The following is a 112,257-nucleotide window of genomic DNA, read 5'->3' on the forward strand; positions in this document are numbered from 1 at the left end:
CCCGGCGAGAACTACGCCAGGATCCCCTTTAACCCCTCCCGCGCTTGATGGGTATTAAAGGCCCGCTTTGGTGCATTTTCTCTGACACACCTCGGCGGTCGGCTGCAAGATGACCGCGGTCACGCCGTTGTGTACGGGCTTGGTCACGGCGCGGACGACCAGATATCCGCCGACGCCCACGAGGCTCACGCCGAGGCAAGCCGCCAAGATGATCACAGCGAGCAGGCCCGGCCTCTTCCGGAGCGGACCGTTACCCGGCGGGGGCATCGGTGCCGGATACTGCTGATACGGGGGCTGGTTCACGCCAAGCAGCCTAAACGGGGTGACGCAAGAAATGCGTCACACAGCCCAACCAGCACCATCGCGGCAGATCGCGATAGATGATCGTCATGCCCGCCGAAAGCGAGTCCCGGTCGGGACGTTCGGGATGAGTCCGGACCAAACCGTGCTCATCCCCTCGCGCGGGCTGCTATCCCCCTCGTTTGGGGCTCCTGCCACGATTCTTACGATCATCCCATTCTGCGGCGGATGGTGTCGATCTGATCGGTGGAAAGGCTGATGGCCACGATGGTGTCTCCGTGGCTGCTCTTGCCAACGATGACGACGGGGCCACGGAGGGCGAACTGGGTGCCATAGTCGCGAGCTACGCGTGTGGCCGCCTGCTTGTAGATGAAGTCGGTGGAGACGCCCGCCTCGGCGGCGATGCGGGCGATGGTCACCGGTCCGCTGGCGGAGCGGGCGCGGCGTAGGGCTTGCTCGACGGCCTTCTCGGCGTTCTCTGTTCTCTTCCGCGTTGCGTCAGCGAGGGCATCGACTTTTGTGTCAAGCTGGCCGGGAGCTCCCGGTTACGCACCGTGGCTTTAGGCCGTGCGGCTCGATTCTTACCAGCACCCCTACTTTGACGCAGCGCTCGCCTTGGCGCCCCGGGTTTTCGTCGACCACGACGGTGCTCGCCGGCGCGCGACGCCATCACCGGCGCGGTGGGTCTACGGGCCCTCCAGCAGGCCGCGTTCGGCGGCCGCCGGTGAGGGCCGCACCGCCTCGAACCCGTCCGCGAGCCGTTCGACCACGGCGTTGGTGATGGCCGGGTGCGCCGAGCGCTGGCCGCATCGGCACGACAGGACGGCCCCGGCCGCTGGGCGCGGAGCTCCGGGTTACTCGGCGGGGCTTGTCTCCCCGTTCGCGTCACCCACGAGATGTTCGCGGACCGCGGTGAGGATGCGGTCGGACAGGTCGTCGTCGGCGCAGGCCCGTGACAACAGCAACGCTCCCACGATGGTGGACAACTCCACGAGCACCGCCTCCTCGTTCCCGTCGTCGAACTGCCGCATCCTGTCGACCATGCCGCGCAAGCCGGTGGCGAACGCCTGACGCAGGGGGTCGCCGGGTTCGGCGCGGGCGGCGTCCACCGCGAGGGCCGGGCCGGGGCAGCCGAGGGCGGGGTTGTCGCGGTGCAGGGCCGACACATAGCCCGCCAGGAATTCGGTGCGGGCGCGGCCGGGGGTGGTGCGCTGTGTGAGGTCGTCCAGGGCGGTGGCCCGTTCGGCGAACGCGGCCGAGCAGGCCTGGGCGATCAGGTCGTCCTTGGAGCTGAAGTGGCGGTAGAAGCCGCCGTGGGTCAGCCCCGCCGCGGCCATCGCCTGCGGAACGCTCACCCTGTCGACGCCGTGCGCGCGCAGCAGCTTCGCCGTGGCCTCGATCACCTGCTCACGGTGCCGCTCGGCTTCGGCCCGGGATGCTCGGGGCATGGTGGGTACACTTCCCTCACGGTATAGATGATACTAATAATCTATTTTACTCAGAAGGAGGTCCGTCCATGGTCGCGATCGAGAATTCCGTGGCGCTGGTGACCGGTGGCCAGCGCGGTCTCGGCAAGGCGTTCGCCGAGGCACTGGTGGAGCGCGGTGCGGCGAAGGTCTACGTGACCGCGCGCAAACCCGCTACCAGCGGTGATCCGCGAATCCTGCCCGTTGTCCTCGATGTCACCGATCAGGACGCGGTATCGTCCCTCGCCGCCCAGGCCCGGGAGGTGACCATCGTGATCAACAACGCTGGCGTGCTCATCCCATCGCCGCTGCTGAAGGCGGACATGGCCGACGTGGTCGCCACGTTCGACACCAACGTGTTCGGCGCGCTGCGAGTGGCGCAGACCTTCGCTCCCGTCCTGGCGGCCAACGGCGGTGGGGCGCTGGTCGACATCCACTCCGTGTTGTCCTGGGGTGCCGGCGCAGCGGCCTACGGTGCCTCGAAGGCCGCGCTGTGGTCGATCACGAACTCCCTGCGCGTCGAACTGGCCCCGCAGGGCACCCAGGTCGTCGGCGTGCACCTCGGCTTCGCCGACACCGACATGGTGGCGGGGATCTCAGCCCCGAAGGTAGCGCCCGCCGAGGTCGCCATCGCGGTGCTGGACGGCATCGAAGGCGGTGCCGACGAGGTGCTCGTGGACGAGGTCACCAGGCAGATGAAGGCGGCGCTGTCCGGCCCGGTAGGAGGGCTCACCGTGGCCATCGGGCGTTGAGCCGTCAGACGCGTAGCCGTCAAACATCAAGGAGGCAGGGCAGATGCCGTTGTGGCAGGTCTATCATCCCGTCGGCGCGTATTCCGAGGAGCAGAAGCGTGGCTTCGCCGAGGATGTCACGCAGTTCTACGCCCGTTTCGGGCTGCCGAAGTTCTACGTCGTCACGCTCTTCCACGCGGTCCCGCGGGCATCGTTTCTGGTCGGAGGAGTACCTTCGGACGACACCGTGCGCGTCGTGATCGAGCACATCGCCCGCCATGCTGAGGATTCCGGCCTGCGCGAGCGGATGAGCGAGGCCCTGGCTCGCCTGCTGGCCGCGCATACCGGCGACCGCGGGCTGCACTGCGAGTTCCACATCGACGAGACCCCGCGGGATCAGTGGATGATCGACGGGTTGCGCCCGCCCCCGACGGGTTCGGAGGCGGAGCAGCTCTGGGCACAGGACAACCGGCCCGTGCCCTACTGATCACGCCGCACCGATCAGGCCGCTCCCGAGATCGAGGGCCCCTCGGCGATCAACCGGACGGTTTCGCCATGCTCGCCCGCAGCGCCGACCGACCTGGAGATCGCCGCCCTGTGCTGGGGCCTGCCCCTGCTGGATGTGGCCGACCTCGGGAAGCACCTGTGACGACCTCCGCCTCAGGAAGCCCGGCAGAGGAATCGACGACCTCATCGAGCCCCATGGCGGGCGCCTCGGTCGTCGCCGGTCGGATAAGGGACGATCAAATAGTCGAAAAGCGTTGATCCGGGGTCGGGAGCGCGCGGGATTGAGAGAGGCCATGGAAGACCAGACGCGACAGCGGCAGGCGAGCCCCGAGGTGCAGGCGCGCATCAGGGCCAGTTTCGAACGGCAGGGACTGATGCGCCATCTCGGTGCGCGCATAGTTCACATCGCATCAGGATGCGTGCGCATCGTGCTCCCCAGCCGGCCTGAAGTCACCCAGCAGCACGGCTACATCCACGCGGGAGCCACCAGCGCCATCGCAGACAGCGCGGGCGGCTATGCGGCGCTCACGCTGTCCCCGGAGAACACTTCGGTACTCACGGTCGAGTACAAGATCAATCTTCTGGAGCCTGCCGTGGGCGATCACATCGAGGCCGTGGGGACGGTCCTGAAATCCGGCCGAACGCTGTCCGTGTGCCAACTGCAGGTGTTCGGTGTCCAGGACGGGCACCGGTCGCTCGTCGCGACAGGCCAGCAGACGCTGATGTTCGTCAAGGAAAGAGGTGAACAGCCGGAAATCCAGCGCTGAGAACTGTTCACCCATGCGGCCCGCAACGTCCCGGAGTTCACCGCCGGCGTTTGTCGTCCGTGGCAGGCAGCGCATCCTCAGATCCCGCGAAAACCACGACGAGTTCCAACCCGCCCCCCGGGTTGGGGCTCGCTCGCACGTCGGCCCCATGAGCCTTCGCGATCGACGCGACGATCGACAACCCGAGCCCGTCGCCCTGTCCCCGGGTCGTCTGCAGCCGCCGGAAGGGCTCGAAGAGATCGCCGAAACGCTCCTGAGGCACGTGCGGGCCGGTGTTGCGGACCGTCAAGACTCCACGGGAGAGCGTTACCTCAACGGTTCCGCCGGGATGGTTGTAGCGAACCGCGTTGTCGAGGAGGTTGGTGACGAGCCGGTTCAGCAGGACGGGGTCCCCATCGACGACGAACGGCTCCGCCCGCTCCGTCACGGTGACGCCGTCCGAACCTCTTTCCGCCAGGACGAGCCGTACCACCTGGTCCAGGGCCACCGGACTCCTGTTGTCCAGGCCGTGCTCCGCCTGGGCCAGGACCAGCAAGGCGTCGATGAGCTTCTCCGCGCGGTGGTTGTGGAGCAGGAGCGTGCCGCGGATCTCGCCGACGTCCTCGGGGAGCCCGATCTCGATCGCCGCCCGCTGGACGGCCAGCGGGGTCCGCAGCTCGTGGGACGCGTTCGCGATGAACCGCCGCTGCCCCGCGACGGAGAGTTCGAGCCGGTCGAGCATCGCGTCGAAGGTGTCGGCCAGTTCCTTCAGCTCGTCCTTCGGCCCGGCGAGCGCGATCCGTTCGTGCAGGGTCGACAGGGACAGCCGCTGCGCGGTGGCGGTGATCCGGTGGATGGGCCGCAGGATCCGCCCGGCGACCAGCCATCCGACGACCAACGAGACCAGCGCCAGGATCCCGACCGTGAACGCGGTCACCTGCCACTGGTAGCCGATCACTTCGTTCACCAGCTCGGGCAGCTGCGGCAGCGGCGGCCGATGGACCGGCATCCCCAGCGTCGGCGCCGTCGGCGCCACCGCTGCCCCGGACAGCCGGGCGATCCGCGTGTCCAGCGCCCGGCGCAGCAGGAGGTTGACCGTGATCAGCAACACGACCGAGGTCAGCAGGAACAGTCCGGAGTAGGTCAGCGTGAGCCGTACCCGGATCGTCGTCACAGCAGGTATCCCGCACCGGGAATCGTCTGAATGCACGGTGGGTCGCCCAGCTTGGCCCGTAGGCGGCTGACCAGGACCCGCACCACCGTGGTGAACGGATCGGCGTTCTCGTCCCATGCCTCTTCAAGCAGCCGTTCGGAGCTGACGACCGCGCCGTCCGCCCTCATCAGCACCTCAAGGACGGCGAACTCCTTGAGCGACAGGTGCAGGTGCCGCCCGTCCCGCGAGGCTTGCAGCCGGTGAGCGTCGAGCACGATTCCGTGCCGCATCAGCACCGGTGGTACCTGCGACTGGCTGCGCCGCCCCAGTGCCCGCACCCGTGCGACCAGCTCGGCGTAGTCGAACGGTTTGGGCAGGTAGTCGTCGGCCCCCATCCCGAGACCCGCGACTCGCTCCGGCACCGACGCCGCCGCCGTCATCATCAGGATCCGCGTACGGCTCCCGCGCGCCACCAGCTCACGGCACACGAGGTCGCCGTGCATCTCGGGCAGGTCCCGATCCAGCACGAGAACGTCGTAGTCGTGCACCGCCAGCCGCTCCACCGCGGCGGCCCCGTCGTACACCACGTCAACGGCCATGGCATGGCGGCGCAACCCCACCGCCACGAGATCGGCCAGGTCGCGTTCGTCTTCGGCCACCAGAATCCGCATGCCGACGTTCGTACCCGAACCGGGGTAACAATGGCGTTAACGGATCCGTTCACGACCCGGCAACCCGCTTCAGGCCACGCTGGCGGCCATGATCAAAGCCCTCTGCGCCGCCGTCCTGGTGGCGGCCTGCTCCATGTCCGCGCCCGCGCTCGCATCGGCCCCGACGCCCCAGCCGAAGCCGGCGACCACCCCAGGCGGGGGCTGCACCGCCAGCATGGCGCCACCGCCGGAATCGGCACCGCCGACATCGGTGAACACGCTGCGGCAGGCGTACTTCTGCGTGCTGGACAACTATTACAGCGGCCCGGTCATGGATGCGAAGGCACTGCTGAAGAGCGCCTTCGCCGCCTACACCCAGAACCTGATGCGGCGCGGCGCCGACCGGGCCGACCTGGGCCTGCCCGCCCTGACCGGGAACCGCGACACCGACTGGGCCGCCTTCGCGAAAGTCCTCGGCGCCGGCGACCCCGCCGCCCTGCGCGCCGCGATCACCGGCATGGTCGCCGGACTGCACGACAACCACGCCCGCTGGGTAAGGCCGACCCCGACGCCGGAGGGCGGGCCAACCGGAACGGGCATCGTGGGCGCGTCGGCCCAGCAGGGACCGGAGCTCGACCCCGCGGCCCGGCCGCCGCTGTTCATCACCCGCGTCCTGCCCGGCAGCCCCGCCGCCAAGGCCGACATCAGAGCCGGTGACATCATCGTCAAGGTCAACGGCGTGCCGGCGTTCATCGGGGACACCGTGAATCAGAGCATCCTGGACGCCCTCGCCTCCGGCACGGTACGGCTCACGCTCAAGCGTCCCGCGACGGGACGGACCCGCACCGTTGAGCTCAAAGAGGGCCCCATCACGCGGCAACCTCCGGCGGTGACGTCGAAGAAGCTCGCCGACGGCGTCGCGTACGTACACCTGCCCGGATTCTACGAAGGCGCCGCCGGCCAGGTCATCGCCAAGCTGCAGGGTAAGCCGAAGGCGGTGGTCCTCGATCTGCGCGGCAACGGCGGCGGGTCGCCTCGCGAGGTGACGCGGCTGCTCGGCGCCTTCGCGCACGGCAAGGTCACCAGCTACTTCTGCCCGCTCAAGGGCGACTGCGTGCCCAACCGGACCGACGACAGCGTTCCGCTGCTCGGCTCGCGCCTGGTCGTCCTCACCGACCGCGGATGCGCCTCGGCCTGCGAGGACTTCAGCGCGGCGGTCAAGGACAACGACCTGGGCACCCTCATCGGGACCCGCACCGCTGGGGCCGTCTCCGGCCCCGGCGAGGGATACCTCCTCGACGACGGCAGCGTCCTGCTCCTGCCCAGGGTCCGGCACCTCGGGCCCGCCCGCGAAATCATCGACACGATCGGCGTGCCGGTCGACCACTACGCCCCCATGACCGCCCTCGACCTGGCCACCGGGCGCGACCCGGGCGTGGCCAAGGCGCTGACGCTTCTTTGACGCGCTTACCGCAACGGCCGGCAGCGGTCTCGCCGCCTTGACCAAGCCAGACCGGTCGGGGTCGGCGCCGTTATCGGGGCGTTTCAGGCGGACCTCCGCCGGCTCGCGGCATGTGAGAAGAACTGGACCTATCGAAGGAGTGGATCGTGAGCAATGCCGCCGACACGCTCGTACTGAGCGCCCGTGGGTTACGAAAGGAGTACGGCAAGGGGGAAGGGCTGGTACGCGCCGTCGACGGAGTCGATCTCGACGTCAGCGCGGGAGAGACGGTGGCGATCACGGGGCCCAGTGGCTGCGGTAAGTCCACGCTGCTGCACCTGCTTGGCGGGCTGGACCGGTCCTCGGGCGGCGAGGTGTCGCTGAACGGCCGGCGCATCGACGACATCAGCGAGAAGGCCCTGGCCAGGATGCGGCGGACCGACATCAGCTACGTCTTCCAGTCCTTCCACCTGATGGAGGAGCTCACCGCCGTGGAGAACGTCGAGCTGTCCGCGCTGCTGGCCGGACGCTCGCCGCGGGCCGCCAGGCGGCGCGCGGAGAAGCTGCTGGATCAGCTCGGGCTCGCCGGCCGGTCGCGCTTCCTGCCCTCCGCGCTCTCCGGCGGCCAGCGGCAGCGGGTCGCGGTCGCCCGAGCGCTGAGCAACGAGCCGCTGGTCGTCCTCGCCGACGAACCGACCGGAAATCTGGACAGCGCCGCCACCCTGGACGTCCTCCAGCTCTTCAAGGACCTGCACGAGTCCGGTCAGACGCTGGTCATCGTCACCCACGACGCGCGGATCGCGGCCACCGCGGACCGGAGGTTCTCGATGCGCGACGGCGCGCTCGTGGCCGAGACCCGGCTGACCGGTGACACCACCGGGCAGTTCGGCGCGCTCGTCGGGCTGGGGGACTGACCGGAATGGGCCGCATCCTCCTCGTGAGCCGTCTCGCCCTGCGAGACCTCCGGCGGCGCCGCAGCGAGGCCGTGCTTCTGTTGATCGCCATCCTGGCCGCCACCACGACGCTGACGCTCGGGCTCGTCCTGCGCGACGCGGCCGGCGACCCGTACGAGAGCACCCGGGCGGCGACCAAGGGACCCGACGTGGTCGCCAACGCCGGCCAGGCGGCCGGCCTCGCGGAGCTCAGGAAACTGGCCACCGCCTCCGGCGTCACCGAGCACAGCGGACCGTACCCCGTCATCGCGGGGAAGCTCGAGGCGTCCGGCCGGACCTCGGACGTGCAGGTCGAAGGGCGCGACGCCACTGTCGCGGCGGTCGATCAGCCCGAGGTGACGCAGGGCGGTTGGGTCAGCGACGGCGGCGTGGTGCTCGAGGCCGCCTTCGCCAACTCGCTCGATGTGGGCGTCGGTGGCTCGGTCACCCTGGGCGGTAGGTCGTTCAAGGTCGTCGGCGTCGCGGTCACCGCCGCCATGCCGCCCTACCCGGGCTCGTCATGTATGGTCGCCGTTGGTTGCATGAACGGCGCCGTTCCCGACGACAAGGCTCTGCCTCCGGGGTTGTTGCACAATCCCGGACTGGTTTGGCTCACCCAGGCGGATGTGCGGAGCCTCACCCCGGATCCAGACTCCTACGTGATGAACCTGAAGCTGGCCGACCCGGACGAAGCCCAGGCATTCGTCGACCGGACCGGCGGCGAACATGGCGGCGCCATGCCGATGCAGACCTGGCAGAACATCCTCGAAGACGCCACCGAGCTGGCCAGAGACTCCCAGATCCTGCTGCTGATCGGCGCCTGGCTGCTCGGCCTGCTCGCCGTGGCCAGCCTCTCGGTGCTGGTCGGCGGCCGGATGGCCGACCAGACCCGACGCGTCGGACTCCTGAAAGCAGTCGGCGGCACCCCGAGCCTGGTCGCCGCCGTGCTGCTCGCGGAGTATCTCCTCGTGGCCGTCGTCGCGGCCGCGGCCGGGCTGACGATCGGAGCGCTGACCGCTCCATTGCTCACCGAGTCCAGTGCCGGCCTCGTCGGCAGCGCGGGGACGGCGTCGTTGACCTGGTCCACGATCGCTCTGGTGACCGCCGTGGCACTCGGCGTCGCGCTGGTGGCGACCGCTGTTCCGGCCGTGCGCGCGGCCCGCTCCAGCACCGTCAGCGCGCTGGCCGACGCGGCACGCCCACCTCGCCGCACCGGTTGGCTGATCGCGATCTCGGCGCGACTGCCCGTCCCGCTGCTGCTCGCTCTGCGGGTCGCCGCCCGCCGGCCGCGACGGGTGGTGCTGGCCGTGGTCAGCATCGCGGTCACGGTCAGCGGAATCTACGTCCTGCTGGTACTCAACGCCTTCCTCGGCATCCAGCCGGACGCCGGCGGATATGACGAGAATCAGGTGGAGACGCTGCGACACGTACTCCTGGTCTGGACGGTCATTCTGCTCTCCCTGGCGGCGGTCAACGCCATCGTCATCACCTGGGCGACGGTGCTCGACAACCGGCATGCGTCGGCGCTGGCACGCGCCCTCGGCGCCACCCCGCAGGAAATGACCGTCGCCTTGGCGGTCGCGCAGGTGCTGCCCGCGCTCGTCGGCGCCGTCCTGGGTGTCTTCCCGGGAGGCTGGGCGTTGTTCGCCGCCATCAACGCGATCACCGGCGGCGACAGCGACAAGGCCACGCTTCCGGTGCCCTGGCAGCTGATCGGCCTGGTGCTGGCAACCGCGCTGGCGGTGGCGGCGCTCAGCGCCGTTCCCGCCCACCTCGGCGGCCGCCGTCCTGTGACCGCGACTCTCTGAGCCGCGCTCCCGCGATTTCGCGGATGATCAAGGCAGGCGTCGCTGTACAGGCGAGGCCGCCTCCGGGCTAGCGTCCGCTGGTGAAGGGCGGCTCGCCTTCCTTGAGCGGGCGGAAGCGGAGCGCCGACCAGACCTCGTCCACCGCGACCTGCCCGTTCGGCCGCAGGCCGTACTCGGCGACGATGGGCCAGAGCGTGTCGCGGTTGATGTCGGCCTTGTTGCCCTTCGGGTAGGCCACCCACAGGGTCGCGGGCTGGGTCAACTGGTCGCGGTGCTTGTCGAGGAGCTGCCGGGCCGCGGCGGCGTCGGCGGCGAACAGCACCGCCACAACCGCCTCACCCAGGTCGTCGATGTGCCGCGCGCCCTCGGGCAGCGGCTCGAGGAGTGAGCGGTGCTCGTCGTCGGAGATCCAGACGGCGGTCTGCGGCTTGACCAGCAGCTTGTCGGCGACGGTCTTGGCGGCCACGTCACGCCTTGCCGTAGGTGAGGGAGAGGACGCCGGTGCTGAACGTCTGGGAGTCGAGGAGCTGGAGCGGGATCTGCCCGGTGCCCTCCTCGAACAGGCGCTTGCCGGTGCCGACCACGATCGGGTGGACCAGCAGGCGTAGCTCGTCGAGCAGGCCGTCGGCCAGCAGCGACCTGGCCAGGGTCGCGCTGCCGGTCATGCCGATGTCCTTGCCCGGCTGCCGCTTGAGCTCGGTCAGCTGGGCCGCGACGTCGCCCTTGATGATCGTGGTGTTCTGCCACTCGGCGGTGTCGAGGGTGGTGGTGACGACGTACTTGGGCGTGTTGTTCATGCGGTCGGCGAACGGGTTGGTGGCCGGGTCCTCGTGCGGCCAGTGGGCGGCGAACTCCTCGTAGGTCCGCCGGCCGAGCAGCATGACGTCGGCCTGTTCCATCTGCGAGCCGACGCTCTGCCCCATCTCATCGTTGAAGTAGGGGAAGTGCCACTTCTCGGGTGACTCCACGACGCCGTCCAGGGAGATGAACAGGCCCGCCACGATCTTTCTCATCGCTGTGCTCCTTGTTTTGAGGTGCCCTCAGCCTTCCACCGAAAAATATAATTGTCAAGACTCCCGCAATGGTCGGCCGAGCGTCAGGTGTCGCGGAGCCGTAGCGCCAGCCCGCCGCCCAGGAGCGCGGCGGCGGCCCATGCGGCGAGTACGCCGAGCCCCGCCCACGGGCTGAGGGGCAGGCTCGACAAGTGAGTGGTGGCCTGGATGGCGAGCCCGGCGCTCATCGGCGAGATCCGCCAGAGGAGCCGCTGCCAGTCCGGGTCGGAGATCATGAAGGACAGGATCGAGAGAACGTAGAGCAGCCCGAACACGACCCCGATGGCCGCTGCCGAGTCCCGTACGATGACCGCGACACCGAGGCTGAGCAGGGCGATCAGCCCGAGGTAGAGCACCGAGCCGCACGCCGCACGCAAGGTGGGTCCGTCGGCCAGGGACAGCGGCGCGTAGCCGTGTGCGGCGGTGAAGCCGTTGCCGGGCAGGATGAGCCGTCCGGCCAGCACGGACGCCAGCACCGCGATGGCCGCCGCGGCCAGCGTCAGCCCGGTGACGATGCTCGCCTTGGCGGCCAGGACGGTGACCCGGCGCGGCATCGCGGTGAGGGTGGTGCGGATCATGCCGGTGCTGTATTCGCCGCTGATCGCCAGCACCGCCAGGATGGCGACGACCGCCTGACCCGCCTGGACCCCGATGAGGCTGAGCTTGGTGATGTCCTGATCGCATCCCGCCGAGTGGCAGGACGCGCTCGCGGCGGCCGCGGCGCTCAGAGCCGCGGTCAGTGCGATGACGGCGAGCAGCAGCCAGGCGGGACCCGCGACGGTACGCAGCTTCGTCCACTCCGCGTGGAGTTCCCGTCTCATGCGTCCCTCCCCCGCAGCCGGAACACGGCCACACCGAGGGCGAGCGCCGCATAACCGCAGAAGACGGCCAGCCCGGCCCACGGCGGCAGCGGGTAGTAGCCCCGCGAGGGCGAATAGTCGCCGAGCACCTGGACGTACTCCGGGACGCTCTGCTGGATGGCGAAACCGGCGGCCGGGGTGAGCCGCACCAGCCACTGAGCCATACCCAGGGGCAGGACCGAGGCGGTCGCGAGGACGTGGGGCAGGACGATCACCCCGATCGCGGCGGTGATCGCCACGGCGCCGCGCCGGAACAACGCGCCCATAGCGAGGGCGAGGACAGCGGCGACGGCGAGCAGCGCCGCGGTGCCGGCCACGACGCGTAACTCGGTGAGTGGACTCACCGGCAGAACGTAGTTGCCGTTGGCGCGCAGGATCCGTTTTCCGAAGGTGACCGTGACGCCGGCGGCGACCAGCCCGGCGACGAAGGTGACCGTACCGATCACGATGGCCTTGGCGGCCAGCACCCGGCCGCGTCGCGGGCTGGCGAGCAGCGTGGTGCGGATCAGGCCGTGCCGGTATTCGGCGGTGATGAACATGACCGCCACCACGATCACCACGATCAGTCCGGCGAGCATGCCGGAGAGGGTGTTCTCGACGGGCTGGCCATCGGTGGACGGTGCGATGTCGCCGACGCCGGTCACGGTGTACGTGCCGCCGGACTCCTTGAGTCCGCCCGGATGGTGGGGCGACCCGTCGGCCTCTCGGACGAGTCCTACGTCGTCGCGGCTCCACGCGCTACGGGGTACGTTGCCTTGCAGGCTGACCTGGTCGAAGACGGCGGTGGCCTCGGTGAAGCGCGCTGTCGAGGAGGATCCGCCGAGAGTGCCCGGCGTCACCGTCAGATCGCTCGGCGAGGCGACGAAGAGCCCGACCCGTACCGTGCCCGGCAGCCCGGTCAGGTGAGCGGTGCCGACCTTGGTCCACTGCTTGCCGTCGGCCGACTCGTGGCCGGTGAGGGTGTCGCCGGAGCGGGTCAGGCGGAGCCAGCGCGGGAACGTCGCCGAGACGCCGGCCGTGTCGTGGGTGAAGTCGTGCTGCATCCGCACGCCGTGACTGCCGGTGACCATCACCGCCGCGTACGGGGCTCCCTGCCGGGCGCTCTCCTTGATCATGACCCCGGCTTTCGCCCACGGCACGAGACCGGGCATGAGCGGGCGAACTCGCGGGTCGGGGTCGGACACGCGGATCTGACCGGTCATGGAGGTCATGTGGACGGTGATGCTGCCGTCGCCGGTCAGCGGCCGGTTGACGAAGTAGAACCTGTCGTCCACCGCTTCGCCGTCCGGCCCCAGCGGAGGGGTGGGACAGACCTCGCTCGCACCGCCGCACGACGTGTGGCTGCCTGCTGTGGTGAGCAGCCCGAGCAGTACGGTGACCAGCGCGGCGACCACCATGGTGATCACCCAGCCGCGGACCGTCCGGAATTTGCTCCATTCGGCCCGCAGCAGTTGCGCGAACCCGTCACGCCCGGCCCGCAGGCCGGAGCGGTATGGGGTGATGGTGCTCATCGCGTGACTCCGGCGACCTCGATGGTTGCTTGCATGGCAACGCACACTAGGCAGCGGCCCGTCACCGGTCGTCACGCCGCCGAGCCATCTTCACCGTCGCTGACCCGAGGGACTCCCCTCCCTCACGTGAGGGATGCCAGAACACCGCACAAACGGAACAATGACCTGCGTGGAACGAGCAGGCGGGTGGGCGGACAGGGGACGGCGGATCGCCGCGGCCCCGTACGCGCCCGTCGTGGTGGGCGTGCTGCTGGCGCTGCTCGCGGTGGCCGAGTCGATCGCGCAGGCCCGAAGCCCGCGACTGGCCCAGGTGATCGGGTTCTCCGAAACCGCGCCGGTGGGCGCGACGATCGGGCACGCCGCGAGTACGCCGCCGCCCGACAGCGCCGCCGCCCCGCTGTACCTGGTGATACTCCCCCTGATCGGCCTGGCCACCACGTTGCCGATCGCGTTCTTGCGGGGGCACCCGACCGGGGCCGGGGTGGCCGTCTTCGCGACGATGGGGCTGTCACTCGTGGCCTTCCAGACGCTGACCGTGGCGGGCGCGGGCGCGCAGCTGATCGCCGGATACCGGCTCGGCCGCGCGGGTTCGCACCGGCTGGCGCTGGTTCTCGCCGCGCCGTACCTGGTGGCGGCCCTGGCCGGTGCCGTCGTGGGCTCGTCGATGTCCTCTACGGCAGGCAGTGAGGTGCGGATTCTCATCCTGCTGCTGGCCTGCCTGACCCCGGCGGCGGCCCTGGCCGGAATGGCGCGGCGGGCACGCAGCGAGGCCCTGGCCAACACCACGGCCCGGCAGGCCATCGCCGACACCCTGATGGAGCACACGGCGCGCGGCGAACGCGCCCGCATCGCCCGCGAGCTGCACGATGTCGTCGCCCACCACATCTCCATGGTCTCCGTACAGGCGGAGACGGCCCGGCTGACCACTCCCGGCATGCCGCCCGCGGGCGCCGAGCGGCTGTCCGCCATCGGTGACACCGCGCGGGCGGCGCTGACCGAGATGCGGCGGCTGCTCGGGGTGCTGCGCGAGGACGCGGAGGCGGACCCGGCGGTCCGGCGGCCCCAGCCGGGACTGCGCCTGCGGGAGCTCAACGAGCTGCTCGACGAGTCACGGGACGCATCGGGGACGGGGACGCGCCTCATCCTCCGCGGCCCGCCGGTCACGCTCGACCCCGGCGTCGAACTCGCGGCCTACCGCATCGTCCAGGAGGCCCTCACCAACGCCCGGCGGCACGCGCCCGGCGCCGCCGTCGACGTGGAACTCCACTACACCGGCGACGACCTGCTGCTGCTCATCCGCGACAACGGACCCGGGCTGCCCGCCGTGACGCCTGGCGGCGGTCACGGGCTGTCCGGCATGCGCGAACGCGCCGCGGCCGTCGGTGGCGCGTTGCGCACCGGCCCCGCCGAAGGCGGCGGCTTCCTCGTCGAGGCCCGCCTGCCGGGAAAGGAGGAGATGGCCCGATGAGTGCCCAACCCCCGGCGGATGGCCCGATGAGTGCCGAGCTCCCGGCTGATGGCCGGTTGGGTGCCGAGCCCCCGGCGGTCCGGATCGCCGTCGCCGACGATCATCCGGTGGTCCGCAACGGCTTCGCCGAACTGCTCGACACCCAACCGGACTTCGAGGTCGTCGGTACGGCCGCCGACGGTGCCGAGGCCGTACGGATCTGCCGCGAGCTGTCCCCCGACGTCGTCCTCATGGACGTCCGCATGCCGGGCATGGACGGCATCGAAGCGACCAGGCGACTGACCGGTTCCACCACCGGCGGGCCGCGCGTCCTCATCCTGACGACCTTCGACCTGGATGAGTACGTCTACGACGCGCTGCGCGCCGGGGCCAGCGGGTTCCTGCTCAAGGACGTCACCGCCGAACGGCTCTTCGACGCGGTACGGGTCATCGCCGCCGGCGAAGCGCTGCTGGCCCCGGCGGTCACCCGTCGCCTCATCAGCCGGTTCGCCCAGTTGCGGCCGCAACCCGACGCCGCCTCCACCGCCGCGCTCACCCCCCGTGAAACTCAGGTCCTGCGGCTCATCGCCGAAGGGCTGTCCAACCCGGAGATAGCCGGCCGGTTGACGGTCACGGAGGAGACCGTCAAGACGCACGTGAGCCGGGTGCTGAGCAAGCTCGGGCTACGCGACAGGACGCAGGCGGTCGTCACCGCGTACGAGACGGGACTGGTCGTGCCGCGCTCCCACGGGCCGAGATAGCGTGTCGTGGCCGGGGACGTTCAGCAATAATCTTCGCTTATGCACGTCTTCGTCGCGGGCGCTTCGGGCGCCGTCGGCCGGCTGCTCGTTCCGCTGCTGATCGGCGCCGGGCACCGGGTCACCGGAGGGTCCCGCTCCGACGCGGGCCTGGAGTCACTGGGCGCCCAGGGGGCGACCCCGGTACGGCTGGACGTCTTCGACGCCGCCGGCACGCGGCGCGCGCTCGCCGACGTGGCCCCCGACGCGATCATCCACCAGCTCACCGCGCTGAGCGGTGGCGCGCTCGCCGAGAACAGCCGCATCCGCCGGTTGGGCACCCGCAACCTCGTCGATGCGGCCAAGGAGGCCGGCGTCGGCCGCATCGTCGCCCAGTCCATCGCCTGGGCGTACGAGCCGGGAGACGCGCCGGCCGCCGAGAGCGTCCCGCTCGACGTCGGCGCGCCCGAGCCCCGGGCGGGCATGGTCGGTGGCGTTCGCGCGCTGGAGGAGGCGTCGGCCGAGCTGGAACACCACGTCATCCTGCGCTATGGCATGTTCTACGGCCCGGGCACCTGGTACTCCCCCGACGGCCTGGCCGCGGCGAGGCTGCGTGGCGAGCCGGCGGCGGGGTTCCCGGGGAAGCTGGTGGCCAACGACGCCGTCACCTCGTTCCTGCACGTGGCGGACGCGGCCCGGGCGGCCGTCGCGGCCCTCGATTGGCCGAGCGGCCCGGTCAACATCGTCGATGACGAGCCCGCTCCGGCCTTCGAGTGGCTTCCGGTGCTGGCCAAGGCGGTCGGCGCGCCCGTACCCGTCCCAGACGAGCGGGCTGGGCGCGCCGGGTGGGAGCGTGGCGCCGACAATGGCCTGGCCCGCGCCACATTCGGCTGGCGGCCGGTCCATCCGACCTGGCGTACCGGCTTCGACGCCGATCAGACCCCCGGCGGAGGGTGACCGCGCGTCAGGCCGGGAGGTCGCCCAGGCGGTCGGCCCAGCCCATCCGCTCCAGGGCCACCCGCAGGAGCGGCTGCCCCTTCTGCACGACCTCGTACTGCAGCAGCTCGGCCGTCTCCTCGTTGATGATCATCCGGAACTCGACCCCGTCGTCTCCCGTCGTCGAAAGGGCGACCCCGGTACGCCCCACCGCGTCGGTGACCTGACCCTGCGAGGTGAGGCCGTTCTGGTCGGCCAGCACCTTGAACAGGGCCGACCGGGTGCCGGGCTTGATCGGCGCGGTCATCAGGTCCACGCCCGTCTGCCACAGGTAGACGGTCATGCCGGTCTGGGCGCTGTTGGGGCTCTGCTTGAACAGGGTGTCCAGGCGGCGCTTCAACGCGTCCTGGCCGGTGGGCAGCTGCGAGATGTTCTGGATCGTCAGGCTCGGGTTGTCGATCGACAGGATCCGCTCGCTGCTGTCGTCGCGCGTGGCGGGCCTCTTCTCCGCCAGGGCGGGTGAGCCCGCGGCCTTCCAGTCGGCTTCGTCCTGCGGGGAGCCGAAGGTGACGCGCACGTCCTGGTGTGCGGCGAAGCGGCTGGCCTCGCCCGGCTTCATCGCGCGCCAGGATTCCTGCGTGTCGGAGGTGAACGCCTGGTACGGCAGCTCGGAGGTCTTGAGCTTGACTATCTTCTGGTTGATGTCCTCGCGCTGGGCGGCGAGCTCGTCCGGCTTGTCCTTGAGCTCTTTCTCCTTCCGCTTCTGCTCCGCTAGCAGGGCCTTTATCGCGGTCATGTACTCGCTGGGCGCGACGTGCACCTTCTGGAAGGTGCGTTCGCGGACGTACCAGTAGCGGCCGGACGTGGCCGGCTCGCGCACCGCGGTCGCGGCCGCCGCGAGCAGGAACGAGCGCGCGTCCACCGGGTCGGCCGCGATCGCGGTCCGCGCGGTGGGAGGCGTGGTGGCCGGGGGTACGGGCTCGCCGGACACGACGATCACCGCCGCCGCGGCCACTCCGGCCGCGGCCGTGCCTGCGACCAGGAGGAGCGGGGCCCGGAACCGCTTTCGGGATGGGCCTGCGGAGCGGGGGGTCTGGAAGGCGCGGGCCAGGTCGGCCGAGCGGCGCCGCCGGTGGGCCTCTTCAGTCATCTCATCCAGCTCCGCGGGCTTGAGCTGGGCGAACAAGTGGTCGGTCATGTCATCCTCCGGGTGGGGTGCTGCGGGCATCAGGTCTCCGAGGTCTCTTGGAACCGGCCGCGGCCCGTACGGGCCTGAGGGCGAGTGCCGCCCGGTTCCAGGCGCAGCGCGCCGGCCAGCCGTTTACGCGCGCGGTGGAGCCTGACGTTGTACGTCCTGACCGAACAGCCCATGACGGCGGCGGCCTGCTCGGGCGGCAGGCCGTACCAGGTGGCGAACACCATCGCCTCCACGTCCTGCTCCGGCAGGGCCGACAGCGCGGCCAGCGCGCTCTCCCGGTCGATGACGTGGTCGGCCACGTCCCAGCTCACGTGCTCCCGCGAGGTGGTCAGCGCCGTTATCCGGTCGACCAGGGCCTGCCGCCGATGGCGCGAGTCGCGCTGCTTGGCCAGCAGGTTGCGCGCCACGCCGAGCAACCACGGCAGTGGCGGCTCCGGCAGATCGTCCAGCCGCCGCCAGGCGACGAGGAACGTCTCGCTGGACACGTCCTCGGCCGCGTCACGCTCGGCACGTAGCAGCGTGTAGCCCAGAACGCTCCGGTAGTGCCGGTCGTAGAGTTCGGTGAATCGTTCTTGAGGATCGTCCACACCCAGTAGTCCCTCCGACCGCTCCGGGATTACCGCACCCCACCCGGAAGTTTGCGGGCCCAGAACAGGGCGTGCCCGCTGTCCCCCTCCGGGACGAACTCCTCCGAGATGACCTCCAGCCCGGCCTCCCGCAGCCAGGACCGGTAGGTGGCCACGTCGGCGTGGCTCCACCACATGGGCGCGGCGCCGCCGAGCCAGCCGTCCTCGGTACCGGTCCAGGACTCCCAGCCGGTGGTGGCCAGGAGCAGGCCCGAGGGCCGCAGCCAGGCGGCGATGCGTTCGATGAGCCGGGGCTGACGCTCCAGCGGCAGGTGGATGAGGGTGTACAGGCAGACGACCGCGTCGAAGGAGGCGTCCGGCAGGTCCAGGGCCGTGGCGTCGCCCCGGATGAAGGTGGCGGCGGGCACGAGACGGCGGGCCCGCTCGATCTGGACGTCGCTGAGGTCGACGCCCGTCACGTCGTGCCCGGCCGCGGCCAGCGAGCGGGCGACGGGGACCCCGCAGCCGCAGCCGAGATCCAGCACGGAGGCCCGTGGTGGCAGGCGGGAATGGAGTTGTTCGAGCCACGGGGCGTATTCGCCGTCGTCGTCCTCGTCGCCCCGGTAAAGGGAGGACAGCTCGTTGTAGCCGTGCCGGACCAGGTCGGTTTCCTCGCTCATGCGGGTCAGGCTAGGGGCCGGGGTGGATCACCTTCGAGGGCTTTTGCCCCCGCGCGTGGGCTGAGACCGGGGAGCAGGGACGCCGGTAGCAGGGCGAGGGCGGCCAGAGCGGTCAGGACCAGCAGGGCGGGCCCTATCGCGGGGGCGGGTGAACCGATCAGCATGACGCTGGTGGCGACGGCGATGCCGAGGGTCGGGCCGATGTTCATGGCGGTCTGCTTGAGGCCGCCGACGACTCCGGCGTACCCGGGCGGCGCGTCGCCGACGACGGTGCCGGTGGCGGTGACCATGACGGTGGCGAACCCCGCGCCGAGCACCGCGAAGCTCACGCCGGTCGCCACCGACACGCCGCCCGGACCGAGCCGGGACAGGGCCGCGATGCCCAGGACGAGCAGGACCGTACCGGCGATCGCGGTGTGGCGCGGGCCGTAGCGGCGCAGCGCGGCGGCGGCGACGGGTGCGCCGGCGACCATGAGCGTGGTCATCGGAAGGACCAGCAGGCCGCCGGCGAGCGGATCCAGCCCGAGCGTGTCCTGGAGGTAGAACGTGGCCACGAACAGCGCGCCGAACAGGCCACCGGTGACCAGGAGCAGGATCGCCATCGACGCGGTCACCGGTAAGGACCGGGCCACGGCGGGCGGCACGATCGGCTGCGCGCTCCGGCGTTCGCGCACGACGAGTGTGGCGGCGACGGCCGCCGTGGCGGTGAGTTCGAGCAGCGTCGGCGTGGTCCATCCGCGTGTCGGCAGGGCGACCAGAGTGTGCACCAGGAGCGTGAGCGTGCCCGCGAGCAGCGCCGCGCCGGTGAGGTCGAGCCGCTGGGAGCCGGCGCGGTCCGGCGCCGGCACCCGTACGGCGAGGGTGAGCGCGGCGATCGCCAGGGCGATGGGGATGTTGACCACGAACACGGCCCGCCAGCCCAACTGGGTGACGAGAACGCCGCCGAGCAGCGGGCCGGTCGCCGCGGCCACGCCGATGGCGCTGGTACGAACGGCGATCGCCCGGCCGAGCCGCTCGGCCGGGTAGGCCAGCCGCAGCAGGGCGATCGTGGCCGGCTGCAGGAGCGCGCCGAACACGCCCTGCGCGACGCGCAGGGCGATCACCCAGCCGACTCCGGGCGCGAGCGCGATGCCGGCCGATGCGGCGGCGAAGCCGAGCACGCCGGCGAACAGCAGCCGCCGGTGCCCGTACCGGTCGCCGAGGCGCCCGGCTATGACGAGCAGCGCGGCCACCGCGAGCAGGTAGCCGGTGTTGGTCCACTGGACCTGCGCCATGCTCGCGCCCAGGCCGCGTTGCAGGCTGGGCTGCGCCACGATCAGGACCGTGCCGTCCAGCGCGACGATCATCGCGCCGCCCACACTGGCCAGGAGCGCCAGGCGATGCCGTACGGACTCGGTCACGAGCCCACCGGGCCGAGGTGAGCGTCCAGAGCCGCCGCCACCAGCTCGTCGAGCCGGTCACCACCAGGCGCGTCGCCCGGTGGCGGGGCACCGAGGGCGAGCGGCAGACTGCCCCAGGCCCATAGCTGGGCGAGGCCGTGCAGGTTCGCCCAGAGGGCGGCGGCCGTCACTTCCGGCAGCGGCCCGGCCTCGCCGCGAGGGCCGACTTCGCCGTGCGGGCCGGGGCGGTGGATTGCGTCTCGCTCCGACTGGTGCCGGGTGACGAGGGCGACGACCTGCTCGAACAGCGGCAGGGTCGACTCCCGAAGCCGTGGCGGGTCGGCGGAGTGCTGTTCGCTGTCGAGCAGGTCGTGCCGGAACATCAACTCGAACATGCCACGGCACTCCAGCGCGTACCCGACGTACACCCGCGCCAGCGCCCGCAATTGATCGCGCGGCGCCGCCGCGCCGTCGGCCGCCGCCACGAACCGGGCCGTGAGATCGGCGAAGCCACGGCGGGCGATCGCGGACAGCAGCGCGTGATGCGTGGGGAAGTAACGGCGCGGAGCCCCGTGCGACACCCCCGCCCGGCGGGCGATCTCCCGCAGCCCCAGGGAGGCGGCTCCGTCGGTCATCACGAGGTCCACTCCGGCGTCGATCAGCCGGTCTCGAAGATCCATAGACAGTGTCTACCACTCGGGCGTAGACACTGTCTACGCCGACTCTCATACCTCAGAGCTACGCGAAAGGTGCACTCTCCGGCGGGAGGCCAACCACAGGGCGGGATCCGTAGCTTCGGTGCCGCAACCACCGGCATCCGGAAGGAACCCATGGCATCCCCCCAGCTCATCCGGCGGATCGAATCGGCGACCCCGCCCGGCCGCGACCGGGCCGTCGACGCGCTGCGTGCTCTGGCCATCCTGGGGGTGGTGCTCGGCCACTGGCTGGTGACCGCCGTGGTCGTCGGCGGCGACGGCACGATGCGCGTGGCCAGCCCGCTCAAGCAGCTGCCCCAGCTCGCCCCCGTTTCCTGGGTGTTCCAGACGCTGGCGGTGTTCTTCCTGGTGGGCGGGCAGGTGGGGGCCAAGGGTTACGCCTCCGCCCGCGCCCGTGGCGTGACCTACGGGCAGTGGCTCGGCGGGCGGATGGCCCGGTTGTCCCGGCCGGTCGCCGCCGTGCTGGTGGTGTGGGCCGTGGTGGCGGTCGCGCTGCTGGCCTCCGGGGTCAGCCTGGAGACCGTGCGCGTGCTGGTCAAATTGGTGCTGTCGCCGCTGTGGTTCCTGCTGGTCTTCGCGGCGCTGACGGCGGTGACGCCGCTGGTGGCCAGGCTGCATCCGCTGTGGCCGTTCGCCGTGGTCCTGCTCGTCGATCTGATCCTGTACGGTCTGGGCGGGCCCGCCTGGCTCGGCCGGATCAACGTGGTGGCCGGCTGGCTGGTCCCGTACTGCCTGGGCGCGGCCTGGGCCCGAGGCGACCTGCGCGACCGCAGGACCGGATGGGCGCTGCTGCTCGGCGGTGCCATCACCTCGGCTGGGCTCGTCCTGTGGGCCGGATACCCGGCCGCCATGGTCGGGGTGCCCGGCGCCCCGATCTCCAATCTCGACCCGCCCACCCTGGCGGCCGTCGCCTTCGGGCTGGCCCAGTGCGGGGCGGCGCTGCTGCTGCTCGGTCCGCTGCGGCGGGTGTTGCGGCGTCCGGCCGTCTGGGCGGTGGTGGCGCTGGTGAACCTGTCGGCGATGACGATCTTCCTGTGGCACCAGACCGCGATGATCGTGGTCACGGTGGCCGGGCTGTTCGCAGGTGACGCGTTGCCCGGACTGCACACCGCTCCCGACGGGTTCGGGTGGGTGCTCGATCGGCTGGTCTGGCTGCCGGTGTTCGCGGTGGTGCTGCTGGTGTGCTGGGCTGTGGTCCGTACGTACGAGCGGTGGGTCAGCCCGACGGCCGGGGCAGGCGGAGGACGGCGACGGCGCCGCCGGGGGCGTTGGCCAGGGTCAAGTCGGCGCCTATGACCTGGGCCTGCCCCAGCGCGATCGTCAGCCCGAGGCCGTGACCGCGACCGCGTTCGGCGGCACCCGTGCGGAAGCGTCCCGGGCCGTCGGCAAGGAGCTCCGGAGGGAAGCCCGGTCCCCGGTCGCGGACCTCGATCACGTGGTCGCCGACCGTGATCTCCACCGGGGGCGCACCGTGGCGGTGGGCGTTGAGCACGAGGTTGGCGAGGATCCGGTCCAGGCGGCGCGGGTCCGTCTCGGCCACCGGATCCCCCGATGCCAGCACCCGCGCCTCGACCCCCACCCGGGCCGCGGACTCCTCGGCCAGCTCGGCCAGCGGCACCCGTACCCGCTCGGCGACCTCGGCGCCCGCGTCCAGCCTGGAGACCTCCAGCAGGTCCTCCACCAGCGAGCGCAGCACCCGCACCCGGTCGCGTACCAGATCGGTCGCCTGGCCCTCCTCCAGCAGTTCGACCACGGTGACCAGGCCCATCAGCGGGGTACGCAGATCGTGCGCGACGTCGGCCGTGAAGCGCTGCTCGGCCAGCAGTCGCCGCCGCAGGCCGGCCGCCATGGAGTTGAGCCCGGCGCCGATCTCGGCGATCTCGTCCCGGCCGCGGGCGTCGGTGCGAGCGGTCAGGTCGCCGTCGGCGATCTGGCGGGCGGTGCGGGCCATGCGCCGGAGCCGCCGGTTCGGGAGTTCGGCCGCCAGCACCGACAGCGGTACCACCCCGGCCAGGGCGAGCAGTGCGGCTTTGACCATGTCGCGGTCCAGCGCGTACAGGCTGAGCAGCTCCGAGCCCATCGAGATCTGCGCGATCACCGCCTCGCTTCCGTCGCTGCCGTACGGCTGGGCGGCCCACATCCACGGCTCGTCCCGGTGATCGAGCCCGTACCAGGTCACCGGCCGGCCGGGCCGTAGCTGGGCGGCCAAGGCGTCAGGGAGTTCCTCGACGGTCACCACGTCGGCGGGCCGGCCGGTGGAGGCCAGTGACTTGTCGATGGCCACCTCGGCTCGGGCCTTTCCCATGTCCAGGGCACGCTGCCAGGTCGCCTGGTGCACCAGGAGCCCGACCACGGCGGCGACGACGGTGGCGGCGAGCGTGACGAGGGCGGCGATCTTCCAGCGCAGCGAAGCCGGATTCATCTGACGCTCAGCTTGTAGCCGAACCCGCGGACCGTCTCGATGCGCTCGGCGCCGATCTTCTTGCGCAGGCGCTGCACGCACAGGTCGACCACGCGGCTGTCGCCGTCCCATCCGTAGTCCCACACGGTGCGCAGCAGCGTCGCGCGTTCCAGCACGATGCCGGGATGGGCGGCGAACTCCAGCAGCAGCCGCAGCTCGGTCGGGCTCAGCTCGACGCGTCGCCCGGCCCGCCGTACCTCCAGCGCGCCGGTGTCGATGCTCAGCTCGCCGAAGGTGAGCACCCCACTCACGGCTGTGGTTTCGGCGAAGGTGGCTCTGCGCAGCAGCGAGCGGATCCTGGCCACCAGCACCGGCAGGTCGACCGGTTTGACCACGTAGTCGTCGGCGCCGCCCTCCAGCCCCGCGACGATGTCCAGGCCGTCACCGCGGGCCGACAGCATGAGGATCGGCACCTGACTGGTCTCCCTGATCTTGCGGCACACGCTGATGCCGTCCAGGCCCGGCAGCATCACATCCAGCAGCAGCAGGTCGTGATCACCCGCCTGAGCGGCCTCCAGTCCGGCCAGCCCGTCAGCGGCGGTGGTCATCCGATAGCCGTAACGCTCCAGAGCCAGGCCCACCGACGCGCGGATCACCGCGTCGTCCTCGACGAGCAGCAGGGATGTCATGAAAGTGCACCATATCTAGCGAAGTGCATTGACCGGCTCCATGTGAGCGGCCCTCAGCGCCGGGTGCAGGCCCGCGAGCAGTCCGACGACGGCACCGGCGGCCGGCGCCATGACGGCCAGCCGTACATCCATGACCGGGGTCCATTGTTTGACGGCGCAGACCGCGACGATCACCACGATCCCCCCGGAAGCGCCGATGATGCCGCCGGTCAGCCCGGTGAGGGTGGATTCCAGCAGGAACTGCGCGGCGATGTGGCGGCGGGCGGCGCCCAGGGCGCGGCGCAGGCCGATCTCGGCGATGCGCTCCATGACGGTCACCAGCGTGACGTTGGCGATGCCGACCGCGCCGACGACCAGGGAGACCAGCCCGAGGATCAGGAAGAGGGCGTTGACGTCGCCTTCCACCGCATCGCGTGCTCTGGTGGGGCTGGGTGGCGAGCTGACCTGGAGGAGGGCCTCGTTGCCGGGGCTGAGCGCGGCCGGCGCCTGCTTGGCGATCAGTTCGGCGGCGCCGAGGCCGGTGTTGACCAGGACCCGGGTCACGGTGCCCAGGCCGTAGCGCTCGCCGACGGCCGGTGGCAGCATGACCGCGCTCGCGAGGCTCTTTTCGCGCTTCAGGTCGCCGAGCACGCCGATGACGGTGTACGCCTGGGTGCCGATGAAGACGGCGGGGGCCCGGGTCAGCCGGGTGATGCCCAGCAGTTCGGCCGCGTGCCGGCCCAGCACGACGACCTTGTCCCCGCGGGCGATGTGCCCGGCGTCGAAGTAGCGGCCCTCGATCATCCTGCCTTTGACCGCGGCGGGCAGGCCGGGGCTGCTGGAGAGCACGGTCAGGGTCTGGGTGGTGATCCGGGTCGGGTCCACGATGTCGTTGGAGCGGACGCTGAGGTTGGCGCTCTGTTCCGACTCGGCCAGCGCGGCGGCGGAGACCACCCCGCGCAGCCGGGTCACCCGGCTGATGTCGGCCCAGTCGACCAGGGGGAACGGGTTGTCCGGGACGTCGATCGTGATGGAGGTGGCGGTGAGTTCGTCGAAGCGGCCGACGATCTGGTTGCCCGCAGTCGCGGCGATGCCCAGGGTGACCACGAGCGTGGTGATGCCCAGCACGGTGCCCAGCGTGGTCAGCGCCGAGCGCACCGGGCGGGCCAGCAGACCCGCCACGGCCTCGTTCAGCAGGTCGCGAGGGTGCACGTCTACTCCTCTGTGAGGACGCCGTCGGTGATGCGGAGCCGGCGCCCGGCCCGGTCGCTCACGTCGCTCTCGTGAGTGATGACCACTATGGTCATCCCCTGGGCGCGCAGGTCGTCGAACAGGTCGAGCACGGCGCCGGTGTTCTTGCTGTCGAGGTTGCCGGTGGGTTCGTCGCACAGCAGCAGTGACGGTTCGCCCATGAGCGCGCGGGCGATGGCGGCGCGCTGCCGCTCACCGCCGGACAGCTTTCCGGGCAGGAAGCCCACCCGGTGTGACAGCCGTACCCGCTCCAGAGCCCGCATCGCGCGCTCGCGCCGCCCCGCGCGCGGTGCCGCGCCGTAGACCTCGGCCAGCATGACGTTCTCCAGCACGCTTCGGTGCGGCAACAGGTGGAAGGACTGGAAGACGAAGCCGATCCGGCTGCCCCGGATGGTGGTCCGTACGCCGTCCTTCAGGCGGACGGTCTCGATGCCGTCGAGCCGGTAGCTGCCGCTGGTCGGCCGGTCGAGCAGACCGAGCGTGTTGAGCAGGGTGGACTTCCCCGACCCCGACGGGCCGACAATGGCCACGTAGTCCGATTTTTCAACTCTCAGGTTGATGGCGGAGAGTGCTCTGACGGGAGGATCGGCGGGGAACTCCTTGGTCAGGTCGTCGAGCACGATGACCGGCTCAGGCACTGTTGATCACCACCTGGTCGCCCGGCTTGAGGTCGCCGGTCACCTCCACGGCCCCGTCGGCGGACAGGCCGGTGCGCACCTCGACCTCCTTCGTCCGGTCGGGCGCGAACTCCACCTGCACCCGGGCCTTGCCGTCCACGGCGGTGACGACCGCCGCGGCGGGGACCACGAGCACCTCCCGGCCGGTGGCGCCGATGGTCACGCGAACCGTGACGGGCGCGCCGGCCAGCTTCCTGAGGCCGTTCATCGAGGCAGGGGTGATCGTCACCGGCACGGCGCCCTTCGCGTCGCGCCCGCCGAGGGAGGTCACCGTGCCGGTGACGGTCCTGCCGGCCTCGGTTTCGATGCTCGCGTTCAGACCCGCCTTCACCCGCTCGGCCTCGGCCACGTCCACCGAGCCCAAGACCACGAAGGTGGAGCTGGTCACCGTGGCGATCGACTTGTCCACCAGCTCGCCCGCCTTGACGGTCGGCTTGTGCAGGCGGGCGGGCAGCTTGGGCAGGAAGACGACCTCCCCCGGCGGGACGGTGATGCCGTAGGTCCGGGAGAACTCGGCCAGCAGCGCCCGCGCCGCGGCCAGGTCACGCTCGGCGTTGGCCACCTTCAGCTTGACCGGCGAGAGCTGCCTGGCCTGCCGGAGCGCCTGCTCGGCGGTGACGGCGGCCTCGCGCGCCACCCGGACGCTCTTCCCCAGCTCGGTCAGCCGCTTCGCCCGCGTGGTCCGGATTTCCTCCTGTACGCGGTCCAGCGCCGACCTGGCGGCGGCCAGATCCGCTCTGGCGTTGGCGACCCGGAGCTCGAGCAGGCGGGTGTCGGGCAGCGGCCCGGCCGTGGGAGCCGCGGTGGGGCTGGGGCTGGACACGGGGCTGGACATGGGGGTGGGCGCTGCCGGGGCGGGCGTCGCGGTGGCCTGGGCGAGCTCCTGCTGGGCTGCCAGCAGTTTCTCCTCGGCCGCCCGTACGGCGCTCTCGGCGGCCTCGGCCTTGGCCTCGTCCTCGGTGGTGTGCTCCTGTGCCCGTGCGCTCTTCAGCGCCTGTTCGGCCTCCTTCAGATCCTGCCGGGCGTCGGCGAGCTTGACCTTCAGCGGGAGCACATCCTTGCCCTGGTCAAGGGCCTGACGCTCGGTCGCGAGCACTTCCTGCGCGGTCCGTACGGCCCGGCGCAACTCGTCGCGCTGCTGCCGCAGTTCCAGGGTGGGTCGCTGCGCCTGGTAGCCCCGCTTGGCGTAGAAGCGCGACACCGCGGCGCTGGTCGCCTGGTCGAACACGCCGGTCGCGGGCGCGTGGTGGCCGAGCCTGCGCAGCGCCTTCTGCAACTGCCGGACATCGGCTCCCTTGGCGCCGGAGACGATGCCGCGGTGCATCGGCACCGTGCCGGCGAAGACGAACACCGGGCGCCCGTTCACCTCCATCATCACCGCGCCCTCCGCGAGGGTGCCCCGCCGGGGGGCGCGGGTGGCGCGCTGAGCGGTCTCGCCGCCGCCCACCACCCCGGCCAGCGACACCGGGTACGGCGAGCCGTACTCCAGCGTGCCGCTGACCACCACGGTGGCGACCAGCTCGCGCCGCTCGACCGGGGCGGTGACCAGCGATGGTCGGGGCGGCTTGCGCGCCGCCGCCTCGTCCGCCGGGGAACGCAGCAGGGTGCCCACTCCCCAGCCGGTCCCCGCGACCACCAGGACCACGGCCGACACGAGCAGCAGCTTGCCACGAGGGGTACGCATCACCGCTCTTGGAACCCGTACTTCACCCTGGCCTCGTTGGTGAGCCGCTTCCGCAGGGGGATGAAGGCGGCGTAGAAGTCCTTGCCGCACTCCAGGTCGACCAGCGCCGACTTGATCTCCCTGGCGAGGTACGGCCTGGCCACCGCCGCCGTGACAGGGCCCGCCTTGCCGAGCCGGTCGGACTGCTCGCTCCACAGCGTCACGCCGCGGGCGTCCAGCGCGACCGGCTTCTCGGAGGTCACCCGCTCGCCCTTGGACTTCAGGCACTCGGCGAACGGCGCGGCGAGCTCCAGGAGCTCGGGGTCGCCGTCGAGGGTCTTGTCGATGTTCTCGATCTCTGTGCTCATCTGGTCCTGATAGTCGGCGACCGAGGTGACCTTCAGGCCGTTCACCTGCCGGAGGGCGGTGACCCGGCACTCGTTCAGCGTCTTGAGGTAGGCATCCCGCTTGGCGCCGGAGAGGCTGTCGATCGTCGCCTGGTTGGGATCTGGCGCCTGCGTTTCCGGCGGCTTCGGATAGACGACGGCGGAGAAGACGCCGAAGCCGTTCTTACCGCGGTCCGCTTTCATCGCCGCGTAGTCGGCGGGGTTCGCGTCGGACTTCTTGGGGAGGCTGACCGAGGGAGTGTAGGAGAAGCCCTTCTGCTTCATGCAGGTGGCGATGACGGTCTCCCGTTCGCGGAGCTTGTCCACCGTGGCACCGCCGTCACCGGCCGCGGGGGTCGGGGCTCCTCCGCAGCCGGTCAGCACCGCCAGGCCGAGCAGACCGCACATCAACACACGCATCAAAGACTCCTTCTCGGTGGGATCACGCCGCTCTTGAGCACGCCGTGGCCACTCTGGAGCCCTTTTTCCGCAGCTCTGTATGCGCCGGGCATCGCCGGACGCTCAACCGTGTATCCGCCTGGTATCAACGTCACGCGGGGACAGGGTCCCGCAGCCCGGGTGCCAGGGTCAGGGTGACCGCGACCGAGGCCACCGCCAGCACCGCTATCGCCGTCGCGGGCGAGGTCAGCTGCGCGACGGCACCCGCGAGCGCGGCGCCCACCCCCTGCATGGTCAGCATCCCTGAGGAGTGCAGCCCCAGGGCGTGCCCGCTCAGCTCGTCCGGCGTCAGCGACATCAGGCGCTCCTGGAGCACCAGGCTCGCCGAGTATCCGGCCGAGGCGAGCGCGACGGCCGCCACCGCGACGGGCAGCGCCGGGTGCAGCACGAAGATCACGTACGGTGTGGCGAGCAGCAGGCACAGCGGCACCCTGAGCCGCTCCCTCCACAGCGGTGACACGAACCGGCCGGTCACGACGTCACCGGCCAGCATCCCGAGCGCCGCACAGGCGAAGAGCAGCCCCGCCTGCCCGGGCGCGTACGGCACGAAAAGCGACTCGCAGCCGACGATCAACCCGTTGGGCACCCAGAGGGCGAGGTAGACGTACCGGCGAGGTCTGGCCGACCACAGCCGGGCGTTGTCCCGCCAGGTCTCGGCGACCGACGGCCGCCCGGCGGCCCGCGGCGCCCGGCGGCTGAGGCCGAAGCGGGCGACGGCCGCGGCGGCGAGGTACAGGGCCGCTCCGGTCAGGAGCGCACCGCGCGGCGACAGGACGGCGATGAGCACGCCGCCGGTCGCGAACCCGCAGATCTGCACGAAGCCGTCGGACATGTTGAGCATCGAGCGGCCGAGCAGGTACCCCTCCCGCGTGAGGATCTCGTTGAGCAGCCCGTAACGCACTCCCCCGCCCAGCGAGGTGATCAACCCCTGCACCAGCAGTACGGCGAAGACCGCCCACACCGCCAGCCCCGGAACGGCCTGCGCGGCGGTGGCCAGGGCGAAGACCAGCATCAGGCCCGTCAGCGCGGCACGCGGCGGTAACCGGTCGGCCGCCGACAGCAGCGTGGCCGCCCCGATCACCTGCACGAGGGCGGGACCGAACATGGCCAGAGCCGACAGCAGCGGCGACCCGGTCGCCGAGTAGACCAGCGTGCCCAGGGCCAGCCCGCTCACCGTGTGGCCGGCCACCTGCCCGGCGCACGCCAGGAAGAGCGGTGTGAACTCCGGCGTCCGGAAAAGATCGCGATAGGTGCGCATGGCCGAAAGTGTCAGTGGCCCTGCCACCAGGGCGTTAATGTTTCGCGGGGAGGCGAAACCATGGGCTGGTGGCAGGTCAACGCGGACACACTCGCGGACAGCCGGTTCGTCGTCTCGCCTTTGGCCGAGGCCACGGCGAGCCTGAAGACCCTCGAACGAGGCACGGCCGCGCATCCGGGCGAACGCGCATGGCTCGGCACCCACCTGCCCGCCTACCGCGAACGGCAGGCCCGCGACCCGATCACCGCGCTGCTCATCCGGGCCGCCCTGGGCCGCACCTGGAACGCCGACTTCCTCACCCCCACCCCCTTCGACGACACCGAACCCGCCTTCGAGCAGGAGGTGGCGCGCATCCGCGAGACCCCGCCCCAGGCCGCCCGCGCCGACCTGACCGTGTCGCTCGGCGGTCCGCTTCCCGCCCGGCTCCACCGCGGCGACCTGCCGGAACGCACCGCCGACCTGCTGGAATGGGTGTGGCGGGAAACGGTGCTCCCCTACTGGCCACGCCGCCGCCGGATCATCGAGGCCGACGTCATCGCCCGCACCGCACGGCTGAGCCAGGGCGGCTGGGCGGCGACCCTCGACGACATGCGCCCTGGCATGCGCTGGCTCGGCGAGAGCCGGCTGCAGGTCAGCACACATGACTACCCGCCGCGAGAGCTCTCCGGGGCGCGGCTGATGTTCGTCCCCGTCACACCGAGCCAGACGTGGGTCTCGTGGGACGCGGCGCACCGGCACGCCGTGGTCTACCCGTGCTCGGGCGCGCTGGCCGACGCCGGCCGCGCGCCGGTGCCCGAGGCGCTGGGCAGGCTGCTCGGGCCCGCGCGGGCCAACGCCCTCATGCTGCTCGACACCCCGAAGAGCACGACGCAGCTCGTGGCACTGACCGGCCAGGGCCTGGGCTCCGTGGGCCGCCACCTCAAGGTCCTGCTCGACTGCCGGCTGATCCGCCGCCGACGGGCCGGGCGCTCGGTGTTCTATGACCGTACGGAAGCCGGGGAGGTCCTGGTGAACGCCCAGCGGAACGGTCTGCCTACGGCTCCTTCATGATGGGTTCGCTGGTCTGGGCGGCATGCCCGCGGCCTGGTAGCAGGCGTCGATGAGCCGCATGTTCGACACGGCGTCGTGCGAGTCGATCGGAAGAGGCGTGCCCCCGCGGACCGCGGAGGCGAACGCCTCCAACTGGTAGGTGTACGACGACCGCCTGCCGAGCGTCTCGACGCGTGAGCCGGAGCGTGTGGTGACGCTGAGCCGGTCGTCCACGTGCGGCAGGACGAAGTTGTGCGCCACGGCTTCGCCCTCCGTCCCCACGACGCGGAACGTCATCTCCACCTCCCCGTATGCCATGTGGCAACGCGCGGACCCGGTGGCTCCACTGGGGAAGGCGAGCTCCGCGTCCAGCCACTCGTCGACGTCCGTCAGATCCCGGCGTAGGCCGGCCTGGGCCGACACGAGCTCAGGAGGGCCGCCGGCGAGTCTCCCGATCATGCGTTGAGCGTGCAGGCCGTAGCAGCCGAGGTCCATCATCGCGCCGCCGGCGAGCGCGAGGGACCAGCGCGGGTCGGCCTCCGACGGCGGGGGGATGGCCATCATGGTGGCGACGTGCTCGATCCGGCCGAGTTCTCCGGACTCCGCGATGGAGAGCAGGCGCCGGGTCACGGGGTGGAACAGGTAGTGGAACGCCTCCATGAACGTGGTGCCGGCCTTCCGGACCGCATCGCCGACCGCGGCCGCCTCCTCGGCGTTACTGGCGGACGGCTTCTCGCTGAGGACGTGCTTGCCCGCCTGCAGAGCCCGGCTGTTCCAGGGTCCGTGGAGGCCGTTGGGCAACGGGTTGTAGACCACCTCGACCTCGGGGTCGGCGACCAGGTCGGCGTAGCCGCCGACGACGCGCTCGACCCCGTGCTCCTGGGCGAACGCCTCGGCGCGGCGCCGGTCCCTCGCCGCCACCGCCACCAGCCGGTGCCCGCTCGCGGCGGCCGGCGCCACGATGGACAGGGCGGAGATCCTCGCCGCCCCCAGGACGCCGATGCGGAGTGGTTCTTCCAGGGGGGACATAGCCGGTGGTCTCCTCAGGCGTAGTTGACGGGCACGGGGGCACCGGTGGCCAAGGACTTCAGCCCCGCTTCGCAGACCGCGGTCGCGGCGTAGCCGTCCCACGTGGTGGGTCCGACGACCTCGCCACGGCGGCTGGCGTCGACCCAGGCCTGGATCTCCAGATCGTAGGCGCGCGCGAAGCGGGCCCGGAAGTCCGCGGGGACGGTGCCGCCCCATGAGCCGGCGGCCTCCCCTGCGGCCGTCGAGTAAAGGCCGTCCCAAGGGCGACCGGCGATGACCGTTCCGCGCTCGCAGACGACCTCGCAGCGGACCTCGTAGCCGACCTGGCTGCGCACGAACACCTCGTTGGTGACGATGCCGCCGCCCGCCATCCGGAAGATGGCGACCTGGGGATCGACGACTCCCTCGGGTGAGTGGCCGGACGGTGCGGGAGACAGGACGGTGATCTCCTCGATCTCCTCGTCGAAGACGAAGCGCGCGACGTCGACCTCGTGCACGAGGCTGTCACGGACGATCATCTCCGAGCGGAACGAGTCCGGGACGTCCTTGTTGCGGTGGGTGTTGTGCACGAGCAGCGTCCGCCCGAGCCGTCCCGAGGAGAGCAGTTCCTTCATCCGGGCGTACTCGGGGTCGAAGCGGCGCATGAACCCGAGCTGGACCAGCGGCCGGCCACGGTCGCGCTCGGCGCGGACCAGGCGCAGCGACGAGGCGCTGTCCATCGTCAGCGGCTTCTCGCACAGGGTGTGTTTGCCGGCCTCGAGGCAGGCCAGGACCTGCTCCTCGTGGACCGACCCCGGCGACGCGATGACGACGGCGTCCACCTCGTCGTCGGCGACGAGGTCGAGGGCGTCACTGATCACCCGCACTCCGTCGTACTGCCCCGCGACCGCCCGCGCCCGGGCGGTGTCGGGGTCCGAGACCGCCACCAGGCGGGCGTTCGCCACCAGCCGGGCGATCCGGTGGGCATGGTCGGTGCCCATCAGGCCGACGCCGATGATGCCGACCCGTAGCTCGTGGTCCTCCATGCTCACGCCTCGCCTGCCGGGGTGCTGTCGGGGGCGGGGACGCCTCCGTGCTCGACGGTGTGCGGGGGGACGACCTTGCCGGGTTGGACGCCGCGCAGTTCGTGGCTGAGTTCGGTGAGTTCCTGGCCGCCGGCCATCTCGGCGGTGAGTTGTTCGAGGGTGAGTTCGTCGCGGTGGGCGTCCAGGACGACGTGGCCGAGTTTGAGGATGATGAAGTGATTGCCGACGAGGTAGGCATGGTGGGGGTTGTGGGTGATGAAGATGACCCCGAGGCCGGCGTCGCGCGCCTTGGCGATGTACTTCAGGACGACGCCGGACTGTTTGACGCCGAGCGCGGCGGTGGGTTCGTCGAGGATGATGACGCTGGCGCCGAAGTAGATCGCCCGCGCGATCGCGATCACCTGGCGCTGGCCGCCGGACAGGCTGCCGACCGAGCGTTCGAGGTCGGGGATGACGATCCCCATCTTGGTGAGCTCCTCCTGGCAGATCCGCTTCATCGCGGGGATGTCGAGGAAGGGCCCTTTGCGGATCTCGTTGGCCAGGAAGAAGTTCCGCCACACCGACATCAGCGGCGCCAGCGCGAGGTCCTGGTAGACCGTCGCGATGCCGCAGGCCTGGGCGATGCGCGGGGAGCCGAAGCGACGGATGATGCCGCGCAGCGACATGTTGCCCTCGGTGTGGTCGTGCAGACCTGCGACGATCTTGATGAGGGTGGACTTGCCGGCGCCGTTGTCACCGAGGACGCAGGTCACCTCGCCCTGCCTGACGGTGATGTTGACCCCGCGCAGCGCATGGATGTTGCCATAGTGCATGCCGATGTTGTCGAGCTTCAGGACCGGGCCGTCCTGCAGAGGTGTCTCACTCCGCTCCGTCATCGGGCATCAGCCTTCTTCTTCACGTAGAGGTTCACCAACGTGGCGCCGATGAGCATGATCCCGAGGAAGGTCTTGAACCAGTCGGGGTCCCAGCCGGCGTAGGAGATGCCGAGCTGCGTCATGCCGAAGATGAGGGCGCCGACCGAGGCCCCGACGACGGAGCCGTAGCCCCCTGTGAGCAGGCAGCCGCCGATGACGGCCGCGATGATGTAGATGAACTCGTTGCCGACGCCCTGGCCGGACTGCACGTTGTTGTACATGAACAGGTTGTGCATGCCCACCAGCCAGGCGCAGAAGCCCACCCCCATGAACAGGCCGATCTTCGTGGCCTTGACCGGGACCCCGACGGCGCGGGCGGCCGCCGGGTCACCCCCGGCCGAGAAGATCCAGTTGCCGTACCGGGTGCGCAGCAGCAGCACGGAGGCGATCGCCGTGAGGACCACCCAGTAGACCACTGGGATCTGGATGGCGACCGGACCGATGTTGAAGCCGGAGGCGAACACCGCCTTGGCGCTGTCGAATCCGTCCATGTCGTTGAGCGAGTTCGACGAGACGCCGCCGGCGATGACCCGGGTCATCGCGAGGTTGACCCCCTGGAGCACGAAGAACGAGCCCAGGGTGACCAGGAAGCTCGGCAGGCCGGTACGGTGCAGCAGCCACCCGTTGAAGGCTCCGATGCCGAGCGAGAACACCAGGGCGAACAGGACGCCGACCCAGACGTTCAGACCGAGGTACCACGCGGTGTGCGCGGCGGCGAGACCGGACGACGTCACGGCCACACCGGCCGACAGGTCGAACTCCCCGCCGATCATGAGCAGCGCCACGGCGACGGCCATGATGCCGATCGTCGAGGAGCCGTACAGGATCGTCCCGATGTTGGCGGCGTGACGGAAGGCCGGCGCCACCGCGAAGAAGAGCACGGCGACGGCGCCGGCGCCGATGAGCGCCCCCACCTCCGGACGTCCGAGCAACATGGCCGCCCTGGACCGGGTTGCGACGCGGTCGTCAGTGGGTGTGCCCATGACGATCGTCATCTCAGATCACTCTCCTGATCATCGAGTGCCGTTGGCGGCGTACTTGGCCACGGCCTCGATGTTGCTCTTGTCGATGAAGGCCGGCCCGGTGGCCACGTTCTGGCCGCCTCCGAGGGTGTTGCCGTTCGTCCGGTACCACCAGATCCCGTCGACCGCGAGATAGCCCTGCATGTAGGGCTGCTGGTCGACCGCCCACTGGATGGAACCGTTCTGGATGGCGGCGACGAGCTCCTTGTTCGTGTCGAAGGTCCCGATCTTCGCCGAGCTGCCGGCACCCTTGACGGACTTCACCGCGTCGAGGGCGATCGGTGCGCCGAGGGTGACGACGAAGTCGATGCCCGTGTCCTGCGTCAGCTTCGCCTGGATGGTCGTCGTCACGGCCGAGTCGTCCGTGCCGTTGACGTAGATCTGGGTGACCTTGGCGCCGGCCGCCCCCTCCTTGACCCCGTCGCAGCGGTCGACGAGCTGCTGCTGCCCCTGGGTCTGGTTCACGCACAGGATGTTCTTGGCGCCGTCGGCCGCGGCCTTCTTGCCCACCGCGACGCCGGCGTCCTTCTCGCCCTGGCCGAAGTAGCCCAGCGCGCCGAGGCCGATCGCGTCCGCGCCGCCGGCGTTGAACATCGTCACCGGGATCCCCGCCGCGATCGCCTTCTTGATGGTGTCGCCGAGTGCCGGCGTGTTCGGGTCGGTCACCGCGATGCCGTCGACCTTCTTGTCGATCGCGGCCTGGATGAGCTGCGCCTGCTTGGCCGCGTCCGGGTCGGAGGAGTACTGGAGCTCGGCGTTGTCCTTGGCCGCGGCGGCCTCGGCTCCCTTGCGAATGATGTCCCAGAAGGTGTCGCCCGGTGCCGCGTGGGTGATCATGGCGATGGTCATCTTCGGGGTGGATGCCGCGGCGGTGCCACCGCCGCTCGTGGGCGACGTCTCCTGCTTGCCACCCGACGATGAGCAGGCCGTCAGGGCCAGTGCCGCGGCGAGCGCGAGGACCGCGCCGGCGGCAGGCTTGGAGCGAATCATGATCGGCTGCCTTTCGGACATCACCGCCTCGACGCGGTGACCGGATGAATGACATGTGGTGGACGGCGGCGGCCCAAATGGTGGCCCGGGACCGGTGATTGCCTATGGATTCGACGTGCTGAGGAACGTCTGGCACAGCGGACTGGCCGGGCGGCGTCCCCTGTGCTGCCCTACCCCCGAGAGGGGGAGTGACGCGTGTCACACTAGTACGCATATTCGGCTCCCGAACTTGGTGAAGTGCCTCAAGAACGCCTCAGAGCCCGGGACGTCGGCGTGGACACATGGGGGAAGACGGATGGGCGCTCGTCGCGAGCACCGGGTGGTCGACATCGCAGCTCAGGCCGGGTTGAGCCGGGCGACGGTGGATCGGGTGCTGCACGGCCGCGAGGGGGTCCGGCCGGAGACGGTCGCACAGGTGACCCAGGCGATCGACGAGCTGGAGCGGCAGCGGGAGCAGGTGCATCTGTCGGGGCGCACATTCATCGTGGACTTGGTGATGCAGACGCCGGAGCGTTTCGCCATCGCCTCCCGGGACGCACTGGAGGCCGCACTACGGTCGTTGCGACCGGCGGTACTCCGGGCCCGGTCGCATCTGACCGAGCACAGCGACGCGGCCGCCGCGGCGGCGCTGCTCGACGCGGTGGGCTGCAGGGGGGCGCACGGGGTCATCCTCAAGGCGCCCAACCATCCTCTGGTGGTCGAGGCGGTGCGGCGGCTGGCTGACCGCGGCATCCCGACCGTGACGTACACGACCGACGTTCCGGACAGTCAGCGGGCGGCCTACGTGGGCATGGACAACGTGGCCGCCGGAGCGACGGCCGCGTATCTCATCACACAGTGGGCAGGGCGCTCCGGAGCCGTCCTGGTGACCGTCAGCCACTCGTCGTTCCGCGGCGAGGAAGAGCGGGACATCGGCTTCCGGCGCACGCTGGCCGAGCTCGCCCCCCGCCGGGCGGTGCACGAGGTGAAGGACACCGACGGCCTGGACCCGACGATCCTCGTGGCGGTCCGTGGTGCGTTGGCGCTGCACCCGTCGATCAACGCGGTCTACTCCGCGGGCGGGGGGAACGTCGCCATACTCAAGGCGTTCGAAGAGGTCGCGATGACCCCGAGGGTCTTCGTCGCGCATGACCTCGACAACGACAACCGGGCGCTGCTGCGCACACGGAAGATCTCCGCCGTTCTGCACCATGACCTGAGGGCGGACATGCGGCGCGCCTGTCGCCTGCTGCTACAGGCGCGCGGGGTCCTGCCGGGCCAGCCGGTGAGCATTCCGTCCCAGGTGCAGGTCGTCACCCCGTTCAACGAGCCGGCGTCGATCTACGGCGACGCCGAGCTCTGACGGCCCTGGAGACAGGTTGTCCCTCACTCGGCGAGCAGGCTCCGCAGGTAGTCCACGCTGGTCCTGACGTCCGCGACCGGGCCCTCGCCGGCGGGCGGCTCGGTGAGGATGGTGTCCTGTTCGAGGACGTACCAGCCGTCGTAGCCGTTGCCGCGCAGGTGCCCGACGATGGCGGCGACGTCGACGTCACCCGTGCCCAGCGGCCGGTACATGCCCTCTCGGACCGCCTCGGTGTAGGTGAGGAGGCCCGCCTGGACCTTGCGGGCGTACGTCAGGTCGACGTCCTTGAAGTGGGTGTGCGCGATCCGGTCGGGCACCTGGCCGGCCAGGACGGCCGGGTCGGTGCCGCCGATGAGCAGGTGGCCGGTGTCCAGGCACAGGGAGACGGCCGAGCCGTCGAGGACCCGCCGCACCTCCGGTCCGGTCTCGACCATGGTGCCGACGTGCGGGTGGAGCACGGCGCGGATGCCGTGCTCGGCGGCGTGGGCGGCGACCCGGTCGAGGTTGTGCAGCAACCGCTGCCAGCCCGCCTCGTCCAGGTCGGGCCGCGCGTCGTAGCCGCTCTGGCCGGAGTCGGCGGACAGGACCATGACGCCGGCCCTCGCGGCTTCGAAGCCGGGCAGGAGCCGGTCGAGCTCGATCATGGGGTCGATGTCATCGCGATGAAGGACGAACGGGGTGAAGCCGCCGACGGCGTGCAGGTCGTGCGCCGCGAGGGTCTTGGCGAGCTCATCGGGGTCGGCCGGCAGGAAGCCGTCCGGGCCGAGCTCGGTGGCCGACAGGCCGATCTCGCTCATCTGGCTGAGGACCTGGTCGGCGGGTAGCTGGTAGCCCCAGCCGGGGACCTCGCAGACACCCCAGCTGATGGGAGCGCCTGCGATGCGGTGGACGGTGCCGGTCATTGTTCCTCCTGTGTGGGCATGGGGTTGGCGAGAGCGGCTGGTCGTCGGCCCGCGAGGACGTCCGCGACACCCTGTGCGGCGGCGGCGAACGTGGCGCGGGTGGCGCCGGCGCTGACGGCGGTCTTCACGGCGTCTCACCGGCCTTGCGCAGCTCGGCGGCGATGGCGCCGGCGAGCAGGGTCGTGTCGGAGCCGATGGCGAGGAACTGCCAGCCTGCCGCGGCCAGTCCGGCTGCCGCGGCGCCGTCCGGTACGAGCTGTCCGGCGGCCTTGCCGTTCCCTCTGGCCGCGGCGAGGACCCGGTCGAGGGCGGCGACGTACGCCGGGGCCTGGGTCTGGCCGGGGACGTCGAGGGCGTGGCTGAGGTCGCGGGGGCCGACGAACAGGACGTCGACGCCGTCGAGGGCCGCGATGTCCTCGACGGCGTCCAGGGCCGGGAGGGTCTCGATCTGGACCACGCCGAGGACATCGCCGTCCGAGCGGTCGAGGGCGGCCGGGTCCAGCCCGTACCGGCACATGCGGTTGTAGGTGGCCACTCCCCTGTCCCCTGCCGGCGGGTAGCGCAGGTGCCGCACGCAGGCGGCGGCCTCGTCGGCGGTGTCGACCCGGGGGAACATGATCCCGGCCGCGCCCAGGTCGAGCAGGCGGCCGGCGCGGATGCGCTCGGTGGACTCCACTCGGACGACCGTCGGCACCGAGTACGACGCGGCGGCGGCGATGACGTCACAGGCCTGCTCCTCGCCGCCGGCGCCGTGCTCGAGATCGAGCAGGACCCAGTCGACGCCGGCCGCCGCGCACACTTCGGCGGTGACCGGTGTGGCGGCGCCGAGGAAGGTGCCGTAGGTGACGGCGCCGTGGGCGAGCCGCCGTCGCAGGTCGCCGCGGTCCAGGGCGTACGGGTTGTGGGTCATCCGTGCCACCGCTGGGTGGCCAGGCCGGCCTCGTACCGGCTTCGGGCGGCGCGGACCGTGCCGGACTCGGACACCTCGGCGGGCGCGACGTCCCACCAGCAACCCGCCGACGGAAGGTCGGCATGCGGGATCACCGGGACGACGATGACGACCGGACGGGTCTCCGACCGGGTCTCCTGGAGCGCCCGCCGGATCTCGTCGGCGGTCGTCGCCCGCAGGGCCCGGGCGCCCAGACCGGCGGCGACCCGAACGAGGTCGACCTGGAGGTAGTCGCCGGTCAGGGCGGCGTCCTTGCCTGCCTCAAGAGTGAGCGGCTCCGTGCGGTAGCGGAACTCGTTGCCGAACTCGCGGCCCGTCGTGAACATCTGCAGCCGGTGAATGACCTGGTAGCCGTGGTTCTCGGGGACCACCACGGTGATGGCCAGGCCCTCCTGGGCGGCCGTGGCGAGCTCGGTGGGTGCCATGAGGAACGTGCCGTCACCGATGAAGGCGGTGACGCGGTGCCCTGGGTCGGCGTCGGCGAGCCGGGTGCCGATCGCGGCCGGGATCTCGTAGCCCATGCAGGAGAACCCGAACTCGAGGTGGCAGGTGCGTCCGTCGGTGGCGTCCCAGACCTTCAGCAGGTCACCGGGCGGCCCGCCCGCGGCGGCCACGATGGTGTCGCCCTGATGGGCGTGCTCCTGAAGCAGCCCGATGAGCTGGCCTTGGGTGAGAACGGCATCGGTGTCCGGGATGGTGTCGGTGGACTGTGCGCGCAGCGCGTTCATGTCGGCGGGGGTGTCGGCGTCCAGGGCCGCCGCACGTACGGGCAGCCAGCCTGCCTTGGCGGTGGTCACGGTGTCTCGCCAGGCGGTGCCGGTCGTGACCCCGGCGGCCACGAGGGCGTCGGCCAGGGCTCGTAGGGCGAGCTTGGCGTCGCCGAGGACTGAGGTGGCGCCGAGCCGGTCGCCGTCACGCGGATCGACGTTGATGCTGGCGAACCGCACGTCGGCGGTGGTGAACAGCGAGTGGGAGGCGGTGGCGAAGTCGGTCAGCCGGGACCCGACGGTGAGCACGAGGTCGGCGGCGCGGGCCACCTCGTTGGTCGCGGGGTTGCCCTCGAGGCCGATGCCCCCTAGTTGCCACCAGGCGTCGGCGTGGACGGCGCCCTTTCCGGCGAAGGTCTCGGCGACCGGGATGCCGACGGCGTCGGCGAGCCGCTCGAGCTCGGTGCCGGCGCCTGCGTAGACGACACCGCCGCCGGCGATGATGAGCGGCCGGGAGGCCGTCGCGAACAGTTCGGCGAGGACGGCGATCTCGTCCTGCTCGGGGACCGGCCTGCGGATGGCCCAGTCGCGCTCGGCGAAGAACTCCAGCGGGAAGTCGTAGGCGTGCGACTGGATGTCCTGCGGCAGGGACAGGACGGCGGCTCCGGTGTTGACCGGGTCCACGAGCACCCTCATGGCGGCCGGGAGCGCGGTGAGAAGCTGCTCGGGGCGGGTGATCCGGTCGAAGAACCGGGACACCGGGCGGAAGGCGTCATTGACGCTGGCGTCGGCCTCGATCGGGTGTTGCAGCTGCTGCAGGACCGGTCCCTGACGGCGGGTCGCGTAGGAGTCGCCGGGCAGCAGCAGGACGGGCAGCCGGTTGACGGTCGCCAGGGCGGCGCCGGTGACCATGTTGAGCGCGCCGGGCCCGATGGAGGCGGTGACGGCCAGCGCCGCGCGTCGCCTGGAGGCCTTGGCGAACCCGCTGGCGATGTGCACCAGGCCCTGCTCGTTGCGGCCCTGGATGAACGGCAGGTCGTCGGCGTACTGGTCCAGCGCCTGCCCGAGTCCGGCGACGTTGCCGTGACCGAAGATTCCCAGCGCGGCGGGGATCATCCGACGGCGCTCGCCGTCCGCGACGCTGTACTGCCTGGATAGGTACAGGACCAGTGCCTGGGCCGTGGTGAGGCGGAGCGTCCGGTTGCTCGTCATGTGCTGCTTCTCCTTGGGACGCACGGGATCTGCACCGGCTTACGGCAAGGTGACCGGCGGGTCACCAGGGCTGGCCGTGCAGGATGATGGTCTTCTCCTCGGTCATCTCCGCGACGGCGGCGCGGAAGCCTTCCTTGCCGATACCGGAGGCCTTGAGGCCGCCGTAGGGCATGAGGTCGGCGCGCCACAGCGGGGTCCAGTTGATGTGGATGACGCCGGCGTCGATCTGACGCATGGCACGCACCGCGGCGCCGACGTCCTTGGTGAACACCCCGGCGCCCAGCCCGTAGGCGGTGGAGTTGGCGTACGCGATGGCGGTGGCCCAGTCCTCGGCGGTGGACACCGCGACCGCGGGGCCGAAGAGCTCCTCCTGGTTCAGGGGGGCGGCCGGGGCGACGTCATCGACGACAGCCGGAGTGACGAGGGCGCCCTCGCGCTGCCCGCCGGTGAGCAGCCTGGCCCCACCGTCGACGGCCGCGCGGAGCGCGCCCTCGACGCGCCGCGCCTCGGCCTCGCTGATCAGCGTCCCCAGCCGGGTGCCGTCCTGGGACGGGTCGCCGTAGGGGATCGCCTCGACCAGGGGAATGAGGGCGTCCATGAGGTCGCCGTGCACCCGAGGGTGGGCGATGACGCGCTGGACGGAGATGCACACCTGGCCGGCGTTGATGTAGCCGCCGGCCGCGATGGCACTGGCCGCGGCCTCGATGTCCGCGTCCGGAAGGATCACGACCGGGCACGAGGCGCCGAGTTCGAGGGACAGCTTCTTCACCCCGGCGGTGCGTGCGATGTGCTCGCCGACCGCGGTGGAGCCGGTGAAGGAGATCTTGCGGACCCTGGGGTCGGAGACGAGGGCGTCACCTAGCCGGCCGCCGGGGCCGGTGAGGACGTTGAGCACACCTGGGGGCAGCCCGGCGTCGGTGAACGCCTGGGCCAGGGCCAGCGCGGTCAGCGGGGTGGTCCTGGCCGGCTTCAGGACGACGGCGTTGCCGGCGGCCAGTGCGGGCGCGACCTTGTGCAGCACCAGCAGCGAGGGGTAGTTGAACGGGGTGATCGCGACGACCACACCGCACGGCTGGCGCAGGGTGAAGCCCACCTTGTCCAGGCCGGTGCCCCGGTTGGCGTCCAGCGGCAGGGTGTGGCCGTAGAGCTGGGTGCCCTCGTATCCGGCGAGCCCGATCATGTCGGCGGCGCGGCCGACCTCGCCGCGCGCCTCGGTGATGGTCTTGCCGTTCTCGGCGGACAACAGCGCGGCGATCGCCTCGGCACGCACGTCGACGAGCGCGGCAGCGCGCATCAGGATGGCGTGCCGGGCGTGGGCGGGCGTCTCGCGCCACACCGCCGCGCCGTGCTCGGCGGCGGCCAGAGCCTTGTCGACGTCGGAGGTGTCGGCGATGGCCGCCTGTCCGACGACGTGGCCGTCGTACGGGGAGCGGATCTCCTCGACCCGCCCGCCGACGCTCGGAACCCATTCGCCGGCGATGAGGAGCTGACCGTCGGTCATGGTGCGGGCCTTCCTGTTCAGACGGTGATCCAGCGCTTCTCGGCGTCCGAGCGCAGCATCGCGTCGGCGAGCCGGGCGGCCAGCACCATGTCGGCGATGGTCGCGCCGCCGGGTGTCCGGGTGACGATCGAGGCGAGCAGCCGCTGGGCCTCGATCACCTTGAGGTCGTCGAAGCTGAGCGGGATCGCGGTGTCCGGCTGGAACGCCCCGGCCTCGCCGTCGCCCGGCCCGACGCGGTGGGTGGTCCACGACGCGCCCTGGTAGTCCTGGCCGAGGCACACCCGCAACTCGCCCATCCGCCGGAAGTCCCAGGCGAGAGAGCCGGTGCTGCCGTGCACCTCGAACCCGTAGGAGTTCTGCTCGCCGACGGAGGCGCGGCTGGCCTCCAGGAAGCCCTTGGCCCCGGAGGCGAACCGCAGCATGGTGAGGACGTGGTCCTCGTTCTCGACCGGCAGCAGCGGGCCGTCCGCGCCGCGCGAGAAGTGCGACGAGGCGCCGATGGCCTGGGGACGCCGGGTGATGAACGTTGACGTCTCGGCGAGCAGGGTGGTGATCGGGCCGACGACGTACTGGGCGAGGTCGAGGCCGTGCGAGGCGAGGTCGCCGATGACGCCGGTGCCGGCCTGGTCCTTGACGAAACGCCAGGTCAGGGCGCCGTCGGGGTGGGCGCAGTAGTCGCCGAGCAACTGGATCCGGACGTGGCGGACCTCGCCGATCCGGCCGGAGGCGACCAGGTCGCGGGCGACTTCGACGGCGGGGGCGTTGCGGTAGTTGAAGCCCACGGCGGAAGCGACGCCGGCGGCCGCGATCGCATCGGCGATCTCCTGGGTCTCGGCCAGGTTGCGACCGGCGGGCTTCTCGATCCAGATGTGCTTGCCCGCCTTGGCGGCGGTCACGGCCACGTCGCGGTGAGTGAAGTTCGGGCCTGCGACGCACACCAGGTCGATGTCGTCGCGGCTGACGAGGTCGGCCCAGTCCGGGGTGGTCCAGGAGACGCCGAAGACCTTGCGGGCGTAGTCGAGGCGGTCGTCGCCGGCGGGGTCCGCGACCCCGACCAGGCGCGGGGTCGCGCCCAGGTCGGGGTAGTGCTGCAGGACGCGGGTCAGGGCCTTGGCGTGGAGTTGGCCCATCCAGCCGAAGCCGACGATACCGACGTTGACATGTTGCGACATTGGGGTCCACCTGCGGCGGATGGCTCCGCCTACCTTTCTGAAGGAGGTCAGCGGACGTCGTCGAGGCGCACCGGCCGGTGCTCGCGCCAGGAGCGGGTGGCGGCCTCGGCGATGAGCGACGCCTCGACGCCGTCGTTGAGGGTGCAGGGCGAGGGCAGGGTGCCGGCCACGACCTGGGTGAAGGCGGTCAGCTCGGCGCGGAAGGCGTCCGCGAAGCGGTCCATGAAGAAGTTCCACGGTGTGCCTGACGGGAAGGCGACCGCCGGATCGGCGGACCGCAGCGGCAGGCGGTCGTCCAGGCCCGCGGCCACGGAATCCTTGCTGCCCAGCACTTCGAGGCGGACGTCATGGCCGCGGCCGTTGGAGCGGCTGTTGGAGACGACGGCGAGCGTGCCGCCGGTCATGGTCAGGATGGAGGTGACGGACTCGGCGTCACCGGCGGCCTCGATGTAGTCGACGCCCTGGTTGGTGCCGGCGGCGTACACCTCGACGACCTCCTGGCCGGTGACGTACCGGACGGCGTCGAAGTCATGGATCGCGCAGTCGTTGAAGATGCCGCCCGACCCGCGGATGTAGGCCTCCGGCGGCGGCGCCGGGTCCAGCGTCGTCGAGCGTACGGTGTGGACGTAGCCCAGGGTGCCCGCGACCACGTCTGCCCTGGCCGCCATGTAGGCGGCGTCGAACCGGCGTGGGAAGCCGATCTGGATCGGGGTGTCGTTGCCGGCCAGTTCGTTCCGCAGCGCGACGGCCTCCTCCGACAGCGCGGCGACGGGTTTCTCGCAGAAGGTGGGGATCCCTGCCCGAGCGCAGGCTCGGATGAAGTCGGGGTGCGTGGCGGTCGACGACGCGATGATGATGCCGTCGACACCTGAGGCCAGCACGTCGGCGGGCTCCGGGGCGACGCGGACGTCGAGCTGCTCCGCGACTCGCCGCGCGAGGTCGGGGACGGCGTCGGTGATGATGATCTCGTCGACAGCCGGGAGGTTCGTGAGCGTCTGTGCGTGGAACGCGCCGATGCGTCCCACGCCGATCAGTCCGATGCGCATGGCGTTCCTTCTACTCGTAGGTGCCGGGGATGGTCTGGTCCCAGTCGATGACGGATCCGGTGACCACACCGCTGCGGGCTGAGAGCAGGAAGATCACGAAGTCGGCGATCTCGTCGACCTGCCCCAGCTTCCCCATGGGCTGCTGCGCCGCGGCCTTCTCCAGCCAGTCGTCGTCGGCGTCGTGCCAACGGCGCTGGATGGCGTCCTCGCCCTCGGTCTCGGTCCACCCGATGTTCACACCGTTGATCCGGATCCGGTCCCAGCGATGAGCGAACGCGGCATTGCGCGTGAGCCCGACCAGGCCGGACTTCGATGCGACGTACGGCGCCAGGTACGGCTGACCGCCGTGGGACGACATCGTGATGATGTTGACGATGGAACCCCCTGTGCCCCGGGCGACCATGTCCTTGATCGCCGCCTGCATGAGGAAGAACGGACCGCGCAGATTGACGGCGATGTGCTCGTCGAAGAGCTCCGGCGTGGTGTCGAGCATCGTGCCGCGGGTGGTGAGGCCGGCGCAGTTCACCACGCAGTCGATCCGGCCGAACCGGTCGATCGTCTCCGCGACCGCGGCCTGGCCCTGGCCGACGTCACTGGCATCGGCCTGGACGTAGCGAACCTGCCGGCCCGACCGCTCGGCGAGATCGGTCGCGAACCGCTCACCGACGTCCTTTCGCCGGCCGGTGACCACGACGTCGGCGCCGTTCCGCACTGCGGCGGTGGCGATCGCCGCACCCAAGCCCTGCGTCCCACCACTGACGAGGACGACCCTGCCGTCGAGCAAGGCGTCGCTGAGCTGAGGCATGACTGGCTCCCCCACGGACGTTCTGATGGCACACCTCGCGACGATCGGCCGAGGTGCGAGGCAGGGCGTGTGACCCCTGACACAGAAACCGTAGGCTCCGTGCGCGCGTGTACGGCGGCCAGAACGACTCAAGAACGCCTCAGGCGCAGGGCGGCCGGAAGCGTCTTACCGATCGGACACGTGCCGCGGCCGGCCGAGCGGCGTGATCACGGGACCAGGAAACCTGCTCGGAGCGGGTCTCCCGCATCGATGATCCACTCGGCGGTGCCGGTGACGCAGGCCAGGCCGGTGATGCGGCTGAGCAGAGGTTCGTCGCGTCAGCGCGCCGAGGTGGCCCGATGAACTGTATGTGGGTGATGCTGGCGGCTCGCACCGCCTGACACCCCCCCGCTCACCATGAAAGCGAATCGGCACTTTCACGGAGTACTGGTGGACCGAGACGAAGGGACACCATGCGGATGGCCGCTCCCCCTGACATGCCGGCGTTGTTCGATGACGCCGAACTCATCGAACGGTCGTGGCAGTACCCCGACTCGTTCGCCGAACTGTACGACCGCCATTTCGGCGACATCTACCGCTACGTGGCCGGGCGCATCGGCACGCAGTTCGCCGACGACGTGGCGGCTGAGACGTTTCTCGTGGCGTTCCGCAAGCGAGAGACCTTCGATCCCGGCCGGGGCACGGTGCGGTCCTGGCTCTTCGGGATCGTCACCAACCTCATCGGGCACCACCGCAGGAGCGAGATCCGAAGGCTGGAACTGCTGCACCGGGCCGCCACGACGTCGGAGACCACGGCCGACCCGGGGCACGAGGACCGGGTGACGGCCTGGGTCACGGCGGCGGGCCTGCGGGAGTTGCTCGCCGCTGAGCTGGGGCGGCTCTCGGACGGCGACCGCGACGTCCTGCTCCTGGTCGCGCTGGCCGGTCTCAGCCACGAGGAGATCGCCCAGACCCTGGGCATCCCCTTCGGTACCGTCGGCTCCCGGCTCAACCGGGTGCGCAAGAAGCTGCGCGCGGCCCTGGGCGGCGTCAATCCCACGATCGGAGGACAAGCCGATGAATGAGCTGAACGACCGTTCTCCTGAGCAGTGGGACGACGTGGAGGACGTCGTACGCGACCTGCTCGGCGGCCCCGCCCCGACGGCGGACATGATCGCCAAGGGCCGCGCCAAGCTGCTCGCCGAGCTGTACCACAAGGCCACACCACCTGCCGAGCCGTCCCAGGTCGCCTCCCGCCACGACGACGCGCGGCACGGGACCGCACCTGCGGTCCCACCCCTATCAGGGCGCCGCTCCGCCGGCCGGCGGACCCGGCGCGGCCGGCTGGCGGTCGCTCTCGCCGGAGGGGCGCTGGCCGCGGGGGCTGTGCTCGTGGTGACCGCCGTGGTCGTCATCCCGGACGCGCCGCGCCCCGGAACCTCTCAGAGCGCGATCCCCGGCCCTGCCGCCCGCCAGATCTTGCTCGCCGCCGCCGACGCGATCGCCACCGCGCCCGGAGAGGGCGCCTACTGGCGGATCCGACAGCTCACCAGGTCGATGATGATCGAACCCGGCCGCGCCTACGTGCTCCAGCGCAGCCTGTCGGAGGAGCGGTGGCTGGCGCGCCGGCCCGACGACCAGGGCTGGCGGATCGCCCGCGACCTCGGCGTCACACCCGCGACCCCGGAGGACGAGGCCGCCTGGCGGACGGCGGGCTCGCCGTCGAGCTGGCAGTACCCGACGGACACGACCGGCCTGAACGCCACCTCGAACGAGAAGGTGACGACCACCCCGGCCAAGCCACAGGCCACCCGGCTGACGGGCGCGTGGCAGGGCTCGGGAGGCACGCTGCTGATGAAGCCGATGACCTGGGAGGACCTCGCGACGATCCCCAGTGATCCCGCCGAACTAGGCGCCTACCTGGAAAAGCGCCTCAAGGCGAAGCCCGGATCAGCCGGTCTCGAACCGCGGCTGCGCGAGGCCTGCATGCAGATCCTGCGCGGCCTGGCCGTCTCCCCCGACGTGCGGGCGGGGGCGTACCGGCTGCTCGCGGTCCTGCCGGGCATGCGGGCCGACGGCGAGGTGGTCGATCCGCTGGGCCGCCGCGGGCAGGCGCTCAGCTACGAGGTGGAGGCGAGTCCCGGCCAGATGACGGAGATCCGGTTCGTGGTCGATCCCCGTACCGGTCTGCCGCTGGCGGAGGAGACGACGGCTCCGGGCACGCTCGCGGACGGCCGCACGGTGCAACTCCGCCACTCCACCTCGTACGAGGCCATCGGCTGGACCGACGACAAGCCCGCGCCCCGGGAATGAGTGGCCTTATACCCGAAGGGCTGACCCGACCTCCGCACCCCGCTCTGGTGGCTCACAGGGGCAGGGGCCGGTTCTCGACGACGCTCTTCATGACGAGGGTGGAGCTGAGGCGCTGGACGCCGGGAAGGGTGGACAACTGGCCGTCGTAGACCTCCTGGAAGGCGGGCAGATCACGGGCGATGACGCGCAGCAGGTAGTCGGGGTCACCGAACAGCCGCTGGGCCTGCAGGACGTGCGGGACGGCGGCGACCGCCTGCTCGAAGGCGTCGACGGTGTCGCGGTCCGCGGCCCGCATGGTGACGAAGACGAGCGCCTCGAACGTCAAGCCCAAGGCGTGGGCGTCGAGATGTGCCCGGTAGCCGCTGATCGCGCCGGAGTGTTCCAGGGCGCGCAGGCGACGGTGGCAGGGCGAGACGCTGAGGCGGACGCGCTCGGCGAGTTCGGTGATGGTGAGCCGCCCGTCGCGCTGGAGTTCGGCAAGAATTCTCCGGTCTACGTCGTCCATGAGGTGGATTCTCCCTCATAACAGCCCTATAGAGGGAAAGATTGGAAGCACATTCCGGCTATACGCACATAAACTTCCTTCTCGAATCCGCAGATCTGTGGGATTTACGCGAGCGCGAAGGAGAAGCAAGGTCATGCCCGTCGGTACCATCGCCGCGTTCTGGGCGGTGTCGTTGATGTTCGTGGTGACACCAGGGGCGGACTGGGCCTACGCGATCACGGCGGGACTGCGCCATCGGACGGTGCTGCCGGCGGTGGGCGGCCTGCTGGCCGGGCATCTGGCGGCCACCGTGCTGGTGGCGGCCGGAGTGGCTGCCCTGGTGGCCAGGTCGCCGCTGGTGATGACCGCGCTGACCGTGGCGGGCGCGGCCTATCTGGTCTGGCTGGGGATCGGCATGCTGGCTCGCCCTTCGGTCCCGCAGGCCGGTACGGAGCAAGCCGCCACCTCGTGGGCGCGGCAGGTGCTGAAGGGGGCGGGGATCAGCGGGCTCAACCCGAAGGTGTTCCTGCTGTTCCTGGCACTGCTGCCGCAGTTCACCGACCCGGACGCCAGTTGGCCGCTCGCGGTGCAGATCGTGGCGCTGGGGCTGGTGCACGTGGCCAGCTGCGCCGTGGTCTACACCGGGGTGGGCGCGGGAGCGCGCCGGGTGCTGCGGGCGCGGCCCGCCGCGGCCCGGACGGTGAGCCGCTTCTCCGGCGCCGCGATGGTGGTGATCGGTGTGTTGCTGCTGGTGGAGCAGCTGGTCGGGTAGAGGCCGAGGTGTACGCGGCAGGCGCGGGGATCGTGCCTGCCGCGTTCCGGACCGATGGGTGTCGTGTGGGATCAGCGGGTGGCGCGGGCTGCCGCTGTGATGACAGCGGTGGTGGTGTCAGGCTGGGAGATCATGATCACGTGTGAGGCTTCCCTGACTTCGCTGGTGTGCGCGCCGGCACGCGTGGCCATGAACCGCTGGGCTGCGGGTGGGATGGCCTGGTCGGCGCCGGCGACCAGGTACCAGGAGGGGATCGTCTTCCAGGCGGGCGCTCCGCTCGGGGAGCCGAGCGCGGCCAGGGCGGCCGGGCGCTGCGTGGCGGCCATCAGCGCGGTGTCGCGGGCGGGCAGGTCGGCGGCGAAGGCGGCGCGGAATGTGGCGGGGTCGATGTAGGCGTCGGTGCCGGTGCCGCCGCCGGGCAGCGGGTACTGGCGGGTGATCAGGCTGGTGGGCAGCTGGCTGCCGGGGAACTTGCCAGTCAGGTCGAGCGCCGACTCGGCCTCCTCGGGTGCGAATGCGGCGATGAAGACCAGCGCCTTGACGTTGGGGTGGCCGGTGGCGGCGTTGGAGATGACCGCTCCGCCGTAGGAGTGGCCGACCAGGATGACCGGTCCGTCGATGCTGGAGACGATGCTCGACAGGTAGGCCGAATCGCCTGCCAGGTCGCGCAGGGGGTTGGCGGGGGCGATCACCGGGTAGCCGGCCCCTTGGAGCCGGGCGACGACCTTGTTCCAGCTCGAGGCGTCGGCGAACGCACCGTGGACCAGCACCACGGTGGGTTTGGCCGTATGCCGGCTCGCCGCGGTGGCGGCGGCCGACGAGGAGAGAGCCGTGACCAGGATGGCCAGCATGGCCAGGACGGCCAGCGTCACGGGCAGCAGGATTCGGATGCCCGGCCGGGAGAGTGGAGAGGTCTGCGTGGACACGTGCGCGGACATGGCGGATCTCCTTGGTAGAGGTGAAGGTGTCAAGCGAGGCGCTGAGGCAGCGGGAGGCTTAAACCGTCGTCCGCCCGTCGGGGCAGGGCAGGGGCGCGGAGTGGGAGCAGTGCGCCTAGGCCACCGGCGGAGGGCCCGCCACGCGCAGGCGGTACGCCTCGGCCGAGGCGACGATGGCTTCGATGTCGAAGGAGGCCGGCGCGTCGTTCACGTCGGAGATGGGCGAGCTGTTGGCGGCGAACCACTTCTCGATGCCGGCGGGGCCGAAGGCGGCGACCATGCGGGCGTTCGGTGAGCGGACCAGGTAGCTGTGCGGGACGCCGCGGGGGCCGTGCGCGACGGCACCGGCGTGCAGGTCGTAGCGGTCGTCCCCGACGAAGAAGGTGATCTCACCATCGAGCACGATCCAGATCTCGTCCTCTGCCTCGTGAACGTGCAGGGGTGGCGCGTGGCCCTTGGGGTCGGTGAACTCCATCACGCTCAGGGTGCCGCCGGTCGCCGTGCCCGGCACCAGGATCTGGACCCGGCCGCCGAGGAACCAGAAGGGGTTCTGCGTGTCGCCGGAATGGGGTGGAAGTTCGTTGTTCATGTGGCTGCTCCTGTTTCGGTGTCGGGTCAGTTCTTCTTGAGGAAGCGCAGGAGTGTGCGGGTGAGCTGTTCGGGCTGTTCCTCGAAGATCCAGTGACCGGAGTCCTCGATGACGATCCCGGTCACATGGCCGGCGTACTTGCGGACTTGGGCAGGGACGAAGTCACCGAGGCTGCCGCGGGCGCCGATGGCGAGTACGGGCATGGTGAGCTTCTTCGCGCTGTACGCGCTGTTGTCGGCGACGTCCTTGGGCAGGGCGCGGAACCATTCGAAACTCGCCCGCAGGTGAGCGTCATCGCGCAGGTAGCGGGCGTACTCGCGGACCTGTCTGTCGCTGACGCCGTTCTTCTTGACTTCGAGGGAGTCGACGAAACGCTCCACCCACTGCTCTTCCCTGCCGTTCACCATGCGCTCGGGCAGGCCGTTGCGGACGCTGAAGTAGCCGAAGTTCCAGAAGCCCGGCCCCTTCGCGGTGAGGGAGGGGAAGGTGTAGAGGGTCTTGTCGGGGATGGGGGCCTCGCTGAGGACCAGCTTGGTGACGTCGCCGGGGTGGGCGGCGGCGTAGGCATAGGCGACCATCGTGCCGATGTCGTGCCCCACGAGCCTGATGTCCCGCTTGAGGCCGAGCTTGGTCAACAAGCCGTGCAGGTCAGCGGCGAGGGTCTTCTTGTCATAGCCACTGGCGGGTGCGTCGCTCTTGCCTGCTCCGCGTAGATCCGGCGCGATGACCGTGTAGTGCCTGGCGAGTTCGGGCAGGATTTCGCGCCAGGTGTACCAGGTTTGCGGGTATCCGTGCAGCAGGACCAGCGTCGGCCCGTGTCCACCGCGCACGTAGTTGATCGCGACGTCGCCGACCTGAACTCTCTGCTCGCGAAAACCTGCCGGAACGCGCGGCTCATTGCCGGTCTTCGACGGTGTCTTGGAGGCGATGGCTGCGATGGGCACCGGGGCGGCCAGAGCGGAGGCGGCAGGGGCGAGGTAGGCGAGCATGCCGATCACCGCGATCGGGATGACGACGCCGGGGCGTCGCAGGCTGTTTGCCGGGAGCCCCGACATCGCTGTGTTCATGGCGCAAACCGTAGAAACCGGCTCGCTTGCCGGGCGAGCGTCACTTAACTGCGTCACCGAGCGCTACATGACTGCAGGCCGAGTTCCGCACGCTCAACGCTCTGCGCGGACCCATGCCGTCCGGGCGGCGATCGACCAGGCCGGAGGCTTTAGGTGGCGGGTGCCAACAGAAGAGCGATGACTTAAGGTCGCTGCCTACGATCTTCGCCGTAAGCTTTGGGTGATCTCCACCCGATCGCGGAGAAGGAGCACCCGATTACCACACCCAGCTTCGCGGAGGTGCTGCGTCGCCATCGGCACGCGGCACGTCTGACGCTGGAGCAGCTCGCCGAGGCCTCGGGGGTCAGCGCCCGGACGCTGTCGGACATGGAACGCGGACGCAGCAAGGGTCCCCAGCATCGGACCGTCACCGCGCTGGCCGATGCCCTCGGCCTGGCCGACGCCGACCGCAAACAGCTCGTCGAGCTGGCGCGCGAGGGCCGCCTGCGCGATCACTGGGCCCGCCCGACCGGGCTGTGCGAGCTGCCGCGCTCCGTCGGCGACTTCACCGGTCGAGTCGCGGGACTGGCCTGGATCAGCGAGCTCTTGCGCGCCGGGGACACGCCGGGCGCCGCGGGTGTGGGGCTCATCACCGGTTCTGCCGGGCTGGGCAAGACCACGTTGGCCGTCCGCGCCGCGCACGCCCTGCGGCCAGACTTCCCTCACGGGGTGTTCTTCCTCGACCTGTTCGGTATGTCTGCGCAGCCCCTGCCCGTCGACGATGCCTTGGGCATGCTGCTTCGCGCACTCGGCGTCGCGGATCACCAGATCCCGGGCGACGTCGCCGGGCGTGCGTCCTTGTACCGGTCCCTGCTGCGTGACCGGCGCGTGCTGATCGTGCTCGACAATGCCGCCGCCGAGGAGCAGGTCCGGCCGCTGCTGCCGGGCGGCGGGGCGGGAAAGGCCCTGGTGACCAGTCGCCGCCTGCTGGCCGGTCTGGAAGGAGTGCGCAGACTCGCCCTCGGGCCCTTGCCCCTGCTGGAAGCCACCGAGCTGCTGACCGGAATACTCAAGGACCGCGGCGCCTCGGACGAAGGATCGGCCGTCGGGCAGCTCGCGCAGCTGTGCGGGGGTCTGCCGCTCGCGCTGCGGATCGCCGGAAATCGGCTGGTCAGCCGACCCGGCTGGAACGCCGCCGACCTCGCCGCCCGGCTGACGAATGAGGAGCGCCGCCTGGACCAGCTCAGCGCCGGCGATCTCAAGATCGCCACCGCGTTCGGGTTGTCCTACGAGCAGCTGGCCACCTCGACGCGACGGCTCTTCCGCCGGCTCGCCCTGGTGCCGGGCCGCAGCTTCGACGCCGCTCTGGCCGCCGTGGTGGGCGGCACGTCGATCGAGGAGGCATGGGACGCCCTCGACGAACTCGTCGACCTCGGTCTGCTGCAGGACAGCACGTCGGAACGCTACCGTTTCCACGACCTGGTCCGGCTGTTCGCCCGGGATCGGCTTCAGCAGGAGGAGCCCGCGGCCGAGCGCGACGCGCTCACCGTGACGATGACGTCGTGGCTGCTTCGGACGGCCACGACCGCCGGGCGGTGGTTCGAGCCCGGGTATGGCGTTCCTGACCAGGCCGGCCCCGATGCAGCTGAGCTGTCCTCCCCGGAGGAGGCCGACCACTGGCTGCGCGTGAACGCGGACAACTGGCTGGGCGCGTTGCGCCACGGGGGGAGCATCGGCCGGTTCGCCGCCGTCCTCGACTGCGCCGAGTCGATGGACTGGTTCTCCGACCGGTGGATGCACGCGCCGCACTGGTACGAGGTGTTCACCCTCGGTGCCGAGGCCGCCGCCGCCCTGGGCGATCCCGGTCGGCAGGCCGCGCAGCTGAACATGTTGGCCTGGGTTTATCTACTGCCGCGAGATGATCCGGAGGCCACACTGCGCTATACGGCCCAGGCGATGGACCTGGCAACCCGCAGTGGTGCCCCGATCCAGATCGCCTTGGCCCACCACCATGCGGGGGGCGCGCTTCGACGGCTCGGGCGTCTCGATGAGGCCATCGCGTCGGAAACCCAGGCGGCGGAACTTCATAAGTCCAACGGCGACATGGATCGGTACTGCCACTCTCTCGGCGCCATCGGCACTTGCCTGCGCGATGCCGGACACCACACCAAGGCATTGGAGCAGTACCTCGGCTTGCTGGCTCTGCTGGACGACGACCGCTCGGGGGTGACGCCGAGCGTCGTGGCGATCATCCGGCCGATCGCGCTGGCACGCGTCGGCGATTGTCTGGGACTGCTCGGCCACCGGGCTGAGGCGATCATCAAGCTCACCGAGGCGATCAGCCTCATGGAGCAGGCTCAGTTGTCTGTCCCGCAGGCCCGCTCTCTGGAGACACTGGCGGCCTTGCTGGCCGAGGAGGACCGGACCGGCGAGAGCCGCCGTACCTACGCGCGGGCGGCCGAGGTGTACGAAGCCATCGGCGACGCCGAGGCGAGCAGCCGCTGCCGCGACCTGGCGGACGTCTGACGCTCGGGCCTACTTCTGCGTCCTGTTCTGCGTGGCCGGGCCGCGCGCACGCGACTTGGATGGAGAGCACCAGGACCCGCGCCGGGCCTGTCCATCCAGGTCAGGAGCGACCATGACCACCATCAGGAACGTCGTGCTCGTGCACGGTGGCTTCGTGGACGGATCCGGCTGGCAGGGCGTCCACGGCGAGCTGACCAGGGACGGATTCCGCGTCCACATCGTGCAGAACCCGACGCTGTCGCTGGAGGATGACGTCGCGGTGACCCGCCGGGTCCTGGACGGTCTCGACGGCCCGGCCGTCCTGGTCGGCCACTCCTACGGCGGGGTCGTCATCAGCGAGGCTGGCACCCACCCCAACGTCACGTCGCTGGTATACATCGCCGCGTTCGCCCCGGACAACGGCGAATCGGTCAGCGCCCTCATCGGCGGCTCGCCGGCGCCGCCCATCCTCCCTCCCCGGGAGGGCTTCCTCTTCCTTGACCGCGACACGTTCGCCGCCTCGTTCGCCGCAGACCTGCCCGGCCAGGTGGCCGCGTTCATGGCCGACTCCCAAGTCCCGTGGGGCGTGGACGCCTTCGGCGGGTCGGTCACCGAACCGGCCTGGCGGCACAAGCCCAGCTGGTATCTCGTCGCGACCGAGGACCTGATGATCCCGCCGCCGGCTCAGCGCATGATGGCCGAGCGCGCCGGAGCGAAGGTCGTCGAGGTCATCGGCAGCCACGCCGTCTACGTCTCCCAGCCCGCCGCGGTCGCCGACCTCATCCGCGAGGCCGCCATCTGACGGCAGGTGGGGCGGCGCCACCCCCAAAGAGCGCCGCCGCCTGCGAGCCGCCCAGAACACGCATCCGCAGAACTGAGCGCATCAGCGAAAGGCCTGAATCCTCATGATCCGCGTTTCCGACGAACGCATGGTGCTCGTCCCCGACGGCACCCTCATCACCGCCACCAAGTTCGCTGGACGGGACCTCGAGCGCACGCGACCATGGCTTCATATGCCAGCAAACCAGCCAGTAATAGCGCTTTTCGGGCGGGAGTCCGAACAGCGGCGTCTCGGCGATTTCGTGGACGGCGTCCACATGAGCGGCGGGGCGATGCTGGTGCGCGGCGAGGCGGGGATCGGGAAGTCGGCCCTGTTGCTGGACACGGCGGGGATCGCGGCCGCGCGTGGCATGCGGATCTTGCGGACGGCCGGTGTGGAATCAGAGACGCACATGCCCTTCGCCGGGCTGCATCAGGTGCTGCTTCCGCTCCGTACCGAGATCGGGGAACTGCCCGCCCCACAGCGCGACGCGCTGGGAGCGGCGTTCGGGTTGACCGACGCCCGGGTGCCGGACCCGTTCCTCATCGCCCTGGCGGCGCTGAACCTCCTGGGCGAGGCCGCCGCCCGCTCACCCGTCCTGCTCCTTGTCGAGGACGCTCACTGGCTGGACCGCGCCAGCGCCGACGTGCTCGCGTTCGTCGCGCGGCGGCTGGACTCCGAACCGATCGTGCTGCTGGCCGCGATACGCGACGGTTTCCAGAGCCCCCTTGACGGGGCAGGGCTGCAGGAGCTGCTCCTCGAACGGCTCGATGACACCGCCGCGACCGCCTTGCTGGACGCCTGCAGCCCCACCCTGACGCCGGCGGTGCGCACACGGTTGCTGCGGGAGGCCGCGGGAAACGCCTTGGCCCTCGTCGAGCTGCCGATCGCCGCGGACACGCGGGACGGGAAGGGGCCCCTGCCGCCCGGGTGGCTCCCGCTGACCACCCGGCTGGAACAGGCCTTCACCACCCGCATGTCGGGGTTGCCGTCGACCCTTCGGACCATGCTGCTGGTGGCCGCGCTCAACGACAGCACCGCCCTTTCCGAGACCCTCGACGCCACTGCGCTGATCACCGGTATACCGGTCACGGCAGACGATCTGGCTCCCGCTGTCACCGCACGGCTGGTCGACGTGCACGAAGCCGGAGTGTCGTTCCGGCACCCGCTCATGCGCTCGGCGATCTACCAGAGGGCGAGCATCTCCCAGAGGCGCGCGGTGCACGCCGCCCTGGCCGACGTCCTCACCGGCCAGCCAGACCGTCGCCTCGGGCACCGCGCGGCATCCACCGCCAGGCCGGATGAGAGCATCGCCGTCGAGCTGGAGACCACGGCCAAAAGCGTGCGACGCCGGGGCGACCTGTTGTCGGCCGTCGCGGCGCTGGAGCACGCGGTCAGGCTCAGCGAGAATCCCGCTCACCGGTGTGAACGGCTGGTGCGGGCCGCCGAGTACGCCGCCGAGATGGGACGGCGCGATATCGTCGTGCGGCTGCTGGGCGAAGGCGAGCGGCTGCAGCTGTCGGCCCAGCAGCGGGCCCGTATCGTGTGGATCCGCGAGAGCTTCGAGGACGGCATCCGTGACGACAGCGCGGCAGCGCACTCACTGGCCGACCTCGCCGAGACGATGGCGGCGCAGGGGGACGTCGATCTCGCGCTGAAACTCCTGTCCAGCGCGTCCTTACGATGTTTCTGGGCTCATACCGACGAGCAGTCCCGGCAACGCGTCGTCACCGTGGCCGAGGGCCTGCCCGTCGACGATCTGGACGGGCGGTTGCTGACGGTCCTGGCGTTCGCGGCTCCCATCGAGCGTGGCAAGATCGTGATCGAGCGATTACGCCATCTGGCCGCCCACCCGGCCGGCGGCCGGCCGGCGGCCCGCCTGCTCGGCAGCTCGGCGTTGATGGTGGGGGCGTTCGACCTGTCAGAGGAATTCTGCGCCGCGTCGCTGCCGGCCCTGCGCGCGCAGGGCCGGCTCAGCCTCCTGGCACGAGATCTCGGGGCACAGGCGTGGAGCGCGGCCCGGCTGGCCAACCTGAGCGTGGCCATCCCCGCGGCCGAGGAGGCCGCCCGTCTGGCGCACGAGACATCCCAGCCGCTGATGCACGCCATCGCTCAGGCCTCGGGCGCGGTGCTCGCCGCGCTACGCGGCGAACAGGATCGCGTGGAGAGCCTCGCGGTGGCGGCCGAGCAGATGGCCCTGCCCATCGGAGCCCGCCCCGTGCTGGCCACGGTACAGCTCGCGCGCGGGCTCGCCGCGCTGGGCGAGGGACGTTACGCCGACGCCTTCCACCATCTGCGACGAATGCACGACCCCGCCGATCCAGCCTTCCACCTGGCACTGCGCTGCTTCTCCGTCGCCGAACTCGCAGACGCCGCGGCGCACAGCGGGCAGAACCGCGCCGTCGCCGGCATCATCGAGGAACTGGAGGCGGTGGCGCTCACCACACCATCGCCGTCCTTGCACGCCGACCTGCGCTACGCCCGGGCCGTCCTGGCCGACGAGGCGGCAGCAGAGCCCTTCTTCGACGCCGCGCTCGGGGCCGACCTGCGGCGATGGCCCTTCGTACGGGCTCGGGTACAGCTGGCGTACGGTGAATGGCTGCGGCGCCAGCGGCGTATAGCCGAGTCGCGGGCGCCCTTGCGTATGGCTCGCGAGACGTTCGACGCCTTGGGGGTGATCCCCTGGAGCGAGCGAGCGCGCCAGGAGTTGCGGGCCTCCGGCGAGAGCAGCCGCAGGCGCAGCACTGAAGCGCGCGACGTGCTGACCGCGCAGGAACTCCAGATCGCCCAGATGGCGGCTGATGGCCTGACGAACCGGGAGATCGGCGAGAAGCTCTATCTGTCTCATCGAACCGTCAGCTCCCACCTCTACAGGATCTTCCCCAAGCTGGGGATCACCTCGCGATCGGCGTTGAGCACAGCCCTGCGCGTACCAGCCTGACCTCACCGTCTCGCTCGGGTGACGCTCGGTGACGCAGTCATGTGACGCTCGCGAGGCGCGCAAGGGGCTTCCTACGGTGAGGCCATGACTACAGCGAGCTCCTTCAGGAACGGCAGCACCCCGACCGTCGTGCTGGTCCACGGCGCCTTCACGGACGCCTCGAGCTGGGCGGGCGTGATCGCCGAGCTCCAGGATTCCGGGATCCCCGTGACCGCTGTGGCCAACCCGCTGCGCGGACCGGCCACCGACGCCGCCTACCTCGCCGGCGTCGTCGCCGCGATCGACGGACCGGTCCTGCTGGTGGGTCACTCCTACGGCGGTGTGGTCATCACCCGGGCCGGAGCCCAGCCAGGCAACGTGATCGGGCTGGTCTACGTGACCGCTTTCGCCTTGGAGGCAGGGGAGAGCGTGCTGGACGTCACGGGCCGCTTCCCCGACAGCCTGCTGGGCCCGGCGCTGCGGCCGGCCGTCTTCCGCGCAGGCGATGGAGAGGAGGCCGTGGAGCTGTACCTCAAGGACGACCAGTTCCCCGCGGTGTTCGCCGCCGATCTGCCCGAGCGCCTCACCTCGGTGGCGGCCGCCGCGCAGCGCCCCATCGCGGCTGTGGCGTTCGAGGAGAGCTCTCCCGCCGCGAGCTGGAAGACCCTGCCGTCCTGGTACGTCGTGGCGACCGCCGACCAGGCGATCCATCCCGCCGCACAGCGTTTCATGGCCCAGCGCGCCGGGGCCGAGACCATCGAGGTCGACGCCTCACACGCGATCGCGCTGTCGCAACCGGCAGCCGTGGCCGGCCACATCCGCACCGCCGCCACCGCGACCCAGGCGGTCAAGCACACCCATCCGGTATGACAGTCGTGTTCCTGAGGAGCAACCGATGACCGCACCGACCATTCCCGTCATCTTCATCCACGGCCTGTGGCTACACGCCACCTCCTGGTCCTCCTGGACCGAGCTGTTCACGACCGCCGGCTACGACGCGACGGCCCCCGGCTGGCCGGGCGACAGCGAAAGCGTTGAACTGTCCAGAAAAGACCCCGACAGCATCGCCGACCACGGCATCGACGACGTCGTCGCCCGCTACACGGAGATCATCAACGCTCTGGACGTCAAGCCGATCCTGATCGGCCACTCCTTCGGCGGCATGATCGCCGAAAAGCTGCTCGGGCAGGATCTGGCCAGAGCCGCGATCGCGATCGACGCCGCACAGATCAAGGGAGTGCTGCCGCTGCCGCTGTCGGCGCTGCGCTCGACCCTGCCGGTGTTCAAGAACCCGGCCAACAAGCACCGGGCCGTCTCCCTCACCCTCGACCAGTTCACCTACTCGTTCGGCAACGCCATCCCGGCTGAGGAGGCCGCCGAACTGTACGAACGCTGGACCATCCCCGCGCCGGGCAAGCCGCTGTTCGAGGCCGCCGCCGCCAACTTCTCCCTCCACTCACCCGCCAAGGTCGACACCGGCAACAACGCCCGGGGACCGCTGCTCCTGATCGCCGGCGGCAAGGACCACACTGTCCCCGAGACCGTCACCAAGGCGACCCTCAAGCAGTACCGGGACTCCACCGCGATCACCGACTTCCAGGAGTTCCCCGACCGCGGCCACTCCCTGACCATCGACCACGGCTGGCGTGAGGTCGCCGACACCTGCCTGACCTGGCTCACCAGGAACGACCTTTAGACGAGCTGAAAGCGATCCGCAGCGTTGATCGCCATCACCGGTCAACGCTGCGGACTGTGCCGCGGAAAGGGCTGCGATGGACTTGAAACCGCGGGGCGAGCCGGCGCATCTCATCGCCACCGCGCCGGCACACGGACGCCTCGGCTCCTTCGGGTTGACTCGCTTGATGGGGGCAGCCTACGGCGGCCGTCTCCCTCGTGGGGCCCGGTGCCCATCTGTCGTGTGGGGGAGATACGGGCAGGCCATTCCGGTCGTGTGAGCGATGACCGGCGGATGCGCTGCGCCATAGCGTTTTCCGGCGGCCCTCTCCAGCCGCGTTCGCGCTGGTCGCGCGGAGCACGTTCACTACGGAACAGGCAGATGACGATGAACCCATCCCAGGCCGCCCCCCGCGCCCGCCGCATCTCGTGGGTGGTGCTGTTGGCGGCGACCGCCGCCATGGTCTCGTCCGAGGCCGGCGCCGGCACCGCCCCAGGCGGGGTGAGCGGCTCGGCGCACCGGTTCGAACAGCAGACGATCTCCTGGCACGCCTGCAAGACCAGCCCGGACGACGAGACGGGCGCGCAACTGCAGGCCGTCGGCGCGCGTTGTGGCGAGGTCACCGTCCCGCTGGACCACCGCGATCCCGGCGGCCGGACGATCAGCATCGCGGTGGCCCGGCGGCCGGCCGTCGACCCCGCGCACAAGCTGGGCACCCTGATCGTCAACACAGGCGGGCCCGGCCCGTCGCGAGACGGCGTCACCGCCATCGCCAAGGGGCTCCCCGGACTGTCGCCGCACGGCGCACCGCACCTCGCCGCCCGCTACGACCTGGTCGGGATCGACCCGCGATTCTTCGGCAAGAGCACTCCGCTGGAATGCGGCTGGCCGACCAACCTCGCTTTGCGCTTCCGGCAGTTCGCTGCCCCAGACCGGTCGAGCTTCGACGCGAGCGTGGCCAACGCCAAGGACCTGGCAGCGCGCTGCAAGCCCCTCGCCGACCGGCTGCCGTTCGGCTCGACCCGCGACATCGCCCGGGACATGGACATCGTGCGCGCCGCCCTTGGCCAAGCCCGGATCTCCTATCTCGGCTGGTCATACGGCACATACCTCGGCGCGGTCTATCTCCAGCTGTTCCCGGATCGGGTGGGCCGGATCGTCCTGGACAGCGCCCTCGACCCCGATATCTACGGGCCCGGAGCCACCCGGGCCCTCGGACCGGCCGACGCCGCGGCGCTCAAGGACTGGGCAGGATGGGTGGCCGAACGCAGCAGCCGATTCGGCCTCGGCGACACCGCGGACGCCGTGCTGGCCGGCGTCGACCGGATCTATGCCGCCGCCCGCCGACACCCACTGCAGGTGGGCTCGTACCAGGTCGACGAGACGATGATCGCCGGGCTGCTGCTCACCGTCGAGGACACCGACGCCGCCTACGCCGACTTCAGCGCCAAGGTCCGCAACCTGCGTGACGCCGCCAACGGCCGGAAGGTCACCCCCGCTCCCGCCCTGGCCCAGCTACTGGCCCTGTACGCGAACACCGATGTGCTTCCCGAATTGAACGTCAGCGCGACCACCGCCACGCAGTGCGCGGACCGTGCGGCCTCGCGCAACCCGAAGACGTACTGGCGCGACATTCGCGACCACCTCGCGACCGAACCGCTCTACGGGCCGCTGTTCCGCAACATCACCCCGTGCGCGTTCTGGCCGACGAAGCCGATAGAAGCACCCACCACAGTCGGCAACGACCACCCCGCCCTGATCGTCAGCGCGAGCGGCGACCCGGTGGCGCCCTACCCCGGCCAGCGGGCCATGCACGCGGCGCTGCGTGGGTCCCGCATGGTCACCCTCGCCGGCGCGTTCCGGCACGGGGTGTACCTGGCGGACGGCAACGGCTGCGTCGACACCGCCGTGCAGAACTATCTCCTGGCCGGAAGGCTGCCCAGCAGCGACCTCACCTGCGCCCGAAGCTGATCCCGTGGCCCGGCCCGGTGTTCACCGCTCGCCGGGCCGGACCGCACCGGCCTCGTACGCCAGGATCACCGCCTGCACCCGGTCCCGCGCCCCCAGTTTCGCCAGGATCTGACTGACGTGCGTCTTCACCGTCCCCTCCGCCACCCTCAGCCGCTCGGCGATCTCCGCGTTGCGCCATCCTCGGGCCATCGCCATCAGCACCTCCCGCTCCCGTACCGTCAGCGTCGCGACCAGGCGTACGGCGTCCGGGTCGAAGGCCGGCGCGAGCTGGTCCAGCAGGCGGCGGGTGGTCGACGGCGCGAGTACCGCGTCACCGGAGTGGACCGCCCGCAGCGCGGCGAGCATCTCCTCGGGCGGGGCGTCCTTGAGCAGGAAGCCGCTGGCGCCGGCCCGGATCGCGGCCAGCGCGTACTCGTCGAGATCGAACGTGGTGAGCACGATGACCTTGGGTGGCGCCGGCAGCGCGACGATTCGGCGGGTCGCCTCGATCCCGTTGAGCACCGGCATCTGTACGTCCATCACGACCAGGTCCGGCCGCGACGCCCGGGCCTGGTGCACCCCGCTCACCCCGTCGCCGGCCTCACCGACCACCGTCAGATCCGGCTGCGAGTCGATCACCATCCTGAACCCGGCCCGTACGAGCGCCTGGTCCTCGACCAGCAGCACCCGGACCGGTGGTGCCGCCGGGCCGGTCACCGCGACACCGGGATCCTGGCGCGCAGCGCCGCCCCACCGCCGGGCCGGGGCGCCAGCGTCACAGTCCCCCCGTATGCGCTGACGCGCTCACGCATCCCGAGCACCCCGTAACCGGAGTAACCGGAACCGGACGAGACAGCGGGCGGCCCGCAGCCGTCGTCGAGAACGTCGATCTCCAGCAGCCGCGACCCCCAGCGCACCGCCACGTCGGTGCACGCGCCCGCACCGGCGTACTTCATCACGTTGGTCAGCCCCTCCTGGACGATCCGGTACGCCGCCAGCGACAGACCGGGCTCCACACCCCCCGGCGGCAGGTCGAGTGTCAGGTTGACCGTGACCCCGCCGGCCCGGATCTGTTCGACGAGACCGGGCAGGTCGTCGACGCCGGGCTGGGGCGCCCCGAAAGTCCCGGGCCTGCCGGGCGTCGCGTCGCCGTCGCGCAGCACGCCCAGGACCCGGCGGGTCTCCGACAGGGCGCGCCGCGCGTGGTCGCTGATCGCGGTCAGTGCCGCGGTCCCGGCTTCCGGTGTCCCGGCGTACCGCCCGCCGTCGGCCTGCGCGATCACGACCGCCAGGGAATGCGCGACCACGTCGTGCATCTCCCGGGCGATCCGGGTGCGTTCGGCGAGTACGGCCAGCCGGGCCCGCTGATCGCGCTCGATCTCCAGCAGCCTGGCCCGCTCGGCCAGCGCCTCGACCTGCCTGCGCCGCACCCGCTGCAGGGCGCCGATCGCCCACGCCGTCGCCCCGGTGCTCGCGAAGAAGGCACCCACCAGCAGGTGAGCCCAGGCCGGGCTCGGAATCATCGGCAGGTTCGCCCCGGCGAGCACCGCCACCAGCAGCGTCACCGCCAGCCCCAGCCGACTCGCCCACACCCTCCCATAGGCCGCGACGGCGTGTACGGCGATCGGGACCGCGACGTCGGCGGGCAGCGCGCCACTGCTGCCGCCCACCGTCAGCCACTGCACCAGCGCGACCCCGGACACCACCACAAGACAGATCTCTGGACGCACCCTGCGCACTGCCAGCGGACCCAAGAGCAGCGGCGACACCACCAGGTACCCGGCGTCGGCCCGCACGGCCAGCCCGACCACCTCGCACACCACGGCCAGCGCCAGGGCGGCCGCACCGTCGACGGCCACGACCCGACTGCGCATCCAGGAGATCACCCGTTCACCGGGCGTCGCATCGACCAAAGCCACACACCGACGATAGAGACCCATGGGCCCCTTGAACTCCGCCTCCAGACAGAGAACGGCCCGCCCGCGGTCCTTCTTCAGGCGGAGAGACCGCGAGTTCATGCAGGGCGTGGAGACTCCTTTCCGGGGACTGCTTGACCGCAGTCCATAGCGCGCGTCGCAGCTCGCGCACCTTCCCCGACCGTCCGCAAGCCGGGCTCGGCTTGGGTCGAACTGCTCCGCCCGTCGCAGGCCGGTGCGGAGCCCGCGGGCACGTGCGCATCGGCTACGCCCGCGGTGGAGTACACGCTGTCCGGAGGGTGGCCGCTCGCCCAGGATGAGGAGGCGGTGGAGGCGTTCCAGGTGAAGGTCGCCGAGCACATCCACGCCGGACCCCGCGCATGAAGAAGGCCCGCCGCGCTGCGTGCGTGACGGGCCTCTCTCCCCCAGGGAGTTCGGGTCTACCGGACTACTCGACCGCCTCGACAGCCCCTATGTACGGCGGTCGGCGGGCCGGCCGCCGTACATAGGGGCTCACACGCTCTTGGCGCCGATGCGCTTGATCCAGTGCTGGCAGTAGACGCAGGCGCCGCGGTCCTTCCAGCCCTGCGAGGTCTTCTTACCGCCCCATGTGCCTCCGGGGTGCCACACTCGAGCGTGGAAGACGAAGATGTCCCCAGGGATCTCCTTGATCGAGTTGACGCCGGCGCCGGGGCCGTTCAGCCAGCGCTTGAGCGCGTCCACCTCGGCGCATGACTCCGGCGGCCAGTTCTCCGACTGCGTGATGCCGCGGACCAGTTCGGTGATGAGAGGGGTGATGAGAGGGTTGGTCACGAGTCCGTGCATGTCCTGGCCGCTGAAGCCTTCGTAGGTCACTCCAGGCGAGCCGATCACGGCCATGCCGCAGACGACTCGCCCCACCGGCGCGCCCTCTCTGTTGCTCAGCAGCCCCGCGCTGTGGCGGTTGCAGATGCTCATGGCCGTGGAACGGGCCGCAGTCTCGGCGTCGGTGATCTTCCTCGCTTCGGCCTCGACCCTCTGGCGCTCCCGCTCGATGTCGTCCTTCGTGGTCTGGTCGTCGACGTAGGCCTGCCAGGCGCCCCGGTCGCCGTCGTCTTTCAGCCACTGCTGGAACTGAGTGATCGCGGTGCCGGGGGTCATCTCGTTCAAGCTGACCCTGGTCTCGAAGGTCGTGAGTTTCCTCCTCAGCGCTTCCATCGCATCCAGGTCGAAGCCCGACCTTGCGGTGCGACTGTCGCAGAGGGCGGCGACCTGCGCTTTCCGCAGGTAGAACCACCCCTTTACGGTGACACTGTCGGCCGTGGCGGCTGGAAGGGGGGTGAAGAACGGATAGGGCTCCATCGACCTCATCCTCTAGCTGGACCGTTCCCAAGACGGTCGGGTTAGCAAAACGTACGCCCCGCGTGAGCGCCCGGAAAGCAGTGCTGCGGTAAGGGCCGCCCGCAACAGGACCTATTGCCTGTTGGGGCTGTGCCCGGAATACGGCCGAGACGTACAGGGGGCACTGTCCGGTTGACATAAGGGGATGTCGAGCGCGGCAACCTGCGAAAACACGGACTGTCGCGGAGTGGTGCCCGACTTGTCCATCGGTGTTCGAGCTCTACACCCAGCAAGGACCGCACCATCTTCGGCGCGATCAAGTCGACATGTACGCGACCGCCGTGACGGCGCTCACTACCCGCTGACATTGACAAAAATGCTTGCCGTTGTGGCAAAGTGAGTCTATGGACGATGACGGGATTGTTCTGGACGACGTTCTGCATGCCGTCGGGCCACGGCTGCGGACCCTGCGCCAGCAGCGCGGCGCTACCCTGACCGAGCTGTCGGAGTCCACCGGCATCTCGATCAGCACCTTGTCGCGCCTGGAGTCCGGGCAGCGCCGGCCTACCTTGGAGCTGTTGCTGCCCCTGGCGCGCGCCCACCAGGTGACACTGGACGAGCTGGTCGACGCGCCGCCCACCGGTGACCCGCGTGTGCAGTTGCGCTCGTTCAACCGCCGTGGCTCCGTCTTCATCCCGCTCACCCGCCGGCCCGGCGGGCTCCAGGCGTTCAAGCAGGTCATGCCACCGAACTGGCCCGGCACCGAGCCCGATCCCCGGGTGCACGAGGGCTACGAGTGGCTCTACGTACTGTCCGGGCGGCTGCGCCTGGTTCTCGGCGAGCACGATGTGATTCTCACGCCCGGCGAGGTCGCCGAGTTCGACACCCATATCCCGCACTGGTTCGGCAATGCCGGTCCCGAGCCGGTCGAGATCCTCTCCCTCTTCGGGCCTCAGGGCGAACGTCTCCACGTCCGCGCCCAGCCCGCCGGCAAGTGAGCTGATCTCGCGATCGACGGCGCACGTTACGGGATGACGTCCGCCGCGATCTTCGCGGCGGCGTGCCGGCACGAGGAGAGTCGCCCGCGCCTGGCCACCTCGTCCCTGCCGCAGGTGCGTACCGTCACCCGTAGCCGGGGCTGCGCCGCCCGCGCCGCCGCTGATGTTCGGCTGAGCGGCCGAGTTGCCGGCGCGACGCCATCCGCCGATGGTCGCGACCCCCGCGCTGCCCGGCTTCGGGGTGCCCGGCCAGTAGGAGGTCCGGAAGATCTCGCACGGCAATCAACCGGCCCCGCGGACACCGCGGCCATCGGTCTCTGAGGAGACTCTGATAGAAGAATGCCCATCACCGGGGTGGCCGGTGGTGGTGGTTTCTTCGTTGGAGGTCCTTGTGCTCGTGCTGGCGGTGGCTCAGCCGGACTGCGTGTCGTACGACGTGGCAAAGAACGCGGTCCGGCAGGCGGAGATGGTGCGAAGAGCGGAGGCCAGGGTGGTGATTTTTCCGGAACTGTCCCTTACCGGGTATCACGTGGACGCTCCGGCGATCACCATGGAAGATTCGAGGCTGGAGCCGATCGTGGAGGCCTGCGCGGAGGCGGGGGCGGTGGCCCTGGTGGGGGCGCCGGTCAAGGAAGCGGGGCTTGAGTACATCGCCACGCTGGCGGTGGACGGCGGTGGGGCCAAGGTGGCTTATCGCAAGGTTCACGTGCATTCCAGCGAGGAGCGGTTCGCCTGCGGGCAGCGGCCCGAGGTGATCGAGGTGGACGGCCTGCGGTTGGGGCTGGCGATCTGCCGGGACATGGGAATCGCGCAGCATGCCGAAGACACCGCCGCGCTGGGGATCGACGTCTATGCGGCCGGGGTGGTCCATCAGGCGGCGGAAGTGGCGGTCCAGGAAGAGAGAGCGCGGCGAATCGCCACCGATCACCATGTCTGGGTGGCGGTGGCGAGCTTCGCGGGACCGACCGGCGGTGGCTTCGAGCACACGGCCGGGCGCTCGGGGTTCTGGAGTCCGGGCGGCGAGCTGGTCGCTCAGGCAGGACCGGAGCCGGGGGAGGTCGTCCGGCTGACCATCGGCTAGCCGACCTGCGAACCCGCTGGGTGAGAGTCGGCCGCGCCGCGTAAGAGCTGCCGGTCACGCCGTCTCCGGCGGACCTGGGCGAGAGGCCCGTGAAGGCATCGCGGTCTCTGGCGGACCTGGGTGAGAGGTCCGTGAAAGCAGCGCGGCACTTCGGGCTGGCGGCTGACGCCGCGATCGCGGCCGAGAGCACGGAGGGGCTCGCCAAGGGGACGTTCATGCACTATCAGGCATGGGCGCCTGAGGCCGGCTGGACCAGCGAACGCCCCGAGCGGCCACGCGGCTGCCGGCTCAGCAACCGTCAGCTCCCATGACAGGCCCCGCCATGGACCATCGTGCCCTGCGGCGGTGCGGTCATCGCCCGGAGACCTGACCTCGACGCCGGAACACACCGGTCACGACTCCAGGAAGCGGAGTACGGCCAGCACGCGGCGGCTGTAGCCGGTCTGGTGTGAGAGATGGAGCTTGTCGAACAGTGAGTTGACGTGCTTTTCCACGGCGCTCTGCGACACGTGCATGGCCTGGGCGATCGAGGCGTTCGTCAGTCCCTGGGCCATGCGTTCGAGGACGTCGCGCTCGCGCGGGGTGAGCCGGGCCAGCGGGTCGATCTGGGTGGTGCGGGCCAGCAACTGGCGTACGACCTCCGGATCGAACGCCGCTCCCCCGGCGCCCACCCGGTCGAGCGCGTCGAGGAAGTCGGCTACCTGCGCCACCCGGTCTTTCAGTAGATATCCGACACCTTCCACATCGCCGCTCATCAGCTCCGTCGCGTACTTCTTCTCCACGTACTGCGACAGGACCAGCACCTTGACGGTGGGCCAGCGTCGCCTGATCTCCAGCGCGGCGCGCAGGCCCTCGTCGGTGTGGGTCGGCGGCATCCGTACGTCGACCACCACGATGTCGGGCCCGTGGGCGGCCACCGCCTCGACCAGGGCGGGACCGTCGCCCACGGCGGCGGGCACCTCGTGGCCCTCCTCCACGAGCAGTCGTAGCAGGCCCTCGCGCAGCAGCGTCGAGTCTTCGGCAAGGATCACCCGCACGGCAGCTCCGCCACGATCGTGGTCGGGCCGCCCGCCGGGCTGACCAGTTGGAACCCGCCGTCGAGTGCCGCCACCCGGCGCGCCAGCCCCGACAGGCCGCTGCCCGAGGCGGTCGCGCCGCCCCGGCCGTCATCGATGACCCGCACGACGATCATTGTGCCCTCCCGGTGCACGTCAACGGTGATGAGTGTGGCTCCCGCGTGCTTGGCGGCGTTGGTCACCGCCTCGCAGGCGACGAAGTAGGCGGCCGTCTCCACCCCCATCGGCGGGCGCGTGGCCAGGTCGCAGGACACCTTGACCGGCACGCTCGATCGCTCGGCCACCCCCGCCAGCGCCTCGCCGAGGCCGAGGGAGTCGAGGCCGCTCGGGTAGACCCGCCAGGCCACCTCGCGCAGCTCGGCCAGCGCCTGCTGCGCCTCCTCGTGCGCCTGGTCCAGCAGCTCGGGACGACCGCGCCGGGACCGGCCGACCAGCATCGACAGGGCGACCAGACGCTGCTGGAGGCCGTCGTGCAGGTCGCGTTCGATCCGGCGGCGCTCGGAGTCGACCGCCGCCACGATCCCGGCCCGGCTCTCGGCCAGCTCGACGATCCTGCGCTCGAGTCTCTCGGTCGGATCGGGGCCGAGCACGCGTCGGGCCAGCCGCTGCTCGAGCGCGTGCACGCCCACCACACCTGAGAGGTTCAGGAAGAGCAACAGCAGCCCGATCATGGCGAAATAGATGAGGATCGGCCAGGTGGGTGTGATGTCGTCGAAGGTGCCTCCGGTCCCCCAGGCCCAGATGGCGCGGACACCCGTCACCACCCCGATCAGCAGCAGCCCCACCACCAGCCCGCCCAGCACCCCGACCGGAACGCGCAGCGCGAGATAACGCGTGGCCCGCCCGCCCACGTCGAACTCCGCCGGGTCCAGGGACAGTCGGCGCGTCTCCAGCAGGACCAGCCGCCTGGCCATCGCCCGCGTGTTGGGATAGCCCAGGAAAGGCAGCGCCACCAGCAGGAACGCCAGGTCGGCCAGGGCGGTGGCCGCGCCCAGCGACACCGCCACCAGCAGCCGCAGGCCCTCAGCGACGGGACGCATGCCTGGCCTTGCGCCGCTCCGCCACTCGTACCCCGATGAAGACGAGCACCGCCAGCACGACCACGCCGATCACCACGTTCGTGCCGACTCCCACGTAGGCCTCCACCAGCGACCAGTTCTCGCCCAGGTAGTAGCCGGCGAGCACGAAGATGGTGTTCCAGATGAGGCTGCCGGCGGTCGTCAGCAGGGTGAACGTGAGCAGCGGCATCCGCTCCACCCCCGCCGGGATGGAGATCAGGCTGCGGAAGATGGGGATCATCCGCCCGAAGAACACCGTCTTCTTACCGTGCTTGAGGAACCACGCCTCGGTCTTCTCGATGTCGGAGACCTTCACCAGCGGCAGCTTGGCGGCGATCGCCAGCGTGCGGTGGCGGCCGAGCAGCGCGCCCACCCAGTAGAGCGCCAGCGCCCCGAACACCGACCCCGCCGTGGTCCACAGCAGCACGTCGAGCAGGTCCATCTCACCCCTGCTCGCGGTGAACCCCGACAGCGGCAGGATCACCTCGCTCGGCAGCGGCGGGAACAGGTTTTCCAGTGCGATCGCCAGGCCCGCCCCGGGGGCGCCCAGAGTCTCCATCAGTGCGATGAGCCAATCAGTCATGGTGTAGAGGCTAATCAAGATCCAATATGGCGGTAATGAGGTGGGCGGCAGATCTCGCCTGTGGTAAACCACAGGTGTTTCGTACCGTACACTGTACGGCCGTGAGCCCAATGACGGATCTGGTACTGCAGGCGGTCGTCTTCGAGCCCGGCGACCCGCCCAGAGAGGGGCGGATGGCCTTCCTCGCCCCGGACGGGGACGCCACGGTGACCGTGGTGGAGGAGCATGGCGGTGAGCTGCGTGTTCTGGAGGCCGGGGCCACCCGCGTCCCGGTCGCCGACGCCGTGGCCGCGCTGGCCAGGGCCAGGAGTGACGCGGGTGCCCATCCGGCGGCGCGGTTCTGGGGCGCGGTGGCGCTGGTCGCGCTGCAACTGGTCGCCAGGGGGCGGATCCTGCCGGGGGTTTCGGCGGGCGACTTCGACTCCTGGCGGGCGGGGCCGTTCGACACGGCCGACGTACAGCGCATCCGGGAGCTGGCCGACGCCATGCCCGCCGCGGCGCGGTCCGTACCCCTCGAAGGCGGGGCCCCAGGCGACGGTGGGCGGCCCGAAGGCGACAAACTGCCCACCCGCGATGGCGCGGGAGGGGTGCGGTTGAGGGATGCGGAGTCGCTGGTCCGGGCGTTCCTGGACGCGGTGGCCGACGCGATGCCGCGCTCCCCCGGCGCCGTCCGCGCCACCGGCACCTCGGCGTTCGCAGCCGTCAAACCGGTCAAAGTGCCCCGGCTGCGTGCCTGGGCGGACGAGGTGTCCGCGGGGCTGGACTCCGGCGTACGCCTGTCGCTGCGCCTGGAGGCCGACAGCCTGGAGCAGGCGGAGTTCCGGGCGGTGGTCCAGTTGCACAGCCTGGCCGACCCGTCCCTGGTGGTGGACGCCGCCGACCTGTGGGAGGGCAGGGACCCGGGGTTCGGCCCCCGTGCCAGGATCGACGCCACGCTGGCCATCAGACGGGCCGCCCGCGCCTGGGCCAGGCTGGAACGCCTGCTCGACAACGCAGTCCCTGACGAGCTGACCCTGTCCGGCGGTGACGTGGAGGACCTGCTGGCCGGCGCCGCCGAACGCCTGGGCGCGGCCGGTGTCGAGGTCCACTGGCCAAGGGAGCTGGTACGCGGCCTGAGCGCCCGCGCCGTCGTCGGCGAGCGCGACAGCGCCCCGTCCGACCTGCCGTCCTTCCTCGGCGGCCATCACCTGACCAGCTTCGACTGGCAGCTCGCCCTGGGCGGCGAGCGGCTGACCGCGGCCGAGATGGACCGGCTCGCCGAGGCGCACCGGCCCGTCGTACGGCTGCGCGACCAGTGGGTGCTCATCGAGCCGGACCTGGCCCGCAAGGCCCGCCAGCGCGACCTCAAGCCGCTGAGCGGCCTCGACGCCCTCGGCGCCGCGCTGACCGGCACCGTGGAGGTCGACGGCGAGCAGGTGCCGGTCGAGCCGAGCGCCTGGCTGCGCGAGCTGCGCGACCGGCTGTCCGAGCCCGAGGAGATCGCCGCGCCGGAAGGTCTGGACGCGCGGCTGCGCGACTACCAGCTGCAGGGCCTGCGCTGGCTGGCCAGGATGACGTCCCTCGGGCTCGGCGCCTGCCTGGCCGACGACATGGGCCTGGGCAAGACGATCACGCTGATCGCCCTGCACCTGCACCGGGGCGGCGGGCCCACGCTGGTCGTCTGCCCCGCCTCGCTGCTGGGGAACTGGGAGCGGGAGATCTCCAGGTTCGCTCCGGGCGTCCCTGTCCGCCGATTTCATGGAAATAGCAGGACATTGGCTGATGAGGGCTTCGTACTGACGACATACGGCACGATGCGGATGGATGCCGCGAGGCTCGCCGCGCACCCGTGGGACCTGCTGGTGGCCGACGAGGCCCAGCACGTCAAGAACCCCTCCTCGGGTACGGCCAAGGCCCTGCGCGAGATCCCGGCGGCCGCCCGCGTCGCGCTGACCGGCACCCCCGTGGAGAACAACCTGTCCGAGCTGTGGGCCATCCTCGACTGGACGACGCCGGGGCTGCTCGGCTCGCTGGGCAGGTTCCGCTCGCGCTGGGCCAAACCGGTCGAGTCAGGCGACCCTGTGGTGGCCGAACGGCTGGCCAGGCTCGTGGGGCCGTTCCTGCTGCGCCGCCGCAAGTCCGACCCCGGCATCGCGCCCGAACTACCGCCCAAGACCGAGACCGACCGCCCGGTGGCACTCACCACCGAACAGGCCGGGCTCTACGAGGCGGTGGTCCGCGAGATCATGCACCAGATCGAGAGCGCCCAGGGCATGGCCAGGCGCGGCCTGATCGTCAAGTTGCTGACCGGGCTCAAGCAGATCTGCAACCACCCGGCCCATTACCTGCACGAGGCCGCGCCCAGGCTGACCGGCCGGTCCGGCAAGCTCGAACTCCTCGACGAACTCGTCGACACCATCGTCGCCGAGGACGGCGCGGTGCTGGTCTTCACCCAGTACGTGGCCATGGCCCGGCTGCTCGACCGGCACCTGACGGATCGAGGGATCGCCACCCAGTTCCTGCACGGCGGCACCCCGGTGCCGAAACGGGAGGAGATGGTGCGGCGCTTCCAGGAGGGGGCGGCACCGGTGTTCCTGCTGTCGCTCAAGGCGGCCGGCACCGGACTGAACCTCACCCGAGCCGACCACGTCATCCACTACGACCGCTGGTGGAACCCGGCCGTCGAAGACCAGGCCACCGACCGCGCCTACCGCATCGGCCAGGACAAGCCCGTCCAGGTGCACCGGCTGATCGCGGAGGGCACGATCGAGGACCGCATCGCCCAGATGCTGGCAGCCAAGCGCTCGCTGGCCGACTCCGTCCTGGCCTCGGGCGAGGCCGCCTTCACCGAACTGACCGACGCGGAACTCGCCACACTCGTGGAGCTCAGATGAACGCTGTCCGAGGATTCCCGGCATTCCCCTCGCAACGGGCCGGCGCCCGCTTCGCCACCTCCTGGTGGGGCCGCGCCTGGATCCAGGCCATCGAGGACACCTCCCTCGACCAGACCCTCCTGCGCAAGGGCCGCACGTACGCCAAGACCGGCCAGGTCGGCCCCATCACGGTCAGTCCGGGCCGCATCGCCGCCGTCACCGAGAGCGAGTACGACACCGTCGTCCACGTCGAGCAGCTCGCCGCCCCCGATTGGCAGCGCTTCCTCGACCAGGTGGCCGCCAAGGCGGGGCACATCGCGGCGCTGCTCGACGGCGACATGCCCCACGACCTGGTCGAGGACGCCGAGGACGCCGGAGTTCCGCTGCTGCCGACGGTCGGCGATCTCGAACCGGAGTGCTCCTGCCCCGACTGGGGCCACCCGTGCAAGCACGCCGCCGCCCTGTGCTACCAGGCGTCGTGGCTGCTCGACGCCGACCCGTTCGTCCTGCTGCTCATGCGCGGGCGGGGCGAGCGGGAGCTGATCGAGGCGCTGCAGGGCCGTGACATCCCCGCGCCCGATGTCGCCGCCGACGCCGGCATGCCCGCCGCGGTGGCGTTCGGGCTGGGCGTGCCGCCGTTGCCGGGGGCGCCGCCGTTCGACGTCGCGTTCGCGCCGCTCGGGCTGGAGCCCGCACCCGGCGTCGACGTGGCCGCCTTGGAGGTGCTCGCCGCCTCAGCCGCCGACCGGGCCCGCGAGCTGCTGCTCACCGGGCGGCTGGCCGTACTGACCGAATATCAGGACCGGGTACGGCTGGCCGCCGCCCACGACCTCGACCTCGGCCTGGAAGCGGCCGTCCAGGCCTGGCGGTACGGCGGCGCCGACGGACTGGAGGCGCTCGAATCGGCCTGGACCCCGCCCAAGCAGGACCTGGCCAGGGCCCGGACGCTGCTCCGGGCCGGCTGGGAGGGCGAGCACCCACCGGAGGTTGAGGCATGGCGCAACCGCTGGACCATGGGCGCCCGGCAACTGCGTTACGGCCGCGACGGCCGCTGGTACCCGTTCGCCGATCGCGACGGCCACTGGTGGCCCGCCGGCCCACCGGAACGCGACCCGTCGGCGCTGGTGGGCTAGGGATCGTCCCGCGCCGGCCGAGGCGGCCGGTGCGGGCCCGCCTGCCCGTCCCTGTCAGGGCACGAAGACGATGCGGCGGTCGCTTCCGCCTAGCCAAGACGGACGCGACGAACAGCCGCGCTGCTCCTCGGCGAGGAAGTTGACCGGCATCCACGACTCCCGCGTTCCAGGACAGCCGGGCTCCCCGGCCCGGCCGCATGGGAAAATGCTGGGGTGACCGCACGACGTATCGCCTACCAGGGCGAGCCCGGCTCGAACTCCCACTCGGTGTGCAAGCACCACTACCCCGACTGGCATGCGGTGCCGTGCGCGTCCTTCGAGGACGTGTTCGCGGTGGTGGAGAACGGCGAGGCCGAGCTGGCGATGATCCCGATCGACAACTCGATCGCCGGCCGGGTCGCCGACATCCACCACTTCCTGCCGACCTCGGGCCTGCACATCATCGGCGAGCACTTCCTGCGCATCCAGTTCAACCTGATGGCGCCGCCGGGCGCGACCCTGGCCACGATCAAGACCGTGCACAGCCACGTGCATGCCCTCGGCCAGTGCCGCCGGATCATCCGCGAGCACGGCCTGGTGCCGATGATCGCAGGTGACACCGCCGGCGCCGCGCGCGAGGTGGCCGAGGCGGGCGACCTGACCCAGGCGGCGATTGCGCCCCCGCTCGCGGCGGAGATCTACGGCCTGCACATCCTCGCCCGCGACGTCGAGGACGAGGAGCACAACACCACCCGGTTCGTGGTGCTCAGCCCCGACTTCGTGCAGGCACCGCGCGGCAAGGGCCCGGTGATCACCTCGTTCGTCTTCAACGTCCGTAACCTGCCGGCCGCGCTCTACAAGGCGCTCGGCGGGTTCGCGACCAACGGCATCAACATGACCAAGCTGGAGAGCTACATGGTCGGTGGCCACTTCGCGGCCACTCAGTTCCTCGCCGAGGTCGACGGCCACCCCGAGGATCCCGGCCTGAAGAACGCGCTGGAGGAGCTGGCATTCTTCACCACCGACGTGAAGATCCTCGGGGTCTACCCGGCCGACCCGTTCCGCGCCGGCTGAGTCTCGAGATGGGCGCCAGGGCGCCGCTGTTGGGTCAGCCGCTTCCGGTAGCAACGCCGGGGCTGTGAAACCTGGTCGTCAGGGTCACGGAGACCAACGGCATCGTGTTGCCAGAATGGCTGAGAGTAGACGAACGTCCCGGTCATCCATGGCATGGCCTCGTACGCCCGAGGATGCGGTCGGGGCTCGGCGCGCCACTTGTCCGCCGCCCCGATCAGCTTGCCGATCGCCGACTCGGGAGGAGCTCGCGCTCCAACCACGCGGCGAGAGGATCGGCCCAGCAGACGGTGATGGGGTCCCACATCCCCCATGAGAGCTACCGGAATCGTCCACTCGCTGGTGATTCGCCGGAGCTGCCGCGCTCCTAACGTTTCCGCTGGGTCGCCGACCGCGCGACCACCATCAACGGAGGCCACCATGAGCACGACATCCACCCCGCACCACGCGCACCCAGGCGGCGGCCGGATGCGGCGGATCGCCCGGTTTCCCCTTACCTGGCTGTTAGCCGGACTGGTCGGCGTCGGCGCGGTGTCGGCCGTGGCCTCGAGCGGACCGCCGGTGCTCGCCGTGGTGGGCGCGGGCGCCGCGGTCGCCGTCTACTGGGCGGTCATGCGCTTCGTCGCGGGACGGCCCACGCCGGAGATCGCGAGAGGCCGGGCCGGGCGGGAGGCGTTGTCCGGCGCCGGGATCGGCCTGGGGTTCGTCCTCGTCTCCGTGCTCCTGATCGCGGTCTTCGGCGGTTATTCGTTCTCCTGGTCGTCCGGGAACGTCCTGTCGGTCGTGCTCGCGATGGTCGCGGTGTCGGTTGGCGCGGCGGTCACCGAGGAACTGATGTTCCGTGGTCTGGCGCTTCAGGCCCTGGAACAACTGTGGGGCAGCCGGGCGGCCGTGGCGATCACCGCGTTGGCGTTCGGTGGCATGCACCTGGCCAACCCGGGAGCCACGGTGTGGAGTTCGCTGGCGATCGCCCTCGAGGCGGGCGCCCTGCTCGGTGCCGCCTACCTCTGGCGGCGCAGTATCTGGTTCGTCGCGGGATTCCACTTCGCCTGGAACGCCACCGAGGGACTGCTGGGCATCCCGGTCTCCGGCCATGTGGCACCTGGGCTGCTGACCACGGAGGTCACGGGCCCGGCGCTGCTGACCGGCGGCGAGTTCGGGCTCGAGGCGTCGATCGTGCCCGTCGTCGTGAGCGTGCTGATCACCGTCCGGATGTTCACTCTCGCCCGCCGGCGCGGCGACCTGATGCCGGCGCGCCGTGGCGGCCGTTAAGCTTGCGCGGTGTTCGCGAACGCCACCCGTTCTGTCCGCTCGTGGCCAGGCTGGTGGCGAGCCCACCCGATGCCCGCGAAGGACGCCGTGCTCGCGGTGGTGCTCACGCTCCTGGCGTTCGAGCCGACACTGTCCACCATCTCAGCGCAGTTCGGCGACCTGCCCAGGCGCCCGTCGGACGCGCTGGCCGTGACGCTGACCTTGGCTCAGTCCGTACCGCTGGCGCTACGCAGCCGCTGGCCCGCGGCCGGTCTGGCGGTCATCGGCACCTCCTTCGCCTTTCATCAGGCTCTGTCCTATCCGCCGACGTTCGCCAGCATCGGGCTCTATCTGTCCTTGTACGCCGCCGGAGCCCATCAGGCCCGGTTCCGCCGCGGCCTCGTAGCGGTGTCGACCGCGGGCTATGTCGTGTTCGTGCTCGTGCTGCACAGCCTGGGGTCACCCGATCGGGCCCAGGACTTCCTCGTGTTCTATCTGGCGTTGGTGGTGAGCTGGTTGGCTGGTGCCGGGATGCGCCGGTGGCGGGCTGAAGAGGCCGAGCTCCGGCGGCTCAGCGCGGACGTGGCCACGGCCGCCGAGCGCGCGCGTATCGCCCGCGAACTCCATGACGTGGTCACCCATCACGTGACCGCCATGGTGGTCCAGGCCGACGCGGCACAGTTCCTGATCAGCGGCGCGCCGGAGCGCGCCGGGGACGGACTGGCCGCCATCAGCGACACCGGCCGGCGGGCGCTGACCGAACTCCGGCACCTGCTCGGAGTGCTGGAGGCGACCGGCGATTCGGCGGTCGCGCACCGCACGCCGACGCTGGGCAGGATCGGCGATCTGGTCGAACAGGCCCGGCTGTCCGGCCAGCCCGTCGTGCTGACCGAACACGGTGACCCGCGACCGCAGGCCGTCGATGTGGAACTGGCCGCCTACCGGGTGGTGCAGGAGGCACTCACCAACGCGATCAAACACGCGACAGGACGGTCCACGACGGTCACGGTCCACCACCACGACGATCATCTCGAAATCGAGGTGACCACCGACGGACCCGCCGACGCCGCATCCGCGGTGCCGTCGGGCGGACGAGGTCTGGACGGGCTGCGGGAACGGGTACGCCTGCTCGATGGCGTGCTGGCGGCCGCGGCCCGGCCCGGCGGCGGGTTCAGCCTCCGCGCCCTCATCCCGTTCGGGAGCAACCCATGACGGACCCGCCGATCCGGGTGCTCATCTGCGAGGACCAGGCACTGGTACGCGCCGGCTACATCACCATCTTCTCCGCCCAACCCGACATGGACGTCATCGGGGAGGCCGCGGACGGCCGCGCGGCAGTCGAGGCCGCCCGACGGCTGCGCCCGGACGTGGTCGTGATGGACATCCGGATGCCCATCCTGGACGGCATCGAGGCCACCCGGCAACTGGCCGGCCCCGACACCGTGACCCCGGCAAAAGTACTGGTCGTCACCACCTTCAACGTCGACGAGTACGTCTACGAAGCCCTCAAAGCCGGAGCCAGCGGCTTCCTGCTCAAAGACGCGCCACCCGCGGAACTGGTCAACGGCGTCCGGACCATCGCCCGCGGCGACTCCTTGCTGGCACCCGCCGTCACCCGCACACTCATCGGCCACTTCGCCGAACGGCTCCGCCCCGCCGACACCTCCCGCCCGGCCAGGGACGAGATCGTGCGAGCGCTGACCCGCCGCGAACTCGAGGTCCTCGAACAGCTCGCCGCCGGTCTGTCGAACGCGGAGATCGCCGCGACGTTGTTCATCACGCCCGAAACCGTGAAGACCTACGTGTCACGGATCCTGACGAAACTCGATCTGCGCGACCGCGTGCAGGCGGTCGTCCTCGCCTACCGGGTGGGACTGGTGTCCGGCGCGGACTGAACCATGACCGGCTTCGACGCCACCGCCATCAGGTGAGCGCTGGCCCCCACCATGGACGGCTCAGACTCGATCAGCCGGATGGCTCGCAACAGATCTTCCGGCTCTTGGAGCAATTCCTTCAGGTTGCCCAGCGACGACGCGAATCCCTCCACGGCCAGGAGGCGTTCGTGAAGGAAGCCGGCCTGCTCCACTTCCGGTGCCACTTCCTCAATCCGGTGGAAATACGCCCAGAAAACCTCATCAGGCCGGTCCGGGGTGTTGCTCGCCCCCGTACGTAGATTCAGATCGAACGTGTCCCAGATACCGTGATCAGTCAGCCGGCCCTGAGCGGTGGCGTCGATGATCCATGCGTAGCGGCTGATGACCTCGGCCAGCAGCCGGCCTCCAGGTCGCAGCACCCGGAATGCCTCCCGCAGCGCCAGCTGCCGGTCCGCGGCATCGGCAAGGTGATACAGCGGGCCCATCAGCAGTACCGCATCGAACTCGCGTCAGGCAGCGGAAGATCGCGAGCATCCCCGAGACGACATGAGAAGCCGGCGGCGGAGGCCTGGTCGATGTGCAGTGGCACCGGATCGACCAGCACCACCTCGTAGCCGAGCCCGGCGAGGTGTGACGCGTGCGTCCCGGGACCGCCTCCGATGTCGGCGACCTGCCCGCGCTCGGGAAGGAACCGAGCGAAGATGTCCCAGGTACGTCGGCGGGTGAGTTCGCCACGGGCGGTGGCCCAGAGGCGACCGGCCTCGTCGTTCAACGCGTAGTGCCGAAGCACCCGCTCGTCCCTTGCCACGGAGGCAGTCTCTCTTCGCGCGGGCTCGTCGTCGAGGGCGTAGAAGTGCGACATCGGACGGCGAGGACCTTCAGGTGCTCCTTCACCAGGAGGCCGTCCGCTTGGCCATCTCCTGGAGCATGAACACGCTCGACTCCCGCGCCCGGTCCTCCCAGGCGAAGACGCATGCGGTCATCGTGCCGTCGAAGCCGAGGCGCCCCAGGGCGGCGAAGAATTCGTCCCAGTCGACCTCACCCTGGCCGATGTTCAGGTGCTGGTGGACCCGGGCGGTCGACCCCGGCGGGTTGACGATGTAGCGCAGGCCGGATGACGCGCGATGGTCGAAGGAGTCGGCGATGTGCAGGTGGGTGAGCAGATCGCCGGCGTACTCCATGATCTCGGTCATGTTGCCGCCCTGGTGGAAGGTGTGCGGCGCGCAGTAGAGGAACGACACGAGCGGGGAGTTGATCCCCCGCACCATGTCGACGGCGGTCTTGCCGTCCTCGACGAAGTCGCCGGGATGCGGCTCCAGGCGCAGTTCCACTCCCTCGCGCTCGAAGACGGGAAGCAGTTCCTCCATCGACCTCCAGAACATGGCCTCGCTCCGAGACGCCTGCTCGGGACGGCCGTTGAACTCCGAGTTCATGACGTTGCAGCCGAGCTCGACCGTGATCTCGATGGCCCGCCTCCAGTAGCGCACGGCCGCCCGGCGCTCCTCCTCGTCGGGTCCGGACCAGCGGTACAGCGGTAGCACCGAGGCGAGCTTGATATCCGCCGTGGCGAGGGCGGATCTGAACGCCGCGATGGTGTGGCCGTCGGCCCTTGGGTGCAGGAAGAAGGGCATGAAGTCCTCGCGCGGCGACAGCTCGATGTACTCGTAGCCCAGCTCCGCGACCAACGCGGGCAGCTCCAGCAGCGGCGTGCGGCGCATCATGTACGGGTCAAGAGCGATCTTCATCATCGGTTTCCTCTCAGGTGTAGAAGCCGGGCCGCTCGACCAGACCGACCGGGACGGGCGCGCCCGACTCAAGTGAGGCGACAGCGCTTTCCGCGACCGCGGTGGCCGCGTATCCGTCCCACGCGCTCGGCCCCGCGACGGCACCGGTGAGCAGTCCGCTGATCCACTCCTGCAGTTCCGCCAAGTAGGTCGCGCCGAACCGGACCCGCCAGTCGGCCGGGATCGTCTCGATGCGCCGTCCGTCGCTGACCACCGCGTTGGCGCCCGGGTTCTCCAATGCCACGACGCCCGCGGACCCCACGACCTCACAGCGCACGTCGTAGCCGTACTGGCAGTTGACGAACACCTCGACGGTGACCACGCCGCCGCCGGCCAGCTCCAGGAGCACGATCTGCGGGTCGCGCAGGTGGGCCGCGGCCAGCGGGCTCGGCTTGGTGGCCACGACCGTGGTGCGCACGATCTCCTGGCCGAACAGCCAGCGGGTGGTGTCGATCTCATGGATGACCGAGTCGGTCATCGCCATCGAACTGGTGAAGGAATCGGGCACGACGGCGTTGCGGTGGACCATGTGGGCGAGGAGCGCCTCGCCGATGGTGCCGTCGTCGATCGTGTCCTTGACGACCTGGTAACCGGGGTCGTAGCGGCGCATGAAGCCGACCTGGATCAGCCGGCGGCCGGATGCGACCTCGGCTTCGATGATCTTGCGGCAATCCGCCGTCGTGGTGGCGAGCGGCTTCTCGCACAGCACGGGCTTGCCCGCCGCGACGCAGGCCAGGACCTGCTCGGCGTGGAGATCGCCGGGCGAGGCGATGACCACCGCGTCAACCGCGGGGTCCTCGATGACCTCCAGCGCGGTCGCGCGGGTCACGGCGCCCGCCCCTGCGGCGACCCGCTCCGCGCGGGCGGTGTCGACGTCGAAGACGGCGACGACCTTCGACCCGACGACCTGGGATGCCAGACGTGTCACGTGGTCGGTACCGATGTTGCCGGTCCCGATGACACCGACCTTGATTGCCACATTGGCTCCTTGCGTGTTCGATTTTGTGGAGAAATGCCGGTCAGGTACGCGGCCCGAGGCCGCAGCCGTTGAAGTACTTCCGGGTGCGGGTCGCGATGGGGAACGGAGTGTCCGGCGGGCACGGATAGAGGTCCTGCTCGACGATCGCGAACAGGTCGGCGTCCAGCCGGCCGAGCTCGGCCAGCAGCGGCTCCATGTCGGGAATGCCGGTGGGAGGCTCGATCATGGCTCCCCGGCGGACGGCCTCGGCGAAGCACAGGTCCTCTTCGCGGACCTGCCGGACGATCTCGGGGTCCACCTGCTTGAGGTGCACGTAGCCGATCCGCTCGGGGAACGCCCGGATGATCTCGATGTTGTCCCCGCCGCAGTAGGAGATGTGGCCGGTGTCGAGGCAGAGCGAGACGTATTCGGGGTCGGTGTCCTCCAGGAACCGCGACACGCGTTCCTGGGTGTCGACGTGGCTGTCGGCGTGGGGGTGGAAGACCAGCTCCACGCCGGTTTCCTCGCGGAGCACCCGAGCCAGCTCGGACATTCCCGAGGTGAGGTCCTTCCACTGGCCAGGTGTCAGGTCCACCGGCTGCGTGATCTTCCCGTCCAGGTCGGTGTAGCCCTCGGGCAGCGAGATCAGGTGCTTCGCGCCGAGCGCGGTGAGCAGCGCTGCCTCCGCACGGCACTCCTGGATGGCGTCCTCCAGCGCCTCCCGGCCGCGGTGGAGACCGGAGAAGACCGCGCCTCCCGACAGCCGCAGACCGCGTCGGCCGAGCTCGTCGCGGAGCCGCTCGGGATCTGTCGGCAGGTAGCCGTACGGGCCGAGTTCGATCCAGCGGTAGCCGGCCGCCGCTACTTGGTCGAGAAAGCGGTCCCAGGGAACCTGGTTCGGGTCATCGGGGAACCATACGCCCCAGGAATCGGGGGCCGTGCCCAGCCGGATCCGGGACAGGGGGCCGGTGTCGGCGGCGGTACTCAACATCATCTCCAGAGGTGGGAAGCGAATCGGTGATCAGGTGAGCGATTGGCGGTAGCGCTGCAGGCCGAGCTCCCCCTCGACCACCGCGGCGGTGAGCTCCTTGACAGAGGTCTGCTCGCGAGTGGTGTCGAGGATCTTGCGTCCGTGGTTCATCACGATGTGCCGGTCGCACACCTCGTAGGCATGGTGGAGGTTGTGCGTGACCAGTACCGAGCTGACGCCCTCGCCCTTGAGCCGGGTGAGGTAGGCCAGCAGGGCTTCGGTGGCACGGACGGCGAGTGCGCTGGTGGGCTCGTCGAGAATGAGCAGGCTGCGCTTGAAGTGCACGGCCCGGGCGATCGCCACCGCCTGCTGCTGCCCGCCGGAGAGCGAGCCGACCAGTTGGCGGGGACTCTTGATGCCCTCGATGGTCACGACGCTGTCGAGGATGTCCGCGGCGATGCGGTCCATCTTGCGCAGTCTCATCAGGCCAAGGGTGTTGGTGAGCTCGCGGCCCATGAAGATGTTGCGGGTGATGGTGAGCGACGGGACCAGCGCGGAGTCCTGGAAGATCGTCTCGACGCCGAGCTTCTCGGTCTCCTGACGGGTCGGTGTGGCCAGCTTCTTCCCCCGCCAGGCGTAGTCTCCCCCGTCCGCCTTGACGACACCAGACATGATCTTGACAAGCGTGGACTTGCCGGCGCCGTTGTCGCCCAGCAGCCCGACCACCTCTCCCTTGCGGATCTGGAAGCCGACGCCGTTGAGGCAGACGTTCGGCCCATATCGCTTGGTGATGCCGGACAGCTCGAGGAGAACCTCGCCGGTCGGCTCCGGGGCGGAGGTGGACATGTCCGCCCCGTTTTGGGCAGAGGGCGCCGACGTGCTCATTCCGCTTTCCCTTCGATGAGGCGGTTGAAGACGGCGGCGAAAACGATGATCGCGCCGATGAACAGGTTGAGGTAGAAGCCCGGGGCTCCGGAGAGCAGCAGGATGTCCTGCAGGATGAGGATGAGTGCCGCACCGAGCACCATGCCGAGGACGCTCCCCTTGCCGCCGCGCAGCGATACGCCGCCGACGACGGCCGCCGCGATGGCCTGCAGTTCCATGCCGCGGCCGGTGCCGGGCTGGACGGACTGCGTCCGTACCGCGACCAGGATCGAGGCGAGCGCCACGCACAGCCCGAGGATTCCGAAGGCGATCAACTTGATGCGCGTCGGGTTGATGGATATCGCACGAGCCGCGGACTCGTTGCCGCCGACGGCGAAGATGTGGTTGCCGAGCTTGTGCCGGTGCATGAGCACCCAGAAGAACACCGCGACCAGGACCAGCCATACGACCTGGCCTCGGAAGGGGCCCACCTGCCCGGCGAAGATGGTCTGCAGGGTCTCGCCGCGCTGCATGCGCGCGGCCGAGCTGCCGTTGTAGAACAGCGCGGCACCGTCCCAGAACAGCATCATGCCCAAGGTGACGATGAACGACGGGATCTTGAATCTGGTCACGATCACGCCGTTGAGCAGCGCGATGCCGATGCCCATCGCGAAGGTCACGACGAACGCGCCGAGCACGTTGCCATCGGCGTACCAATGGATGAACACGAGCGCGCAGAAGGTGAAGTTCATCCCTAGCGAGAGGTCGAACTCGCCTGCGATCATCAGCACGCCCGCGCCGATCGCCAGGATCGCCAGCACAGGGATCGACTGGCTCAGTACGTTGAAGTTGGCCCCTGAGAGGTAGGGAAAGCTGTCCGGGGCCATCAGATAGGCGACGACACAACCGATCTGCACCAGCACGAAGATGATGCCGATCTCGAGCGCGCCGCGGCCGCGTATCAGCCGCAGCCATCCGCCGAACTGCTCACTGCGGCCTTTCGGGACGGAGTCCGCCATGGTGCGCTTCACCGGGGCCGTCAGCTCCGCCCCGGCGGGCGCCGCCGCCAGATGATCGTGTTCCTCCATGGTCTCGCCCAGGGTCGGCGACGGCGCTCCGTCGCTGGTCGGTCTGCTCATGCTTGGCTCTCCCATATCCGTCGCGAATGTGACCGGTGGGGCGGACCCGGCAGCGGGTACGGGCCCGCCCCTCAGGTGCCGGGCCGATCAGCGGATCTTGCCTGCCAGTTGCTCGACGACCGCGACGTTGGACTTGTCCACTAGGCCGCTGCCTCCGGAGTTGATGGTCGCGGGGCTGAGGCCGAAGTCGAGATGCAGCGCCAGCTGCGCCACGGTCTGGAAACCCTGGACATAGGGCTGCTGGTCCGCGGCGGCGAGGATGGCCCCGCTCTTGATTCCGTCGATGACCGGCTTGGACAGGTCGAAGCCGGCCACCGGAACCTTGACCCCGACGTCCGACATCGCCGCCTCGACGTTGCGATGCGGGGTGCCGCCCAGCGGCACGATCGCCGCGGTGTTCTTGTGGCCGAGCAGGTACTGGCTCATCTTGTCCAGGGCCCCTGCGTCATCGATGCCGGTCGCGACCATCTCGGTCTTCGCGCCGATGGCGTCCAGGGCCTTCTGAACCCCGGCGTTGCGCTGGATGGCGTAAACCTGTTCGGGGAACTCGACCGGGGTGAAGACCTTGGCTCCGCGTGGCAGCTTCGCTTCGGCGATCAGGCGCTGGCCCAGAAGGTAGCCGGCCTCCTCGAAGTTCTGGCCGACGAAGCCCGAGGTGCACGCGGCGACCTCGCCCTCCTGCGTGATGTTGTACGCGAGCACCGAGATGCCGGCCTTCGAGGCGGCGCAGACGTTCTCGGTGTAGCGCTTCGGGTCGTCGATCACCACCGCGATGGCGGCGGGTTTGTCGGCGACGGCACTGCCGATGAGGTCGTTGTACTTCGACGGGTCGCCCTGGCTGGTCTGCAGGTTCAGTTCGATGTTGAACATCTGGGCCGCGTCCTTGGCGCCCTGCGAGATGGTGCCCCAGAAGGAGTCACCGGGATCCTGGGAAAGCAGGAACGTGATCTTGCGGTTCTTGGCCCGGCTGCCGAGCCCGGATTGAAGTCCTGCCGCCGAGGCGGCCTTCGCGGACTCTGTGGACTGCGTGTTCTGTGCGGCGCCCGAACCATTCGAGCAGCTCGCCAGGGTGAGCGCGATGATCGAGGCGATCACTAGAGCGCGCCAGTTAGGGACATGCCGACGTGTCGAGGACCTGCGAATGGAGTGCGGCACTTGGTTCTACCTCTCCCGGGGAGCGACCACGGTTCTTGTGGATCAGGGGGTGGCGGGCTGGAACGGGCCCTTGGTGCGTTCGGCCGGCGTCGAAACCAGCCTCGTTCCGAGGATGTAACCTGCGAAGGAAGTGTCCTGTCAATAGGATGTCTTGACATTTTGCTAGCGAGTTTTGTCCTGACATAAGGACATGCTTAGAACATGACCAATCAGGGTCACCATGCTCTTGATGCCCTGGTCGATTGCGGTAGGACCGCCAGTCAATCGAACTATCCAGCCGCCACGACGGTCCGTGCGCCGCGCGAGCGAGGGTCCGGCGATCTGCGTGGCGTCCCCGTGGCCGAGCCGACGAAGGGCCTCGCGGGCATCGCGGCAAGTGCGACCACACCGCCGTTCGCGGTCGCTTCGGGATGATCCTCCTTGCCGGTCAAGCAGCCCGAAGAGGGTATGGGCGACTCGCGAGGCTCCATGTCTGCATCCGATTTCACATTGAGAGCGCTCTACTAGCGCGCTCTAGTGGCTGTTACTATGAACTCGGTCACACCGAATGTCAACAGCCTGCAACAAGACATGCACATCGGAAAAAGGGTTGATGTTGGAGCAAACGGGGTCACCCGCTACAAGGGTCTCGGCGCGCACCAAGCGACCTACCATGGCGGATGTCGCGGCACGGGTGGGCGTATCACGGGCGCTGGTCTCACTCGTGTTCCGCAACGAGCCGGGGGCGAGCAAGGAGACGCGTGACCGGGTCCTCCGCGCCGCCGACGAACTCGGCTACCGCCCGGACAACGCGGCACGGCTCCTCGCCCGCAATCGCAGCATGGTCCTTGGCGTGATGATCAACGTGCGCAACGCCTTCCATGCCGACCTTGTCGAGGCGATCTACGCGGAGGCGGAGGGGCTCGGCTACGAAGTCCTGCTCAGCGCGCTCGGGCCAGCTCGGAACGAGCGGAAGGTCGTGGAGGCATTGCTGGGCCATCGCTGCGAGGCATTGATCCTGCTCGGCCCGAATGCCGAGGCCGAGTATCTCGCCGAGGTGGGAGAGCACACCCCCACGGTTGTCGTGGGTCGACGCGTGTCGGGTGCCGGCGTCGACAGCGTCCACACCGCCGAGAACAAGGGCATCCGTCAGGCCGTGGATCATCTGGTGGGCCTCGGCCATCGCGCCATCGTCCACATCGACGGTGGCGACGGCCCGGGGTCCGCCGAACGCCGCCGCGCGTACCTCACCGCCATGCGCGGACACGGGCTGGAGAAAGAGATCCGGGTGCTTCCCGGGGATCACACAGAGGAGTCCGGGGTGAAGGCCGGAGAGACCCTACGCCACGACCACCGGTTGCCGACCGCCGTGCTGGCCGGCAACGACCGGTGCGCCATGGGCCTCATGCACGCGCTCAGCCGCGCGGGTGTCAACATCCCGAAAGACATCTCGGTGGTCGGTTACGACGACAGCCACATAGCTCATCTGTCTCACATCGACCTCACCACCGTGCGTCAGGACGCCGAGCAGATGGCCCAGCTCGCCGTACGCTCCGCGGTGGAACGCCTGGACGACAACCGGCTCCCCTCCCGTGAGCTCATCCTCGACGCCCGGCTCGTCGTCCGAGGCACCACCGCTCCACCGCACGCTTGACCGTGAACCGTGGCAATGCCCAAGCACCTTTCCCGGCCGGGGCGGCGGTGGGTGCGGAAGACCGAGCGTCGGGTCCCCCGTTGGCGGCCGGATCCGGTGCGAATGGCCTATCCGATTGGTTACTTACGGAGCGTAGAAGGTGGCGGTGTTGGCGGCGGCGGCCTTCGCCTGGTCGGCAGGGGCGCCAGCCGCCTCGTGGGCCTCGCCCCACAGTCGGCTGCAGGTCGTGCTGTAGGCGCGAGCCTCGTCGCTTCCCTCCCAGGCGCTCGGATCGCCGAGGGACTCGCCCGACATGTGGATGGCCAGGCCGAGCAGGGCGAGGTCCCAGCCGACGCCCACCGCGCCCGGCCCGTACTGTCCCCACATGTCGGGCGGCGCGGCAGCGGTGTGCTGGAGCTCGAACAGCGTGCGCTCGTCGCCGTCGGCCGACAGCCGGACCTCGACCTCGGAGCGGCCGGGGGCGTCGCCGAAGATCCAGGTGACCTTGAAGAAGCGCGGCGGCTCGCAGGCCAGCACCTCCCCGCCGGCGTTGCCTTCGAGCTGGTAGCGGCCGCCGACCCGGAGATCCCCCTTGACGGGCAGGAACCAGCGGGGGATCCGCTCCGCGGACGTGCAGGCGTCCCACACGTCGTCGATGCCGGCGTCGTAATGGCGTCGCAGCACGATGGTCTTGAGCTCGTCACCGTCCTCCAGCTGGCGGTGGACGTATTCGAGCTGCTTGATGATGTCGATCATGTGTGCTCGTTTCTCGATGATGGGCCGGGGGCGCGGCGTTCGCGTTTGCCGCGCGCCAGCTCGGTGGCCAGCGCGTCCAGCCGCTGATCCCAGAACCCGCGAAAGCGTTCCAGCCAGAGGTCGACCTCCCGCAGCGGCGCGGCCTCGACCGCGTAGAGCCGCCGGGTGCCCTGCGCCCGTACGCTGGCGAACCCGTTGTCCCGCAGCACCCGCAGATGCTGCGAGACGGCCGGTTGAGAGATGCCGTATTCGCGCTGGATGACCGCAGTGACCTCACCGGAGCTCAGCTCGCCTTCGGCCAGCAGCTCCAGGATCCGGCGCCGGACCGGGTCTCCGAGGACATCGAACGCATGCACGTGACGGAGTATTTCAAGCCAGGCTTATATAAGTCAACTCTGGTAAAAGAGCGCCGAGCGGATGAGCCGGAGGGGGTGGCCCATCCGCTCGGCGGGTCTGTGTGTCACCGTGCCGCGTAGGCGCGGATGACTTCCTGGGAGACGGTGTTGCCGTCGACGTCGGAGGCGTTGAGCCGCAGCGAGACGAAGCCCGAGGGGCGCGGCTCCAGCGTGGCCTCGTAGGTCGTGCCGCCCTTCGCGCGCAGGCGGGCCGACCGCCAGGTGGCGCCGTCGTCGTAGGACACCTCCAGGGACACGTCCTTCACCGCCCTCGGTGCCGCCCCTTCCTGGCGGTAGAGGGACACGCCGAGCTTGGCCGAGCGGGCCCGGTTCTTCAGGTCGACGGGCGCGTCGATCCCGGCCAGGAGCAGCGGGACCACCGTGGTCGCGGCGGCCGCCCGCTCCGAGCCGAACGTCCACACCGACCGGATACGCGTCGACAGCTTCGCCCAGGTGGCCTCGTTGCGCACGTCGTACTCGATCCGGTACGCGGACTTCTCCGCCGGCAGGGTCACCGTGCCCGAAGGCAGGTAGTTGGTCTGCTGGAGCAGTTTGTCGCCCTGGTAGAGCCGGAAATCAGTCTTCATGCCGTGCTCGAACGGGCTGGTGTAGGCGTCGCCGTAGTTGCGGTCGGCGTCGATGAAGCCCTCCATGGAGATGCGCAGCTTGTCGCCCTCCCTGCGCAGCGGATTGCGCGGGTTGACGCCCGGCAGCAGCGGCTGCTTGAACCAGGTCCGCTCCACCCGCTCGCCCGCCTCGTAGCTGCGGAACTCCGGCGACGACAAGGCCATGCGCGGGGTGTCCACGTGCGGCCACATCGTGTTGTAGAACCGCTCAGGACTGCCCGCCGAGGCGCTCCAGCGCAGGTCGGGGTCGGGGGTGAAGTACTGAACCTGGGTACGCGGCGTCTTGGCCAGTGGCCGGTTCGTGGAGATCGAGGAGGTGTCCCACGGCTCGAAGACGAACCGCGCCTCGTTCACCGTCACGTCGTCCGCGAGCTGGCTGTGATAGCCCGACTCGACGCGGGCCAGCGACTTGTCGCGCACCACGTACCGCAGCGAGTCCGGCACCCGGCCCTTCTCGCGCAGGTACAGGTCGTAGACGTAGGGGCTGGCCACGATCCCCTTGGCCAGGACGGGCACGGGCAGCCGCCGCAGCCGTTCGACCAGCTTCAGGCCCTCCTCCTGCGTCAGCCGCACGGTCGGGACCGTGAGCTTGACGCCGGTCCCGCCCGAGGTGATGTCCGCCCCCGGGCGGTCGCTGTAGATCGCCACCATCCTGGCTCCCGCGGCGGCGGCCGCGTTGGACTGGGTGGAGACCGGCACGCCGTCGGTACGGCGGATGACCGCCAGCTTGCCGCGCAGGTCGCGGGCCTTGATCTCCTCGGCCGTGCCGCGCCCGGCGTCGACCGCCAGGAACAGCTCGGTGCCGTCCAGCTTCGGATACTCCGTGGCGTAGTCGCTGAAGGAGACCGGGTCGTAGTACTGAGGGTTCAGGGCGAGGCCCGGAGCCGTCAGGGTGATCGCGGGCGCCTCCAGCCGCCAGCGGGTGGCGACGGTGAAGGTGCCCTTGGTGACCTTCCTGGTCGGCTGGATGAACAGCCGCTCCTCGATCTGCCCGCCGGGCGAGATGTTGGTGCCGCCGCGCAGGGCCGTGCCCTTCTCGCCGACGCGGTACCAGGCGAGCTGCGCCGCGGCGCCCATGTTCCGCTTGGTCTTGTGGTCGGGGGTCTCGATGGCGACCTCGACCGCCTTGCGGGCGTCGAGCACGACCTCGGTGTCCTCGGTGATCTTCATCTCGGGGTCGCCGACGAGGCTCTCGTTCAGCGGCTTGCCCGACGCCGTGCTGTCCTGCGTGGCGGGCATGGTGAAGATGTGGCCGAGCACGGAGTAGGTGCCGGGCTTGACCAGCAGGCAGGTGCCGGTGCCGGACTTCTGCTCGGTGCACGGCTGGGCCGGGTCGCCGGGCAGGATCCGTCCGACCAGCGTCCCTTCGTCCAGGTTCAGCACGGTGAACCCGCCGCGCGCGTTGCGCCCGTCCCTGGCGACCCCGCGTACCCTCAGCTCGACGCGCCGCTGCTCCACGCTCGCGGTCAGCAGGGTCCGTACGGTGGCGCCGCCGGGAACGCTCGCCGACAGTTCCTCCCGCAGCAGGCCGGGCGTCGCGGCCTTGAGGGTCACCTTCACCTCGGCCTGCCCGGCGCCGGGCACGGTCACCTCGCCGGGCTCGGCGGTGAACGGGCCGGCGCCCTTCAGGTCCAGCTCGACGGGGTCCTTGCCGAGGTTGCGGTACTTCACCGTGACGCTCTTGCCGGCGCCTTCCACGAGGTCGCCGAAGTTCACCGAACCGGCCGAGGCGACGACCGCGCCCTTCAGCGCCGCAGCCACGTCGATCCGGCCCGTGCCCCGCGCGTCCGCGGGCGTGCCCGGCGTGGGCTTGGCGGTCCCCATCAGCAAGGACTTCAGCTCGGGTCCCGTGAGGTCGGGGCGGGCCTGCCGCAGCAGCGCCGCGGCGCCCGCGACGTGCGGGGTGGCCATCGAGGTGCCCGACATCGTGACGTACCCACCGCCCGACCTGGCGGCGGTGATCTCCACGCCCGGCGCGGTGACATCGGGTTTGACCGAGTCGTCCGCGGCGATCGGGCCCCTGCTGGAGAAGACGGCCAGCTTGTCGTCGCGGTCCACCGCGCCGACGGTCAGCGCGTCGGCGGAGTCGCCGGGGGCTCCGACGCAGCCGTCACAGCCGTCGTTGCCCGCCGCCACCACGAACAGCGTGCCGTACTGCTGGGACAGCCGCGACACGGCCGAGGTGAGCGGCCCGCCCGCGACGCGGCTGCCCAGGCTCATGTTGACGATCTGGGCGTGCTTCTCTCCCGCCGCCCACTCCATGCCGTCGATGATCCACGAGAGCTGGCCGTTGCCGTCGCCGCCCAGAACCCTGCCGTTGAGCAGGCCGGCGCCAGGCGCCACGCCCTTGCGGCGGCCGTCCGACGCGGCGCCGGAGCCCGCGATGGTGCTCGCCACGTGGGTGCCGTGGCCGTGGGGGTCGCCGGTCACGTTCTCGCCGGTGAAGTCGCGCTGGTCGGCGACCTTCCCGGCCAGGTCGGCGTGGGTGGCGTCGATGCCGGTGTCGAGCACGGCCACGGTCGTGCCCGTACCGTCGAAGCCCGCCGCCCACGCCTCGGGCGCGCCGATCTGCGGCACGCTGTTCTCCAGCACTGGCCGCACCTTGCGGTCGAGCCAGATCTTCGCCACCCCCGCCAGCGGGCTCGCCGTCCGGGCTGCGGATCCGGCGGCGAGCCCGGCCAGCGCGGCGCCGAAACGGGCCGCGTCCTGGGTGGCGAGTGACACCCCCGCGCCGCCGATGCTCTCCAGCGTGCGGAGCTGCTTGACGGCCGGGATGGCGGCCTTGGTGAGGTTGCCGTCGTAGGTCAGGATGAGCGGGATCGCGGTGTCGTACCCGTCCTCGGCCAGCTCCGACACGTTGAACAGCTCGGTGTCGAGACGCTGCGGGACCAGGGCGGCGACGTCGTCGGGGATGACGGTCAGCTCACCGTCCGCCTCCAGCACCTGGAAGTTCGGCACGGAGCCGTCCGCGCGCGGGGCCGGGGTGATCGTCACCGCTTGGTGGCCGCCGTCGACGGCGCGTACCTCCACCTGGTCGCCGGTGATGAGCGTGATCTCACCGCCGGCCGCCCCCCGCACGAACCCGGAGGCCGCCGGCTCGGTGCCGGCCCGCGCGCCGGGCACCGACAGCGCGGAGACGGCCAGCACCGCCGCGGCGGTGGCCACCGCCTTTCGCCCACGCAGCATTGACGACCTCCAGCGAATCGGTAAGAGAAGCTACCGAATTCCTAGTGGTCGTGATCTGGCGTTGTCTACGTGGAAAGGGTGGCTAGATCCAGACGTGTCGTGAACTCGCCATGGCCGAGGGCTTGCTCATGAGCGCTGAGGTACTCTCGGGACTTTGACCCCCCAGAAGGAGACGTCTGATCTTGTCCGATTCCCTGAAGGCCGACTGCGAGAGCTGCTTCGGACTGTGCTGCGTGGCGCTGCCCTTCGCCGCCTCGGCCGACTTCGCGATCGACAAGGACGCCGGACAGCCGTGTCCCAACCTGGAGCCGGACTTCCGCTGCGGCATCCACCGCGACCTGCGGAAGCGCGGTTTCCCGGGCTGCACGGTCTACGACTGCTTCGGCGCGGGTCAGAAGGTCTCCCAGGTCACCTTCGACGGGCGGGACTGGCGGCGGGCTCCGGAGACGGCCACCCAGATGTTCGCGGTGTTCCCGGTCGTGCGGCAGCTCCACGAGCTGCTGTGGTACCTGACCGAGGCGCTGACCCTGGACCCGGCCCGCGAGCTCCACGACGAGCTCCGCGCCGCCCTCGACGAGACCGCACGTCTCAGCCGCGGCGACGCCGACGACCTCCTGGTCATGGACGTGCCCGCGCACCGGCAGGCCGTCAACAAGCTGCTGCTGCGTACGAGCGAGCTCGTCCGGGCCGGGACCCCGCGCCGCAAGAACCGCAGGGGCGCCGACCTCATCGGGGCCAAGCTCAAGGGCGCCGACCTGCGGGCCGCCGACCTCAGAGGGGCCTACCTCATCGGCGCCGACCTGCGGGGAGCCGACCTGCGGCTGGCCGACCTGATCGGCGCCGACCTGCGGGGCACCGAACTCGGCGGCGCCGATCTCACCGGCAGCATCTTCCTCACCCAGCCGCAGCTCAACGCGGCCAAGGGCGACGGCGCCACGAAGCTGTCGCCCACCCTCACCCGCCCGGCCCACTGGTCGGCCCCCGACCGGCCACGGCGGGCGACCCGCTAGCGTCCCAGCCCCCCGAGTCCTTCTACGGCGTAGAATCACTTCTACAGTGTAGAAAATGGAGGCAATGGTGCAGACAGTAAAGGTTCCCGGGGCGCGGCTGCACACCGAGATCGCCGGCGAAGGCCCGCCCCTGGTGCTGGTCTCCGGCGGTGGCGGAGACGCCGGGATGTACGCGGACGCGGTGCCCCTGCTGGCCGAGCGGTTCACGGTGATCACGTTCGACCGGCGGGGCAACTCACGCAGCCCACTGGTGGAACCGGACGCGTCCCTCGCGGTGTCGCGGCAGGCGGACGACGTGGTCGCCATCCTGGATCACCACGGCATCGACCGCGCCTTCGTCTTCGGCAACAGCGCCGGGGCGATCATCACGGTGGAGCTCCTGACCCACCACACCGACCGGCTGCGCGGCGCGGTCGTCCACGAACCGCCACTGGTCGGAGTCCTGCCCGATGGCCGGGACAGTCCCGAGCAGCACGCCTTCGACGAATTGGTCGGCATCGCCGAGCGGGAGGGGCCCATGCAGGGGTTCGCCGCGTTCTCGGCCATGACCCTGCCCACGGCGCCGCGGCTGTTCACCAACCCCACCGGGCGGGCCGTGACCGCCGGCGCTCTGCGGGTGGTGATGGGCGGCGCCGCGCTGACCCGCCGGGTGACCGGCCGGCAGCCGGGCGGGATGTTCCGGCTCATGGGCAACGTCGACATCCTGCTCAACCGCGAGCTATCCGTATTCCTGTCCTACCAGCCCGACCTGAAGGCACTGGAGACGGTCGCGATCCCGTGGTGCCTGGCCACCGGCCACGACAGCGTGGGCCGTCCTTACTACCGGCCCGCGCACGTCCTGAGCGAGCGCTTCGGGGTGCCGTGCGAGGAGTTCCCCGGCGGTCACACCCCGTACCAGACCCACCCACGGGAGTTCGCCGACCTGCTCACCGCGATCCTGGACGGCTTCGACCACCCGAAAACCTGACGCCATGCGGGGGCAGACCACGCCGGTCATGCGTCCACCATCTCGTCCTTGTGGCGGAACAGGCTCCGGTATTCCTGAGGGGAAGTGCCAAGGTGCCGATGGAACGCCGCCCGCAAGGAAGCGGGAGCGCCGAGCCCGGTGAGGCGGCCGATCTGCTCGACGGGCACGGTGGTCGCCTCCAGCAGTTCGCGTGCTCGGTCAATACGTGCGTCGGTCAGCCAGGTCATGGGCGGGGTGCTGGTCTCCTTGCGGAAGCGGCGGATCAGTGTCCGCCGCGACATATGGGCGCGTTCTGCGAGGTCGTCGACGGTCAGGGGCTTGGCAAGGTTGTCAAGCATCCATTCCCGCAGAGGAGCAAGTTCATCTCCGCTCGCTTCGGGGCGGAATTGTTCGACGAACTGTGCTTGGCCTCCCCGTCGCCGTGGCGGCGCGACGAGCTTGCGTGCGAGTGTGTTCGCTACTGCGGCGCCCCGGTCGGTGCGGATCAGGTGCAGGCACAAGTCAATTCCCGCGGTCACGCCGGCGGACGTGAGGATATCGCCGTCGTCGACGTAGAGCTGATTGGGCAGGACATCGACGTGTGGGTAGCGCTGACGCAACTGCTCGGCGTGCCGCCAGTGTGTGGTCGCGGGGCGCCCGTCGAGCAGCCCAGCCGCGGCAAGGGTGAAGGCCGCGGTGCAGATGGAGACGAGTCGGGCGCCTCGGGCATGAGCCGCCTGTAGCGCCGCCAGAAGCTCCGCTGACGGGGCCGCGTCAATGTCGTCGTAGCCCGGAATGATCACAGTGTCGGCGTCGTCCAGCGCTTCGAGGCCGGCCGCGACCGTGATCGCGAAGCCGCACCCTGGCACCAGCCCGGTCTCGGTGTCAGCGCACACGGTCAGCTCATAGTGGGAGTCCATTGCGAAGATCTGCGTCGCGGTGCCGAACTCGAGCGGGAGCACACCGGGCAGTACGAGCACTGCAACGTGGTGTCTGTTTGTCATAGTGGCACGATTATAGCGCTGGTTGGCATCCGTGCCACTTTTGGCAAGAGGGCCGGTCTCGTACCGTGGCGCTATGACCAACACCCTCGCCCTCTCGGGAGGGCTGCAGAACGAGGTACTCGCTCTTCCAACTGGACCGATGGTTGAGGCGAGCCTCGCCGCGGCACGGGCTGCGGTGCATCCCTCTGTGCTGAACCACTGCATTCGCGGTTTCTACTGGGCCCGTCTGTTCGCCGCCCACAAAGGCGTCCTGAACGACGCGGACTACGACGAGGAACTCCTCTTCGCCGCCCATGTGATGCACGACTTGGGAACAGGCCCCGACGCACCGGGCCGGCTGCGGTTCGAGATGGAAGGCGCCGATCTTGCCGCCACAGTGCTGACCGATCTCGGCGTCCCCGCCCGGGACGTCGACCGGGTCTGGGAGGCGATCGCTCTTCACACCACTCCGCAGATCCCCGAACGAATGGGACTGCTGACCTACCTCACCTACGAAGGAGTCTGGATAGATTTCGGCAAACATTTCGACCTCGTGGCCAGAGAGCAGAGGCAGATCCATGCCGCCTATCCACGGCTTGAGATGGTCCGCCATCTGACCGACGAAGTCCTCGCCCACGGAGCCCACTCCGAAACAGCCGCGCCCCCCTACGCGATCGCCTATCACCTCGCGCGCGAGCGGGAAGCAGATGGAGTCACCATCATGGAGCGTGGCGTGGTCAATGGCCCGTGGGGGGAATAGGAGGCCAGACGGCATCGCCCACCGGAAGGTCACAGAGGCGACGCTGTTTCCCTATCTCATATTTCGAATCTCCCGGGCTTTGCGCGAAAAGTCCGGGACTGTACCGTGAGAATCGAGTCAAGCATGTCGAACTTTGTCGAATTCACATTCAGAGCGCAGCCGGGCTACAGCGAACCGGCGGCTCGAGAGCTCCTCACCACTTCCATTCCGGTCAGGACGATCGCTATCTACTGCTTTGACCCCCGGGCGGCCGGCGTTCCGGAAGCAGTGGCCGATCACTTCGGTGACGAGGTCTACCCTGGTGAGCTTATTCACGACGAGGCCGGCAGGATGGTAGGTGCTACAGCGACGGTGTTCCCTCTCGTCATTGGGGGTGGACGCGCAGCGGACGCTCTTCGCTCGATCACAGTCTCCCAGTACCTCTTCGGACTCGAGCGGGTTGTCGTCGTACACCACTCCTTCTGTGGCGCCAGCTCCTTCACAGAGGAGGGGATCGTCGATTCGTGGAAACGTGAACAGCACAGGGACATCTCGTCTTTGTACGACTGGGATGGCATCCGCATCGCCGACTTCGAGCAGTCACTCAACTACGACGTAAGCCTGATCCGCAAGAGCCCAGGCACGCCGAAGCACCTTGAGATTTATGGCCTCTTCTACAACATCGATTCCGGCGAGCTGACAGAGGTCGTCCGGGACGTTCCCGCCAAGACCGCACCATAATACAAATGCAGGTGCGGCGGGCGGGCGAATCTTGTCCATGTCCGCTGCACCTGCACGCGGCTTCACTTTCTGGCTTCGGAGCTTTGCCGACGGTCTGAAGACTCCAGCACCGGGATCCAGGTGCGCCGCGATCCTCCGTAGTTGTGCAGGAAAACCAGCGCGGGGCCATCGCCCTCGCGGACGTGGCCGTACACCGGCTGTCCTTCACCTCGAAATAGCGCCCCGCCACATTACCCTCGCCGCCGGCGCGCTGCTCCTGCCCGAGGTGCGCCAGCCCAAGGGCGCCCCTGCCGGATCCCAGCGCCGCTTCGGACGCATCGTCACCGACGCCATGGCGTTCGCGGCCGGCTGCTGGCTCGCGGCCGTGCACACCACCCCGACTACTGGAGCGGCATGTTCCCGGGTGTGTTCCTGGTAGGCCTGGCCCAGGCGCCGATGTTCACCGCCGCAGGCACCCTGGCACCCGAACGCGCCACTACTGGCAGCGCCGCGATCGACATGAGTCGGCAGATCGGCAGCGCGTCGGCGTGGCTGTGCTCGTCGCCCTCACGGCCCAGCCCACGCTCACGGGATTCGACCACGTTTGGTGGGTCCAGGCCAGCGCCGGCCTCGCCGAGTGGGGCGCAGGCCTGGACGGCCCGCCGCCCGGCTACACCGATCGCGCCGCCTGGTCCGTGGTGGCGATGCGCCTTACAGCTCCGGGCGAGGCGGTGCGCTTCGACGCGCTCACGGAGTTGGTGGTCGGCGAGGAGACGCTGTGGCTGCGGGGCGACGGCGAGCGGGTACGGGTGGAGACCGGCCCGGCGCCGGTGAAGCCCCATCTGCGCCTGACCTGCAAGAAGGGGACGTTCTACACCCTCGCGAAGGGGCAGGTGGCCGTAGATGAGGCGGTGGCCTCAGGGCGACTCGTCGTGGACGGCGATCCTGACACCGCCCGGCTGTTCTTCGAACTGTTCCGCCTGCCCGACGGACATCGCACTAAGCCCATACGGCGCCCACTCAAAGGACGCACACGCACCGGCGCTTCTCTAGAAACGGAAAAATCATCATGGAACGCAATCTTCTGGTGATCGGGGCGACCGGCAAGACCGGTCGTCACACCGCCGAACTGCTGCTTCAGCGCGGCAACCACGTCCGCGCGCTCGTCCGCCGAGTCGATGAGCGCTCCGAGAGGCTTGCCGGCCTCGGGGCGCAGATCGTGGAAGGCGATGTCCAGGACCTCAACTCCCTGGCGGAGGCGACGAAGGGGATCGACGCCCTGTACTTCACTTACCCGATCCGTTCTGGCCTGATGGAGGCCACGGCGAACGTGGCCGTGGCGGCGGAGGAGAACGGGGTGCAGGCGATCGTGAACATGTCGCAGATCTCCGCTCGCCGTGAATCCGCCAGCAACGCGGCACGCCAGCACTGGGTCGCCGAGCGTGTGCTGAACCGCTTCCCGGTGGCCGTCACCCACATCCGCCCGACCTTCTTCGCCCAGTGGCTGATCGATACCTGGGCCGACGGGACCGGCGAACTGCGGCTGCCCTTCGCCGACGGACGGCATGCCCCGATCGCTGAAAGCGACCAGGCAAGGGTGATCGCGGCCATCCTGGAGGACCCCGCCCCACACGCCGGCAAGGTCTATCCGCTGTACGGGCCGGTGGAGCTCAACCACTATGAGATCGCCGAGAAGATGTCGAAGGCGCTCGGCCGTCAGGTCACCTACGTGCCCATCAGTCTCGACGAGTTCAGGACCATCCTCGAAAACCGCGGAGCGCCGGAGCACCTGATCCAGCACCTTCTCGCCGTCGCGGTCGACTACCGCAACGGCATCTTCGCCGGCACGAACGACCTCGTGAAGAAGATCGGCGGCACCGACCCCCTCGATGTCGAGAGCTTCGTCGCCCAGAACCGGGCGGCCTTCGACCTGCACACGGCCTGAACCCTCAGGACCATCGGCAGAACTTCTGATGCGACCGGCGCTGTCCACCGCCCGCGAACGCCGTCCATCGGCCGCGGATGGATCAGCCGGCAAGACCGCCCGACGATCGCTGGTCGCAGGGCGACGCTTCAGGAGCGGCGTTCGGCCCGCCACTTCTCACGGGAAGCGGCGGGCCGAAAAACCTTTGCGCCTGTCGGTCAATAGCCGACGGTGAAGCGCTGCCGGCGGTGGCGAGGCTGCTCGATCTCGTCGAGGAGGGCGACCGCGTAGTCCTCCACGGAGATGGTGCTGTTGCCGTCGTCGTCGGTGATGAGGTCGTCCAGAGCGGTGCGGTAGCTGCCGGTGCGGGTGCCGGGCTCGATCATGGCCGAGGGGCTGATGCTGGTCCAGTCGACGTCGTTGACGGTCCGGTAGTAGTCGAGGGCGTCGCCGTGGGCGTGCATGATCGGCAGCAGGAAGTCGGGCAGACCCGGGGCGTCCCACACCTGCTTGCCGTCGGGGGTGTGCAGGGACCCGGCGCCGCCGACGGTGATCAGGCGGGGTGCCTGCTCGCCGAGGGTCCGCAGTACTTCGGTGAGGGCGACGGCGGCAGGCTTGATGGTGGCGATGTGGCCGGGGCCGTCACCGCCGCCGACAGCGCTGACGACGACGTCGTGGCCCTTCGCGGCGCCGGCGATCGACTGGGCGTCGAGGACGTCGCCAGTGGTGACGGCCAGGTTCGCGTGGCGTTCGGTGACCTTGGCGGGGTCACGGACGACGGCGGTGACGGTGTGGCCGCGGTCGAGGGCCTCGCGGACGATGGCGGAGCCGATGGTGCCGTTGGCGCCGAAGACGGCAATGTTCGTCATGGCAGTGTTTTCCTTCGTGATCTGTCGTGGTGGTCAGGTGGGTGGTCAGTCGGAGGCGGGGGCCAGGTGCCGGTCGAGGGCCTCGGTGAGCTGGCGGGCGCTGGAGATCGGTCCGCCGAGTCGGTGGTTGCCGGTGGGGGTGTGCAGGAGCAGGGTCGGGTAGGCGTCGACGCCGAGCCTGCGCAGTTCCCGGAAGCCGCTTTCGGCTTCGGTGCGGGTGGCCGGGTCGAGGAAGGCTTCGATGACGGCACTGACGTCGAGGCCGTGCCCGGCTGCGATGACCCGGTACACGTCGAGGTCGGAGAGGCTGTGGCCGTCGACGCACCAGGCGCGCTGGAGGGCGCTCGCCAGTTCCAGGATGCGTCCGGGGGCCTGGCGGCTCAGCGCGACCAGGCCGACGGCGGCGTCGGTGGAGTCCAACACCAAGGTCCCCTTGGCCACGGCGTCGTGATAGCCCTCACCGAAGGTGACCCCGGTGGCGGCGGCGATACGCTGGCTGGCATCCGGGATGTGCGGGTACGCCGCCACGGGCAGGGCGCGCGGGCCGGAGAAGAGCCCCCCGGACAACACCCGCAGATCGATACGGTCCGCGTTGCCGTCAGCGAACTGCCGCAGCGCCGGGCCCAAGCCGTAGCACCAGCCGCAGTAGGCGTCGAACGCGTACGTCAGACGGATACGGTCTGCCATTCGGGGCCTCCTGACATTGGTAGAAGTCAGTCATCGCTATCGGCCGGGAGCTGCGACGTCCATGCCGCCGCATATGCTCTCGACTGATGTCAAACATAGGAGCCGCGAAAGGTTCCGCCCAGGTACGGTGAGGACTCGTCGTGGTGAAAAACGGACAAGAAGCGATCCCGGAGATCCAGTACGTGCCGCCGGCGGCCGACGCGGTCGGTGTCGAAGTGATGCCGATCGCCGAACTGCGCCGCCGCATGCATCACCACGGCGCCCGGGACGCCGAGGGAGCCGGCGGCGCACAGCGCCCGGACTTCCACCTGCTCATCACGGTGGAACAGGGGCTGCTGTGGCACATGATCGACTTCGCCGACTACGCCGTCACCGACAGCACCTGGCTGTGGGTCCGCCCCGGCCAGGTACAGCGCTTCGGCGACCTCAGCGCGGCGAGCGGCACTGTGGTGCTGTTCCAGCCCGACTTCCTCGACCCCGCCACCGCCACAGACGTCCGCCTCGACGACCCCTTCGGACGCACCCTGTGGCAGATCACCGGAGAGGACGCCCCCGCCCTGCACCGGGCCCTCGACCACCTCGCCCACGAATACGGCACCACCCACATGCCGGCCCCCACCCGCTCGGCCATCCTCCAGCGACTGCTCGCCGTGCTCCTGCTGCGCCTGACCCACTTGACCGCACCCGTGGGCACCCTGCCCGCCGAGCACGCGGAGACCTTCCAGCGCTTCCGCGCCGCCGTCGAAACCGACTTCACCTGGGCCCGCGACGTCGGACACTACGCACGCGTCCTCGGATACTCGCCGCGCACCTTGACCCGGGCCGCGCTCGCCGCGGTCGGCGTCGGCGCCAAGGAGTTCATCGACCGTCGCGTCGTGCTGGAGGTCAAACGCCTCCTCGCCCACGGCGACGCACCCGTCGCGGGCATCGGGGCCCGCCTCGGCTTCCTCGACACCAGCAACTTCGTCAAATACTTCATCCAGCGCACCGGCACCACACCGGCCACCTTCCGTAGCCGGTACCGCCCGGCCCGGGTCGCCCGCTGAAGCCGCCGGCCAAAGCCGCCAGACGTACCTTCCTGCACGCCGGCAGAAGCGGGGCCGTGCCGCGAGAAGCCGTCCACCAAGGACGAGGCGCCGTGCGCTCCCTGCACGCCGGGCAGGACGAGGACCGCAACCTGGTGCTGATCAATTCGTCGAAGTCATGACCCGATCCTGGCGATGCAAGGCACTCGGGCCTCTTCTCGTTCTTGCACCGCCCTCATACGGTCGGGGCATGAACGACATACTCGCCCTGCCCGCGGGGCTGCTGGCCGACGCGAGCCTCGCTCTCGTACAGAAGTCGGAGAGCACGCCGATCGCCGACCACAGCATCCGCAGCTTCCTGTTCGCCCGCCTGTTGGCCGAGCAGGAAGGCTGCCTGAACGACGCGGCTTACGACGAGAACCTGCTCTTCGCCGCCTGCGTGATGCACGATCTGGGGCTGGGCACCCTCGCGGCCGGCCAGGCCCGGTTCGAAGTGGAAGGCGCCGATCTGGCGGCATCCGTGCTGACCGAGCACGGCATCGCGGCGGCGGACGTCGACCGGGTGTGGGAAGCGATTGCCCTGCACTCCTCTCTGGGCCTTGCCGACCGGCGCGGACTGCTGACCTACCTGACCCACAAAGGTGTCTTCACCGACGCCGGCCACTTCACCGACCTCGGCGCCGCGATGCTCCAGCCGATCTACGCCGCATACCCCCGACCCGCCGACTTGCGCTTCATGCAGGAGGCGATCGTCGAGCATGCCGCCCGCTCCCAGGCCGCGGCACCGCCATACTCGATCGCAGCCTGGTACCTGCGCCAGCGACAGGCCGGAGAGTGACCTCTGAGGTGAAGGGGCATGGGCGTCTGCAGGCGCGAGTCGGGGTTTGATCGACAATGGAACGGCCAGTGGCGTTAGCGAGCCGGGGCGGATGGCTTACTTCTAGAACTCATTAGGGACAGTCATGTCGCTGAGCAGGGCGATCACACAGCCTCGCCCACTGTGCCGCACGGCCACGGTGGGTGTGCTCCAGAGCTGATGAAGGGCCCGACGCGATGCGCGGGCCATTCGTCGTGGTGGCGGGTCGATGTGTCTCAGGCGGTGCGGGCTGGAGGAGCTCGATCTCGATGGCCAGCACACCGAGGGCTTCCTTCTCGGGGCCGTAGATGCGGCGGATGTTGGCCAGTTGCTGTTCGCGGGAGCTTTCGGGGTTGACGTTGGCCGCGCCTTCGGCGTCGAGCATCTCCTCGAAAGAGGCGTACCGGCTCACCCGCTTGACCCGGGTGAGGGCGTCGTCGCGGCCGCACACGAACCGGATGTGGTCCCCGGCCTTAAGGATGCGCAGGTTGGGGTACTGCACACGGACCTCGATGGTCTTGCGGCCGGCGGCGACCAGGTCGAAGTAGCCGGCGGTAGAGGTTCATCTCGCGGGCGCGTACGCCGGTGCTGCTGGCGGGACGGGCAGTCATGATGCGATCCGGTTCCTGGGTGGTGTAGCTGCGGTAGAAGTGTTTGGGGTCGGTCAGCATGCGGCCGACCAGCCAGACCATCGCGTCGACGAAGGAATCCGTGTCGCCGGGCCAGGTGGTGATGTCGAGCATCCAGTCGCGAGTGCTCCGGCAATATTGACCTCATCTTGGTCCGCGACTTCGGCGGCCACGCCGGTCTGGAGACGACGCGCCAGAGCTGCACTCACCGGGGATGGGGTGCAGGCGCCATCCCGGCGAAGAGGGCTTGGAGCAAGCGGTCGATGTAAGCGTGTGTGATCGGCTGCTGTGTGATCAGCAGTCGGAAGTACAACGGGCCTGACAGGATCTCGAAGGCCAGGTCCAGGTCGAAGTCGGGTGCCAGTTGCCCTTGCTCCTTGGCGGTTTTGAGGCGAGCCAGGGTGTTGGCGGTCTGCGGCTGGATGAAGCGCTGGTTGAGGGCGGCGGCGACCTCGGGAGTGTGCTGGGCTTCGCCGATGAGGTCCTGGTACAGCGGTCCCCATGGTGGCCGGGCCAGGAGGTCGACGGCCCGGGTCATCACCTCGCGCAGGTCGGCCACGATGTCGCCGGTGTCGCGATGCTCCAGGCCTGTGGTTCTCGAGCTGAGAACCGCGTCGAGGAACAGCTGGGCCTTGGAGGGCCATCGGCGGTAGATGGTGTCTTTGCCGACGCCGGCCCGGGCGGCAATCGCCTCCATGCTGAGCTTGGCGTAGCCGACCTCGAGGGCCAGGTCGAGGGCTGTCTGCATGATCGTTGCGGTCCGGTCGTCGGAGCGGCGGCGTGCGTTCATGGTGCCACCATATCGGGACGGGACGTTGGGTTTGACAATACAGAGACGCTCCCGCACGATAGGCATTCCATACGGGACGCCTCGTCCCGTTATCGGTGGCGCCGGCTAAGCGTGCGCTCACAGCCGTACGGAGGTGTCCTCATGTCACATTCCCAGCCAAGGACGCATCCTCGGGATGGGGCAGGGCGCGGGCTACACGCTGATGTTCGGCGCCGCCACCGCCGGCACGCCCAGCATCAGCAGGGCGTTGCCTCCGCAACCACCTCCGCCCAGCAGGTCGGCATCGCCGGCGGCCTCACCGTCCTGGTCGCGCCCGGCTCCACCCTCGCCCGCCGCCGGGCCGTTCCCGCAGGCGCCAGCGAACGCGCCGCCGTCCGCACGGCCGCCTGACAACCTCCACCACCCGAGGAAGACTCATGAACACGCTGAACGCCCTGCGCTCCGTCATCCGCGGCCGGGTCTGGCTGCCCGGCGATCCCGGCTTCGACGGCGCCCGCCGTCCCTGGAACCTGGCGATCGAGCAGCCGGCGGCGGCCGTGGTGGAGGCCGCCGACGCCGAAGACGTCGCCGCGCTGGTCCGGCATGCCCGTTCCGCCGGGCTGGCCATCGCGACCCAGCCCAACGGGCACGGGGCGACCGGCCGTACTGACGGGACGATCCTGCTGCGCACCGGTCGGCTGGAGACTCTGGAGGTCGATCCGGCGGCCCGGCATGCCCGCGTCGGTGCGGGCGTGCCTTCCGGCCGGGTGCAGGCCGCCGCCGCGCCGTACGGCCTGACCGGCCTGCCCGGCAGCTCTCCGGTGGTCAGCGTCGCCGGTGTCGCCCTCGGCGGCGGGTTGAGCTGGTTCGGCCGCACGTACGGGTGGGTCGCCGACAGCGTCACCGCCTTCGACATCGTCGACAGCCAGGGCCGCCAGCGGCACGTCACCGCCGGCACCGACCCTGATCTGTTCTGGGCGCTGCGCGGCGCAGGCGGCGACTTCGCCGTCGTCACCGCCCTCGAACTGGCCCTGCACCCCGCCCCGCGCCTGTACGGCGGCCGAATGTTGTGGGCGGCCGAGCACGCGCCGGATGTGATGGACGCCTACCGGCAGATCACCGCCGACGCCCCGCCCGAGTTGACGGTCTGGCTGGACCTGCTGCACTTCCCGGGCGCCGACCCCATGGTGGCCATCGACGCCACCTACCTGGGCGCCGAGAGCCAGGCGTGTGACCTGCTCGGCCTCCTGGACTGCCTGCCGGTTCCCCTGTCCGACAGCAGGCGGAGCATGCCGGTCTCCGACGTCGGGGGCATCACGGCCGAACCCACCGATCCCGGCGCGGGCCTCTCGCGCGGCGAACTGCTGAGCGACCTCGGTGACGCCGCGGTCAAGACCTTGCTGGCCGACCCGATCGCCCCGCTGCTGAGCGTGCAGATCCGGCATCTGGGCGGTGCGTTCACCCGCCCGTCCGACAGCCCGCACGGCCCGCTCATGGAGCCGTATGCCCTCTACCTGTTCGGCATCCCCGCCGATCCCGCCACGGCCGAGGCAGTCACGGGCAAGCAGGCCGCTCTCGCCGGCGCTCTGCCCGTCAGCGGCCGCAAGCCCTTCACCTTCCTCAACTCCGGCGAGAGCGCGGCCGACGCCTTCACTTCGGCCGCGCTGGATCGCCTGCGCGACATCAAGCGTCGCCACGATCCGTACAACGTCTTCCGCAGTAACTTCCCGCTCCACCCGTGAAAGGCATGAGTGATGATCATCCTCCCGATCGCCCGCACCGTTCACCGGCTCGTGGAATGGGTGCCGCCCGCGGGCGCCTGAGCGTGCATCCCGCGTTCTCTTAAGTTCTTGACGTTCATGAGCGTACGCCGCTCCCTAACGAGTACAGCGTTCGCATCGCTTGAGGAGGAAACATGACAGTGACCGCCAGCCCTACGGCCGCGCTCCCGCGTGACGCGGGCGAGCCCAGGAAGAAGAGCCTGTGGCGGCGAGCCGGCCGCGTGTCGGCCTGGGCCGTCTGCGTGCTGGTCGTCGTCTTAGGGGCGGCGTTCTTCGCGCCGCGCCTGCCCATCACCCCGGTGCAGGACGCGTTGGGCGTGATCGCGCTGTTCGTGCCCTGGCTGACCGGGTTCCTGATGGTCTGTGCGCTCGGCGCCGCTGCCACGGCGGTGATGGCATGGCGGTCCGGCCGCCGTGCCCTGTTCGGCGCCGGTGTGCTGGCCGCGCTGCTGGCCGTGCTCATGGTCGTCGTGCCCTGGGCGGTGGCCGCCCGTACCGCGGAGGTCTCCTGGTCGGAGTACTTCGCCTCGCCGGCCGCGGCGACCCCGACCTCGACCGAGACCTACGCCACCGTCGACGGCCAAGACCTCAAGGTCGACGTGTACCGGCCGCGCGCGCTCGCCGCGAGCAAGCCCGCGCTGCTCTACGTCCATGGCGGCTCATGGAACTCCGGCACCCGCGCCGACAGCGCACCCTGGCTACGCTGGATGGCCGACCAGGGCATCGCCGTCTTCTCCATCGACTACCGGCTGGCCCCGCCGCCGCGCTGGCAGGACGCGGTGGGTGACGTCAAGTGCGCGCTCGGCTGGATCCGTGGCAAGGCCGGCGAGTACGGCATCGCGCCGTCCAACGTCTCGATCGCCGGAGACTCGGCCGGCGGTCAACTCTCCATGATCGCCGCCTACACCGTCGACGACGCCCAGTTCCCGCCCTCCTGCCAGGTGCCCCAGGCGCCGGTGAAGTCCGTCATGGGCTGGTACGCACCGACCGACCTGCCCCGCCTGCTCAACGAGAACGGCCTGCCCGGTGTGGCGGCCACCGTCGCGAGCGACTACCTCGGTGGCGGCATCGACAGCCACCGCGACCGCTACGAGGCATCCTCCCCGGTCACGCACGCCCGGCACGCCCTCCCGCCGACCCTGCTCGTCCAGGGCGACCGCGACCACATGATCCCCGCCACCCAGGCCGCCGACCTGGCCGCCAAGCTCGACGCCGCGGGTGTCCCCGCCACCGCCGTGACCATCCCCTGGGCGGAGCACAACTTCACCGGCCAGTGGGGCACCTGGGGATCGCAGATCTTGCGGCCCCATGTCCAGCGGTTCCTCCAGGAACACGCGATCAAGGGCTGAGGTGTCAGGTCGGCTCGGCGACCATCGGGTTGCCGAGCTCGAAAGACACTCCACGCGGCCGCCGTGATCGCGGCCGTGACCAGGGTCTACAAACACAAAGGAATGTGAACTATGTCGAAAGTCGCCAGCTGGGATATGAAGGGCACCTGGGACGGCAAGGGTGCTTGGGACACTCAGGGACACTGGGAAGAGCACCAGCGCGCCGGGCTGAGCGAGGCGGGGCTGCGGCGGATGCGTGACGTGCTGGGCGGGCATGTCGTGTCAGGCGCGGTCCCCGGCCTGGTCGCCCTGGTCGGCCGGGGAGGCGACACGCACGTCGAGGCCATGGGAACGCTGCACGTGGGCGGCACCGAGCCGATGCGGCGGGACACGATCTTCCGGATGGCGTCGGTGACCAAGCCGGTCACGGCTGCCGGGGTGATGATCCTGGTCGAGGAGTGCCGGCTGGGGCTGGACGAGCCGGTGGACGAGTGGCTGCCGGAGCTCGCCGACCGGAGGGTGCTGGCCCGGATCGACGCCCCGCTGGAGGACACGGTGCCCGCCGCGCGGCCGATCACCGTACGTGACCTGCTGACCTTCACCTTCGGGTTCGGCGCGGTGCTGGCGCCGCCGGAAACGTACCCGATCCAGACCGCGATCCGCGAGCTCGGCCTGGACACCACCGCACCGGGCTTCGGTCCTGAGGAGTGGATCCGCCGGCTCGGCACGCTGCCCCTGATGCACCAGCCGGGCGCGCTCTGGCAGTACCACACCGGCTCCGACGTGCTCGGCGTGCTCGTCGGCCGGGTGAGCGGGCAGTCGCTGGAGGAGTTCCTGCGCGAGCGGCTGTTCGGGCCGCTCGGCATGAAGGACACCGGCTTCCACGTGCCCGCCGACCGGATCCACCGGCTGCCGACCAGCTACGCCCACAACCCGGAGAACGGCGAGCTGGTGGTGTGGGACGAGGCCGCCACCGGGAAGTACAGCACGCCGCCGGTGTTCCAGGCCGGCGGCGACGGGCTGGTCTCGACCGTCGACGACTATCACGCCTTCTACCGGATGTTGCTGAACAAGGGCACCCTGGGCGGCGAGCGCGTCCTGTCGCGGGCGTCGGTCGAGCTGATGACGATGGACCACCTGACGCCGGAGCAGAAGGTCGAGAAGGACGCCTTCGGCGACCACTTCGGCAGGCACGGCGGGTACGGCTTCGGCACGGCCGTCCGCACCCACCGCCGTGATCTGGCCTCGCTGGGGCAGTTCGGCTGGGACGGCGGCCTGGGCACGACCGCGTACGCCGATCCGGCCGAAGGGCTCACCGGCATCCTGCTGACCCAGACCGCGATGGACTCGGCCCACACGCCCCGCCTCCACCGCGACTTCTGGACCACTGCCTACCAGGCGATCGCCTGACTAGGCGCCACGGCCAGGTCCTTGGTCAGAACCGCGACCAGTGGCCCGCTGGGCGGGCTTCTTGAGCCGGTTGAACGTCGATTTGCCGTCCGGCCCGACGACGAGCAGACCTTCCATCCGGGCCCGGCCGGCCTCGCCCATCCGCTCCAGGATCGTGGCGGCGATCGCCCGGGCCCGACCCGCGTCGTACTTCACGCCCTGACGCTGGCGCACCAGCTTGCGATGCGCCTTCGCGCTGCCGGAGGAGCCATGGTCCGGCCCGGCGTCGTCGGCCAACTCCAGGCAGCGCCGGACGTGGTCGATCACCACCTCGGAATCTCGTCCGGGGACGGAAAGCGCGCCATCTTCTGGAAGCACTTCAACGCCAGCAGCAGCGCGAAGCTCGACTCCGGGCTGCCGGTCCGTTTTTCGGCCCAGTCCACCTCTTCCGGCGAGGGCGTGAAGAGCACGTGCAGCCCTCGCGCCGACGTCAGTCGCTTGAACTGCGGATAGGCGGTCCGCTCGATCCACGTCGTCTCAGGCTGTCCCTCGCCTCGATCCCCGGCGTTCAGACGCCGAAACCGTAGCGACGATCAACTCCAACGGATGACTTGTTCACCAAACCGCGATCAAACCCAAGCGGAGGGTCACATCATCCGTGGAACACCCTTCTGACCAGCAGTTCAGCAGCCTACTGTCCTTTTCTCCCGTACTTGGTCTGCCCCTCTTCCTGGCCTCGACGGTCACCGACGTCGACTGGCTCGCTGCGAGCGACATGAGCCCACAGTGTTGATCTTGGCTGGGTTGCGACCTTGGTCCGGCGGCACGTCTCTCATAAACGCTCGCTTAGCTCTTCCGCATGAGGTCGGCAGCGGTGCTTCCGGGGGTCGTCGACGAGGTTTCTGGTCCGGATGCAGGCGGGCCGGCTTCAGGGCAGAGATCCTGGCGCAGGGCGGCGTACTCAAAGTGGGCCTGTTCGACGGCCTCGGGGTGGCGCTGGGTTTTCTCGTGTTCCGCGAGGGCGCGGTAGACGCTGGCAAGGGAGGGGTTGTGGCCCTTGCGCTTGCCAGTAGGAATGATCAGATCCTTACGGATCTTCTCGACGGGTTCGCCGGTCGCGCGGCGGCGCAGCACGGTGTGGATCATGTCGTCGGTGATGACGGCCGGGCGGCCGCCGTGGTTGCCCTTGCGGGGGTCCCGGTAGTCCTGTCGAAGAATCCAACACATATAGCCCTGACCTGCGGTGATGCGGGGTTGTTGTAGGGGTCTGAGATCGTTTCCGCTACGTTCTGTAACGGTTTGTCCGGTCTAGAGATCCTGCTGGTTAACTCACCTCAGGCCGCAAGAGCGAGTTCTGCCAGTTCGAGGCGGGCAAGGTGGCCGCTGCGGGTCCGATCGAGCGGGTGCGCGTTCCACCAGGCGTCCAGGCGAATGAGGTTGAGCGCTACGGCGGAGAAGACGTGTTCGAGGTGGACCTTGGCCAGTCCTCGGTAGCGGGCTCGGCGGACTCCGGCGACCGCGACGGCTTGGCGCATGGTGCCCTCGACTCCGGCGCGGAGCTTGTATTTGTCCTGCCAGTCCTTACCGGTCTGATCGGCACGTGCCTGGTCAAGGGCTTGTTGAAGGGGGCGGGCGCGGATGGTGAGCTGGAGTCCGCCCTTCTTGGCCGAGGTGCACAAGGAGCGAACCGGGCACGGCCGGCAGATCTCGCCGCTGAATTTGACCACGATGGCCTCGGTGTCGCGCTGGGTGCACCGGCTCCACGAGGAACTCGCCTGTCCTTGCGGGCAGGTGACCTGTTCGGCGTCCCAGTCGATGGTGAACGCCGCACGGTCGTAGTCGGCGGCGGCGCGGGCTTGCGATGAGTGATCCAGCAGAACCGGGGTGATGAGCGCGATCCCGAAGGTCTTGCGGGCGCCGACGAGGAGTTCCGCGGATGGGTAGCCGGAATCGAGGTAGTGCTCGCCGGGCAGCAGCCTGCGTGCCGCGAGCATTTGGTGGATCTTCTCGGTCATCTGGCTGTCGGGGACGGTCGCGTCCGTGGTGGCGACGTTCGTGATCAGGTTGGGCGGCACGATCGTCTTGCCGTTCGTGTCGGCGGGGGTGTGGCACGTCTCGCTGATGTGCAGTTTGTAACCGTTCCAGAACATGTTGTCGCCCTTGGCCGCCCACCGGGCGTCAGTGTCATAGGGGGAGGTCAGCCGCACTCTGCCCGGCGGCAGTCCCTCTCCACCGTCTTTGAGGGGCCGCCGCCGCTGAACCACCTCCCGCCCCTTCCGGTCGGTGACGCGCACATAGTTCTGGATCAACATGACCCGCAGCGCCTGCACCGCGGGCAGATTTCGTAACCACGCCGGGGAGAACGGTGCATACACCGCTTCCACCAGCGCATAGCCGTCGGCGCCGTAGGCGCGCGCAAGCTCATCGCGTTTCGTCTCCGAGGCCGGCAGCCGCCAGGAGTCGATGCGGACGCGATAGCGTTCAGCCCATCCAGGCAGCTCGAGGACCCTGCTCGTCCAGCCGGGGTCAGCGGCCGAGATCGCCTCCAACGCTGCGCGGACGCATTCCCCGGCCAGCTCCAGCCGGTTCAGGTCTCGGACCGCGCTGATCACGTGGGTGGAGTCGGTACGCTGCTTGCCTCCTGCCTTGACCAGGCCTTTCTCGACGAGCTTGGCGAGCAGCAGGTCCAGAGCCTTCTCCTCCAGGCCGTGGGCGATGACCCGAGTCCGGAACTCGCTCAGCACACTCGCATCGAAACCGGGATCATCCAACGCCAGCCCAAGCGCGTACTTCCAGCTCAAGTCCGCTCGCACGGTCTCGGTGGCCTGCCGGTCGGTCAGGTTCTCCACCCGCTGCAACACCGTGATCAACGCCAGCCGGCCCGGTGACCAGCCCGGTTTGCCCTCGGCTGCGAACGCAGCCGCGAACTCCGCGTCGGCGAACAGTTCGCCCAGCTCATCCCGGACCCGGACGGGGAGCGGCGGTTGCCGCTTGCCGCGATACATCGAGCGGATCGCCGCCGCGATCACCGGGTCCGGTTCCGGCCAGGACCGGGGCTGCATCGACACCGACCACTCCATCCACGACCGGGAGGAGGGGGAACCCCGGCCGTGGACTGCATGATCCCGGACGTCAAAGACTCAGGTCACGAACCTACAGCCGCGTGTCGCGAGTTAACCTCAGCTATTCAGCCGGGGCGGTAGTTGTGCTCTAGAACATGAGAAAAGGTGCCCCTGAACTGCAAGGATTCGGGTGTCGAAGCCATATCCGCTGCAGAAGCAGGTGCACCTTTCTGGTGAGTGAGCGTATCGGGTGGGACCGCCGGTTGTCTGTCACCGCCGACGGAAAAGGGCTGGTCGGTCACGCGGGCGCGGTCCTGCTGCACAAGCTCGCCGAACGGGTGGGACTGACCCAGACGCTCGGCGGACTGTGGCCGGATGGGCAGAGCGCGACCTGGCGCGACCGCGCGCCTGTCCTCATCAGTCTGGCCGCCGCGATCGTGTGCGGCGCACGCAGCATGCTGGAGGCCGAGCGACTGCAGGCCCACCAGGCGGCACTGTTCGGGACGGCGCCGTCGGACTCCACCACCCACCGCACGCTGGCCGGCCTGGACGAGCCGATGCTCGCCCGCATCGCCAAGACCCGGGCGAGGGTACGCCGCCGCGTCTGGCAGCTGCTGCATCTGCGCCCGGGTGGCTTTCCCTGGCTGACAGTGGCCGGCAAGCGACTGCGCGGCTGGATCGTCATCGACATCGATGCCACCGTCATCACCGCCGCCTCCGACAAGAGCGGCGCAGCGGTCACGTTCAAGAAGACCTACGGCTTTCACCCGCTGGCCTGCTGGTGTGCCAACACCCAAGAGTCGCTGGCGATGCTGCTGCGCCCCGGCAATGCGGGCAGCAACACCGTCGCCGACCACCTGCGGGTGCTGCGTGAGGCGCTGACCCAGATCCCGAACTCCTGTCAGGCCAAGATCCTGGTCCGGGTCGATGGCGCGGGCGCCACCCACGATCTGCTGGTCCACCTGGAAGGGCTGAACACCGCTCGCCGCACGGTGCGGTACCTGGTCGGCTGGATGATCACCGAACTCGACGAGCAGGCCATCGCCCGGCTGCCCGCCACCGCCTGGACCGACTCCCTGCGCCAGGACGGCGACCTCCAGCCCGGCTACCACGTCGCAGAGCTCACCGGTCTCAATCAGCGCACAGGCTGGCCAGATGGCATGCGGCTCCTGGTGCGCCGGGTCCGCCCCTCGGCCCGGCACCGCAAGAACCTCACCGCCTTCGAAACCCGGACCGGCTGGAAGTACTCGATCACCGCCACCAACATCGGCCGCATGTGGGGCATCGCCGGCTCCCACCACCCGCAATGGCTGGACGCCCTGGCCCGCGCCCACGCCGTCGTCGAGGACCGGGTACGCGCCGACAAAGCGATGGGCCTGCGCAACCTGCCCAGCAAGGACTGGACCGTCAATTCTGGTTGGATGCTGGCCGCCAACCTCGGCCACGACCTGGACTGCTGGCTGCGCCTGCTGACCCTGCACGACCAGCCCGGCCTGGAACGCGCCGAGCCCGACACCATGCGCTACCGGCTCTACCACCTGCCCGCACGCCTGGCCGCCCACGCCCGGCGCCGTCACCTGCGCATCGAGCACACCTGGCCCTGGGCCGCGGCCTTCGTCCTGGCCTGGCATCGCCTCACCGACCTGCCCGCTCTCGCCTGAGAGCCGGACCCGACCGCAACGATTCAGGAAGGAGCCTCATCCGGGCCCCGTGGAACCCGGCGCCCCCGCAGCGTCATGCGACGGCCCGCCCCAACCGCACCAGGGACATTACGGGCAAACCGCGGCGCCACTCACACAGCACAGCCCACTGTAGGGTCGGGGACTGGCGCGGTGGCGTCTCCTGGCGGTAGGGCCTGGGGCCTTCATGTTCCGCCGGTTTCCCGGTCGGTTGTGCCACCCCAGTGACCGTGGCCAGGTTCGTTGCTCCGTTTCCAGTCCCCGCCCGTCGAACCGTGCATGCCGTTCTCCGGCACACGGCTCACCGACGTCGTTCACCGCCTGGCATTCGGCATCCCCCGCCAGTCCCGAAAGGGCCTGGGTGCGACGACGATTCCCGACAACGTGACCAGGCCGAGTTGATCCGGAGACTGGAAGGCCACAACCGACCAGCCGAACCCTCGCGAGCGGCGATGGCATTTGCGAAGCACGAGCGCCATCCGCATCCGCGCATAGCTCCTGATCTTGTTGAAGTGCCGGGAGGAGTTACCGAACCGGAAATAGGCGGCCCAGCCGCGCAGGAACCGGTTGATATCCTCCACGATCACCTCCGGGTGCAGCAGCAGCCGAGACCGGAGCGTCAACTCACGGATCCGGTCACGAGCGTGCTGCATGGCCCGGTCGGCGGGCCAGCGGGCGAGAAAGGTGACAGGCCGTTTGCCGTCCCGACCCAGGCTGCGCACCAGTCGGTGGTGAAAGCCGAGAAAGTCCAGCCCTTCCCCACCCACCTCCAGATGCACGATCCGGGTCTTGGCCGCCTTCGGTTCCAAGCCGAGATCGGCCAGCAGCGCGGTCAACCGCGCGAGCGCGCGTTCGGCCTGGCTGCGCGACCAGCACATCACCGTCACATCGTCGGCATAGCGCACCAGAACCCCATCGCCCTCATCCCACGCCCGATCAAGTCGGTGCAGGTAGACGTTGCACAAGACGGGTGAAATCACGCCGCCTTGCGCGGTTCCGGTGACCGGCC

107 protein-coding genes and 1 pseudogene (1 of these 108 only partly in view) are annotated in these 112,257 nt (G+C 70.1%); 43 read left to right on the top strand and 65 right to left on the bottom strand.

The genetic code is table 11. The features are described from left to right. Positions 1-509: 509 nt before the first annotated feature. Complete coding sequence (locus tag AB0F17_RS55550; protein WP_358041974.1) at positions 510-719, bottom strand: hypothetical protein; 210 nt, start codon at positions 717-719, stop codon at positions 510-512. Positions 720-1,154: 435 nt separating this feature from the next. Beyond that, positions 1,155-1,748, bottom strand: coding sequence for a TetR/AcrR family transcriptional regulator (locus tag AB0F17_RS55555; protein ID WP_358041977.1), 594 nt, complete (start codon positions 1,746-1,748; stop codon positions 1,155-1,157). 68 nt (positions 1,749-1,816) lie between these two features. Here AB0F17_RS55555 and AB0F17_RS55560 point away from each other — a divergent pair, with 68 nt between their 5' ends. From AB0F17_RS55560 to AB0F17_RS55570, 3 genes are all read left to right on the top strand, one after another. Continuing rightward, positions 1,817-2,518 carry an SDR family oxidoreductase gene (locus AB0F17_RS55560; RefSeq protein ID WP_358041980.1) on the top strand — a complete coding sequence of 234 codons (702 nt, stop codon included), beginning with the start codon at positions 1,817-1,819 and terminating at the stop codon, positions 2,516-2,518. Positions 2,519-2,561: 43 nt separating this feature from the next. Then, on the top strand, positions 2,562-2,984 hold the full coding sequence (locus AB0F17_RS55565; RefSeq protein ID WP_358041982.1) for a tautomerase family protein: 423 nt from the start codon (positions 2,562-2,564) through the stop codon (positions 2,982-2,984). A gap of 313 nt (positions 2,985-3,297) precedes the next feature. Then, the gene (locus AB0F17_RS55570) at positions 3,298-3,771 is read left to right on the top strand and encodes a PaaI family thioesterase (protein ID WP_358041985.1); all 474 of its coding nucleotides are present in this window, start codon (positions 3,298-3,300) and stop codon (positions 3,769-3,771) included. 37 nt (positions 3,772-3,808) lie between these two features. On the opposite strand, the gene AB0F17_RS55575 is transcribed toward AB0F17_RS55570, so the two are convergent. Then, on the bottom strand, positions 3,809-4,924 hold the full coding sequence (locus tag AB0F17_RS55575; protein WP_358041988.1) for a HAMP domain-containing sensor histidine kinase: 1,116 nt from the start codon (positions 4,922-4,924) through the stop codon (positions 3,809-3,811). Further along, the gene (locus AB0F17_RS55580; RefSeq protein WP_358041991.1) at positions 4,921-5,574 is read right to left on the bottom strand and encodes a response regulator transcription factor; all 654 of its coding nucleotides are present in this window, start codon (positions 5,572-5,574) and stop codon (positions 4,921-4,923) included. The genes AB0F17_RS55575 and AB0F17_RS55580 overlap by 4 nt, the downstream gene beginning before the upstream one ends. An 88-nt stretch (positions 5,575-5,662) precedes the next feature. Between AB0F17_RS55580 and AB0F17_RS55585 the strand changes: the two genes are divergently transcribed. From AB0F17_RS55585 to AB0F17_RS55595, 3 genes are all read left to right on the top strand, one after another. Beyond that, a complete protein-coding gene (locus tag AB0F17_RS55585) occupies positions 5,663-7,015 on the top strand; it encodes a S41 family peptidase (protein ID WP_358041994.1) in 1,353 nt (450 codons plus the stop codon). A 146-nt stretch (positions 7,016-7,161) separates the two neighbouring features. Beyond that, positions 7,162-7,908: an ABC transporter ATP-binding protein gene (locus AB0F17_RS55590; protein WP_358041997.1), complete on the top strand. Its 747-nt coding sequence runs from the start codon at positions 7,162-7,164 to the stop codon at positions 7,906-7,908. A gap of 23 nt (positions 7,909-7,931) precedes the next feature. Continuing rightward, positions 7,932-9,734, top strand: coding sequence for an FtsX-like permease family protein (locus tag AB0F17_RS55595; RefSeq protein WP_358042000.1), 1,803 nt, complete (start codon positions 7,932-7,934; stop codon positions 9,732-9,734). Positions 9,735-9,801: 67 nt separating this feature from the next. Here the strand turns inward: AB0F17_RS55595 and AB0F17_RS55600 are convergent, their stop codons facing one another. The 4 genes from AB0F17_RS55600 to AB0F17_RS55615 form a co-directional block, all read right to left on the bottom strand. After that, positions 9,802-10,200 carry a hypothetical protein gene (locus AB0F17_RS55600; RefSeq protein WP_358042003.1) on the bottom strand — a complete coding sequence of 133 codons (399 nt, stop codon included), beginning with the start codon at positions 10,198-10,200 and terminating at the stop codon, positions 9,802-9,804. A gap of 1 nt (position 10,201) precedes the next feature. Continuing rightward, positions 10,202-10,747: a dihydrofolate reductase family protein gene (locus AB0F17_RS55605; protein ID WP_358042005.1), complete on the bottom strand. Its 546-nt coding sequence runs from the start codon at positions 10,745-10,747 to the stop codon at positions 10,202-10,204. Positions 10,748-10,830: 83 nt separating this feature from the next. Beyond that, the gene (locus AB0F17_RS55610) at positions 10,831-11,607 is read right to left on the bottom strand and encodes an ABC transporter permease (RefSeq protein ID WP_358042009.1); all 777 of its coding nucleotides are present in this window, start codon (positions 11,605-11,607) and stop codon (positions 10,831-10,833) included. Beyond that, positions 11,604-13,157 carry an ABC transporter permease subunit gene (locus AB0F17_RS55615; protein ID WP_358042012.1) on the bottom strand — a complete coding sequence of 518 codons (1,554 nt, stop codon included), beginning with the start codon at positions 13,155-13,157 and terminating at the stop codon, positions 11,604-11,606. The genes AB0F17_RS55610 and AB0F17_RS55615 overlap by 4 nt, the downstream gene beginning before the upstream one ends. A gap of 169 nt (positions 13,158-13,326) precedes the next feature. Between AB0F17_RS55615 and AB0F17_RS55620 the strand changes: the two genes are divergently transcribed. The 3 genes from AB0F17_RS55620 to AB0F17_RS55630 are packed head-to-tail and all read left to right on the top strand — an operon-like array spanning position 13,327 to position 16,298. Continuing rightward, positions 13,327-14,625, top strand: coding sequence for a sensor histidine kinase (locus tag AB0F17_RS55620; protein WP_358042015.1), 1,299 nt, complete (start codon positions 13,327-13,329; stop codon positions 14,623-14,625). A gap of 26 nt (positions 14,626-14,651) precedes the next feature. Continuing rightward, entirely contained in the window at positions 14,652-15,365 is a 714-nt protein-coding gene (locus AB0F17_RS55625) for a response regulator transcription factor (protein WP_358042278.1), read from the top strand. Positions 15,366-15,404: 39 nt separating this feature from the next. Further along, a complete protein-coding gene (locus tag AB0F17_RS55630) occupies positions 15,405-16,298 on the top strand; it encodes an NAD(P)-dependent oxidoreductase (RefSeq protein WP_358042018.1) in 894 nt (297 codons plus the stop codon). Positions 16,299-16,305: 7 nt separating this feature from the next. Here the strand turns inward: AB0F17_RS55630 and AB0F17_RS55635 are convergent, their stop codons facing one another. Genes AB0F17_RS55635 through AB0F17_RS55655 form a run of 5 tightly spaced genes read right to left on the bottom strand, consistent with a single transcriptional unit; the run spans position 16,306 to position 20,780 of the window. Continuing rightward, positions 16,306-17,475 carry a CU044_5270 family protein gene (locus AB0F17_RS55635; RefSeq protein WP_358042021.1) on the bottom strand — a complete coding sequence of 390 codons (1,170 nt, stop codon included), beginning with the start codon at positions 17,473-17,475 and terminating at the stop codon, positions 16,306-16,308. 29 nt (positions 17,476-17,504) lie between these two features. Beyond that, the gene (locus AB0F17_RS55640) at positions 17,505-18,062 is read right to left on the bottom strand and encodes a sigma-70 family RNA polymerase sigma factor (RefSeq protein ID WP_358042024.1); all 558 of its coding nucleotides are present in this window, start codon (positions 18,060-18,062) and stop codon (positions 17,505-17,507) included. Between the two features lie 29 nt (positions 18,063-18,091). After that, entirely contained in the window at positions 18,092-18,721 is a 630-nt protein-coding gene (locus AB0F17_RS55645) for a class I SAM-dependent methyltransferase (RefSeq protein ID WP_358042026.1), read from the bottom strand. Between the two features lie 5 nt (positions 18,722-18,726). Next, positions 18,727-20,121 carry an MFS transporter gene (locus tag AB0F17_RS55650; RefSeq protein WP_358042029.1) on the bottom strand — a complete coding sequence of 465 codons (1,395 nt, stop codon included), beginning with the start codon at positions 20,119-20,121 and terminating at the stop codon, positions 18,727-18,729. Then, positions 20,118-20,780 carry a TetR/AcrR family transcriptional regulator gene (locus tag AB0F17_RS55655; RefSeq protein ID WP_358042032.1) on the bottom strand — a complete coding sequence of 221 codons (663 nt, stop codon included), beginning with the start codon at positions 20,778-20,780 and terminating at the stop codon, positions 20,118-20,120. The genes AB0F17_RS55650 and AB0F17_RS55655 overlap by 4 nt, the downstream gene beginning before the upstream one ends. A gap of 150 nt (positions 20,781-20,930) precedes the next feature. Here AB0F17_RS55655 and AB0F17_RS55660 point away from each other — a divergent pair, with 150 nt between their 5' ends. Next, entirely contained in the window at positions 20,931-22,112 is a 1,182-nt protein-coding gene (locus AB0F17_RS55660) for an acyltransferase (protein WP_358042035.1), read from the top strand. Here AB0F17_RS55660 and AB0F17_RS55665 read toward each other — a convergent pair. The 7 genes from AB0F17_RS55665 to AB0F17_RS55695 form a co-directional block, all read right to left on the bottom strand. Beyond that, entirely contained in the window at positions 22,033-23,238 is a 1,206-nt protein-coding gene (locus tag AB0F17_RS55665) for a HAMP domain-containing sensor histidine kinase (protein ID WP_358042037.1), read from the bottom strand. The two genes, AB0F17_RS55660 and AB0F17_RS55665, sit on opposite strands and share 80 nt — an antisense overlap. Then, complete coding sequence (gene cseB / locus AB0F17_RS55670) at positions 23,235-23,906, bottom strand: two-component system response regulator CseB (RefSeq protein ID WP_358042040.1); 672 nt, start codon at positions 23,904-23,906, stop codon at positions 23,235-23,237. Before cseB ends, AB0F17_RS55665 begins: the two co-directional genes overlap by 4 nt. A 15-nt stretch (positions 23,907-23,921) precedes the next feature. Continuing rightward, positions 23,922-25,097, bottom strand: a complete 1,176-nt coding sequence (locus AB0F17_RS55675) for an ABC transporter permease (protein ID WP_358042043.1) — start codon at positions 25,095-25,097, stop codon at positions 23,922-23,924. Positions 25,098-25,099: 2 nt separating this feature from the next. Continuing rightward, on the bottom strand, positions 25,100-25,774 hold the full coding sequence (locus AB0F17_RS55680) for an ABC transporter ATP-binding protein (protein ID WP_358042046.1): 675 nt from the start codon (positions 25,772-25,774) through the stop codon (positions 25,100-25,102). Further along, the gene (locus AB0F17_RS55685; protein WP_358042049.1) at positions 25,767-27,497 is read right to left on the bottom strand and encodes a peptidoglycan-binding protein; all 1,731 of its coding nucleotides are present in this window, start codon (positions 27,495-27,497) and stop codon (positions 25,767-25,769) included. Before AB0F17_RS55685 ends, AB0F17_RS55680 begins: the two co-directional genes overlap by 8 nt. Continuing rightward, positions 27,497-28,282: a hypothetical protein gene (locus tag AB0F17_RS55690; RefSeq protein ID WP_358042051.1), complete on the bottom strand. Its 786-nt coding sequence runs from the start codon at positions 28,280-28,282 to the stop codon at positions 27,497-27,499. Before AB0F17_RS55690 ends, AB0F17_RS55685 begins: the two co-directional genes overlap by 1 nt. 130 nt (positions 28,283-28,412) lie before the next feature. Beyond that, positions 28,413-29,579 carry an MFS transporter gene (locus AB0F17_RS55695; protein WP_358042053.1) on the bottom strand — a complete coding sequence of 389 codons (1,167 nt, stop codon included), beginning with the start codon at positions 29,577-29,579 and terminating at the stop codon, positions 28,413-28,415. Positions 29,580-29,639: 60 nt separating this feature from the next. Here AB0F17_RS55695 and AB0F17_RS55700 point away from each other — a divergent pair, with 60 nt between their 5' ends. Further along, positions 29,640-30,629, top strand: a complete 990-nt coding sequence (locus AB0F17_RS55700; protein ID WP_358042056.1) for a transcriptional regulator — start codon at positions 29,640-29,642, stop codon at positions 30,627-30,629. On the opposite strand, the gene AB0F17_RS55705 is transcribed toward AB0F17_RS55700, so the two are convergent. From AB0F17_RS55705 to AB0F17_RS55725, 5 genes are read right to left on the bottom strand one after another with little or no spacing between them, the layout of a single operon-like run. Next, entirely contained in the window at positions 30,624-31,637 is a 1,014-nt protein-coding gene (locus AB0F17_RS55705) for a Gfo/Idh/MocA family oxidoreductase (protein WP_358042059.1), read from the bottom strand. The genes AB0F17_RS55700 and AB0F17_RS55705 overlap by 6 nt on opposite strands. 14 nt (positions 31,638-31,651) lie before the next feature. Next, a complete protein-coding gene (locus AB0F17_RS55710; protein ID WP_358042061.1) occupies positions 31,652-32,662 on the bottom strand; it encodes a Gfo/Idh/MocA family oxidoreductase in 1,011 nt (336 codons plus the stop codon). 2 nt (positions 32,663-32,664) lie between these two features. Further along, complete coding sequence (locus AB0F17_RS55715; protein ID WP_358042064.1) at positions 32,665-33,537, bottom strand: ATP-binding cassette domain-containing protein; 873 nt, start codon at positions 33,535-33,537, stop codon at positions 32,665-32,667. Further along, entirely contained in the window at positions 33,534-34,571 is a 1,038-nt protein-coding gene (locus AB0F17_RS55720) for an ABC transporter permease (RefSeq protein WP_358042067.1), read from the bottom strand. The genes AB0F17_RS55715 and AB0F17_RS55720 overlap by 4 nt, the downstream gene beginning before the upstream one ends. Positions 34,572-34,589: 18 nt before the next feature. After that, the gene (locus AB0F17_RS55725; protein ID WP_358042070.1) at positions 34,590-35,588 is read right to left on the bottom strand and encodes a substrate-binding domain-containing protein; all 999 of its coding nucleotides are present in this window, start codon (positions 35,586-35,588) and stop codon (positions 34,590-34,592) included. Positions 35,589-35,883: 295 nt separating this feature from the next. Between AB0F17_RS55725 and AB0F17_RS55730 the strand changes: the two genes are divergently transcribed. Next, positions 35,884-36,930 carry a LacI family DNA-binding transcriptional regulator gene (locus AB0F17_RS55730; RefSeq protein ID WP_358042074.1) on the top strand — a complete coding sequence of 349 codons (1,047 nt, stop codon included), beginning with the start codon at positions 35,884-35,886 and terminating at the stop codon, positions 36,928-36,930. A gap of 23 nt (positions 36,931-36,953) precedes the next feature. Here AB0F17_RS55730 and AB0F17_RS55735 read toward each other — a convergent pair whose 3' ends face one another. From AB0F17_RS55735 to AB0F17_RS55770, 8 genes are all read right to left on the bottom strand, one after another. Next, positions 36,954-37,832: a TIM barrel protein gene (locus tag AB0F17_RS55735; protein WP_358042076.1), complete on the bottom strand. Its 879-nt coding sequence runs from the start codon at positions 37,830-37,832 to the stop codon at positions 36,954-36,956. Beyond that, positions 37,829-37,960 carry a hypothetical protein gene (locus AB0F17_RS55740; protein WP_358042079.1) on the bottom strand — a complete coding sequence of 44 codons (132 nt, stop codon included), beginning with the start codon at positions 37,958-37,960 and terminating at the stop codon, positions 37,829-37,831. Before AB0F17_RS55740 ends, AB0F17_RS55735 begins: the two co-directional genes overlap by 4 nt. Next, on the bottom strand, positions 37,957-38,742 hold the full coding sequence (locus AB0F17_RS55745; protein WP_358042082.1) for an aldolase/citrate lyase family protein: 786 nt from the start codon (positions 38,740-38,742) through the stop codon (positions 37,957-37,959). The genes AB0F17_RS55740 and AB0F17_RS55745 overlap by 4 nt, the downstream gene beginning before the upstream one ends. Beyond that, on the bottom strand, positions 38,739-40,700 hold the full coding sequence (gene iolD / locus AB0F17_RS55750) for a 3D-(3,5/4)-trihydroxycyclohexane-1,2-dione acylhydrolase (decyclizing) (protein WP_358042085.1): 1,962 nt from the start codon (positions 40,698-40,700) through the stop codon (positions 38,739-38,741). The genes AB0F17_RS55745 and iolD overlap by 4 nt, the downstream gene beginning before the upstream one ends. Before the next feature lie 61 nt (positions 40,701-40,761). Further along, entirely contained in the window at positions 40,762-42,201 is a 1,440-nt protein-coding gene (locus AB0F17_RS55755; protein ID WP_358042088.1) for an aldehyde dehydrogenase family protein, read from the bottom strand. A 17-nt stretch (positions 42,202-42,218) separates the two neighbouring features. Next, positions 42,219-43,373: a Gfo/Idh/MocA family oxidoreductase gene (locus tag AB0F17_RS55760; RefSeq protein ID WP_358042091.1), complete on the bottom strand. Its 1,155-nt coding sequence runs from the start codon at positions 43,371-43,373 to the stop codon at positions 42,219-42,221. A gap of 47 nt (positions 43,374-43,420) precedes the next feature. After that, on the bottom strand, positions 43,421-44,419 hold the full coding sequence (locus AB0F17_RS55765; RefSeq protein ID WP_358042094.1) for a Gfo/Idh/MocA family oxidoreductase: 999 nt from the start codon (positions 44,417-44,419) through the stop codon (positions 43,421-43,423). A gap of 10 nt (positions 44,420-44,429) precedes the next feature. Then, positions 44,430-45,224, bottom strand: coding sequence for an SDR family oxidoreductase (locus AB0F17_RS55770; protein ID WP_358042097.1), 795 nt, complete (start codon positions 45,222-45,224; stop codon positions 44,430-44,432). Positions 45,225-45,682: 458 nt separating this feature from the next. Between AB0F17_RS55770 and AB0F17_RS55775 the strand changes: the two genes are divergently transcribed. After that, the gene (locus AB0F17_RS55775) at positions 45,683-46,288 is read left to right on the top strand and encodes an RNA polymerase sigma factor (RefSeq protein WP_358042100.1); all 606 of its coding nucleotides are present in this window, start codon (positions 45,683-45,685) and stop codon (positions 46,286-46,288) included. After that, positions 46,281-47,516 carry a CU044_5270 family protein gene (locus AB0F17_RS55780; RefSeq protein ID WP_358042103.1) on the top strand — a complete coding sequence of 412 codons (1,236 nt, stop codon included), beginning with the start codon at positions 46,281-46,283 and terminating at the stop codon, positions 47,514-47,516. Before AB0F17_RS55775 ends, AB0F17_RS55780 begins: the two co-directional genes overlap by 8 nt. A 52-nt stretch (positions 47,517-47,568) precedes the next feature. Here AB0F17_RS55780 and AB0F17_RS55785 read toward each other — a convergent pair whose 3' ends face one another. Continuing rightward, positions 47,569-48,021: an Lrp/AsnC family transcriptional regulator gene (locus AB0F17_RS55785; RefSeq protein WP_358042106.1), complete on the bottom strand. Its 453-nt coding sequence runs from the start codon at positions 48,019-48,021 to the stop codon at positions 47,569-47,571. A 133-nt stretch (positions 48,022-48,154) separates the two neighbouring features. Here AB0F17_RS55785 and AB0F17_RS55790 point away from each other — a divergent pair, with 133 nt between their 5' ends. Continuing rightward, complete coding sequence (locus AB0F17_RS55790) at positions 48,155-48,772, top strand: LysE family translocator (protein WP_358042109.1); 618 nt, start codon at positions 48,155-48,157, stop codon at positions 48,770-48,772. A gap of 71 nt (positions 48,773-48,843) precedes the next feature. On the opposite strand, the gene AB0F17_RS55795 is transcribed toward AB0F17_RS55790, so the two are convergent. The 3 genes from AB0F17_RS55795 to AB0F17_RS55805 form a co-directional block, all read right to left on the bottom strand. Beyond that, positions 48,844-49,710, bottom strand: coding sequence for an alpha/beta hydrolase (locus tag AB0F17_RS55795; RefSeq protein ID WP_358042112.1), 867 nt, complete (start codon positions 49,708-49,710; stop codon positions 48,844-48,846). Between the two features lie 115 nt (positions 49,711-49,825). Next, positions 49,826-50,299, bottom strand: coding sequence for a cupin domain-containing protein (locus AB0F17_RS55800; RefSeq protein WP_358042115.1), 474 nt, complete (start codon positions 50,297-50,299; stop codon positions 49,826-49,828). Between the two features lie 26 nt (positions 50,300-50,325). Beyond that, complete coding sequence (locus AB0F17_RS55805) at positions 50,326-51,366, bottom strand: alpha/beta hydrolase (protein WP_358042117.1); 1,041 nt, start codon at positions 51,364-51,366, stop codon at positions 50,326-50,328. Positions 51,367-51,645: 279 nt separating this feature from the next. On the opposite strand from AB0F17_RS55805, the gene AB0F17_RS55810 reads away from it, so the two are divergent. The 6 genes from AB0F17_RS55810 to AB0F17_RS55835 all read left to right on the top strand — a co-directional run bounded on the left by AB0F17_RS55810 (position 51,646) and on the right by AB0F17_RS55835 (position 61,236). Beyond that, entirely contained in the window at positions 51,646-53,871 is a 2,226-nt protein-coding gene (locus tag AB0F17_RS55810; protein ID WP_358042120.1) for a helix-turn-helix domain-containing protein, read from the top strand. A gap of 112 nt (positions 53,872-53,983) precedes the next feature. Further along, a complete protein-coding gene (locus AB0F17_RS55815; RefSeq protein WP_358042123.1) occupies positions 53,984-54,652 on the top strand; it encodes an alpha/beta hydrolase in 669 nt (222 codons plus the stop codon). 103 nt (positions 54,653-54,755) lie between these two features. Beyond that, the gene (locus AB0F17_RS55820; protein ID WP_358042126.1) at positions 54,756-57,611 is read left to right on the top strand and encodes an AAA family ATPase; all 2,856 of its coding nucleotides are present in this window, start codon (positions 54,756-54,758) and stop codon (positions 57,609-57,611) included. An 84-nt stretch (positions 57,612-57,695) separates the two neighbouring features. Next, positions 57,696-58,460 (top strand): alpha/beta hydrolase, encoded by a 765-nt coding sequence (locus tag AB0F17_RS55825; protein WP_358042129.1) that lies wholly within the window; start codon positions 57,696-57,698, stop codon positions 58,458-58,460. Positions 58,461-58,485: 25 nt separating this feature from the next. Next, entirely contained in the window at positions 58,486-59,286 is an 801-nt protein-coding gene (locus AB0F17_RS55830) for an alpha/beta hydrolase (RefSeq protein WP_358042131.1), read from the top strand. A 360-nt stretch (positions 59,287-59,646) separates the two neighbouring features. Next, entirely contained in the window at positions 59,647-61,236 is a 1,590-nt protein-coding gene (locus AB0F17_RS55835; RefSeq protein ID WP_358042134.1) for an alpha/beta hydrolase, read from the top strand. 21 nt (positions 61,237-61,257) lie between these two features. Here the strand turns inward: AB0F17_RS55835 and AB0F17_RS55840 are convergent, their stop codons facing one another. From AB0F17_RS55840 to AB0F17_RS55850, 3 genes are all read right to left on the bottom strand, one after another. Further along, positions 61,258-61,932 (bottom strand): response regulator transcription factor, encoded by a 675-nt coding sequence (locus tag AB0F17_RS55840; RefSeq protein ID WP_358042137.1) that lies wholly within the window; start codon positions 61,930-61,932, stop codon positions 61,258-61,260. Beyond that, complete coding sequence (locus tag AB0F17_RS55845) at positions 61,929-63,134, bottom strand: histidine kinase (protein ID WP_358042140.1); 1,206 nt, start codon at positions 63,132-63,134, stop codon at positions 61,929-61,931. The genes AB0F17_RS55840 and AB0F17_RS55845 overlap by 4 nt, the downstream gene beginning before the upstream one ends. Positions 63,135-63,644: 510 nt before the next feature. After that, positions 63,645-64,472, bottom strand: coding sequence for a hypothetical protein (locus AB0F17_RS55850; protein WP_358042143.1), 828 nt, complete (start codon positions 64,470-64,472; stop codon positions 63,645-63,647). A 383-nt stretch (positions 64,473-64,855) separates the two neighbouring features. Here AB0F17_RS55850 and AB0F17_RS55855 point away from each other — a divergent pair, with 383 nt between their 5' ends. The 3 genes from AB0F17_RS55855 to AB0F17_RS55865 all read left to right on the top strand — a co-directional run bounded on the left by AB0F17_RS55855 (position 64,856) and on the right by AB0F17_RS55865 (position 66,841). Next, a complete protein-coding gene (locus AB0F17_RS55855; RefSeq protein WP_358042145.1) occupies positions 64,856-65,449 on the top strand; it encodes a helix-turn-helix transcriptional regulator in 594 nt (197 codons plus the stop codon). A gap of 391 nt (positions 65,450-65,840) precedes the next feature. Next, positions 65,841-66,530, top strand: coding sequence for a carbon-nitrogen hydrolase family protein (locus AB0F17_RS55860; RefSeq protein WP_358042148.1), 690 nt, complete (start codon positions 65,841-65,843; stop codon positions 66,528-66,530). Positions 66,531-66,661: 131 nt separating this feature from the next. Beyond that, the gene (locus AB0F17_RS55865; RefSeq protein ID WP_358042151.1) at positions 66,662-66,841 is read left to right on the top strand and encodes a hypothetical protein; all 180 of its coding nucleotides are present in this window, start codon (positions 66,662-66,664) and stop codon (positions 66,839-66,841) included. 81 nt (positions 66,842-66,922) lie between these two features. Here AB0F17_RS55865 and AB0F17_RS55870 read toward each other — a convergent pair whose 3' ends face one another. From AB0F17_RS55870 to AB0F17_RS55880, 3 genes are read right to left on the bottom strand one after another with little or no spacing between them, the layout of a single operon-like run. Continuing rightward, positions 66,923-67,567, bottom strand: coding sequence for a response regulator transcription factor (locus AB0F17_RS55870; RefSeq protein ID WP_214634157.1), 645 nt, complete (start codon positions 67,565-67,567; stop codon positions 66,923-66,925). Next, positions 67,558-68,646, bottom strand: coding sequence for a histidine kinase (locus tag AB0F17_RS55875; protein ID WP_358042154.1), 1,089 nt, complete (start codon positions 68,644-68,646; stop codon positions 67,558-67,560). Before AB0F17_RS55875 ends, AB0F17_RS55870 begins: the two co-directional genes overlap by 10 nt. Then, positions 68,630-69,247: a DedA family protein gene (locus AB0F17_RS55880; RefSeq protein WP_358042157.1), complete on the bottom strand. Its 618-nt coding sequence runs from the start codon at positions 69,245-69,247 to the stop codon at positions 68,630-68,632. The genes AB0F17_RS55875 and AB0F17_RS55880 overlap by 17 nt, the downstream gene beginning before the upstream one ends. A gap of 110 nt (positions 69,248-69,357) precedes the next feature. Here AB0F17_RS55880 and AB0F17_RS55885 point away from each other — a divergent pair, with 110 nt between their 5' ends. The 6 genes from AB0F17_RS55885 (at position 69,358) to AB0F17_RS55910 (ending at position 77,428) form a co-directional block, all read left to right on the top strand. Next, a complete protein-coding gene (locus AB0F17_RS55885; RefSeq protein ID WP_358042281.1) occupies positions 69,358-72,120 on the top strand; it encodes a DEAD/DEAH box helicase in 2,763 nt (920 codons plus the stop codon). Further along, the gene (locus tag AB0F17_RS55890) at positions 72,117-73,232 is read left to right on the top strand and encodes an SWIM zinc finger family protein (protein ID WP_358042160.1); all 1,116 of its coding nucleotides are present in this window, start codon (positions 72,117-72,119) and stop codon (positions 73,230-73,232) included. The genes AB0F17_RS55885 and AB0F17_RS55890 overlap by 4 nt, the downstream gene beginning before the upstream one ends. 213 nt (positions 73,233-73,445) lie before the next feature. Beyond that, positions 73,446-74,285 carry a prephenate dehydratase gene (locus AB0F17_RS55895; protein WP_358042164.1) on the top strand — a complete coding sequence of 280 codons (840 nt, stop codon included), beginning with the start codon at positions 73,446-73,448 and terminating at the stop codon, positions 74,283-74,285. A 417-nt stretch (positions 74,286-74,702) separates the two neighbouring features. After that, positions 74,703-75,554, top strand: a complete 852-nt coding sequence (locus AB0F17_RS55900) for a CPBP family intramembrane glutamic endopeptidase (protein WP_358042167.1) — start codon at positions 74,703-74,705, stop codon at positions 75,552-75,554. 9 nt (positions 75,555-75,563) lie between these two features. Continuing rightward, positions 75,564-76,745, top strand: a complete 1,182-nt coding sequence (locus AB0F17_RS55905) for a histidine kinase (protein ID WP_358042170.1) — start codon at positions 75,564-75,566, stop codon at positions 76,743-76,745. After that, positions 76,742-77,428, top strand: a complete 687-nt coding sequence (locus AB0F17_RS55910; protein WP_358042173.1) for a response regulator transcription factor — start codon at positions 76,742-76,744, stop codon at positions 77,426-77,428. Before AB0F17_RS55905 ends, AB0F17_RS55910 begins: the two co-directional genes overlap by 4 nt. On the opposite strand, the pseudogene AB0F17_RS55915 reads toward AB0F17_RS55910, so the two are convergent. The 7 genes and pseudogenes from AB0F17_RS55915 to AB0F17_RS55945 all read right to left on the bottom strand — a co-directional run bounded on the left by AB0F17_RS55915 (position 77,395) and on the right by AB0F17_RS55945 (position 84,217). Further along, positions 77,395-78,269 (bottom strand): annotated as a pseudogene (locus AB0F17_RS55915) (class I SAM-dependent methyltransferase). The gene AB0F17_RS55910 and the pseudogene AB0F17_RS55915 sit on opposite strands and share 34 nt — an antisense overlap. A 28-nt stretch (positions 78,270-78,297) precedes the next feature. Beyond that, positions 78,298-79,152, bottom strand: coding sequence for a sugar phosphate isomerase/epimerase (locus AB0F17_RS55920; protein ID WP_358042176.1), 855 nt, complete (start codon positions 79,150-79,152; stop codon positions 78,298-78,300). 13 nt (positions 79,153-79,165) lie between these two features. Further along, positions 79,166-80,170: a Gfo/Idh/MocA family oxidoreductase gene (locus AB0F17_RS55925; protein WP_358042179.1), complete on the bottom strand. Its 1,005-nt coding sequence runs from the start codon at positions 80,168-80,170 to the stop codon at positions 79,166-79,168. A 40-nt stretch (positions 80,171-80,210) separates the two neighbouring features. Further along, on the bottom strand, positions 80,211-81,143 hold the full coding sequence (locus tag AB0F17_RS55930) for a TIM barrel protein (protein WP_358042182.1): 933 nt from the start codon (positions 81,141-81,143) through the stop codon (positions 80,211-80,213). 27 nt (positions 81,144-81,170) lie between these two features. Beyond that, entirely contained in the window at positions 81,171-81,965 is a 795-nt protein-coding gene (locus AB0F17_RS55935) for an ATP-binding cassette domain-containing protein (RefSeq protein WP_358042185.1), read from the bottom strand. A gap of 35 nt (positions 81,966-82,000) precedes the next feature. Beyond that, on the bottom strand, positions 82,001-83,122 hold the full coding sequence (locus AB0F17_RS55940) for an ABC transporter permease (protein WP_358042188.1): 1,122 nt from the start codon (positions 83,120-83,122) through the stop codon (positions 82,001-82,003). Between the two features lie 87 nt (positions 83,123-83,209). Continuing rightward, the gene (locus tag AB0F17_RS55945) at positions 83,210-84,217 is read right to left on the bottom strand and encodes a substrate-binding domain-containing protein (protein ID WP_358042191.1); all 1,008 of its coding nucleotides are present in this window, start codon (positions 84,215-84,217) and stop codon (positions 83,210-83,212) included. 712 nt (positions 84,218-84,929) lie between these two features. Between AB0F17_RS55945 and AB0F17_RS55950 the strand changes: the two genes are divergently transcribed. Beyond that, positions 84,930-85,910: a LacI family DNA-binding transcriptional regulator gene (locus AB0F17_RS55950; protein WP_358042194.1), complete on the top strand. Its 981-nt coding sequence runs from the start codon at positions 84,930-84,932 to the stop codon at positions 85,908-85,910. A gap of 123 nt (positions 85,911-86,033) precedes the next feature. Here AB0F17_RS55950 and AB0F17_RS55955 read toward each other — a convergent pair whose 3' ends face one another. The 3 genes from AB0F17_RS55955 to AB0F17_RS55965 all read right to left on the bottom strand — a co-directional run bounded on the left by AB0F17_RS55955 (position 86,034) and on the right by AB0F17_RS55965 (position 90,852). Beyond that, positions 86,034-86,645 (bottom strand): SRPBCC family protein, encoded by a 612-nt coding sequence (locus AB0F17_RS55955; protein WP_358042197.1) that lies wholly within the window; start codon positions 86,643-86,645, stop codon positions 86,034-86,036. After that, positions 86,642-87,001: a metalloregulator ArsR/SmtB family transcription factor gene (locus AB0F17_RS55960; protein WP_358042200.1), complete on the bottom strand. Its 360-nt coding sequence runs from the start codon at positions 86,999-87,001 to the stop codon at positions 86,642-86,644. The genes AB0F17_RS55955 and AB0F17_RS55960 overlap by 4 nt, the downstream gene beginning before the upstream one ends. Before the next feature lie 104 nt (positions 87,002-87,105). Beyond that, positions 87,106-90,852, bottom strand: coding sequence for a S8 family serine peptidase (locus tag AB0F17_RS55965; RefSeq protein ID WP_358042203.1), 3,747 nt, complete (start codon positions 90,850-90,852; stop codon positions 87,106-87,108). Positions 90,853-91,034: 182 nt separating this feature from the next. Here AB0F17_RS55965 and AB0F17_RS55970 point away from each other — a divergent pair, with 182 nt between their 5' ends. Then, positions 91,035-91,862, top strand: a complete 828-nt coding sequence (locus AB0F17_RS55970; RefSeq protein ID WP_358042206.1) for a pentapeptide repeat-containing protein — start codon at positions 91,035-91,037, stop codon at positions 91,860-91,862. Between the two features lie 64 nt (positions 91,863-91,926). Beyond that, positions 91,927-92,829 carry an alpha/beta hydrolase gene (locus AB0F17_RS55975; RefSeq protein ID WP_358042209.1) on the top strand — a complete coding sequence of 301 codons (903 nt, stop codon included), beginning with the start codon at positions 91,927-91,929 and terminating at the stop codon, positions 92,827-92,829. 26 nt (positions 92,830-92,855) lie between these two features. On the opposite strand, the gene AB0F17_RS55980 is transcribed toward AB0F17_RS55975, so the two are convergent. After that, positions 92,856-93,812, bottom strand: a complete 957-nt coding sequence (locus AB0F17_RS55980) for a helix-turn-helix domain-containing protein (protein WP_358042212.1) — start codon at positions 93,810-93,812, stop codon at positions 92,856-92,858. 73 nt (positions 93,813-93,885) lie between these two features. On the opposite strand from AB0F17_RS55980, the gene AB0F17_RS55985 reads away from it, so the two are divergent. The 4 genes from AB0F17_RS55985 (at position 93,886) to AB0F17_RS56000 (ending at position 97,195) form a co-directional block, all read left to right on the top strand. Beyond that, the gene (locus AB0F17_RS55985; RefSeq protein WP_358042215.1) at positions 93,886-94,551 is read left to right on the top strand and encodes an HD domain-containing protein; all 666 of its coding nucleotides are present in this window, start codon (positions 93,886-93,888) and stop codon (positions 94,549-94,551) included. Positions 94,552-94,674: 123 nt separating this feature from the next. Continuing rightward, positions 94,675-95,271, top strand: coding sequence for a carbonic anhydrase (locus AB0F17_RS55990; protein WP_358042218.1), 597 nt, complete (start codon positions 94,675-94,677; stop codon positions 95,269-95,271). A 527-nt stretch (positions 95,272-95,798) separates the two neighbouring features. Then, a complete protein-coding gene (locus tag AB0F17_RS55995) occupies positions 95,799-96,341 on the top strand; it encodes an SCP2 sterol-binding domain-containing protein (protein WP_358042221.1) in 543 nt (180 codons plus the stop codon). After that, positions 96,320-97,195, top strand: coding sequence for an NmrA family NAD(P)-binding protein (locus AB0F17_RS56000; RefSeq protein WP_358042224.1), 876 nt, complete (start codon positions 96,320-96,322; stop codon positions 97,193-97,195). Before AB0F17_RS55995 ends, AB0F17_RS56000 begins: the two co-directional genes overlap by 22 nt. Positions 97,196-97,392: 197 nt before the next feature. Here AB0F17_RS56000 and AB0F17_RS56005 read toward each other — a convergent pair whose 3' ends face one another. Continuing rightward, positions 97,393-98,043, bottom strand: a complete 651-nt coding sequence (locus AB0F17_RS56005; protein WP_358042227.1) for an NAD(P)H-binding protein — start codon at positions 98,041-98,043, stop codon at positions 97,393-97,395. A 45-nt stretch (positions 98,044-98,088) separates the two neighbouring features. Then, a complete protein-coding gene (locus tag AB0F17_RS56010) occupies positions 98,089-98,730 on the bottom strand; it encodes a DsbA family protein (RefSeq protein ID WP_358042229.1) in 642 nt (213 codons plus the stop codon). Between the two features lie 140 nt (positions 98,731-98,870). Between AB0F17_RS56010 and AB0F17_RS56015 the strand changes: the two genes are divergently transcribed. After that, a complete protein-coding gene (locus AB0F17_RS56015; RefSeq protein ID WP_358042232.1) occupies positions 98,871-99,776 on the top strand; it encodes a helix-turn-helix domain-containing protein in 906 nt (301 codons plus the stop codon). Between the two features lie 229 nt (positions 99,777-100,005). Next, entirely contained in the window at positions 100,006-100,593 is a 588-nt protein-coding gene (locus tag AB0F17_RS56020) for an HD domain-containing protein (protein ID WP_358042235.1), read from the top strand. A gap of 112 nt (positions 100,594-100,705) precedes the next feature. Here AB0F17_RS56020 and AB0F17_RS56025 read toward each other — a convergent pair whose 3' ends face one another. From AB0F17_RS56025 to AB0F17_RS56040, 4 genes are all read right to left on the bottom strand, one after another. After that, on the bottom strand, positions 100,706-101,113 hold the full coding sequence (locus AB0F17_RS56025; RefSeq protein WP_358042238.1) for a hypothetical protein: 408 nt from the start codon (positions 101,111-101,113) through the stop codon (positions 100,706-100,708). Next, positions 101,085-101,354 carry a hypothetical protein gene (locus AB0F17_RS56030; RefSeq protein WP_358042241.1) on the bottom strand — a complete coding sequence of 90 codons (270 nt, stop codon included), beginning with the start codon at positions 101,352-101,354 and terminating at the stop codon, positions 101,085-101,087. The genes AB0F17_RS56025 and AB0F17_RS56030 overlap by 29 nt, the downstream gene beginning before the upstream one ends. A 91-nt stretch (positions 101,355-101,445) precedes the next feature. Further along, positions 101,446-102,030 carry a TetR/AcrR family transcriptional regulator gene (locus AB0F17_RS56035; RefSeq protein ID WP_358042244.1) on the bottom strand — a complete coding sequence of 195 codons (585 nt, stop codon included), beginning with the start codon at positions 102,028-102,030 and terminating at the stop codon, positions 101,446-101,448. 192 nt (positions 102,031-102,222) lie between these two features. Beyond that, on the bottom strand, positions 102,223-102,423 hold the full coding sequence (locus AB0F17_RS56040) for a hypothetical protein (protein ID WP_358042247.1): 201 nt from the start codon (positions 102,421-102,423) through the stop codon (positions 102,223-102,225). Positions 102,424-102,446: 23 nt separating this feature from the next. Between AB0F17_RS56040 and AB0F17_RS56045 the strand changes: the two genes are divergently transcribed. The 3 genes from AB0F17_RS56045 to AB0F17_RS56055 all read left to right on the top strand — a co-directional run bounded on the left by AB0F17_RS56045 (position 102,447) and on the right by AB0F17_RS56055 (position 106,528). Further along, positions 102,447-103,751: an FAD-binding oxidoreductase gene (locus tag AB0F17_RS56045; RefSeq protein ID WP_358042250.1), complete on the top strand. Its 1,305-nt coding sequence runs from the start codon at positions 102,447-102,449 to the stop codon at positions 103,749-103,751. A gap of 173 nt (positions 103,752-103,924) precedes the next feature. Next, the gene (locus AB0F17_RS56050; protein WP_358042254.1) at positions 103,925-105,139 is read left to right on the top strand and encodes an alpha/beta hydrolase; all 1,215 of its coding nucleotides are present in this window, start codon (positions 103,925-103,927) and stop codon (positions 105,137-105,139) included. 111 nt (positions 105,140-105,250) lie between these two features. Continuing rightward, positions 105,251-106,528, top strand: a complete 1,278-nt coding sequence (locus AB0F17_RS56055) for a serine hydrolase domain-containing protein (RefSeq protein WP_358042257.1) — start codon at positions 105,251-105,253, stop codon at positions 106,526-106,528. On the opposite strand, the gene AB0F17_RS56060 is transcribed toward AB0F17_RS56055, so the two are convergent. The 4 genes from AB0F17_RS56060 to AB0F17_RS56075 all read right to left on the bottom strand — a co-directional run bounded on the left by AB0F17_RS56060 (position 106,529) and on the right by AB0F17_RS56075 (position 109,569). Further along, complete coding sequence (locus AB0F17_RS56060; protein WP_358042260.1) at positions 106,529-106,834, bottom strand: hypothetical protein; 306 nt, start codon at positions 106,832-106,834, stop codon at positions 106,529-106,531. It lies immediately after the preceding gene. Continuing rightward, positions 106,831-106,977 (bottom strand): hypothetical protein, encoded by a 147-nt coding sequence (locus AB0F17_RS56065; protein WP_358042263.1) that lies wholly within the window; start codon positions 106,975-106,977, stop codon positions 106,831-106,833. The genes AB0F17_RS56060 and AB0F17_RS56065 overlap by 4 nt, the downstream gene beginning before the upstream one ends. A 376-nt stretch (positions 106,978-107,353) precedes the next feature. Next, positions 107,354-107,653: a hypothetical protein gene (locus AB0F17_RS56070; RefSeq protein WP_358042266.1), complete on the bottom strand. Its 300-nt coding sequence runs from the start codon at positions 107,651-107,653 to the stop codon at positions 107,354-107,356. 188 nt (positions 107,654-107,841) lie between these two features. Further along, positions 107,842-109,569 carry an IS1182 family transposase gene (locus tag AB0F17_RS56075; protein ID WP_358042284.1) on the bottom strand — a complete coding sequence of 576 codons (1,728 nt, stop codon included), beginning with the start codon at positions 109,567-109,569 and terminating at the stop codon, positions 107,842-107,844. Between the two features lie 233 nt (positions 109,570-109,802). Here AB0F17_RS56075 and AB0F17_RS56080 point away from each other — a divergent pair, with 233 nt between their 5' ends. Then, the gene (locus AB0F17_RS56080; protein ID WP_358042269.1) at positions 109,803-111,230 is read left to right on the top strand and encodes an IS1380 family transposase; all 1,428 of its coding nucleotides are present in this window, start codon (positions 109,803-109,805) and stop codon (positions 111,228-111,230) included. A gap of 332 nt (positions 111,231-111,562) precedes the next feature. Here AB0F17_RS56080 and ltrA read toward each other — a convergent pair whose 3' ends face one another. Beyond that, positions 111,563-112,257 carry the 3' portion of a group II intron reverse transcriptase/maturase gene (gene ltrA / locus AB0F17_RS56085; RefSeq protein WP_358042272.1) on the bottom strand. It continues 607 nt past the right edge of the window, so only the last 695 of its 1,302 coding nucleotides appear in the window; its start codon lies beyond the right edge, outside the window; the stop codon is at positions 111,563-111,565.

The sequence above is a fragment of the Nonomuraea sp. NPDC026600 genome (genome assembly GCF_040638335.1).
Classification (GTDB): domain Bacteria; phylum Actinomycetota; class Actinomycetes; order Streptosporangiales; family Streptosporangiaceae; genus Nonomuraea.

Bases quoted from the DNA above. Each gene is read 5' to 3' on its own strand.
- AB0F17_RS55715 (WP_358042064.1), bottom strand. From the start codon at position 33,537: ATGACGGAGCGGAGTGAGACACCTCTGCAGGACGGCCCGGTCCTGAAG.
- AB0F17_RS55820 (WP_358042126.1), top strand. From the start codon at position 54,756: ATGATCCGCGTTTCCGACGAACGCATGGTGCTCGTCCCCGACGGCACC.
- AB0F17_RS55730 (WP_358042074.1), top strand. From the start codon at position 35,884: ATGGGCGCTCGTCGCGAGCACCGGGTGGTCGACATCGCAGCTCAGGCC.
- AB0F17_RS55725 (WP_358042070.1), bottom strand. From the start codon at position 35,588: ATGATTCGCTCCAAGCCTGCCGCCGGCGCGGTCCTCGCGCTCGCCGCG.
- AB0F17_RS55720 (WP_358042067.1), bottom strand. From the start codon at position 34,571: ATGACGATCGTCATGGGCACACCCACTGACGACCGCGTCGCAACCCGG.
- AB0F17_RS56050 (WP_358042254.1), top strand. From the start codon at position 103,925: ATGACAGTGACCGCCAGCCCTACGGCCGCGCTCCCGCGTGACGCGGGC.
- AB0F17_RS55615 (WP_358042012.1), bottom strand. From the start codon at position 13,157: ATGAGCACCATCACCCCATACCGCTCCGGCCTGCGGGCCGGGCGTGAC.
- AB0F17_RS55710 (WP_358042061.1), bottom strand. From the start codon at position 32,662: ATGGAGGACCACGAGCTACGGGTCGGCATCATCGGCGTCGGCCTGATG.
- AB0F17_RS56000 (WP_358042224.1), top strand. From the start codon at position 96,320: ATGGAACGCAATCTTCTGGTGATCGGGGCGACCGGCAAGACCGGTCGT.
- AB0F17_RS55780 (WP_358042103.1), top strand. From the start codon at position 46,281: ATGAATGAGCTGAACGACCGTTCTCCTGAGCAGTGGGACGACGTGGAG.
- AB0F17_RS55885 (WP_358042281.1), top strand. From the start codon at position 69,358: ATGACGGATCTGGTACTGCAGGCGGTCGTCTTCGAGCCCGGCGACCCG.
- AB0F17_RS56020 (WP_358042235.1), top strand. From the start codon at position 100,006: ATGAACGACATACTCGCCCTGCCCGCGGGGCTGCTGGCCGACGCGAGC.
- AB0F17_RS55705 (WP_358042059.1), bottom strand. From the start codon at position 31,637: ATGTCCCCCCTGGAAGAACCACTCCGCATCGGCGTCCTGGGGGCGGCG.
- AB0F17_RS55920 (WP_358042176.1), bottom strand. From the start codon at position 79,152: ATGAAGATCGCTCTTGACCCGTACATGATGCGCCGCACGCCGCTGCTG.
- AB0F17_RS55815 (WP_358042123.1), top strand. From the start codon at position 53,984: ATGACCACCATCAGGAACGTCGTGCTCGTGCACGGTGGCTTCGTGGAC.
- AB0F17_RS55950 (WP_358042194.1), top strand. From the start codon at position 84,930: ATGGCGGATGTCGCGGCACGGGTGGGCGTATCACGGGCGCTGGTCTCA.
- AB0F17_RS55975 (WP_358042209.1), top strand. From the start codon at position 91,927: ATGGTGCAGACAGTAAAGGTTCCCGGGGCGCGGCTGCACACCGAGATC.
- AB0F17_RS55825 (WP_358042129.1), top strand. From the start codon at position 57,696: ATGACTACAGCGAGCTCCTTCAGGAACGGCAGCACCCCGACCGTCGTG.
- AB0F17_RS55605 (WP_358042005.1), bottom strand. From the start codon at position 10,747: ATGAGAAAGATCGTGGCGGGCCTGTTCATCTCCCTGGACGGCGTCGTG.
- AB0F17_RS55700 (WP_358042056.1), top strand. From the start codon at position 29,640: ATGGGCTGGTGGCAGGTCAACGCGGACACACTCGCGGACAGCCGGTTC.
- AB0F17_RS55835 (WP_358042134.1), top strand. From the start codon at position 59,647: ATGACGATGAACCCATCCCAGGCCGCCCCCCGCGCCCGCCGCATCTCG.
- AB0F17_RS55990 (WP_358042218.1), top strand. From the start codon at position 94,675: ATGTCGAACTTTGTCGAATTCACATTCAGAGCGCAGCCGGGCTACAGC.
- AB0F17_RS55735 (WP_358042076.1), bottom strand. From the start codon at position 37,832: ATGACCGGCACCGTCCACCGCATCGCAGGCGCTCCCATCAGCTGGGGT.
- AB0F17_RS55890 (WP_358042160.1), top strand. From the start codon at position 72,117: ATGAACGCTGTCCGAGGATTCCCGGCATTCCCCTCGCAACGGGCCGGC.
- AB0F17_RS56030 (WP_358042241.1), bottom strand. From the start codon at position 101,354: ATGCTCGACATCACCACCTGGCCCGGCGACACGGATTCCTTCGTCGAC.
- AB0F17_RS55580 (WP_358041991.1), bottom strand. From the start codon at position 5,574: ATGCGGATTCTGGTGGCCGAAGACGAACGCGACCTGGCCGATCTCGTG.
- AB0F17_RS55800 (WP_358042115.1), bottom strand. From the start codon at position 50,299: ATGAACAACGAACTTCCACCCCATTCCGGCGACACGCAGAACCCCTTC.
- AB0F17_RS55560 (WP_358041980.1), top strand. From the start codon at position 1,817: ATGGTCGCGATCGAGAATTCCGTGGCGCTGGTGACCGGTGGCCAGCGC.
- AB0F17_RS56070 (WP_358042266.1), bottom strand. From the start codon at position 107,653: ATGATCCACACCGTGCTGCGCCGCCGCGCGACCGGCGAACCCGTCGAG.
- AB0F17_RS55770 (WP_358042097.1), bottom strand. From the start codon at position 45,224: ATGCCTCAGCTCAGCGACGCCTTGCTCGACGGCAGGGTCGTCCTCGTC.
- AB0F17_RS56075 (WP_358042284.1), bottom strand. From the start codon at position 109,569: ATGCAGCCCCGGTCCTGGCCGGAACCGGACCCGGTGATCGCGGCGGCG.
- AB0F17_RS55955 (WP_358042197.1), bottom strand. From the start codon at position 86,645: ATGATCGACATCATCAAGCAGCTCGAATACGTCCACCGCCAGCTGGAG.
- AB0F17_RS55585 (WP_358041994.1), top strand. From the start codon at position 5,663: ATGATCAAAGCCCTCTGCGCCGCCGTCCTGGTGGCGGCCTGCTCCATG.
- AB0F17_RS55630 (WP_358042018.1), top strand. From the start codon at position 15,405: ATGCACGTCTTCGTCGCGGGCGCTTCGGGCGCCGTCGGCCGGCTGCTC.
- AB0F17_RS55645 (WP_358042026.1), bottom strand. From the start codon at position 18,721: ATGAGCGAGGAAACCGACCTGGTCCGGCACGGCTACAACGAGCTGTCC.
- AB0F17_RS56005 (WP_358042227.1), bottom strand. From the start codon at position 98,043: ATGACGAACATTGCCGTCTTCGGCGCCAACGGCACCATCGGCTCCGCC.
- AB0F17_RS55755 (WP_358042088.1), bottom strand. From the start codon at position 42,201: ATGACCGACGGTCAGCTCCTCATCGCCGGCGAATGGGTTCCGAGCGTC.
- AB0F17_RS56045 (WP_358042250.1), top strand. From the start codon at position 102,447: ATGAACACGCTGAACGCCCTGCGCTCCGTCATCCGCGGCCGGGTCTGG.
- iolD (WP_358042085.1), bottom strand. From the start codon at position 40,700: ATGACGAGCAACCGGACGCTCCGCCTCACCACGGCCCAGGCACTGGTC.
- AB0F17_RS55745 (WP_358042082.1), bottom strand. From the start codon at position 38,742: ATGACCCACAACCCGTACGCCCTGGACCGCGGCGACCTGCGACGGCGG.
- AB0F17_RS55765 (WP_358042094.1), bottom strand. From the start codon at position 44,419: ATGCGCATCGGACTGATCGGCGTGGGACGCATCGGCGCGTTCCACGCA.
- AB0F17_RS55570 (WP_358041985.1), top strand. From the start codon at position 3,298: ATGGAAGACCAGACGCGACAGCGGCAGGCGAGCCCCGAGGTGCAGGCG.
- AB0F17_RS55760 (WP_358042091.1), bottom strand. From the start codon at position 43,373: ATGTCGCAACATGTCAACGTCGGTATCGTCGGCTTCGGCTGGATGGGC.
- AB0F17_RS55930 (WP_358042182.1), bottom strand. From the start codon at position 81,143: ATGATGTTGAGTACCGCCGCCGACACCGGCCCCCTGTCCCGGATCCGG.
- AB0F17_RS56010 (WP_358042229.1), bottom strand. From the start codon at position 98,730: ATGGCAGACCGTATCCGTCTGACGTACGCGTTCGACGCCTACTGCGGC.
- AB0F17_RS55665 (WP_358042037.1), bottom strand. From the start codon at position 23,238: ATGAATCCGGCTTCGCTGCGCTGGAAGATCGCCGCCCTCGTCACGCTC.
- AB0F17_RS56055 (WP_358042257.1), top strand. From the start codon at position 105,251: ATGTCGAAAGTCGCCAGCTGGGATATGAAGGGCACCTGGGACGGCAAG.
- AB0F17_RS55850 (WP_358042143.1), bottom strand. From the start codon at position 64,472: ATGGAGCCCTATCCGTTCTTCACCCCCCTTCCAGCCGCCACGGCCGAC.
- AB0F17_RS55660 (WP_358042035.1), top strand. From the start codon at position 20,931: ATGGCATCCCCCCAGCTCATCCGGCGGATCGAATCGGCGACCCCGCCC.
- cseB (WP_358042040.1), bottom strand. From the start codon at position 23,906: ATGACATCCCTGCTGCTCGTCGAGGACGACGCGGTGATCCGCGCGTCG.
- AB0F17_RS55830 (WP_358042131.1), top strand. From the start codon at position 58,486: ATGACCGCACCGACCATTCCCGTCATCTTCATCCACGGCCTGTGGCTA.
- AB0F17_RS55980 (WP_358042212.1), bottom strand. From the start codon at position 93,812: ATGACAAACAGACACCACGTTGCAGTGCTCGTACTGCCCGGTGTGCTC.
- AB0F17_RS55940 (WP_358042188.1), bottom strand. From the start codon at position 83,122: ATGAGCAGACCGACCAGCGACGGAGCGCCGTCGCCGACCCTGGGCGAG.
- AB0F17_RS55900 (WP_358042167.1), top strand. From the start codon at position 74,703: ATGAGCACGACATCCACCCCGCACCACGCGCACCCAGGCGGCGGCCGG.
- AB0F17_RS55910 (WP_358042173.1), top strand. From the start codon at position 76,742: ATGACGGACCCGCCGATCCGGGTGCTCATCTGCGAGGACCAGGCACTG.
- AB0F17_RS55690 (WP_358042051.1), bottom strand. From the start codon at position 28,282: ATGCGTGTGTTGATGTGCGGTCTGCTCGGCCTGGCGGTGCTGACCGGC.
- AB0F17_RS55610 (WP_358042009.1), bottom strand. From the start codon at position 11,607: ATGAGACGGGAACTCCACGCGGAGTGGACGAAGCTGCGTACCGTCGCG.
- AB0F17_RS55880 (WP_358042157.1), bottom strand. From the start codon at position 69,247: ATGACTGATTGGCTCATCGCACTGATGGAGACTCTGGGCGCCCCCGGG.
- AB0F17_RS55790 (WP_358042109.1), top strand. From the start codon at position 48,155: ATGCCCGTCGGTACCATCGCCGCGTTCTGGGCGGTGTCGTTGATGTTC.
- AB0F17_RS55695 (WP_358042053.1), bottom strand. From the start codon at position 29,579: ATGCGCACCTATCGCGATCTTTTCCGGACGCCGGAGTTCACACCGCTC.
- AB0F17_RS56035 (WP_358042244.1), bottom strand. From the start codon at position 102,030: ATGAACGCACGCCGCCGCTCCGACGACCGGACCGCAACGATCATGCAG.
- AB0F17_RS55935 (WP_358042185.1), bottom strand. From the start codon at position 81,965: ATGTCCACCTCCGCCCCGGAGCCGACCGGCGAGGTTCTCCTCGAGCTG.
- AB0F17_RS55625 (WP_358042278.1), top strand. From the start codon at position 14,652: ATGAGTGCCGAGCTCCCGGCTGATGGCCGGTTGGGTGCCGAGCCCCCG.
- AB0F17_RS55985 (WP_358042215.1), top strand. From the start codon at position 93,886: ATGACCAACACCCTCGCCCTCTCGGGAGGGCTGCAGAACGAGGTACTC.
- AB0F17_RS55655 (WP_358042032.1), bottom strand. From the start codon at position 20,780: ATGGATCTTCGAGACCGGCTGATCGACGCCGGAGTGGACCTCGTGATG.
- AB0F17_RS55785 (WP_358042106.1), bottom strand. From the start codon at position 48,021: ATGGACGACGTAGACCGGAGAATTCTTGCCGAACTCCAGCGCGACGGG.
- AB0F17_RS55855 (WP_358042145.1), top strand. From the start codon at position 64,856: ATGGACGATGACGGGATTGTTCTGGACGACGTTCTGCATGCCGTCGGG.
- AB0F17_RS55555 (WP_358041977.1), bottom strand. From the start codon at position 1,748: ATGCCCCGAGCATCCCGGGCCGAAGCCGAGCGGCACCGTGAGCAGGTG.
- AB0F17_RS55685 (WP_358042049.1), bottom strand. From the start codon at position 27,497: ATGCGTACCCCTCGTGGCAAGCTGCTGCTCGTGTCGGCCGTGGTCCTG.
- AB0F17_RS55565 (WP_358041982.1), top strand. From the start codon at position 2,562: ATGCCGTTGTGGCAGGTCTATCATCCCGTCGGCGCGTATTCCGAGGAG.
- AB0F17_RS55635 (WP_358042021.1), bottom strand. From the start codon at position 17,475: ATGACCGACCACTTGTTCGCCCAGCTCAAGCCCGCGGAGCTGGATGAG.
- AB0F17_RS55875 (WP_358042154.1), bottom strand. From the start codon at position 68,646: ATGCGTCCCGTCGCTGAGGGCCTGCGGCTGCTGGTGGCGGTGTCGCTG.
- AB0F17_RS55805 (WP_358042117.1), bottom strand. From the start codon at position 51,366: ATGAACACAGCGATGTCGGGGCTCCCGGCAAACAGCCTGCGACGCCCC.
- AB0F17_RS55965 (WP_358042203.1), bottom strand. From the start codon at position 90,852: ATGCTGCGTGGGCGAAAGGCGGTGGCCACCGCCGCGGCGGTGCTGGCC.
- AB0F17_RS55795 (WP_358042112.1), bottom strand. From the start codon at position 49,710: ATGTCCGCGCACGTGTCCACGCAGACCTCTCCACTCTCCCGGCCGGGC.
- AB0F17_RS55775 (WP_358042100.1), top strand. From the start codon at position 45,683: ATGGCCGCTCCCCCTGACATGCCGGCGTTGTTCGATGACGCCGAACTC.